Below are 87,101 nucleotides of genomic sequence, written 5' to 3'. Positions count from 1 at the left end.
GTCCGGACGACATCTGACGGTCTGTGTCGCTCTGGTCGCGACCATCGCATCGCTCGTCACGGTCCTCATCGCCGCAGTCAACGGGGAGGCGCAGAGCCTCAAGCTGCACACGCTGGTGGCGCCCACGCCGGGCCGTCTGCTAACGTCCCGGCCGAAGCCGGTCACCGATCCCCTCGACCCGCTTCTGGCGGATGTTCAGGAGCGCACCTTTCGCTTCTTCTGGGAGACGGCGAACCCCGAGAACGGCCTGATCCCCGATCGGTATCCCACGCCGTCGTACTCCAGCGTCGCCGCCGTGGGCTTCGGCCTGACCACCTATCCCATCGGCGTCGAGCGCGGCTACATCACGCGCGAGCAGGCGCGACAGCGAGTGCTGGTCACCTTGCGGTTCTTCGCCAGGCCCGCCGAGGGGCCCGGCGCCCGGGGGGCGGACGGGCACCGCGGCTTCTTCTATCACTTCCTGGACATGAAGACCGGCGAGCGCTTCGAGGACAGCGAGCTGTCGACCGTCGACACCGCCATCCTGCTCGCCGGCGCGCTCTTCTGTCAGTCCTACTTCGACGGGGGGCATCCGGAGGAAGTGGAGATCCGCGCCCTGGCCGACACGATCTACCGGCGCGTCGACTGGCGGTGGGCGCAGCCCAAGGCGCCAGCCATCAGCCTCGGCTGGTCGCCCGAAGACGGGTTCTTGAAATACGACTGGCGCGGGTACAACGAGGCGATGCTCGTGTACCTCCTGGCCCTCGGCTCGCCGACGTTCCCCGTGGGCGCGGAAGCGTGGACGGAGTGGATCAGCACGTACGACAGCCACTGGGGCACGTTCTTCGGTCAGGAGTATCTGAGCTTTCCGCCCCTGTTCGGGCATCAGTACACGCACGTGTGGACCGATTTCCGGGGTATCCAGGACACCTACATGCGCAAGCGCGGGCTGGACTACTTCGAAAACAGCCGGCGCGCCGTCTACGCCCAGCAAGCGTACGCGATCGCCAATCCCCAGCGGTGCCGGGACTACGGGGCGACCGTCTGGGGGATCACGGCCAGTGACGGGCCGGCCGACATCGTGGTCGAGGACGTCAACGGCCGCCGGGTGTTCCGGAGCTACACCGCGCGGGGGATCGACCTCGCGGGCAAGCGCGACGATTGCACCCTGGCGCCGACGGCCGTGGTGGCGTCCATCCCCTTCGCGCCGGAGATCGTCATCCCGACGACGCTCGAGATGCACCGCCGGTTCGGCGAGCATATCTACTCGAAATACGGCTTTCTGGATGCGTTCAACCGGAGCTTCACCTACGCCTTCGACTTTCGCCTCCGGCACGGGCGTCAGGTCCAGGGCTTCGGGTGGGTCGCGGGAGACTATCTCGGGATCGACCAGGGGGCCATCCTCGCCATGATCGAGAACTACCGTAGCGCCTTGATCTGGCGCGTGATGCGCGACAATCCGTATCTGCGTCGGGGTCTCGAGCGGGCCGGGTTCTCGGGCGGCTGGCTCACGGCCCCCGGTGACTAGGGTTCGGGGCCCTCTCCCCCGGGCCGCGATCCTCGGTGTCCTCGCCGCGCTGTCGCTCCTGACAGGCTGCGGCTCCTCCTCCTCGCGCGACGTCGTTCTCCGGTTCTGGGCGATGGGCCGCGAGGGCGAGGTGGTGGCCCAGCTGCTGCCCGAGTTCGAGCGCGCGAACCCCGACATCACCGTCAAGGTCCAGCAGCTCCCGTGGACCGCCGCCCATGAGAAGCTCCTCACCGCGTTCGCCGGGGACGCCACGCCCGATGTGTGTCAGCTCGGAAACACCTGGCTGCCGGAGTTCGTGGCGCTGAAGGCGCTCGCCCCGCTCGACCGGCACGTGGCGGCGTCGGCGATCGTTCACGCCGACGATTACTTCGCCGGCATCTGGGACACGAACCGAGTCGACGGTACGCTCTACGGCGTGCCGTGGTACGTGGATACGCGCCTGCTGTTCTACCGCCGGGATCTCCTGGCGCAGGCCGGGTTCTCCGCGCCGCCGCGCTCGTGGCAGGAGTGGAGGGAGATGCTGGTCGCCGTGCAACGGTCCGCCGGCCCCGATCGTTTCCCGATTCTCCTGCCGCTCAATGAGTTCGAGCCGCTCCTCGCCCTGGCCCTGCAGCAGGATGAGCCCCTCCTGCGCGACGGCGGCCGCTGGGGCAACTTCTCGGCCCCCGGCTTTCGCCGGGCGCTCGGCTTCTACCTGGAGATGTTCGAGCGCGGCTGGGCGCCGGCCGTGGCCAGCGCGGCGATCGCCAACGTCTGGATCGAGTTCGGACGCGGCCGGTTCGCGTTCTATGTGTCGGGCCCCTGGAACATCGGCGAGCTCCGTCGCCGGCTGCCCGCCGACCAGCAGGAACGCTGGATGACGGCGCCCTTGCCCGGGCCGGACGGGCCGGGTGTCTCGATCGCGGGCGGCTCCAGCCTGGTGGTGTTCCGGGCCTCTCGCCACCAGGCGGAGGCGTGGCGGCTCGTCGAGTTCCTCTCGCAGCCGGCCATTCAGCGCCGGTTCCACACGCTGACCGGCGACCTGCCGCCGCGCCGCGCGACCTGGCAGGATCCCGGGCTGGCCGGCGACGTCCAGGCCCGCGCGTTCCGCGAGCAGCTGGAGCGCGTCGAGCCGGCACCCAAGGTGCCCGAGTGGGAGCGCATCGCCAACGAGATGCGCCTGGTGGCCGAGCGTGCCGTGCACGGCGAGCTGTCGGTGGATCAGGCCGTCCGGGAGCTGGACGCGCGAGCGGATCGGATTCTCGAGAAGCGCCGCTGGCTCCTGGCCCGGAGGGGCGCCGGTTGAGGGTCTCGGGCGCTGCCTGGTGCTTCGTGGCGCCCGCGTTACTGGTGATTGGCGTGTTCTTCTTCCTGCCCGTGCTGGCCGCGCTGGCGCTGAGCCTCACCGATTTCGACATCTACGCGCTCGCCGATCCGGCCAATCTCCGGCTGGTGGGGCTGCGCAACTACGGTCGGTTGCTCCAGACGCCGCTCTTCTGGCAGGCCTTCGGGAACACGCTGTACTTCGTCGTCGTCGGCGTGCCGCTCTCGATCGGGGCCTCGCTGGTCTTCGCGCTCCTGCTCAACTCCCGGCTCGTGCGATTCCCGGCCTTTTTTCGCACGGCGCTGTTCGCCCCCGTGGTGACGACGCTGGTGGCCGTCGCCGTCGTGTGGCGGTACCTCTTCAACCCCCACTATGGATGGCTCAACTACGCGCTGGGCCGCCTCGGGATTCCGCCCGTCGACTGGCTCGGGGATCCGCACTGGGCCATGCCTGCTATCATCGTCTTCGCCGTGTGGAAGAACTTCGGCTACAACATGATCATCCTGCTGGCCGGCCTGCAGAGCATCCCGGAGCCGCTCTACGAAGCGGCCCGTATCGACGGCGCGTCGCGGTGGCAGCAATTCCGGCACGTCACCCTCCCCATGCTGGCGCCGATCGTGGCGCTGGTGAACATCCTCACCATCGCCGGCTACTTCCAGCTCTTTGCCGAGCCCTACGTGATGACGCAGGGCGGCCCCCTGCAGAGCACGGTGAGCGTGCTCTACTTCATGTACGAGGAAGGCTTCAAGTGGTGGAACCTCGGCTCGGCGTCGGCCGTCGCCTTCGTCTTGTTCCTCTGCATCTTCGGGGTGACCGCGCTGCAGCTGCGGCTCACGCGCTGGGAGTCGGCCGCCTGATGCCGCGTCTGCCGGGACTTCTCGTGAACGGCGCGCTGCTGGGCGCCGTCACGCTCACGCTCTGGCCACTGGTGTGGATGGTGTCGGCGTCGTTCATGGCGCCGGGCGAGGCGAGCAGCCTGCCGCCGCCGTTCCTGCCGAGCCAGGCAACGCTCGCGAACTACCGCGAGCTGTTCGGGCACGTCGGCATGGGGCGCTACCTGCTCAACAGCGTCGCTCTGACGACGGCGGTGACGCTCGTGTCGCTGCTCATCAACGTCGCCGCCGGTTACGCCTTCGCCAAGCTGCGCTTCGCCGGGCGCGACCGCATCTTCAAGCTGCTCCTGGGCGCGCTGGTGATTCCCTCGCAAGTGGCCATGGTGCCACTCTTCCTGCTGCTCAAGCAGCTGGGCCTCGTGAACACGTACGGGGGGGTCATCGTCCCGGCGATGGCCAGCATCTTCGGCATCTTCCTGGTGCGCCAGTACGCGCTGACGGTGCCGGACGAGTTGCTGGAAGCCGCCCGCATCGATGGCGCGAGCGAGTTCCGGATCTTCCGCTCGATCATCGTGCCGGCGCTCCAGCCGATCGTGGTGACGCTCGCGGTGTTCACCTCGCTCGGCGCCTGGAACGACTTCATGTGGCCGCTGATCGTCCTGAACGACAGCGAGCTCTACACGCTGCCGGTCGCGCTGGCCAGCCTGTCGCGCGAGCACGTGCAGGACAGCGAGCTCATGATGGCCGGCGCCGTCATCACGACGTTGCCCGTCTTGCTGGTCTTCCTGGTGCTCCAGCGCTACTACATCCAGGGTCTCATGCTCGGCAGCGTCAAGGGATGAGGCGGACCTGGCGAACTCTGGTGATGCTCGGCCTGGCTCTGGCCGGCGGGGCCGGGCCTGGCCTGGCGCGCGAGGCCCATCCGGCGCCGGCGCGGGTGCTCGACAGCTTCGAGGACCTGGGGCCGTGGCAGACCGTGGCCTCCGAGGGCGTGCAGGCCTCGGTGCATCCCGCGCCCGGCCCGCGGGGCCGGGGTCTGCGGCTGGACTTCGACTTCGGCGGTACCGCCGGGTATGCGCTGGCCCGGCGCGCCCTGCCCCTCGAGCTGCCGGCGAACTACGAGATCGTCTTCTACCTGCGCGCCGATGCGCCCCCCAACCATTTCCAACTCAAGCTGGTCGACGCCAGCGGCGACAACGTCTGGTGGGTCAACCGGGCGGATTTCGAGTTCCCCAACCAGTGGCAGATGATCCGGATCAAGAAACGCCACATCGAGTTCGCGTGGGGGCCCACCGGGGACCGCACGCTGCGACGCGCCGCCGCTCTGGAGCTTGGCGTGGCGGCCGGGCGGGGTGGCGGCCGGGGCTCGCTGTACGTGAGCGATCTGGTTCTCATCGAGCGGCCCGCCGCGCCCGCCGTCGCCCTGCCGCCGCTGGTGCGGGCCTCGTCCTCGTTGCCTGGCGCCGGGGGGCCGCTGGCCCTCGACGGCTCCAGGACGACTGCCTGGAAAAGCGATCCGGCCGCGGGGCCCGCCCAGACGCTCACCGTCGACTTTCGGCGGCCGCGCGAGCTCGGCGGCCTGATCGTGCGCTGGCTCGCGCAAGCCTACGCCACGCGGTACGACGTCCAGTTCTCCGACGACGGCGTGCGCTGGTACACCGTGCGCCAGATCGTGGGGGCCCGCGGTGGTCCGGACGCCGTGTGGTTGCCGGAAGGGGAGACACGGTTCCTGCGCCTGGCGGTCCATGATGGACCGACGCCGAGCTATGCCCTGGCCGAGCTCGAAGTCAGGGACCTGGCGTTCGGCGCGTCCGCGAACGCGTTCTTTCAGGCCCTGGCCCGCGAGTCGCCTCGCGGCACGTACCCGCGCGGGATGTCCGGCGAGCAGACCGCGTGGACCACGGTCGGCATCGACGGAGGCGCCCACAGCGGGCTGCTGTCCGAGGACGGCGCGCTGGAAGTCGGCCGGGGGGCGTTCTCGATCGAGCCGTTCGTCGTGGCCGGGTCGCAGGTGGCCGGGTGGGCCGACGTCGAGATCGCTCACTCCCTGGTCGACGACTACCTGCCGATCCCTGCGGTGACGTGGCGCCAGGCCCAGTGGGAGCTCAGGGTGTTGGCGTTCGCCTCGGGCTCACGCGAGCGGTCGAGCCTCCTCGCCCGCTACGAGCTCCGGAACCGCACCGGCCGGACGCTGCCGCTCCAGCTGGTCCTCGCCGTACGTCCGTTCCAGGTGAATCCCCCCGTGCAGTTCCTGAACATGGCCGGCGGCGTCAGCGGCATCGGGCACATCAAGTGGGATGGCTCGACGCTCTCGGTGAATTCCGACCGTCAGGTGCTCCCCCTGCGCGCGCCGGACCGTGTCGGTGTCTTTCCCTTCGCGGCGGGTCCCGTTCCGGCCCTGCTCCGGGCCCCCGACTGGGCCGGCGCCGTAGAGATTCACGACGCGTTCGGGTTCGCCTCGGCGGCGCTCGGCTATCGCCTGACCCTGCCCGCCAACGCCAGCGCCACCGTCGGCCTCATCGTGCCCCTGGCGGGGCCGCCGCTCCGGCCCGATTCCACCGAGACCGCGCCGGCGGCGTGGATGGAGCGCCAGCAAGCTTCGGTCGCCGCGGCGTGGCGCGAGCGACTCGGTCGCGTCGCCATCGAGGTGCCGGCCCCGGGCCGCCCGCTGGTCGCCGCGCTGCGCACCGCCCTGGCCCACATCCTGATCGCGCGCGACGGCCCGGCGCTGCGGCCGGGGACCCGATCCTACGCGCGCTCCTGGATCCGCGATGGCGCGATGATCGCCGAGTCGCTCCTCCGCCTGGGCCACGCGGACGTCGCGGCCGACTACCTGCGCTGGTACGCACGGCAGCAGTTCGCCAGCGGGAAGGTGCCTTGCTGCGTCGACGAGCGGGGAGCCGATCCCGTGCCCGAGCACGACAGCCCGGGCGAGCTGATCTTCCTGGCCGCCGAGGTGTACCGCTACACGAACGACCGTCGCCTCCTGGAGCAGATGTGGCCGCACGTCGACGCCGCTGTGCGGTACATCGAGAGGCTACGTCAATCCGAGCGCACCGCCGCCAATCTGGCCCCCGCCACCCGCGCGTTCTACGGGCTGCTGCCGGCGTCCATCAGCCACGAAGGCTATTCGGCCAAGCCGATGCACTCGTACTGGGACGACTTCTGGGCCCTCAAGGGCTACAACGGCGCCATCGCGATGGCCACGGCGCTGGGCGATTCGGCGGCGGCGCGGCGGCTGGCGGCCCAGCGCGAGGAGTTCCGCGGTGATCTGGCGGCGTCGATTCGCCACACCACGGCGGCCCACGGGATCGCGTACCTCCCGGGCGCGGCCGAGCTGGGCGATTTCGACCCCACGTCGTCGACTATCGCCATCGCGCCAGGCGGCGAGCTTCACCGTCTGCCTGACGATCTGGTCCAGGGGACGTATGAACGGTACTGGCGCGAGTTCGTCGCCCGGCGGGACGGCCGCGCCACCTGGGAGGACTACACGCCGTACGAGATCCGGACGGTGGGCACCTTCCTGCGCCTGGGCTGGCGCGAGCGGGCCCACGAGCTCCTCGCCTTCTTCCTGGACGGGCGCCGGCCGCCCGCCTGGAACCAGTGGCCCGAAGTGATCGGCCGCGATCCGAGGCAGCCGCGCTTCGTCGGCGACATGCCGCATGGCTGGGTGGCCTCGGACTTCATCCGCGCGGTCCTCGATCTCTTCGCCTACGAGCGAGAGGGTGACCAGACCCTGGTGCTGGCCGCCGGCGTCCCGCCCGACTGGCTCGAGGGATCGGGCGTGACGGTGAGGGACCTGCGCACGCCGTACGGGAGCTTGACGTACTCCCTCGAGAAAGACAGCGGGCAGGTGGTCTTGCGGGTCGCCGGCGGCACGCGGGTCCCGCCCGGCGGCCTGGTGCTCGCCTGGCCAGGCCAACAGCCACCACCGCAGCAGGCCCGCGTCAACGACAAGCCGGCGCAGTGGCAGGGCAGGGAGCTCCGGTTTCACGAACTGCCGGCGACGGTGGCCGTCGGACCCGAATGATCCGGTTTCCCCCGCGCTTCCTCTGGGGGACCGCGACCTCCGCCTATCAGATCGAGGGCTCGCCGCTGGCCGACGGGGCCGGCCCCAGCATCTGGCACCGCTTCACCCACACGCCGGGCCTCGTCCGCGACGGCGCCACCGGTGACGTGGCCTGCGATCACTACCGGCGATATCTCGACGACGTCGCGCTGATGCGGAGCCTCGGAACGACCGCCTACCGCTTCAGCATCTCCTGGAGCCGGGTCGTGCCCGAGGGGCGGGGCGCGGTGAACCCCGCGGGCCTGGCCTTTTACGACCGGCTGGTCGATGCGCTGCTCGCCCAGGGCATCGAGCCGATGGTGACGCTGTATCACTGGGACCTGCCGGCGGCCCTCGACGACCGGGGGGGCTGGCTCAATCCAGAGATCGCGAAGTGGTTCGCCGAGTACGCCGGGATCGTCTTCAGGAAGCTCGACGGTCGGGTCAAGCTGTGGGCCACGCTCAACGAGCCCTGGGTCGTGACCGACGGCGGCTACCTGTGTGGCGTCCTCGCCCCGGGCCACCGCAACCGCTTCGAGGCCCCGCTCGCCTCCCATAACTTGCTGCACGCCCATGCGGAAGCGGTGAAGGGCTATCGCGCGGAAGGACGGCATCGGATCGGCATCGTCGTGAATCTCGAGCCGAAATACCCCGCCTCGGACACCCCCGAGGACCGGGCCGCGGTGGCGCGGGCCGATGCCTACATGAACCGCCAGTATCTGGACCCCGTCTTCTTCGGACGCTACCCCGAGGAATTGGGCGAGATCTTCGGCGAGGCCTGGCCGCGGTGGCCGGCCGACGACCTGGCCCTGATCCGGCAGCCGATCGACTTCCTGGGGCTCAACTACTACACCCGCAACGTCGTGCGCCTCGATCCCCACGGGGGGCTGCTGCAGGCCGCGCCCGTGCGCCAGCCGCGGGCGACCTACACGCAGACCGGGTGGGAGGTATTCCCGACGGGATTGACCGACACTCTGGTCTGGGTCAAGGACCGGTACGGCAATCCGCCGATCTATGTCACCGAGAATGGCGCGGCGTTCTTCGATCCGCCGGCGGTGGAGGGCGACCGCCTGGCCGATCCCCTGCGCGTCGACTATCTGCGCAAGCACATCGCCGCCGTCCACGCGGCGATCGAACGCGGGGTCGACGTGCGGGGATACTTCGTATGGTCCTTACTGGACAACTTCGAGTGGTCGCTGGGTTACTCCAGACGCTTCGGACTCGTGCACGTCGACTACGAGACCCAGCGGCGCACGCCGAAGGATAGCGCCCGGTTCTATGCCGAGGTCATCGCCACCAGGGGACAGGCGATTGCTTGACCTCGGTACGTTCGGAATGTACCTTCTGTTGGTGTCGCTCATGGCCGCGTGACGGCGCCCTGGGTCAGCGAGGTGGCTGAGTACACGCACTCCGTATTTCACTCGATATATTGACAGGACTGTGCTGAAGGGGATCGACGCCCGACGTGATCGCTCGCCCGACCCGGCGAACCCGAGGCTACGGGCAGGGCGCTTCGTCGTGGGCGGCTCCCTCGCGCTGCTCGCGGCCCTCGCGCTGCTCGTCACCGAGGCGCGCGCCTTCAGCTTCTACGATGTTGCCGCCCGGGCCGAGAAGCTCGCCGCCTCGGCCTATCAGAAACCGGGCGCCGCCCTGCCCAAGGGCCTCAAGACGCTGAACTACGACCAGTATCGGAACATCCGCTTCCGGCCCGATCGCGCCCTGTGGCGCAATCTGAAATTGCCGTTCGAGCTCATGTTCTTCCACCCCGGCTGGGTGTACGAGGATTCCGTCAAGATCCACGAGATCGGGCCCGAGGGACTCCAGGAGATCCGCTTCGATCCCGACGCCTTCGACTACGGGAAGAACAAGATCGCCCGCGACGAGGTCCGCGGGCTGGGGTTCGCCGGCTTTCGCGTCCACTTTCCCGTGAACACGCCGACGTACAAGGACGAAGTGCTGGTCTTCCTGGGGGCCAGCTACTTTCGGGGGATCGGCCGCGGGCAACGCTTCGGGCTATCGGCCCGCGCCCTGGCCATCGACACCGCCGAGAATACCGGCGAAGAGTTTCCCCGGTTCCTCGAGTTCTGGATCGAGCGTCCGCAGCCGGCGGCGAAGGAGCTCACCATCTACGCGCTGCTCGATTCGCCCCGCTCGACCGGCGCCTTCCGCTTCGTGCTCCGGCCGGGCGTGACGACGGCGCTCGACGTCGATGCCCGGCTGTTCCTACGCAAGAGCGTGGCCAAGCTCGGGCTGGCGCCGCTCACCAGCATGTTCTCCTTCGGGGCGCACCAGCGGTCGGGGCGGGATGACTACCGGCCGCAGGTCCACGATTCCGACGGCCTCTCCATTCAGGTGAGCGAGAAGGAATGGATCTGGCGCCCGCTCGTGAATCCCAAGCGCCTGCTCGTGACCTCGTTCGCGGTGACGAGCCCCCAGGGCTTCGGGCTGATGCAGCGGGCGCGGTCGTTCGGCGCGTACAAGGACCTCGAGGCGCGCTACGATCTGCGCCCCTCCGCCTGGGTCGAGCTGAGAGGGCCGTGGGGTCCGGGCCGGGTGGAGCTGGTACAGATCCCGGTCCCCGACGAAACCAACGACAATATCGTCGCCTACTGGGTCCCCGATTTTCAGCCGAAGCCCAACGAGGCCTTGCCGTATGCGTACCGCGTCCTGTGGCAGAAGGACCAAGAGGCCCGGCCGCCGCTGGGCTGGGTGAGTGAGACGCGTCGCGGGCGCGGGTTCGTGAAGAACCCCGATGGAAGCATCGAGCTCCACGTCGATTTCGAGGGTCCGACGCTCAGCCGGATGCCGGCCAAGGCCACCGTGGACGTCGCCTTGTGGGTCGGCCCGAACGGCGAATTGCTGGAACGACACACGAGACGGAACGAGGTCACGGGGGGCTGGCGCCTCGTCGTGCGCTTCCGGCAGGTCGACGCCACCAAGCCAGTCGAGCTTCGGGCCCACCTGAGCCGGGGCAAAGAGGTCTTGTCGGAGACGTGGAGCTACATCCTCCCGCCCGCGTAGAGCCGGACCTCGCGGCGAGCGACGGCGAGCGGATCGGCCCGCATGCCGCCCTGGCTTCGGTTCGTCGTCGCCTGGAGCTCGCTGTCCCCGGGCAGGCCGCCCGCGACGGCCGCGAGGAGGCGGCGGCCGAGGCCTGCGCGATCAAGACCGCGCCCCCGGTCTGCCGGATGTCCATGGCGCCGACTCGCTGGCCCACGTCGCTGGTATCGCGGATCTTCCGGCGCCGCCAGGCGCGCCCCCCCGGCCCGGCCGCGGCGGCGCACGTGGCCGGCGACATGCCGTCGTCGGCCGACAGCCGCAAGGTCACGCGGACCGCGGCCATCCGTCGCACGGTCTTCGCCGTCCTGGCCATGGCCCAGACGGCGGCCTACGCGCACTACATGACCACCAGGGTCCTGCCGTACAACGGGCAGCAGCCCCTGGAGCTGGCGATCCTCACGCTGTTCACGATCCTGTTCCTGTGGGTGTCGCTGGGATTCTGGACGGCGCTGAGCGGGTTCCTGCTGCTGTGCGGGGGCCGCGATCGTCACGCCATCACCCGCTCGGTCGCGCCCGGCACCCCTCTCGCGCCGGAGGCCCGCACCGCGGTCATCATGCCCATACGCAACGAGCACGTGGCCCGCGTCTTCGCCGGGATGCGGGCCACTTACGAGTCGGTGGCCCGGGCCGGCGCGCTGCCGTGGTTCGACTTCTTCATTCTCAGCGACAGCAGCGAGCCGGACACGCTGGTGGCGGAACGGCAGGCCTGGCTGGAGCTGTGCGCGGCGGTCGGCGGCTTCGGGCACATCTTCTATCGCTGGCGCCGCCATCGCATCAAGCGCAAGAGCGGCAACGTCGCCGACTTCTGCCGGCGCTGGGGCAGCCAGTACCGGTACATGGTCGTGCTGGACGCGGACAGCGTCATGAGCGGCGACTGCTTGACCACGCTGGTGCGCCTGATGGAGGCCAACCCGAGCACCGGCATCATCCAGACGGCCCCGCGGGCGGCGGGCCGGGAGACCCTGTACGCGCGCGTGCAGCAGTTCGCCACTCGCGTCTACGGGCCGCTGTTCACGGCGGGGCTGCACTTCTGGCAGCTGGGCGAGTCCTACTACTGGGGTCACAACGCCATCATCCGCATCGAACCGTTCGTCCGCCACTGCGCGCTGGGGCGGCTGCCGGGACGCGGCCCCCTGTCCGGCGAGATCCTCTCGCACGACTTCGTGGAGGCCGCGCTGATGCGCCGGGCCGGCTGGAAGGTGTGGATGGCGTACGACCTGCCCGGCAGCTACGAGGAGATGCCGCCCAACGTCATCGACGAGCTCAAGCGCGACCGGCGCTGGTGCCAGGGCAATCTGATCAACTCGCGCCTGTTCCTGTGGCAGGGGCTCAACTCCGCGCACCGCGCGGTGTTCATGACCGGCGTGATGACCTACGTGTCGGCGCCGCTGTGGTTCCTCTCCCTGGCGGTGTCGACGGCCTTCATCGTCGTGCAGACGGTGGTCGGTCCCCAGTACTTCATCGAGCCTCGCCAGCTCTTTCCGGTGTGGCCCCGGTGGGACGTCAACGCCGCCATCGGCTTCGGCGTCGCCACGGCCGTGGTGCTCTTCGCGCCCAAGATCCTCGGCGCCGGACTGGTGGTGGCCCAGGGTCCCCGCCGCTTCGGCGGCGTGCGGGGCGTGACCCTGAGCCTCCTGATCGAGACGGTGTTCTCGGCCTTGCTCGCGCCGATCCGCATGCTGTTCCACACCCAGTTCGTGCTGGCTGCGCTCACCGGCCTCAGCGTGCCCTGGAAGAGCCCCCCCCGGGAGGACGCGCAGACCACCTGGGGCGAGGGGATTCGCCGCCACGGCGCGCACACGCTCTTCGCCGGCGCCTGGGCCGCCGCCGTCTACTGGCTGGATTCCTCGTATACCTGGTGGCTGTTGCTGCCGGTGGTCGGCGCCCTGATGCTGTCGATCCCGATCTCGGTCTATTCCAGCCGGGTGTCCCTCGGCCGCCGGCTCCGCCGGGCCGGTCTGCTGCTGATTCCCGAGGAGACGGAGCCGCCCGACGAACTGCGGGCCGTGCGCGCGTATGCCGGTCGCGACGAGCGCCTGCCCGGGTTCGTCGACGCGGTGCTGGAGCCGGAGGTGAACGCCATCGCCTGTGCCGTGGGGTGTTCCCACGCGCGGGAGACCGCCCGCGCGCAGTGGCGCCGGGATCGCGCGGTGGCGGCCGCGGTGAAGGCCGGCCCCCAGGAGCTGAGCGACGGCCAGAAGCTGTTCTTCCTGACAGATCCCCTCGCGCTGTCCCAGCTGCATGTCGAGGTCTCGCGATCCCCAGCCGCGCATCCGGGCTGGGCCCTCGCGTCCCAGTCGGCGGACCGCGCCCACCGGCTTCCCCTCCGCCAGGCTTCCTGAGGCCGGGCCGGGCCGTCGGGCCCCGCCATCCGTTCGGTCGTTACCGCAATAGACGCTTTATGGTATTGTTGATTTCGCAATCCTCACGTGTGACACTTGCTGATCCTGGCCAATCCGGTACGTGTGGAGGCTGGCCGCAACGTGGACTCCCTGAAGCTGGCGCCCGCCGACATCGAGATCATCCGCTCGCTGCAGGACAATCCTCGCGCCTCGGTGGCGAGGATCGCCAGCCGGCTCGCCATGCCCGAGTCGACGGTGCGGCACCGGTTGAACCGGCTCGTCCGCCGGGGCCTCATCGAGTTCACGGTCATGACGAACCCGCTCCAGCTCGGGTACCAGATCTGGGCCATCGTCGAGATCCAGGCCGAGATGCCGAAGATCCGGGCCGTGGCCAGGAGCCTCGCCGCGGCGCCGGAGGTCTACTTCGTGGGTATCACGACGGGGGGCTACGACGTGCTCGCGGCCGCGGTGTTCCGCTCGAACCAGGAGCTGCTGGACTTCATCACGCGGCGCCTGTCCCGCGTCCCCGGGATCGTGCGCACGACCACCTCCAGCGTGCTGGAGGTGGTGAAGCGGACCCCGACGTTCGTCCTGCCCGCGGCGGCGACGATCAACGGTCGCCCACCGCGCTCGCGGCGGCGCCGGCGGGCCGGCTGAAGCCTCCGGATGAGCGACCTCGATCCGGCGGCGGTCTCCCGGCGAGCCGGTGCGGGACGCTGGCGCCGACGCCGGCGCCGGCTGGCCCTCGGGCTGGTGGCTGTCGGGGTGCTCGTGGCCGGGGTCTACGGCGTCCGGGCCTGGCGCTACTGGGATCGCCACGTCTCCACGGACGACGCGTTCGTCGAGGCCCGCGTGTCGCCGGTGAGCGCGCGCGTGCGCGGCATCGTCGTCGAGGTGCTCGTCGGCGACAACGAGGAGGTGCGGGCGGGAGCGCCGCTCGTGCGCCTGGACCCGCGTGACTTCGAGGTCAAGGTGCAGCAGGCCCGGGCGGCGCTGGCCTCGGCCCGCAGTCGGCTGGAAATGGCGGCCGCCAACGTCCCCATGACGGACGAGGCCACCCGCAGCCAGGTCGCCGTTGCCGAGGCGGCCGCCGCCCGGGACGCGCTCGGCATCGAGAGCGCCCGGCGCGCCCTGGACGAGCGCCGCAGCCGGCTCGCCGCGCGGCGAGCGGCGGTGCAGGCGGCCCAGGCCGACGTCGCGGCCCGCCAGGCGGATCACGAACGGGCCAGTCTCGACCGGGGCCGAATGCGCGAGCTGCACGAGCGCGCGTTGATCGCCCGTCAGGGGCTCGACCACGCCGACAACGTGTTCAAGACGGCCGAGGCGGCCCTCGAGGCGGCGCGGCAGCGCCTGGATGGGGCCCGGGCCGAGGTGGCCCAGGCCGAGGCCGAAGTGGCCAGCCAGGAGGTGGCGCTGGCCCAGGCGGGGCGCCAGCGGGAGGAGGCCGACGCCGCGCTCCGCCACGCGCGAAGCCGCCGCGGGGAGGTGCGGGTGCGTAGCGCCGAGCTGGCCAGCGCCGAGGCGCAGATGGCGGAGGCGCGCGCGGCTCTGCGCGAGGCCGAGCTCAACCTCGAGTACACGACGCTCACCGCGCCGGTAGCCGGCCGGGTGACGCGCCGGACCGTCGAGGTCGGACAGGTCGTGCAGCCGGGCCAGCCGCTGCTGGCCGTCGTGGACATCGCCGATGTCTGGGTCATCGCCAACTACAAGGAGACCCAGCTCACCCACGTGCGTCCCGGTCAGCGGGCCTCGATTTCCGTCGACACGCACCCCGGTCTGGTCCTCCGCGCCCGGGTAGACTCCATCCAGAGCGGCACGGGCTCCCGCTTTTCCCTCCTGCCGCCGGAGAACGCCTCCGGCAACTTCGTGAAAGTCGTCCAGCGGATCCCGGTGAAGCTCGTCCTCGAGCCGGGCCAGAACGGGCACGCGCTGCTGGTGCCCGGCATGTCGGTCGTTCCCGTCATCGAGCTCAGATGAGTCCAGGCCTGCAGCGCGGCATCGTCGCCGTCACGACGATGATGGCGACGTTCCTGGTCATCCTCGACGTCACCATCGCCAACGTCGCCCTCGATCACATGCGGGGCACGCTCTCGGCCGGCGTGGACGAGATCACGTGGGTGCTCACGTCGTTCCTGGTGGCCAACGCCATCAGCCTGCCCATCACAGGCTGGTTGACCGACCTGCTCGGACGCAAGCGGCTGTTCATCGTGGCCACGGTGGCGTTCACCCTCACCTCGGCCGCGGCGGGTGCGGCGCCCAGCCTGGCCGTCATCGTGATCGCCCGGTTCCTGCAAGGGCTGGCCGGGGGCCCGCTGGTGCCGCTCTCCCAGTCGACGATGATCGAAACCTTTCCTTTGAGCCAGCGGGGCATGGCCATGGCCATCTGGGGCGTCGGCATCATGTTCGCGCCGATCATCGGGCCCACGCTCGGCGGCTGGATCACCGACAACTGGAGCTGGCGCTGGGTGTTCTACATCAACGTGCCGGTGGGCGCCCTCGCGGCGCTCCTGGCGTGGCTCGTCGTACCGGAACCCACGGCGGAGCGGCCGGCGGTGCGCCGGGTCGATGTGCCCGGGCTGGCGCTGCTGGTGATGGGGGTCTCGGCGCTGCAGTTCGTCCTCGATCGCGGCCAGCGCGAGGACTGGTTCGCCTCGTCGCTCATCGTGTGGCTCACCGCGGTGGCAGCGGTGGCCCTCGTCGCCCTGGTCGTGCGCGAGCTGCGGGCCGAGGAGCCGGTCGTCGACCTCCGCGTGCTGCGCCACCCGACGTTCGCCGTCGCCACGGCGGGCATGTTCGTCATCAGCATCGCCTTCTACGGAATCATGGTGCTCTCGCCGCTCTATACCCAGATCCTCATGGGCTACACGGCGATGCTGGCGGGTCTGGTGCTGGCCCCCGGGGGGGTGGCCACGCTGGTCACGATGCCGATCGCCGGCGTGCTCCTCAACCGCATCGACCCCCGCTGGATCATCGTGAGCGGCTGCGCGCTGAACGCCTACGCCATGTACCTGATGGCCACCCTCACGCTGGAGGCCAGCTTCTGGCGCATCATGCTGCCGCGCTTCATCCAGGGGCTCGGCATCGGCTTGACGTTCGTGCCGCTGTCCACGGTCGCGCTCAGCGCCGTCCCCATGCGCGAGCTCGGCCACGCCTCGGGGGTGTTCAACTTCACCCGGACCATCGCCGGGAGCATCGGCATCGCCACCATGGCCACGCTTCTGGAGCGCGGGGCCCAGGTCCACCAGAGCCGACTGGCGACCCACGTGAGCCTGTACGAACCGGACGTGTGGGACCGGTTCCAGCGGCTGGCCGCGACGTTCGCGGCGCGCGGGGCGGACGAGGTCACCGCCGAGCAGCAGGCGTGGGCGCACCTGTACGAGATGGTGCAGCGCGAGGCGCTGTCGCTGTCGTTCATCGACAACTTCTGGCGCCTCGTGTGGATCTTCGCGGCCGTCATTCCGTTGGTCCTGCTCCTCGGCCGGCGCCCACGAGTGGCCGAACCTCCGGCCGACGTCGAGCGCGCGGCGGCGATCGCGGAAGGCTGAGCGGCTAACCTTGCGCCTCGGGAGGATACGATATGGGCACTGTGGTCGTCCGCGGCGGGATGTCGGGCTTCGCGCAGGAGATCATCGCCGGGTCGCACCGCCTGGCGGCCGATGAGCCGGTGGAGGCAGGGGGCACCGATACCGGGCCCTCACCCTACGACTATCTGCTGGTGGCGCTCGGCTCCTGAACCTCGATGACGCTCGCGCTGTACGCGCGACGCAAGCAATGGCCTCTCGAGGGCATCGTCGTCCACCTGGAGCACTGGAAGATCCATGCCAAAGACTGCGCCGAATGCGAGACCAGAGAGGGAATGCTCGATCGCATCGATCGGGAGATCTCGCTGAGCGGCGCGCTCAGCGAGGAGCAACGCACGCGCTTGCTGGAGATCGCGGACCGCTGCCCCGTGCACCGGACGCTGACGTCGGAGATCGATATCCGGACCCGGCTCGCCTGACGTCGCGGCTTCCGTGCGGCAGCGCTGGTCGTCAGGTGCGCCAAAACGGCAGGCGGAAGTTCACTTCCCGACGACGTACCAGTTGTTCTGGATGTCGTGGGCCAGCTCGTGTTTCTCCACCGTGCGGAAGCCCGCGCGCTGCAGATACTCGCGCGTCTTCTCCTCCCCCCACATCGCGCCCAGCCCCTCGCCCCCTTGCGCCAGCGACACGGTCATGCAGTGCATGCACGACACGGTGTAGAGCAGGGTCCCCAGCGGATGCCCGATGTTGTTGTGGGCGTGGCTCGAGCCCTTGATGTCCTGCATCAGGTAGACGCCGTCGGGCTTCAGCGCCCGGTGGATGCCCTTCAAGACGTTGAGCGGTCTGGCCTGGTCGTGCACGGCGTCGAAGGTGGTGACGAAATCGAACGCCTGGGGCGACGCCGTCCGGTCGAAGTCGCTGAGATCGGCTACGACGAACTCGACGTTGGTCAGGCCTCGCCGGGTGGCCTCCTCGCGCGCGACACCGATCGCCTCGGGGGAGAAATCCATGCCGACGAAACGGCTGCCGGGGAACAGCTCGGCCAGCCGGTTCAGGATCCGACCGCTGCCGCACCCGACATCGAGGACCCGCGCGCCGCGACGAAGGCGCTCGGCCAGGCCCGGGACGAGCGGAAGAATGTGCGATTCGAGCGAGGAGAGTACGGATTGCCCGCTGTCCTCGGCCATCACCGCATGGAACCGGGGGAATCGCTCATACGGCACGCCGCCGCCGTGCCGGAAGCACTCGACGATGTCGTCTTCCACGGAGCCGAGCAACGCGATGTACTGGGCGAAGACGGCCAGGTTGTCCGCCGCCGCCTGTCGCGTGAGGTAGGCCGCGTGCTCCGGTGGCAACTGGTAGCGCAGGCTCTGGGGATCCACGGTGACGACGCCCGAGGTCACCATCGCCCCCAGCCATTCCCGCACGTAGCGCTCTTGGAGCCCGGCCCGCGCGGCGATCTCGTGGGAGGTCTGGGGCGCCTGATCCCGCATCGCGTCGAACAGGCCGGTGCGGTGGCCGATCGACGCCATGAGACAGAGACCGGCGTCGTTGAGCGCGGTCAGAAGGCGGCCGGCGAATGCCTCCGCTTTCTGCTGATCGAAGCCCGACATGTGACCTCCACGCGAGTCTATCACCGCGGCGCGAGCCCGGACGGCGTGGCGGAGGGTGAGGACGCATCCGCGCGCCCTACCGCGGCCTTTCCGGGGTCGCGGCAGGGCACGGCAGATCGGGAAGAGAGGTTACGGCCGGGGCCGAACGATGACGTTGAGGGAAACGTCGTCCCCTTCCCGAATCGAGGCGGTGGCCAGGGGGGGCAGCTTCAGGCGCATGTTCGTGCCGTCCGTTGCCTTGACGCTGATCTCCCCGGCGTTGCGATCGATTCCGTCCACTTTGCCGGTCACGGTGTGACGAACCTCGCCCCGCACGGTGCTGCCGGATTCCACCACCACGACTTGGCCCTGCGGCGCTGGCGTGGTGGCGGGCACGGTGGTCACGGTGGTCCCGGCGGTGTCGTTCCGGGGTTGCGATGCACAGGCAGTCAAAGCCAATAGGGCGACCAGATACGGTATCGTCCGCTTCATCGACATGGTGCTCCTCCAGGGGATTGAACCATCATCCCGCACTCTTATGCCGCTGCAACCGCAGTGCCAGCGGACTCGGAGCTGCCTGCTCGCACCGCCGAATTCGGACGGGCCCGCGACGGGCGCCCACCGGTGGTCGGGCTTCAGGCCGATCGACTCGAGCCATCCCGCAGTCCCTTTCAGACCGGGACCGCCGAACCAGCCGAAGAGCTTCTGAAAGCCGTGACCGGCCAGCAGACCGCACACGGCCAGACGCAGGATCAGTGTCGCGACATCAGCCATACGTCCCTGCATTGCGAGCGTCTTGGAACGTCCCTGCCGGCGCTCATGCGGGCGAGCAGGGCTCGCGCCTGCGCGCCGTCACGCTGTCGTCCTGGCGGGGGCGCTGCTCCGGGCCGAGGCCCAGCGCTCGGTGTGGGCCCGCGGTATGCTGGGGACATGCGGATCGGGCCATACCCGGCGAGGCCCACGCCCGAGCGCGCGCTCTGGGCCGCAGGGGTACTGGCCCTGGTCGTCCTGCTCGCCGCCGGGTGCGCCGGGCGCGACGACGCCGGGCACCATCAGCATCAGTTCCAGAATGCCGAGCGCTGGGCGCGGATGTTCGACGACCCGGCGCGGGACGCCTGGCAGAAGCCCGACGAGGTGATCCGGGCCCTCGCACTGGCGTCGGACGCGCTCGTGGCCGATATCGGCTCGGGCACCGGCTATTTTGCCGTGCGGCTGGCGCGAGCGGTACCACGCGGCCACGTCTACGGCGTCGACCTCGAGCCCGACATGGTGAAACACCTGGCCGAGCGCGCGCGCCGCGAAGGGCTCGCCAACGTCACGGCCGTCCAGGCGGCCCCGCACGACCCGCGGCTGCCCCAGCCCGTCGACGTGGTGCTCCTCGTGAACACCTATCACCACATCGCCGAGCGTCCCGGCTACTTCGGCCGCCTTCGCCAGGGCCTGCGCCCGGGTGGGCGCGTGGCTATCATCGATTTTCTACCGGACGCCCCCGAGGGCCCGCCGCGCCACGCCCGTATCCCGGTCGCCTCCGTGAAGGAGGAGATGGGCCAGGCCGGCTATGGCCTGCTCACCGAGCACTCGTTCCTGCCCTACCAGTACTTCCTGGTCTTCGGCCCGCCGTAGGGCAGGGCGTAGGCGGACGCAGGCGCCCGACTCCGTCCGGGACGTGGCCCGATCCGGTCATTTGCCCGGCAGCTGGATGACCCATTCGCCTCGGTCGTGGCGGCTGCTGACCCATTGGCGGGTCTTCTCCGGCCGGGTGCTTCGCCTGCAAGGATCGCAGCCGTAGACGCTCTTCCGTACCGAGCGCCAGCAGCGCCTTGATCTCCGAGAGCAGATCCCGCAGCTCCTTGAGGTGCTGTTGTTCTCGCTGGTCCAGTTTCCGCGCATAAACCGGATCTTTCTGTCGGCGCTCCTCGATCCATGTGTCGCCGTAGGTTGTCTGAGGCAGAGTCTTCTCCGTGTGAGCGATCAGCTGGCCCGATTGAGTGCCAGCACGGAGATGTTTGCTGTCTCTCCCGGGCGTACGAACCGCTCGTCGATGTTCTGTACGGAGCTGCCATGAATCAGCGCATGATTGCTCTTGGTTTCCACCCAGAAACGAGGTATCGGGATCTGCGCTGTCGGCGATATGGACCACGATGCCGGCCCCCGCCGGTGGCGCCGAGGCCATGATCAACAAGAAGGCGACCCACAGGACCATGGGCCGCATGATATCCGGGGGGTGCTCCCGCCCTAGCGTTCGCTCGACAGTACGAGAGTGCCCGCGGCCGAGAGCATGCCGCCCATGCCGTTGACGAGCGAGAGCTTCACCTTGGGCACCTGCCGCGGACCGCACTCGCCGCGGAGCTGGCGCACCGACTCGATGATCGGGAAGATGCCGTACATGCCGCTGTGGGTGTAGGAGAGGCCGCCGCCGTTGGTGTTGATCGGCAGGCTGCCCCCCGGCGTCGACCGGCCCGGCTCGAAATAGTGCACGCCCTCGCCGGGTTTGCAGAACCCCAGGGACTCCAGCATGATCGGCGGCCCCGAGGTGAAGGCGTCGTAGAACATCAGGTGGTCGAAATCGCGGGGCCCCACGCCGGCCATGGCGAAGGCCTTCTCACCGGCGAGTCGCGTGGCCTCGCTGAACGTGAGGTTCCGCATCTGGGTGAGCATGACGTGCTCGGCGCCCTCGCCGGCGCCCCGGACGTAGACGGGCTTCTTGGCGGTGTCCCGGGCGCGATCGGCCCGGGTCATCACCACGGCGCCGCCGGCGTCGGTGACCAGGCAGATGTTCAGGATGTTGAAGGGCCAGACCACGGGCCGGGAATTCAGCACGTCCTGCACGGTGATGGGCTCGCGATTGCGGGCCTTGGGGTTGAGGGCGGCCCACTGGCGGGTGGAGACGGCCACCTGCGCCCACTGCTCCAGGGTCGTGCCGTATTCGTGCATGTGGCGCGTGGTGATCAGCCCGAAGTAGGTCGGCGCGCCGCCGAAGCCGTAGGGCAGCTCGTACTGACCGGGCAGGGCGGTATCGCGGCGCGGGGAGACGCCCACGCCGGAGCGGCCGGATTCGCCGTGCGAGATGACGGCCACGTCGCACAGCCCGTGGTGCAGGGCCAGCATGGCGTGGCCCACCATGATGATGAAGGAACAGCCGCCCACCGTGGTGCCGTCGACGTAGCGGGGAGTCACCCCGATGGCCTCGGCGATGGTGGCGGGTGAGTGCTGGCCGGCCGTGAAGACGCCGTCGATGTCGCTGACCTTGAGGCCGGCGTCGCGGACGGCGTTGTGGATGGCTTCCACGTGGAGCGTGAGCTGGCTCTTGCCGGGCAGTGTGCCGATCTCGTCGCTCTCGTCCACACCCACGATGCAGGTCGAGTTTCTGAGCTCGCGCATCCGGGCCACGTCCATCAGAGCGCCCCTCCCGCCGCCGCCCTCGCCGGCCGGAACATCGGCAGGCTCACCTGGTCCGTGAGCTTCGCGAAGACGACCTCGACCGGCATGTCGCACCGGAGCTTCGTGGGATCGGGCTCGACGTCCACCAGGTTGGTGAGCAGGCGCGGCCCCTCCTCCAGCTCCACCATGGCCAGGACCACGGGGGTCTTGACCTTGAAGGCCTTGTTGAGGATCTGGTGGGCGATCTCGAACGAATAGAGGCGTCCGCGGCCGCTGGCCTGGATCCAGTCGATCTCGCGAGAAGCGCAGAACGGGCACAGCACGCGCGGGTACATGAACGCCCTTCCGCACGCGCGGCACTTCGGAATCATCAGCTTGCCGTGGCGGGCGCCCTCCCAGTAGGGCTTGGCTTCAGGCGTCATCGGCTGGGGCAGGGGGCGGTCGAGCTCCATGGGGGGCCTCGCTCTCGGTCGGTCAGCGCCCGCGGAAGACGGGGGCGCGTTTCTCCACGAAGGCGCGCACGCCCTCCCGAGCGTCCTCGGTGTCCTGACAGATGTTCTGGGCGAAGGTCTCGAACTCCAGGGCCTGGCGCAGGTCGCAGTCCGCGTTGTGATAGAGCGCGCGCTTGGCCAGCCGGATGGCCAGGGGCGGCCCGGCGGCGATCTTGCGGGCGAGCTCGTCGGCAGCGGGGATCAGCTCCTCCGGCGCCACCACCCGGCCGACCAGGCCGAGCCGCAGGGCCTCCTGCGCGTCGATCAGATCGCCCGTGAAGATCAGCTCGCAGGCCTTGGCCATGCCCACCGCGCGGGGCAGGAAATACGTCCCGCCCCAGTCCGGGTGGAGCCCGCGCTTGACGAAGGCTTGCGAGAACTTCGCGGCCGTCGACGCGATACGCAGGTCGCAGGCCAGGGCCAGGTTCATGCCGGCCCCGGCCGCCGCTCCGTTGATGGCGGCAATGATCGGCTGGGGCGCGTCACGCATGGCCAGCAGCGTGCGGTCGCGCGAGGGCGCGATCTTGTCCAGCACCGGCCGCTCGCGCCCGGCTTGTCGGCCCTCGTCCATGGCCTTGACGTCGCCGCCGGCGCAGAAGCCCTTGCCGGCGCCGGTGAGCACCATCACGCGGACGTCGGGGTTGGCGGCGGTGCGCGTGACCGCGTCGAGCAGATCCTCCCGCAGCGTATCGCCGAGCGCGTTGAGGCGATCGGGGCGGTTGAGGGTGAGGGTGGCGACGCCGTCCTTCACCTCGTAGAGCAGGCACTTGTACGTCATGGGCAGGCCTCCTGCCGGCGCGTCACGCCGGCGGCACCGGCGGCCACGCGATGCCCAGCGCGTCGAGGCGGCGCAGGCGGTCCTGGCCGAGCGCCCGATCCCACACCTCGGCCAGGCGCTCGCCCGTCCAGGTCTCGGCGCTGGTCACCGTACGGACGGGGGCCGGATGGGACATGATCGTCACCTCGTTGCCGCGCACGCCGACGACCTGCCCCGTGATGTGGGCGGCGCGATCGCTGGCGAGAAACACCGCCACCGGAGCGATCGCTTCGGGAGGGGTGGCGGTGGACGCGGCGCGCCGATCGTCGGGCAGCCGGCGGGTCATCCGGGTGTCGGCGGTGGGCGAGATCGCGTTGCAGCGGACCCCGTAACGGGCCATGGCGAGGGCCGTGGAGCGTGTGAGACCCACGATCCCTTCTTTGGCCGCCGAGTAGTTCGGCTGACCGGGGGAGCCCTCGAGACCGGCCGCGGACGTGAAGGTCGTGATGGAGCCGGTCTTCTTCTGGCGCATGTGAGCCGTGGCCGGCTGCATGACCGTGAAGTGGCCCTTGAGATGGACGGCGATGACCGCGTCCCATTCGTCCTCGGTCATGTTGAAGATCATCCGCTCGCGCAGGATCCCCGCGCAGCAGACGAGGATGTGGAGGTCGCCGAACTCCTTGAGCGCGAGGTCGATGACGTTCCGGCCGCCGGCCATCGTGGCCACGCTCTCCGGGCTGGCGATCGCCTGGCCCCCGGCCTTCACGATCTCGTCCACGACTTGATTGGCCGGCGCGCTGGAGGGATCGCGGCCGTCCACGCTGACGCCGTAGTCGTTGACCACGACCCGCGCGCCTGCCGCCGCCAGACCGAGTGACACCGCGCGCCCGATGCCCGTCCCCCCGCCCGTCACCACCGCCACCTTGCCGTCCAGCAGCTTCATGGGCTTCCTCGCGCGTTGTCCGTGGGCTGCGTCCGCGGCGCCCGACCGGCGCCGGGCGGCGCCGGACGACAATACAACAGGGCCCGCGGCAATGATAGGCGGCCCCGCCGCCTTTCATTGCCGGACCGCCTCGACCTCCCCGCCGACGCCGCGCCGCCGGCCCGGCCCCGCTGGCGATGACGAGCGGCACGATGCCGAGGATGAACGCGAACGAGGTCGGAGCGAACGAGGTCAGCGGGGCCGCAGTCAGCCCGAGCGCGTCAGGCGGCGCGGTGGACCGTTTCCCTGCGCGACCCGGTACGCCGTCCGCGCAGTCGCAGGCCGAGCACGACCAGCGCGATGCCGTAGACCACCGCGAATGCGCCGATCCAGAGCACCATGGCCAGCGCCCCGGCCCCGGGGGCGAGCATGATCAAGACGCCGAAGACGATGGACAGCGCCCCGCCGAGCCCCAGCCACCACTCGTTCGTGATGACCCGGCGCAACCGCACCGCCGCCGCGATCTCGAGCACACCGATCACGATGGCCCAGGCCGCGATGACGTAGAGCAGCGTGAGCGCGGTCAGCCCGGGCAGGAAGAAGGTCGCCAGGCCGGCGCCGATGCCGACGAGGCCCGCCAGGAGCAGGGTCCACCAGGGGCGCTCGCCGGTGCGTCCGGTCACCGCGGCGACGATGTTGAAGATGCCGTCCACCAGCGCGTAGGCGCCGAACAGCAGGACGAGCGCCGCGATGGTGGCCGCCGGCAGGACCAGTGCGACGATGCCGAAGATGATCCCGGCGACCCCCCGCAGCACGACGGCCCACCAGTTCCTGGCCAGCAGGTCCGCGTCCCTGCCCGGGCCCCACGCCGTCCGACCGTAGCTGCTCGCCGTCTGTTCCATGTCGGCACCTCCGGCGCCACGCGCGCGGCATGGGGGCGTGCAACCACCGTGCCGATGACAACGCATCTGGCGGCCGGACATCCGGCGTCTCGCAGACCTCGTGGGACAATGACGGCGAGCCAGAAGCCGGCGGGCGAACCTGCGAGGACGGTGGAGATGGGCAGGACCACCATCGAGGTATGGCTGATCCGCCACGGCGAGGCGGAATGGAGCCGGACCGGGCAGCACACGGGGCTGACCGACCTGCCGCTGACGGTGACCGGGCGTCGAGTCGCGAAAGGCCTCGCTCCCATTCTGGCCGCAGAGACGTTCGCGCTCGTGCTGACGAGCCCCCTGAGGCGGGCGCGTGAGACGTGTGAGCTCACCGGGCTCGGCGACCGCGCCGAGCTGGAGCCGGACCTCGTCGAGTGGAACTACGGTGAGTACGAAGGGTTGACGACCGCGGCGATCCACGAGCGCAGGCCCGGGTGGCTCCTGTTCACGGACGGGGCGCCGGGCGGGGAGCGGCCGGAGGACGTGGGCCGCCGGGTCGACCGCGTGATCACCCGGGCGCGGGCCACGCCGGGCAACGTGGCGATGTTCGGTCACGGGCATCTGCTCCGGGCGCTCGCGGCTCGGTGGTTGGGGTGGCCGGTCGCCGCGGGCCGTCACTTCCTGCTCGACACCGGCACCGTGAGCGTGTTGAGCGCGTAGTCGGGAGGCCCCGGCCATTCGACGGTGGAACGCACCGGTCGGTCGATGACGTCCGGGCCCGCGAGCCCTCGTAATCGCGAGGCCATGAGCCCGAGCTCCGGGCGTCACGGACGGCTAGCCGCCGCTCGAGTCGAAGAGCCGCCCGACCATTCCTGTGACGATCATCGCGGCGGCGCCCCAGAACGCCACCCGCAGACTTCCTTTCAGCCGGGGGGCGCCGCCCAGCCGGGCAGCGACGGCGCCGAGCACCGCCAGCAGCACCAGCGTGGAGGCCGAGATCGCCGGCACCAGAAATCCAACCGGCAGCAGCAGCACGATCAGCACCGGCGCCGCCGCGCCCAGGGAAAAGGCCACCGCCGAGGCCAGCGCGGCCTGAATCGGCCGCGCCCGCGTGGCCCGGGAGATGCCCAGCTCGTCACGCGCGTGGGCGGCCAGCGCATCGTGAGCCGACAGCTGCTCGGCGACCTGTGCGGCCAGCTCGGGCGCCAGCCCGCGCCGAACGTAGATCGCGGCCAGCTCGGCGCGCTCGGCGCCGGGCTGGGTGGCCAGCTCGCGGGCCTCCTGTTCGAGGTCGGCGCGCTCGGTGTCGGCCTGGGAGCTGACCGACACGTATTCGCCCGCTGCCATCGACAGGGCGCCCGACAACAGCCCGGCCAGCCCGGTGATCAGCAGCGGCTCGCGCGCCGCCTGCGCTGCCGCCACGCCGACCAGCAGGCTGCTCGTGGAGATCAGCCCATCGTTGGCGCCCAGCACTCCGGCGCGCAGCCAGCCGCTCCGACCGGTGTGATGCCGTTCCGGGTGACGGGACGCGCCCGCGTCGGCTCGTGCCATTTTTCAGTCCTCCTGACGGCCCTCCAGGGATCGGACCGGCCGTGCAAACCGAATGCCGCGAGCCGAACGATCGCATAGAATGCCGGGCCAGGCACCTCGAAGGGAGAGATCCCATGCTCAAGCCGATCCGGCGCGTCGTGACCGGTCACAATGCCCGAGGCAAGTCCGTCATCGCGAGCGACGGGCCGGCGCCCCACGTGCTCACGATTCCCGGCCGCGCGGACTTCGGACTCACCAATCTCTGGGTGACGGACGCGAGCCCGGCCAGCAACGAGGGCCAGGCCGACGCCGCCGCGCGGCCGGTGGTGCTGGAGCCACCGGCGGGCGGCTCCATCTTTCGCGTCGTCGAGTTTCCGCCGGACAAGGGCGGCTTCGACCGCAAGGCGGCGTTCGCGTCGATGGGGGCCGATCACGCCATGGACCCCGACGCCTCCCGGCACCCGGGGATGCACAAGACGGCCACGGTCGACTACGCCATCGTCCTCTCCGGCGAGATCTGGGCCCTCATGGACGAAGGTGAGACGCTGCTCCACGCCGGCGACTGTCTCGTGCAGCGAGGGACCAACCACGCGTGGAGCAACCGGAGCGACCGGCCGTGCCTGGTCGCGTTCATCCTGATCAGCGCCCGGCCGCTGAGCTAGACCGTGATCGACGGCGACCTGCGCATCCACAGCATCGAGGCCCTCGCCGTCGACATTCCGCTCGCCCGCAACTTCGGCGGCAGCACCTACGCCGTGCTCAAGCGCTCCACCGTCATCACGCGACTCCGCACCGAGGGGGGCCTCGTCAGCGAGGTCTACAACGGCGACAACCGCGAGGACGGGCCCGAGATCGTCGCTCTGATCAAGGAGGTGCTCGCCCCGCGCGTGCGCGGGCTCGGCCTCTTCGAGGGCGAGCAGATCTGGGAGCGCCTGTTCGCGCTCACCCACGCCAGCCGCCGCCGAAAGGCCCTGCTCGAGGCCATCGCCTGTGTGGACTGCGCGATCTGGGACCTGGCCGGCAAGGCCGTCGGCCAGAGCGTGTGCGCCCTGCTCGGGGGCCATCGCCGCCGGCTCTCGATCATCACCATCGGCGGGTACTACATGCCGGGCAAGACCCTTACCGACATCGGCGCCGAGATGGAGGCCTATCGCCGGGCCGGAATGGCGGGGTGCAAGTTCAAGGTAGGTGGCCTCGCGCCCGAGGAGGATGCCCGGCGGGTCGAAGCCGCGCGCCGGGCCGCCGGGCCCGACTTCGCCATCGCCGTGGATGCCAACCGCGGCTGGTCGGTGGCCGAGGCGGTGCGCTTCGCCCGGCTCGTCGAGCCCCTGGACATCCGATGGTTCGAGGAGCCCTGCCACTGGCAGGACGATGCCGCCATGATGGCGCGGGTGCGCGCGTCGACCCGTATTCCCATCACGGCCGGCCAGAGCGAGATCACCAGCCACGGCGTGCGGCGGCTCCTCGAGGCCGGGGCCGTGGATCTCGTCAACTTCGACGCCTCGGAAGGTGGCGGCGTGACCGAGTGGCGCCGGGCCGCCGCCCTCTGCAGCGTGGCCGGCGTCCAGATGGCCCACCACGAGGAGCCCCAGATCGCCCGGCAGCTCCTGGCGGCGGTGCCGCACGGCACCTACGTCGAGTGCTTCGCCGACCCCGAGCGCGACCCGGTCTGGCAGGCTCTGTGGAGCAACCGCCCCGCCGTCAAGGATGGCATGATCGACGTACCGCCCGACCCCGGGTTCGGCCTCGCGCTCGACGACGCGATGATCCGGCGCTACCGGGTGGCCTAGTCGGAGGACCCAATGCAACCAGACACGCAGGTGGTACACGCCGGTCGGCATCCCGAGCGTCACTTCGGAGTCGTGAACCCGCCGATCTACCGGGCCTCGACGATCCTCTACCAGACCGTCGCCGAGTTCGATGCGCGCCAGGCCCGCCGCTACACGCACCAGACCTCCTACGGCATGCACGGCACGCCGACTACGTTCGCGCTGGCCGAGGCGGTGGCCGAGCTGTCGGGCGGACGGCACGCGATCATCGTCTCCTCGGGGCTGGCGGCCATTACCCAGACCCTGACGGCCGTTCTGCGGCAGGGCGATCATCTGCTCGCCCCCGATTCCGCGTACGGGCCGACCCGGAACTTCGCCACCACGGTGCTGGCCCGGCTGGGCGTGGAGGTGACCTTCTACGACCCGCTCGTCGGGGCCGGCATCGCGGGGCTGATCCGCGACACGACCCGTGTCGTGTACGTGGAGTCGCCGGGCTCGCAGACCTTCGAGGTCCAGGACGTTCCGGCCATCGCCCGCGCGGCCCACGCCAGGGGCGCCCTCGTCATCATGGACAACACCTGGGCGACGCCGCTCAACTTCCACGCCTTCGAGCACGGCGTGGACATCGAGATTCAGGCCGGCACCAAGTACCTGGCCGGCCACTCCGATCTGCTCGTGGGCGCGATCACCATCCGCGACGAGGCGCTCTTCCGCACCGTCAAGGACGGGGTGGCCGCCTTCGGGGACTGTGTCGCGCCTGACGTCTGCTACGAGACGCTGCGTGGCCTGCGCACCCTGGCCGTGCGCCTGCGCCATCACGAGCGGTCAGCCCTGGCCGTCACCACCTGGCTCGAGCGACGGCCCGAGGTGGCCCGGGTCCTCTACCCGGCGCTGCCGACCGATCCCGGTCACGCCCTGTGGAAGCGCGACTTTCTCGGGGCGTCCAGCCTCTTCTCCGTGCTGCTGCGCACGACCTCGCCGCCGGCCGTGGCAGCGATGCTCGAAGGGCTTCGCCTGTTCAAGATGGGGGCGAGCTTCGGCGGCTTCGAGAGCCTGATCATCCCGGCCCGGGCCGCCGACACCCGCACGGTGCGACCGTGGCGCGAACGCGGCACGCTGGTGCGCGTGCACGTCGGCCTCGAAGCGGTGGAGGACCTGATCGCCGACCTCGAGGACGGCTTCGCCCGCCTCGCCACCGCGTCGGCCTGACTGGAGCAGCATGGACTTCGAATACGCTCCCGAGCACGAGGCGTTTCGTCAGGAGTTCCGTGGTTGGCTCGCCGCGCACCTGTCGCCCGAGCTGTGCCTGGACGACGCCAGCGACGATCGGGTGGCCTCCGACCACGCGACGTTTGAGCGCCGCCGGGCCTGGCAGAAGACGATGCACGCCGCCGGTTGGGTCGGCATCACGTGGCCGCGGCAGTATGGGGGCCGCGAGGCCGGGGTGATCGAGCGCGTCATCTGGGAGGAGGAGTACACGGCCGCGCGCGCCCCGGTGCTCCCGGGCAATATGGCCCTGAATCTCGTCGGGCCGACCATCATCCACTGGGGCACCGACGAGCAGAAGCGGCGGCACCTGCCGGCCATCCTCGCCGCCGACGAGATCTGGTGCCAGGGCTTCTCCGAGCCGGGCGCGGGCTCCGACCTGGCCAGCCTCGGGACGCGGGCCGTGGATCGGGGCGATCACTTCGTGGTCAACGGCCAGAAGGTGTGGACGTCGGGGGCCCACTTCGCCCACTGGATCATCCTGCTCGCCCGCACCAACCCGGAGGCGCCGAAGCACCAGGGGATCTCGTGCCTGCTCATTCCCATGACGACGCCCGGGATCACCGTGCGCCCGCTCGTCCTCATGACCGGCCACCACCATTTCAACGAGGTCTTCCTGACCGACGTGGTCGTGCCGAAGGCGAACCTGCTCGGCCCGCTCGATCAGGGCTGGAAGGTGGCGACGACCACGCTCATGCACGAGCGCCACTCCGCGGGAGGCCGGAACCATGCCGCGCAAATCGAGCGGCTCCTGGCGCTGGCCCGGCGCGTGCGGGTGGACGAGCACCCGGCCTGGGAGGATCCGCGCCTCCGCCAGCGGCTCGCGCAGCTCGTCATCGAGTCCGCGGCGCTCAAATACACCCGGCTCCGGAGCCTGACCCGTCAGCTCCGGGGCGAGCCGCCCGGGCCCGAGGGGTCCATCCTGAAGCTCAGCGGCTCCGAGCTGGGCGTGCGAATCGGCGACGTGGCCGGCGAGCTGCTCGGCCTGCACGCGCTGGTCAACCGGCCTTCGGAGATCGTCCCCGACGCGCCCCGCTGGTTCAACCGGGTGCTCGCCGCGCGGCAGTACACGATCTCGGCGGGGACCAGCGAGATCCAGCGCAACATCATCGGTGAGCGCGTGCTCGGCCTGCCTAGGGGCTGATCAGCTCACGCGCACCACTCGCGGGGGCCGTCGTCGGTGAAGCCGCACTGCTCGCAGGGGCTGAAGTAATGCGTCGCCGGCGGCATGGCGACGGCCAGACGCAACGACAGGTCCTCGCCGACGTTGACGATGTGGTGGACGGTGCCGCGAGGCACCCACACGATGTCGTCCTTGCCGGCCTGCACCACGAGGCCGCCGGTCAACTCCCATTGCAAGCGCCCGGCGAGGACCACCCACCACTCGTCGAACTCCCGGTGCCAGTGCGGGCGGTTCCCCCCGCTCGGCGGGCTCGCGATCAACGTCACCAGTTGGCGCTCATCGGCGATGATCCGCCGCGACCACGGCGGCGGGCCCATCTGGGCGACGACGTCGGCGATGCGGGTGTGGAGCACGTTCGGCAACGTCGGGTTCGCCGACTGCGGCGGGATGGGGCCCGAGACCAGTCGATCGATGCGGATGGTGGCAGGCACGTGGCATCTCCTTCCGGCGCGCACTCTAGCACCACTGCCGGGCCCTTGACAGGGCGCGGCGTGAGATCGATCGTGGGGACGGGAGGCCGCCGCCATGGGTCAGATCGTGTTCGCCGGTGCGATGTCCCACGTGCTCGATCCCGACTACTACCAGGCGGCCTGCGGCGACGTCGGCCGGCAGAAGGTCACGGCGGCGATGGCGGCCATCGAGGGGATGGGCGAGCGCTTCGCCGCGCAGACGGCCGACGCGCTCATCGTGGTCGCCGACGATCACCTGAACGCGTTCTCGTTCAATTGCGTGCCGGCCATCTGCGTGCGCATCGGCAAAACGGTCCCGCGCATGATGCAGGACGCCGCAGAAGCCTTCGACAAGGTGCTCGAGCACATGCCGGCGGAGTACCCCCTGCACGAGGCGCTCGCCGGCCAGATCCTCGAGCAGGGCGTCCAGAATGGGTTCGACCTCGCCCTCTCGTGGGAAGCGCCCGTCGACCATGCGTTCCTGAGCCCGGTGAACACCATGCTGGGCCAGCGGCGCATACCGCCGCTCGTCCCCATCTTCGTGAACGCCTTCATCGCGCCACAGCCGACGGCCCGACGCTGCTTCCAGTTCGGCCAGCACATCGCGCGGGTGGTGGCGAAGAGTCCCTGGCGGGTGGGTCTCATCGCGACGGGCGGGCTGTCGCACTTCCCCGAGCTGCTGCTGAGCCGCGTCGGCGAGACCGACACCGTCTTCGACCGGAAGCTGATCCACTGGATGGAACGTGGCGAGCACGAGCCGCTGCTGGAGTTGACCGCCGACGAGCTCCACAAGACGGGCAGCCACGAGTTCCTCAACTGGATGGTCCTGCTGGGCGCCGTGACGCCGGCCCGGGCCCAGGTCCGCTATTTCGGCGAGCTGCCGCGCATCAACCTGGCGGCCGTGGAATGGGACGTACGATGAGCCGGTACGCGGTCAACAGCCTGCTGTACCGCTTGAAGAAGGATCCGGACCTGCGCGCCCGCTTCATCGCGGATCGGCGGGCGGCGATCGCCGACGCCGACCTCACCGACGTGGAGCGGGCCGCCTTCATCGCCGGCGACATGCGGAAGATCAACGAGCTCGGTGGCTATCTCCACCTGGTGATGTCCATCCCGAAGATCGGCACGCACGGCGGGCACTGAGGGACAACTCCTGAGGTCCCGCCCTCTTCACGGGGCCTGTTCGGTGCCGGCGCCGAGGCCCAGATAGGCCTGCCGGATACCGGACTGCTCGCGCAGGACGGCGGGTGGCCCGGCCGCCACGATCCGGCCCTCTTCCAGCACGTAGGCGCGGTCGGCGATGTCGAGCGCCCGCATGACGTTCTGCTCCACCAGCAGGATCGCCACGCCTTCGGCGTGGATGGCGCGGATGACGTCGAACATGGCGTCGACCACCGCCGGCGCCAGTCCCAGCGACGGCTCGTCCAGCAGCAGCAGGCGCGGTCGGGCCATCAGGGCCCGCCCGATGGCCAACATCTGCTGCTGTCCGCCCGAGAGCGAGCCGGCCAGCTGGTGCCGGCGCTCGCGCAGGATGGGAAACAGCCGGTGGACGCGCTCCAGGCTCTGCGTCCGTACTCGGCGCGCTTCGCCGCGGTAGCACCCCATCTCGAGGTTCTCCTGGACGGACATGCGGGTGAAGAGCCGGCGGCCCTCGGGCACCAGCGCGATGCCCTGGCGGCACACCAGGTGGGAGGGCACCTTCCTGAGGTCGACGCTCTCGCAGCGCAGCTCGCCGGCGTGCGCTCGCTGCAGCCCGGCGATCGTGTTCACGAGCGTGCTCTTGCCCGCTCCGTTCGGCCCGATGACGGCGACGATCTCCCCGGCGGCCACGTCCAGCGAGGCGTCCCACACGGCGGGGGCGTCGCCGTAAGCGATGGCCAGCCGCCGCGCCTCAAGCAACATGGCTCTTGCCCAGGTAGACGTCGACGACCCGGGGGTCCCGCATCGCCTCGTGCGGGCGGCCCTCGGCGATGACCTCGCCCTCGTTGAGCACCACGACCCGGTGCGAGAGGTCGAGCACGGCGCGCATGAGGTGCTCGACGAACAGGATGGCCACGCCGTCGGCGTGGATGGCCCGGACGAGCCGGATGGCGCCGGCGATCTCGGCGGGCGTCAGTCCCGACAGCACCTCGTCGAGCAGGATCACCCGCGGGCGCCCGGCCAGGGCGCGGGCCAGTTCCAGGAACTTGCGCTCGTGCAGGTTCAGCTCGTGGGGCAGGGAGGCGGCCCGGCGGCCCAGGCCGGTGAAGGCCAGCCAGCGGCGCGCCTCCACCCGGGCCCGGGGCGGCGGGCAGCGGGCCGCTCCGAAGGTCGCCGCAACCGCCACGTTGTCGAGCACGGTCAGATGGGCGAACGGCCGCGGGATCTGGTACGTGCGGGTAATGCCCAACGCGGCGATCTCGTGTGCCGGGCGTCCGGAGAGCTCGGCCCCGCCGAGCGTGATCCGGCCGCGGTCCGGCTGGTAGTGGCCGCTGATGGCGTTGATCAGCGTGGTTTTGCCGGAGCCGTTGGGGCCCACGAGGCCGACGATCTCACCCGGCGCCACGGTGAGGCTCACCCCGCGCAACGCCTGGATTCCGCCGAACGTCTTTGCCACGTCCCGACACTCGAGCGCGGCCGCCGGCGGAGACGGCTGGCCGTCCGACGGGACGGCGCTCACCTGCGCCGGCCCCGCCTCGAGCGCCGGCGGCGAGCGGCGCCAGGCCCGCGCGCGGCGGACGAGCGCCGGCACCAATCCCTCAGGCAAGAGCAGGATCGCCAGCACCAGCGCCAGGGCCACGACCGCCCGCCCGAGCACGGCCTGCTGGCCGCCGGTGAACACGAACAGCGAGGCGCCGATGACGATCGCGCCCACGGCCGGGCCCAGCCAGTGGCGGGCGCCGCCGAGCACGCTCATGAGCACCACGTACAGGGGCACGGTGATCGAGAACGTCTCGCCGACCGTCACGTAGGTCACGTACATCGCGTGGACGGCGCCGGCGACGCCGGCGATGCCCGCCGACAGCGCGAAGGCCACGAGCTTGTAGCGGAACGTCGGGACGCCCTCGACCTCGGCCACATCCTCGTCGTCGTGGATGGCGAAGAGGCCCAGCCCCAGGCGGGAACGGGCGATCGCATAGGCGGCGCCCACCGTGCCGACCGCGAGCGCCAGCCCCAGGCAGTACAGCGTGCCGGTGGGGGACGCCAGCCAGGCCGGCAGGGGAACGGCGCTCAGGTACACGCCGGGGCCCCCGTCGATGCGCGTGTTCAACACGACGGTCGCCAGCACGAAGGTGATGGCCAGCGTGAGCAGCGCGAACAACTCGCCCCGTAGCCGCTTCACGCGGAACACCACCGCGCCGATCCCCGCCCCGAGCAGCGCAGCCAGGGCGCCGGCGACGGGCAGCGTCCAGAGGAACGGCACCTCCAGCGCGGTGGTGAGGGTGGCCGTGGTGTACATGCCGGCACCGAAGAAGGCGCCGTGGCCGAAGCTGAAGTAACCGGCGTAGCCGCTCAGCAGGGCCCAGCTGGTGGCCAGCGCGATCCACGAGAACAGCAGGTACAGAAACGACTCGTAGAAGGCGGGCAGGCCGAGCAGCGCCAGCGCGCCCAGCCCCAGTCCGGCACAGGCCAGCCCGACGGCGACGCGGCGCGCCGCCGGGCTCACACCCGGCCCGGCCTGGCGATCAACAAGACAATTAGCACCGAGAACGAGACCAGCGGCGCCCAGGCCGGCGTCACCACCGCCATGGTGAGGGACTCGCTGACGCCGATCAGGAGGCCGGCCAGCAGGGCCCCGATGGGATTGGCCAGGCCGCCGATGATGACCACCGCGAACACGACCCCGACCCACGCCCAGATCTGGGCGGGAGCCAGCGTCGAGACCAGGGCGATGAAGGCGCCGGCGATGGCGGCGTAGGCTGCGCTCAGGCCGGCGAGCAGGAAGCCCTGGAGGCGGTGGTTCACGCCGAAGGCCGCGGCGATGGCGGGATCCTCGGCGCTGGCCCGGAGCGCCTTGCCCACGTAGGTGAAGCGCAGCCACGCCCAGGTGGCCAGGGCCAGCACCGCCGCCGTCAGGCAGGCCAGCAACTCGAGGAGGGGGATGTACAGGGGGCCGACGCGTCCGGAGACTGTGGCGTACGGGGTCTCGTACCGACGGTAGTCCGCCGTCCAGAACCACTGGATGATCGACTCGAGGATGACGGCCAGGCCGAAGGTCACCAGCAGCGAGGTGAACTCGGTGACCCGGAAGTAGTTGAACGCCGCGTGCAGCCCGAGACCCAGGACGAAGAAGGCCGGGACGATGGCTGCGGCGGCCAGCCAGGGCGAGACGTCCCAGGCGCTACCGAGCTGGTAGGTCAGATAGGCGCCCAGCAGCGCGAGCGCGAAGTGGGCCAGGTTCACCACGCGCAGGAGGCCCCAGGACAGGCTCAGGCCGAGCGCGAGCAGCCCGTAGATTCCCCCCGCCAGCAGGCCCGACACCAGCGCCTGCCCGAGCAGGGTCAGGCTCGGCATGCGCCCGCGCGGCGAGCGATCAGGGCAGGAGCCGGGCGCCGGGCGCGGCGAACTCCCTGGGCCACACGACCACCCACTTGCCGTCCTGCACCTGCTTCACCTTGAAGAGGTCGTCTCCGTAGTTGTTGGGACCGTCGAAGCGGAGCTGGCCGATGATCGTGTCGACGCGGTTCTTGCGCAGCCACCGGGCCAGGACCTTGTCGTCCAGGCTCCGGGTCGCCGTCACCGCGGCTTCGAGGATCTGCCAGGCGGCGAACGAGCCGCCGGCCTGGGTGTCCACGTGCGGGTAGGGCACGTTGGCCCGGATGGCGCGCTCGCGGAAGAGCGGTACCAGCCGGGTCGCGCCCGCGTTGTTCAGGAACGGCGGGTGCTCCTCGAAGACGGTCGTGGAGAGCGCCAGCTTGCCGTCGGGGGCCACGGCCAGCGGCCCCGGGGCGGGGAACAGATGGAAGTGCCGCGGCGGCGTGTAGTCGAGCTTCTTCAGCGCCTCGAGGATCTGGTTGCCGTCGAGACCCAGGGCGCCGATCCACAGCAAGTCGGCGTTGGCGTCCTTGATGCGCGCGGCGATGGCGCCGAAATCGCGCGTGCCGAACTCGTACTCGAGATAGAGCGGAACCTTCAGACCACGCTGCTCGGCCACCCGGCGGGCCCCCGACGACAGGTGCTGGGTGGAAGGGAACTTGTTCGTGACGATCGCGACCGACCGGGGGGGCTTGCTGGTGGCGGCCAGGGCGTCGAAGACCGTCGTCGCCACCGTCCGCTGCGGCTCGGGCCCGAAGGCGGCGGTGGGGAAGTGCATCTCGTACTTCGCCAGGTGCGGCATGCCGAAGGTGTGATGGGGCAGCAGCTTGTGGTAGCGCTGGGCCACGCCCATCGCGGCGAGGATCCCGCTCGTGGCGTACGGGCCCATCAGGAGATCCACCTTGTCCACGGTGATGAGCTTCTCGTACAGGCTGCGCGCGACGTCGGGCTTGGACTGGTCGTCGAGCAGCACCCATTCCACCGGCCGGCCGAGCAGGCCGTTGGCCTTGTTCAGCTCTTCCACGTAGATCTCGCCGGCGATCTTGTGCAGCAGCGCCGTGGGCGCCAGCGGTCCGGTCAGGGCCAGCGTGCTGCCGATCCGGATCGGAGACCCCGAGGGCGCCGCCGTCGCGCTGCCGGTGAAGACGAGCAGGACCAGGGCGATCAGGACAGCTCTCATGTCTGCCTCCCCGACGAGGGCGGCTGGCGATCGTGGGCGCACAGTAGAGAGTCGGTCCGGCTTTGTCAATCGGGCCCGGCATTGACCTCCTCGAACGTGGCGATATTCTCTCTGTCGGCCGGGTGTCTCCACAGTGAAGGGAGATAGAGCGATGGGCGATCCGCTGCTCATGGACCGGATGTTCCAGCGCATCATGGGCGGTCTCATCGAGGCGGGCCGAGCGCCCCACTACGCCGAGCTGGCTCGCGCGCTGGGGCTGAGCGTCGAGGAGGGGCGCCGGCTGCTCCACGACGTGATGCAGGCCTACCCGATCGGCTGGCTGCATCCCGATACGGACTACATCGCCTCGTTCCCGCCGCTCAACAACCTGCCCACGCAGTACCGGATCAACGTGCGCGGCGTCCAGCACTGGTTCGCGCAGTGTGGATTCGAGGCCACCTCGGTGACGTGGCTCTTTCCCGGCCAGACGGTTCGTATCGACGCCCCGTGTCTGGACTGCGGCGACCCGGTGCGCGTGGAGATGCGCGATGGTCGCCTCGTGGGTGTCGACCCGCCCGGCGTGGTCGGGCACCTCAACTACGGCTTCGGGCCGTCCCGCGGCCGGCCACCGTTTCTCTGAACGGGCATGAACCTCTTCCGGTCGGAAGACCACGCCCGCCGGTGGCCGGCGTTCCAGCCGCGCGCCGAGGAGGGCTTCATTCCGCTGGCCGCCCTCGCCGGCTTCTTCGGCACGGAGTCGCGGCGCCACATGCTGGACGCGAACTACCTTTCGACCTGGTACCCGCGCCGGGCGGCGGAGCGTCGCGCGTACCTCGAGCAGATTGGCAAGAGCAGTCCGTTCTGGCTTGGCACCGCGGACGCCGAGGACCGCCGGTAGCCCCTGTCGAGAACCTCGGCGCGGAAGGAGGACACTCATGACCACGCTGACTGTGCGCTCGAAGGAGGAGATCCCAGACGCCTGAAGACGCGGGACAGCGGCGACGTCGCGGCCGCCTACCTCGACAGCATCCGGCCGGTCATGGCGCGCTGTGGCCTGCGCTTTCCGGATCGCAACGAACTGCCGCTCGAGCTGCCGCCCCGAGTCGATCTGAGCGTGCCCGCGGTCGTGTAGCACGTAGGTCGGATCCCAGACCGGCTCAATCTCGGCTCCTGGATGGTCGCGTCCGCTATCTGGCGAGCGTCAGTGCTGCCCCTTGGCCCGGTTGGCGATCTCGACGGTCTTCTTGTCGACGTCGAAGCGCAGGGTCTCCTTCGTCTCGACGTCGCCCCCGGTCACGCGGATGAAGAAGGTATCGTCGCCGTACTCGATGGAGTGGATGTCGCCGACGGCGAACACCGCCGCGTGGCCGGGCTCGTTCAGGAACGCGCGCTGCAGCGCCAGCTCCGCGTAGCCCGGCCGGCTGCCGTCGTCGAGCCGGCGCCAGCGGCGCATCCGTGTGGGGTTCCGGTAATTGCCGTACACGACCCAGCAGGGGCCGTGATCGTGGACGGAAGACTTGCCCGCCTTCTCCCGGCCGTGGACGAGCACGTGGACGTCGGTCTCCGGGTCGTGGCCGATGGTAGTGAGCTGGGTGTAGGGCGGCGGGTCACCCAGGTGCTTGGTCAGAAGCTCGGGGTTGCCCAGCAGCTTTTCCAGATGTTCACGGATCTCCGCGAGTCCCGCGGGAATACCCTTGCTCTTGATGGTCGCCCGCGTGTCGGCCAGGAACCGATCGAGCGTGTACGCCTCCGCAGCCATGACGGGCTCCTTTCTAGGCAGCCCCTACCAGGTTGTACAGGCGCGCGCAGTTGTCCCAGAGGATCTTGGCCTTGGACTTGTCGGCGACCCCCTCCAGCCGGGTGAACTCCTCGATGGCCGTGGGGAAGAGGCCGTCGGAGTGCGGATAATCGGTGGATACCACGATGGCGTCGTCGCCGATGGCCTCGATGACCTGCCGGAGCGGTTTTTCGTCGGCGTCGGTGGCGATGTAACACTGGCGGAAGAAGTACTGGCTGGGCAGCTGGGAGATCTGGACCTCGGAACCGGGACCGAACTTCTCCCACGCCTCGTCCAGGCGCCAGAGCCACCACGGCAGGTAGCCACAGGTGCCTTCCAGGAAGGCGCAGCGCAGGCGCGGGTGGCGCTCCAGCACGCCACCGGCAGCCATGCTGGCGAACGCCATCATCAGCTCCACCGGGTTGCGCCCGGCCACGCCGATCACCCGGCCGTTCGGGGTGTCGAGGTAGCGGCGGGCCAGATCGTCGCGCAGCGAGGACTGCCCGGTGGGATGGAAGCCGACCGGGACGCCGAGCTCCTCGATCGCCGCCCACAGGGGCTCCAGCGCGGGATCGTGGACGTGGCGGCCCCGGATCGGGTTGGGATTGCCGACCACGGCGACGGCGCCCAGCTCCCGCACGGCGCGCCGGGCCTCCTGCACGGCGGCCGGAATGTTGTGGAACGCCAGCTGGGCGGCGAACTTCAGGCGGCGCGGGTTGTGCTGGCAGTAATCGTAGGTCCAGTCGTTGTGAGCCCGCGCCAGCGCGGCGGCCACGTCGGGATCGAGATCGTCGTGCATCAGCACCTGGCGGCCCCGCGTCCCGTAGATGACGGCCACGTCGATGCCCTCGATGTCCATCGCTTGCACGTGGCTCTCGGCGTCGTACCCTCGCCCGTGGGCGACCTCGTAGTGGGGGTGCCGGGCGAAGGCGCGGCGCTGCAGGTCCTTGCCCACGACGGCCGTGCGGGGACGCCGGGACATCTCGCCGATCTCCAGGGCGCCCACCTTGATCACGGGCTGGTTGGGCGCGGCGTCGCTGCCGCGCGTGAACTGCGGGGCGAATTTCTTGAACGGCTCGGCCAGATACTTCTCCCACAGGCCGTCCGGCTCCATCGTGTGCAAGTCGCTGTCCATCACCTTGAACCCGTTCTTCATGAGGGCCTGTCCTCCTGCCGGCGATGCTAGAGTCCAGCGCCGCAACGTGTCAAGCGCGGCCGGGCGGCCCGGCGCCGGCCAGCCGCCTTGAACTTCCCGCTCCGGTCTGCACAATGGTGGGGCCGCCGGCGCGCGCCCTCGCCGGCGCGAGCGACGAGCAGCCAACCGAAGACGGTGGAGGACAGCGATGCTCACGTTGCCGGGCCAGAATCGCTACGACTTCTCCTGCATCGAAAAGCGCCGCGACTACAGCTGGCCGACCGGCAAGCGGCTGGCCTTCTACGTGGCCCTGAACATCGAGCACTTCGCGTGGGGGACCGGCCGGGTTTTGGACCCGACGAACCGCAACAACCCGACCTCCACCTCGCGTAACTTCGCCTGGCTGGACTACGGCAACCGCGTGGGGATCTGGCGCGTGTTCGCGATCCTCGATCAGCTCGGGCTGCCCGCGTCGATCCTCCTCAACGGGCAGGTCGCCGAGCTCTATCCCGACCTGGTCGAGAAGATCAAGGCCCGCGGCGACGACGTGCTGGGCCACGGGCGCACCAACAGCGAGCTGCTCAGCGGCCGCTGGGAGCACGACGAGGCCCGCATCATCGCCGAGACGACGGAGTCGATCACCAAGCACTTCGGCGTGCGACCGACGGGCTGGATGGGTCCGGGCGCCGCCGAGTCGAACGTCACGCCGGATCTGCTCAAGGAAGCCGGGTACACCCACAGCCTGGACTGGCCGATGGACGACCAGCCGGTGTGGATGCGGACCCGCTCCGGCCCGCTCCTGTCCGTGCCCTATCCGATGGAGCTCAACGACGCCGGCGCGCTGGCCCAGCGGGATCACACCGGGCGGGAGTTCGCCCAGATGATCATGGACCACTTCGACGAGCAGGTGGAGGCCAGCGCGCGCCAGCCGCTGGTCATGGGTGTCTCGCTGCACGGGTACATCGTGGGCCAGCCCTTCCGGCTCCGCCCGCTGCGGGAAGCCCTCACCCACTGCGTGCAGCACCCGTTGAAGGATCGGGTGTGGTACACGCGGGCCGGCGACATCGCGGACTACTGCTTCAAGCTGCCGAAGGGTACCCTCCTGGGGAGCTGAAAGGAGCGCGACCATGAGCGAGCATCACCTGCCGGCCTCACCGGACACCGCGCACTGGGGCTTCCTCGACCCCGAGCTCAAGCCGGTGCTGACCATCGACTCCGGCGATCGGGTCACCATCGACACCGTCTCGGGCAATCCCGCCCATCTGCCGCCGAGAGAACGGGGCTTCACGATCCTGCCCGAGCACCTGGAGATCCATCGCAAGGTGCCCAAGGGGTCGGGGAACCACATCTACACGGGGCCGATCTCCGTGAACGGGGCCGAGCCCGGCAACGTCCTCGAGGTGCGCGTGCTCGACATCCAGCTCCGCCAGGACTGGGGCTGGAATGCGTTCCGGCCCCTGGTGGGGACGTTGCCCGACGACTTCCCGTACACGCACGTGATCCACCTGGCGCTCGATCGGCGGGCCCGGCAGGCCACCACGCCCTGGGGGCTGAAGCTGCCGATCCGTCCCTTCTTCGGCCAGCTGGCGGTGGCGCCCCGGCCGGAGTTCGGGCGGCAGAACAGCAAGGAGCCGCGCGAGTTCGGCGGCAACCTGGACTGCAAGGACCTCCAGGCCGGCAGCACCCTCTATCTGCCGGTGTGGACGGCCGGCGCGCTGTTCTCCACCGGGGACGGCCATGCGTTGCAAGGGGACGGCGAGGTGTGCGGCACCGCCATCGAGACGGCGCTGACGGGAACGTTCGAGTTCGTCGTGCGCCGGGATCTCGACTGGCGGTTCCCCCGCGCAGAAACGCCGGAGCACCTCATCACCTTCGGGCTCGACTGGGACCTCGACACGGCGGTGCAGCAGGCGCTGCGCACCATGCTCGACTGGCTGGGGGCCCGGCTCGGGCTGTCCCGGCAGGACGCGTACCACCTCTGTAGCTTCGTCTGCGACCTGCACGTGACGCAGACGGTGAACAACGTGAAGGGCATCCACGCCATGGTCGACAAGCGCGTGATCGGGCTGGCCTGAGCGGGCCCGGTCCCCTCAGCGCGCCGGGAAGAATCGCTTCTGGGCGTAGCCCGGCTTGAGCTTGCTGTCCAGGGCGTCCCGCAGCCAGTCCGCCACCGCGAGGTGGAAGTCGGGAAGCCGCCCACCCAGAGTGTGGGTCTCGTTCTCGTAGACCCACAGCTCCTTCGGCCCCGGTAGCATCTCGTAGAGCCGCTCGGCGTCCTCCAGCGGGCAGAGCTCGTCGAACTCGCCCATGGCCAGGAGCATCGGGCAGCGCAGGCGCCCGACCAGAGGCTCGAGCGTCATCTGCTCGGCCATGGCGTCGAAGGCGTCCTCGTCGTGGACGTTCGACATGTACATGTAGTTGGCGCGGTAGGCCGGCTTGCCGTGCTTGAAGATGGTGTTCTTCTGCATGTACACGCCCATGGCGGCGGCGCAGGCCTTGAGGCGGGGATCGTGGGCCGCGATGCGCGGCCCCCAGTAGCTGCCCATGCTCCAGCCGTAGAGGCCGATCCGCGAGGCGTCGATCTCGGGCCGCCCGCTCAGAAAATCGATGGCCGCCGAGCCGGCGCGCTCGAAGTTGTCGAGCGTCACCCAGGTCTCGCGCACATTGCTCTCACCCTGCCCGGGGCCGTCGATGCTCAGGGTGGCCAGGCCCCGCCGGCGGAAGTGGTTGTGGTACGGGTTGGGCATGTACTCCTTGATGGTGTCCATGCCGGGCACGACGAGGATGCAGGGCGCCTGTTTGCCCGGGACCGTCTGGAGAATGCCAGGGATGGTCTTGCCCGGCTCGAAGGGAATCTCCACGCGCTGTACCGGCGCCTCGTCGTACAGCTCGGTGAACTTCGCATAGCAGTGGACCAGCCGCGCGTAGAGGTCGCGCTTCCGCGGAGTGTTGGCGTGGAGCATGCCGCCGGCGGGGCCGTAGTAGAGGGCCGCGCGATGGTAGAACTCGGCCGCGCTCTCGCGGTGGCCCGCGGCCTCGGCCTTCCGGGCCAGCTCCTCCTCCTGGGCGGCGGTGCGGGCCCACTCCTTGGACGCCGCCTCGGGGACCTTGATCCGCTCCGTGGTCCGCTTCACATCGGCCGGGCGGAAGCCCCACTCCACGAACATCGCGGCGCGGAAGCCGTAGACGTCGTGAACCTTGTAGAACTCTTCGGTGATCCACTTGTGACTGCGGCGGCTGTGGTCGGCCATGCCGGTTATCACCGCCCCGTCCAGTTCGGCTGGCGCTTCGCCAGGAACGCCTGGACCCCCTCCTGGAAGTCGGCGCTGCCATACGTGCGGGCGATGAGGTCCTCGCCCCCGTGGGCCCGCCGCTGCTCCAGGATCCGGCGGATGGCTTCCTTGGTGACCTGCAGCGTGATCGGGGCATGCCCGGCGATCTGCTGGGCCAGGTCGCGGACGCGGGCCTCGATCGCCTCCGGCCCCACGATCTCGTGCACGAAGCCTGCGGCCCGGGCCTCGTCGGCGGCGAGCAGCCGGGCCGTGAAGATGAGCTCCTTGAGCCGGGACGGGCCGAAGAGGTCCAGCAAGCGCGAGTACGCCTCCATCGAGAGGCAGTTGCCGAGGGTTCGGGCGATCGGCAGCCCGAAGCGGGAGTCCGGCGTGGCGATCCGCAGGTCGGCCACCGCGGCGATGGCGAAGCCGCCGCCCACCGCGTAGCCCTGGATCTGCGCGATGACGGGCTTGCGCACGCGCTCGAGCCGGCCCAGGTGGCGGTCGCCGTCTCGCTCGTAGGCCAGGCCGTCCTCGGCGGAGCGGAACTGCGTGAACTGGCTGATGTCCGTGCCGGCGACGAACGCCTGGCCGCCGGCCCCGCGCAGCACCAGGACCCGGACGCTGTCGTCGGCGTCCACCTCCTCGCAGGTCTGGTAGAGCCGCTCGTACATCGCCCACGTCAGGGCGTTGCGCGCCTGGGGCCGGTTGAAGGTCAGCGTGACGACCGGCCCGTCGCGCGAGACCAGGACCTCGTCGCTCACTGGGCGCCTCCCTCTCGGAAACTCCGTCGGCGCATGCTAGCATGCCCGGCGCCATGGATGCGCTCGCCGGCCTCCGCGTGATCGACCAGACGCAGGTGATGGCCGGTCCCTTCTGCAGCATGCTCCTGGCCGACCTGGGCGCCGACGTCATCAAGGTGGAGCCGCTCGACGGCGAGCATTCGCGACGGATGGAGCCGGAGCTGTCGCCCGGGCTGTCGGGCCCGTTCCTGGCCGTGAATCGCAACAAGCGCGGGCTGGCCCTGGATCTCCGGCGGCCCGAGGGCGTCGCCGTCCTCGAGCGGCTGGTGAAGAGCGCCGACGTGCTCGTCGAGAACTACCGGCCCGGCGTGGCCCGGCGCCTGGGCGTGGACTACGAGACTCTGGCCGCGGTCAACCCCCGACTCGTCTACTGCTCGATCTCGGGCTTCGGGCAGACCGGTCCCTACGCCTCCCGGGGCGGCTACGATCTGATCGCCCAGGCCATGAGCGGGATCATGAGCGTGACGGGCGCGCCCGACGGCCCTCCGGTCAAGGTCGGCGTCCCCATCACCGACCTGGGCGCCGGGCTGTTCGCCGTCTTCGGCATCCTCTGCGCGCTGCGCGCCCGCCACCGGACCGGACGCGGGCAGCTCGTCGACACCTCGCTGTACGAGGCGGGCGTGGCGCTGTCGGCGTGGGAGGCGACCGAGTGGTGGCTCACGGGGCAGGTGCCCCAGCGGCTGGGGACGGCTCACCGCATGAACGGCCCCTACCAGGCCTTGCGGGCTCGCGATGGGCACTTTACCGTCGGCGCCAACACCGAGCGACTCTGGCAGCGCCTCGCCGCGCTGGTGGGGCGGCCCGACCTGGTCGACGATCCGCGCTTCACCGACAACGCCGGGCGCGTGCGGTACCGCGCCGAGCTTCAGGCCCTCATCGAGGCGGTGACGGTCGGCAAGACCCGGGCCCACTGGCTCGAGCGGTGCGAGGCGGCGGGGATTCCCGCGGGGCCGATCTACTCCGTGCCCGAGGCGCTGGCCGATCCCCACGTGCGAGCCCGCGGGATGGTGCAGGAGCTTCGCCACCCGGAAGCCGGCAGCGTCCAGGGCCTGGGCAACCCGGTGAAGCTCTCGCGCACCCCGGCCAGGCTGCGCAAGACGGCGCCGCGCCTCGGCGAGGACACGCGGGGCGTCCTCGGCGAAGCCGGCTATGCAGCCGACGAGATCGCCGCCCTGGAGGCGCGAGGGATCGTGCGCTCGTGAAGGCGCTCGCCGGCGTGCGCGTGGTCGACCTCACCCAGGCCATGGCCGGCCCGTTCTGCGCCATGAACCTGGCCGACATGGGCGCCGACGTCATCAAGGTGGAGCCGCCGGGCACCGGCGAATCGATGCGGCGGCCGGGCCCCGCGCAACGCCACGGCCACAGCGGGACCTTCATGGCCGTCAACCGGAACAAGCGGAGCCTGACGCTCGACCTCAAGCAGCCGGAGGGCGTTGCGCTCATGAAGCGCCTGGTGGCTACGGCCGACGTCTTCGTCGAGAACTACCGCGCCGGCGTGGCCGAGCGCCTCGGCCTGGGCTGGGAGGCGCTGCGCGCCGTGAACCCGCGCCTGGTCTACTGCTCGATCAGCGGGTTCGGCCAGACGGGGCCCTACGCCGCGCGCGGCGGCTACGACCTGATCGCCCAGGGCATGAGCGGCATCATCAGCGTCACCGGCGAGGAGGACGGCCCGCCGGCCAAGGCCGGCATTCCGGTGAGCGACCTGGCGGCCGGGCTCTTCGGCGCCTATGGGATCCTGGCCGCGCTGGAGCACCGGGATCGGACGGGCGAAGGCCAGCGCGTCGACACTTCGCTGCTGGAGGCGGCCCTGGCGCTGACCGTGTGGGAGTCGACGGAGTACTGGACGACCGGCCGGGTACCCGGCCCCCTCGGCTCCGCGCACCGCTTGACGGCGCCCTATCAGGCCGTGCGCGCGCGTGACGGGTACTTCACGATCGGCGCCGCCAACGACAAGCTGTTCTCTGCGCTCTGCGAGGTCATCGGGCGGCCGGAGCTTCTGCGCGACCCGCGCTTCGCCACCGCCGGGGGGCGTCTCGACAACCGTAAGGCGCTCATCGCGGAGATCGAGGCCGTCACGGTCATGCGGGATCGCGGGTGGTGGCTCGAGCGCCTGGACCGGAGCGGCGTGCCCTGCGGCCCCATCAACACGTACCCGGAGACGCTTGGCGATCCCCACACGCTGGCCCGCGGCATGGTCGTCGACCTCGTCCATCCCGGCGCCGGGCCCATCAAGGCCCTGGGCATCCCGGTGAAGCTCTCCGACACGCCGGGCGCCGTCGACCGCCCGGCGCCGCTCCTGGGCCAGCACACGGCGGAGATCCTCGCCGAGCTGGGCGTCAGCGATGCCGACCAGGCGGCGCTGCGCGACAAGGGTGTGATTTAGTCCCGTGACGATCAAGGAGGCAGCGATGCGCAAGTTCCTCGCAGCGGCAGTGCTCGGGGCGATGGTGCTGGCGGCCGGCGGCGCCACCCTCGGCGATGCGGCCAACTACCCGACGCGCCCCATCGAGCTGGTGGTGCCCTACGCGCCGGGTGGCGGCACCGACATCATGTACCGGCACATCGTGAAGGTCATCGAGCAGGAGAAGCTCGTACCCTTCGCGCTCACCGTGAACAACCGGTCGGGCGGCAGCGGAGTCGTGGGCAAGTCTTACGCGATCAACAAGCCCGCCGACGGTTACACGCTGGTGGCGGTGGACCAGGGCAACGGCCAGCAGGAGCTGCTGGGCCACGCCACCTGGAACTACAAGAAGAACTTCACCTACATCGCCCGCATGGTCACCGACGTGAATTTGTTGATTGTCCGCAAGGACTCGCCCTACAACACGCTCGCCGAGTTCCTCGGCGCCGCGCGCAGCAAGGGCAAGGGCGGGCTGTCCGTCGGGGGGACCGGGTCGGGCACGGTGGACCACATCGCGAACATCTCGCTGAACCGGGCCACCAAGGTCGACCTGACCTACGTGCCGTTCAAGAGCGGCGGCGAGGTGTTGACCAACCTCCTGGGCGGCCACACCAACGCCGCCTGGGCCAACCCCAACGAGTGCATCGGTCAGCTGGAGAGCGGCCAGGTCAAAGCGCTCGGCGTGGCCGCCGAGCAGCGGCTGGGCCTGCTGAAGGACGTGCCGACCATGCGCGAGAGCGGCGTGAACGTCATCAGCACGCAGTGGCGGGCGGTCGGCGGGCCGGGGAACTTGCCCAAGCAGATCGTGGACTACTGGGTCGACGTCCTGGGCAAGGTGCGCAAGAGCCCGGAGTGGCGGAAGGGGTACCTCGAAAAGAGCGTGCTGGAGGACGGCTGGCTCACCGGTGAGGACTTTTCGAAGTTCGTGGAGGAGGAGTACGAGAACTACAAGGCGGTCTTCGCCGAGCTCGGCATGCTGAAGAAGAAGTAGCGAGATTCGGGACCCCGGCGCGATGGGCGCGGGAGAGCGGGTCATGGGCGCGGCGATGGCGCTCCTGGGCGTCATCGCCGTCGCCGGGGCCCTCAGGCTACCCGAAGCGCTCATCGACGAGGGGCCCGGGACCCGGTTCCTGCCGATTCTGCTGGGGCTCGTCATGGCCATCCTGGGGGCTGCCGTCGCGTTCCGCCCGGGGGGCCAGGCGCGCGCCACCGACGCGGACCCGGGGCGCTGGCGCCGTCTCCTGGCCACCGCGCTCGCCATCGTCCTCTACATCGTGCTCTTCGAGCGACTGGGTTTTCTGGCGACCAGCACGCTGTTCCTGGCCGGGCTCCTCGGCGCCTACGGCGAGCGCCGCTGGCCGGTCGTGGGCGCCGTGGCGGCGGGGGCCACTGTGCTGACCTACCTGGTCTTCGCCGTGTGGCTGAAGGTGCCGCTGCCGTGACGGAGATCGTCCAGAGCCTGGCGCTGGGGTTCAGCGTGGCCCTCACGCCCACCAATCTGTTCTACTGCCTGCTCGGCGTGGCCGGCGGAACACTCATCGGCGTGCTGCCGGGCATCGGCCCGGTGACGACGGTCGCCATCCTGTTGCCGCTCACCTTCGGCATGAACCCGACCTCGGCGCTGATCATGCTGGCCGGGATCTACTACGGCTCGCAGTATGGCGGGTCCACCACCGCGATCTTGATCAACACGCCCGGCGAGACGTCGTCGGTCATGACCTGTCTCGACGGTTATCGCATGGCCCGCCAGGGCCGCGCGGGTCCGGCGCTGGGCATGGCGGCAATCGGCTCGTTCGTGGCCGGCACGGCCAGCGTCATCCTCCTGATGCTCCTGGCCCGGCCGCTCGTGAAGGTCGCGCTCGGTTTCGGCCCGGCGGAGTACTTCGCCCTCATGCTGCTCGCCCTGTGCACCCTGGGCGGCATCGTAGGGGAGTCCGTCGCCAAAGGCCTCCTCATGGCGGCCTTCGGCCTGCTCCTGGGCACGATCGGCAGCGACCCCATGACCGGCTCGCCGCGGTTCACGTTCGAAATCCCGAGCCTGCTGGATGGCCTCGACTTCCTGCCGGTCACGCTGGGCCTGTTCGCCGTCGCCGAGGTGCTCACGACGGCCGAGGGATCGTTGCGTCAGCAGATCTACGATCGTCCGATCACCGGCATCTGGCCCACGCGCGCGGACTGGCGCGCCTGCCGGTTCACGCTGCCCCGGGCCACTCTGATCGGGTTCATCGTCGGCGTCCTGCCCGGCGCCGGCGCCACGCTGGCCTCCATTCTGGCCTACATGGCCGAGAAGCGAGTCTCCCGGCACCCGGAGCGGTTCGGCACGGGCGTCATCGAGGGCGTGGCCGCGCCGGAGACGGCCAACAATGCGGCCAGCGGCGGGGCGATGGTCCCGCTGCTGACGCTGGGCGTCCCCGGGTCGGGGACGACGGCGGTCCTCCTGGGCGCCCTGATGCTCTACGGGCTTCGGCCGGGGCCCTTGCTCTTCGAGAAGAACCCCGACCTCGTGTGGGGGCTCATCGCCAGCATGTACATCGGCAACGTCCTGCTGCTGGTCCTCAACCTGCCGCTCATCGGCCTGTGGGTCCGGCTGGCCCGCGTCCCCCCGCGGGTGCTGTTGCCGCTGATCCTGATCTTCTGCTTCACAGGCACCTACGCCGTCAGCAACAACGTCTTCGACCTGTACGTGCTGGCCACCTTCGGCGTGGTCGGCTGGGCCTTGCAGCGCCACGGCTTCCCGGTGGCGCCCGTCGTCCTGGGCCTCATCCTGGGCCCGATGCTGGAGACCCACTTCCGGCGCGCGTTGATCCTCTCGCGCGGCGACTGGTGGTTCTTCCTCGACCGGCCGATCGCGGCCACGCTGGTGGGCGCCGTGGTGCTCTACCTCGCGCTGCCCGTCGGAGCCTGGGCCTGGCGGCGCGCCCGCGGATGACGGCCGCCGAGATGGCGCGCGCGATAAGGAGGAGAGCATGAAGGTCACGTCCGTCCTGGTTCCGCTCGATGGTTCTCCGCTGGCCGAGGTGGCCGTCGCCAAGGCCGTCGAGGTCGTCAAGGACAATCCCGGGGCTTCGCTGATCCTGCTGCGAGCCGCCGAGGCCACGACGCTACCCGGGGCCGACCCGATCGACGCCCAGGTGGCCGTGGTGCGTGAGGCCGAGGAGTACCTCGAGTCGGTGGCGAGCCGGCTCCGGCGCCAGGGCGTCGAGCCGGTGCGGACGTCGGTATGGTACGGCGCGGCGGCGCCGGCGATCGTGGAGGCCGCGCGCGTGGCGCACGCCGACCTCGTCGTGATGAGCACGCACGGACGCAGCGGCATCGGCCGCCTCATCCTGGGATCGGTCGCCGAATCCGTCCTCCGCGGTACGCGCACGCCGATCCTGCTGGTGCGGGATCAGAGCGCGCCGGTGCAGACACCGCCCGGGAGCGCGGCCGCCCGCAAGGCCTAGATCGCCGATACTTGGTCGCGGCCGTCGGCATCGGGCATGATGGCGTATGCCCTGCCGTTCAGGAGCGATGGCGGGCTCAGCCCCCGTGTGCGGGCGCGCCTTCTAGGTTCATGGATCTCGTCGGGGCCATCGGGATCTGCATCATCGTCGCGGCGGCGCTGGCCGGTCTCGCCCAACGCCTCGGGCAGCCACTGCTCATCGGGTACATCGTGGCCGGGGCCTTGCTGGGCCCGCAGGTGGGCCTGGGCTTGGTCCACGACGAAGCGAACATCGAGCACATCGCCGAGATCGGCCTGGTCCTGCTCCTCTTCCTGATCGGGCTCGAGCTCAGTTTGCCGCGCCTGCTGCAGGCCGGCCGCATCATCACGGTGAGCGGTCTCCTCAAGGTCCCGATCTGTGCCGCGGCCGCCTGGTTCGTTCTCTCCCCGATCGCGGCGGTCACCGGGGGCCCGTTCGACCGGTTGTACCTGGCGATCGGCACCGGCTTCGCCTCCACGCTGATCCTCGTGAAGCTCTTGTCCGACAAGCGGGAGCTGACGACCTTTGCCGGCCGCGTGACGCTGGGCATCCTCGTGTTCGAGGATCTCTACGCGATCGCCTTCCTCGCGTTACAGCCGAACCTCACGCACTTGCAGGCCGGGCCGCTCCTCGTGTCGCTGGGGACCGGCGCCGCCCTCCTGGGCGCCGCGATGCTGGCCGGGCGCTTCCTCCTGGCGCCGCTGTTCCGCGCCGTCGCCATGTCCTCCGAGCTGATGCTGGTCACGACGATGGCCTGGTGTTTCCTGATGTCCGGCGCGGCCGGCTGGGCGGGCCTCTCCAAGGAAATGGGGGCGCTCGTCGCCGGCGTGCTCATCGCGTCATTTCCGTACGGCACCGAGGTGGTGCCGAGGGTCACCGAAATCCGCGACGTCTTCCTTACCCTGTTCTTCGTCGCCCTGGGCCTGAAGGTCCCCAGCCCCTCCCTGCACCTTCTGCTGCTCGCCGGCGCCGTGTCGGCGTTCGTGATCCTCGTGCAGTTCGTGGCGACGTATCCGCTGTGTGCCGCCCTGCGTGTGGATGTGAAGACCGCCAGCGTCGTGGGCATCAACCTGGGGCAGATCAGCGAGTTTTCGCTGATCCTGTTCACCCTCGGTGTCAGCTTGGGACACGTGAGCCCGGACGCGGCATCGCTCGTGCTGTACACGCTGCTCATGACGGCGGTCATCTCGACCTACAGCATCCAGCGCAACCAGCAGTTGGCCGGCGCCCTGGCAAGCACCCTGCACCGCCTGGGCCTGGCCCGCTGGTTCGGATCCGCCCCGGCCGCGGAGGTGGAGGCCGACACCGGGCATCCGGGGCAGCGGCGCGGCGACGAAGTGTTCTTCCTGGGCGTGTCCGGCGAGGGCGTCAGTCTGGTGGACCACCTCCGGCGTCACGCCCCCAGCCTGCGCCGGCTCGTCGTGATCGACGTCGACACCGGGATGCTCGAGCGGCTCCGCCGCCATGGCATCGAGGCCTATTACGGCGACATCTCGAACGCCGAGACGCTTCGTCAGGCGGGGATCGAGAAGGCGGCCGTCGTGGTCTCGGGGATCTCGGACTGGTTTCTGAAGGGCACGAGCAATCTGCAGTTGCTGCGCCGGGTCCGGGCCCTGAACGCCAACGCGCGCCTGGTCGTCACGGCGGACAACATGAAGGACGCCGAGCGGCTGTATGCCGGTGGAGCGGACTATGTCTTCTTGCCGGCCATGCTGACGGCCGCGCACCTCAGGCAGGTCCTGGCCGATGGCACCGCGGATGCCCTGGCCAGCGCCCGCCGGCTCCAGGCCACGGAGGTGTTCGGTCGCTGAGGGCGGCCGGCCGGCTACGCGGCCTTGGCTGCCCGGACCGACTTGCGGCGTCGCCCGGCGGTCGCGCTTCGCCGATCCATCCGGCCGGCCGCCTTGGCCAGGTCCCGCCGCGGAGCCTTGAGGCTGGCCTGCAACGCTTCCATGAGGTCGACGACCTTGGGAGGCTTCGGCGCTTCGGGCATCACGATCTCCTTGCCCTCGACCTTCTGCTCGATCGCGGCCCGTAGCACCTCGCGGTAGGTGTCGCGATACTTCTTGGGTTCCCAGTCCGAGGCCAGCGTGTCGATCAGCTGCAAGGCCAGCTTCTTCTCCCGCGTGGCCCCGACTCCGTTCGGCAGATCCAGCTGCGTGGCCGGGCGGATCTCGTCGGCGAAGCGCATCGTGGTGAGCAGGAGGGCCTTGCCCGAGGGGCGGAGGGCGGCCAGGTGCTCGCGCTGGCGCATCACGAAGGTACCGATGCCCACCCGGCCGGTCTCGGCGAGGGCGTCCCGGAGGAGGCCGTACGCCTTGCGGCCGGGCCGGGTCGGCTCCAGCCAGTAGGGCGTCTCGAAGAACGCGAAGTCGATCTGGTCGCCCGGCACGAAGTCGCGGATCTCCAGGGTCTGGGTGGCCGGGGTCTTGGCCCGCTCGAAGTCCCCCTCGGTCAAGACGACGAACCGGCCTTTCGCGTACTCGTAGCCCCGCGCGATGTCCTTCCAGTCGACTTCGATATCTTCCTTGCTGCAGAAGCGCCGGTAGTCGATGGGGGCGTGATCTTTCTTGTGAAGCTGCCGGAACGCCAGCTCGGCCCGCCGCTCGGTGGCCGAATAGAGCTTGACGGGGACACTGACCAGCCCGAACGCGACGGCGCCGCTCCAGATGGCCCTCGGCATGAGTGACGGCAGTGCAACGTCAATGCCAGCGGGCTGTCGGATCGGCCTGGTCGGCCTGCCGCCGGACGCGGCTGGCCGCAGCCTCGGCCTCTTTCGCGGCCCGGCGCGCGTCCCGGGCGCGCCGCTCGGCCTCGCGCAGGCGCTGCCTCAGGTCGTGCACTTCGCGGGCCGCCTGCTCGGCGGCCTGGCGGCGCTCGGACGCTACCTGCTCGGCCTGCCGGGCGCGTTGCTCGGCCTCGCGCGCTCGGGATTCGGCCGCGCGCCGGGCGTCGCGGACCCGCGATCCTCGCGACTCGGCTGCTGCCTCGTCACGCCGAGCCGTGCGCGCTCTCGGGGCTCCTCCGAGGGCCTCGAACCCCGGGGCCGGCAGCTCGTGCGTCAATCGTCCCTGGCGGAGGGCCGCGGTGGCCTCGGGGTCGGCGGCGGCGCCCAGGAGTGTCGCCGACATGCGGCCCAGGACGGTCGCCGATACCCCGAGGCCGGCGTTCGCCAGGACCGCCTTGGCCCGCTCGAGGACGTGCTCGAGGGTCGACCGCTGGGCCTCGGTGGCCTCGGCCAGCGGCCCAGGCTCGCCGAAGTGGGCGCGCTTGAGACTGTCCACGACCGCGACGAGCCGGGCAACCGCGTCGGGGTCTTCGCGAGCCACCCGGTTGATCGCCCACACGGCCGGCGTCGGCTTCCGGAGCTTTGCTACGGCATCCGCCTCGGCCGTGCGCCGGGCGGCGCGCAGCTCGCGGGCCAGGGCGTCCCTGGTCTTGACGAAGTCGGTGAGCGGGACGGCGTGGAGTCGGGCGAGCTCGCGAGCCAGGCGTTCGGCCATCACGCTCAGCCTACCAGCCCGGCGCCTTGACAAGCCCTGACCGCGGTGAGAGCGTCGAGATTCCCCGAGCGGACACCTATGAAGCGGCCTACGCTGCCTCGACCGCCGTCCCCGCCAGAGGGCGCCCTGTACACCTGTCCTATGCATCCCGAGGTTCGCCAGGTCGGGTCGGGCACGTGTCCCAAGTGCGGTATGGCGCTGGAGCCGCTGGCCCCGGCGCCGACGCGCACGCAGTGGACGTGCCCCATGCACCCGGAGATCGTCCGCGACGCGCCAGGGAGCTGCCCGATCTGCGGCATGGCCCTGGAGCCGATGACCGTCGGGCCCGACGACGGCCCCGATCCCGAGCTCGTCGACATGACGCGGCGATTCTGGATCGGTCTCGCGCTGACGCTGCCCCTGCTGGCCTTCATGGTCGGCGACATGCTTCCCGGCGCACCCCTGCGCCACCTCATCCCCGGCCGCGTCGCCGCGTGGATGCAGCTCGTGCTGGCAACGCCCATCGTCCTCGGGGCCGGCTGGCCGTTCTTCGTCCGGGCCTGGAACTCGATCGTCAATCGCAGCCTGAACATGTTCACCCTGATCGCCCTGGGCACCGGGACGGCGTACGTGTACAGCCTCGCCGCCACCGTCGCGCCCGGAGTGTTTCCGGCCTCGTTCCGGACCCACGGAGGCGAGGTGGGCCTCTACTTCGAGGCGGCGGCGGTCATCACCGTGCTCGTGCTGCTCGGTCAGGTGCTGGAGCTCCGGGCGCGCAGCCAGACGAGCAGCGCGATCAAGGCGCTGCTCGACCTGACGCCGCCCACGGCACGGCGTGTCGGGCCGGACGGCCACGAAGAGGACGTGCCGCTGGATGCGGTGCAGGTCGGCGACCTCCTGCGGGTGCGTCCCGGCGAGCGCGTGCCCGTCGACGGCGCGCTGGTGGAGGGCGCCAGCGCGGTCGACGAGTCGATGGTGACGGGCGAGTCGATCCCGGTCGAGAAGACCGCGGGCAGCCGCGTCATTGGCGGGACGGTGAACGGCACCGGCACCTTCGTCATGCGCGCCGAGCGCGTGGGCAGTGAGACGCTGCTGGCCCGGATCGTCCAGATGGTCGGCGAGGCGCAGCGGACGCGGGCCCCCATCCAGAAGCTCGCCGACCAGGTGTCGGCGTGGTTCGTGCCGGCCGTGGTGATCGCGGCCGTGCTGACCTTCATCGGCTGGGGGCTCTGGGGGCCCGAGCCCCGATTCGTGTATGGCCTGGTGAACGCCGTCGCCGTCCTCATCATCGCCTGTCCGTGCGCCCTGGGCCTGGCCACTCCGATGTCGATCATGGTGGGCACGGGACGCGGCGCGCTGGCCGGCGTGCTCGTCAAGAACGCCGAGGCGCTCGAGACCACGGAGAAGGCCGACACGCTGGTCGCGGACAAGACCGGCACGCTGACCGAAGGCAAGCCGCGACTGACGGCGGTGCAGACCGCGGGGCCGCACGATGAGGCCGCGGTCTTGCGGTGGGCGGCGAGCCTCGAGCGGGGCAGCGAGCATCCGCTGGCCGCGGCCATCCTGGCCGGCGCGGCCGAGCGGGGGGTGACGGTGCCGGGCAGCGAGGACTTTCGCTCCGTCACCGGCAAGGGCGTCGAAGGCCGGGTCGACGGCGTCCGGGTCGCGATCGGCAACCGCCGTCTCATGCAGGAGCCGGGCGTCGACGTCGACGTCCTGGCCGCGGAGGCCGACGCCCTGCGCGGCGACGGGCAAACCGTGATGTTCGTCGCCGTGGACACGCGTCTGGCCGGCCTGATCGGCGTCGCCGACCCGATCAAGCCCTCCACGCCCGAGGCCCTGCGCGCGCTGCGGGAATCCGGCTTGCGGATCGTCATGGTGACCGGAGACAGCCGACGCACCGCGGAGGCCGTGGCCCGCAAGCTCGGGATCGACGAGTTCGAGGCCGAGGTGCTCCCCGAGGCCAAGCTCGCCATCGTGAAGACCATGCAGGCGCAGGGACGGCGCGTGATCATGGCCGGGGACGGTGTCAACGACGCCCCCGCGCTGGCCCAGGCCGACGTCGGCATCGCGATGGGGACGGGCACCGACGTGGCCATCGAGAGCGCCGACATCACGCTGGTCAAGGGCGATCTGCGCGGGATCGTGCGGGCCCGGCGGCTGAGCCAGGCCACCATGCGCAACATCCGCGAGAACCTGTTCTTCGCGTTCGTCTACAATGCGCTCGGGGTGCCCATCGCGGCCGGCGTGCTCTATCCGTTCGCCGGCATCCTGCTGAGCCCCATCATCGCCAGCGCCGCCATGACGTTCAGCTCGGTCTCGGTGATCGCCAACGCGCTGCGCCTGCGGCGCGTCGCCCTCTAGCGCGTGGATACCGTCGTCATCGATCTGTCCCGGTTCGAAGCGTTCCTGTTCGATCTGGACGGCGTGATCACGAGAACGGCCGGGCTGCACGCCTCGGCCTGGAAGCAGCTCTTCGACGATCACCTCACGGCGCAGGCCGCGCGCACCGGCGTGCCGTTCGAGCCCTTCGACATCGTCACCGACTACCGCTCCTACGTGGACGGCAAGCCCCGCCACGCCGGCATTCGGGACTTCCTGGCCTCCCGGGGGCTCCGGCTGCCCGAGGGGACGCCACAGGACGACGCGAGCGAGGAGACCGTGCACGGCCTGGGCAAGCGCAAGAACCGGTACTTTCTCGCCTTGCTCGAGCAGGAGGGCGTGCGGGTGTACCAGCCGGCGGTCGCGCTGGTGCGCCAGGCCCGTGCGCTCGGGGTGAAGACCGCGGTGGTGTCCTCCAGCCGGAATACCGCTGCCATCCTGCGCGTGGCCCGGCTGACCGACCTGTTCCAGATCCGGGTCGACGGGGTCGAGCTCGCGCGCCTGGGTCTGCCGGGCAAGCCCGATCCGGCGATGTTCCTGGAGGCGGCCCGGCGGCTGGGCGTCCCACCGGCCCACGGCGTCGTCTTCGAGGACGCCACCGCCGGCGTGGAGGCCGGGCGCCGGGGCGGCTTCGGCCTGGTGATCGGGGTCGGCGATGGCGATCAGGCTCAACGCCTGCGCGAGCACGGCGCCGACGTCGTCGTCGCCGAACTGGGGACGATTCGCCTGATCCCGCGCGCCAGGGCGGCGTCATGAAAGGATGGTCGCTGGTCTACGAGGGGTTCGACCCGGCCCAGGAGCGGCTGCGCGAATCCCTGTGCACGCTGGGCAACGGCTTCTTCGCCACGCGGGGCGCCGCGCCCGAAAGCGTCGCCGGCCCCACGCACTATCCCGGCACGTACATCGCAGGGTGCTACGACCGGCAGCCCAGCGTCGTCGAGGGCCGCACCCTGGAGCACGAAGACCTCGTCAATGCGCCCAACTGGCTGCCTCTGACGTTCCGGAGACCTGGAGACCCGTGGTTCACGCTGCAGGCCGTCGAGATCTTGTCGTACCGGCAAGCGCTCGATCTCCGCCGGGGCGTCCTCGTCCGTGACGTCCGGGTGCGGGACACCGGGGGTCGCACGACCCGGGTGCGGAGCGTGCGGCTGGTGTCCATGGCGGCGCCGCACCTGGCTGCGCTCGAGACCACGATCACCCCGGAGGACTGGACCGGCCCGCTGGAGATCCGGGCCGCGCTCGACGGTCGTGTCGTCAACGACCTGGTCGCGCGCTATCGCCATCTCACGAAAGAGCACCTGGACGGGCTGGAGACGGCGGCGGTCGGCAGCGACGGGATCGCGCTCAAGATCCGCACCCGGCAGTCGGAGATCGTGATCGCCCAGGCGGCGCGGATCCAGGTATTCGAGGGTGACCGGCAGGTCGGCGAGACCGGTCCGCCCATCGCGGAGCCGCGGTACATCGCCCGGGACACCGTGGTGGACGTCACGGCCGGGACGCCGGTCCGGATCGAGAAGATCGTGGCCCTCTACACCTCGCGGGACCGGGCCATCAGCGAATGCGGGCTCGAGGCGCGGACGGCGATCACGCGGGCAGGCGCCTTCGCGGCCCTGCTCCAGACCCACGCGCGCGCCTGGAAGCACCTGTGGCGGACCTTCGGTATGAACCTGGACGTGGACGTCGACCCCATCACCCCCCGGAACGGCGCCGTCGCCACCGCGGCCCTCGTGCGGCTGCACATCTTTCACCTCTTGCAGACGGTCTCTCCGCAGACGCGGGATCTCGACGTGGGGGTGCCGGCCCGAGGCTTGCACGGGGAGGCCTACCGCGGTCACGTCTTCTGGGACGAGGTGTTCATCTTTCCGTTCTTGAACCTGCGCATGCCGGAGATCAGCCGGGCCCTGCTGCTCTACCGCTATCGGCGGCTCGAGGAGGCCCGGGTGGCGGCCCGCGCCGCCGGCTACCGCGGCGCCATGTTCCCCTGGCAGAGCGGCAGCAACGGGCGTGAGGAGACCGACACCCAGTTCTTCAACCCCCGCTCGGGGCGCTGGATGCCGGATCACACCCACCTGCAGCGGCACGTGGGGGCGGCGATCGCCTACAACATCTGGCAGTACTACGAGGTGACCGGCGACCTGGAGTTCCTCGTGGATTACGGCGCCGAGATGCTGCTCGACATGGCCCGGTTCTGGGCCAGCGCGACCACGTACGATCCCGCTCTGGAGCGGTACGAGATCCGGGGGGTGATGGGGCCGGACGAGTACCACGACCGCTACCCCGGCGCCGATCGTCCCGGGTTGAACAACAACGCCTACACGAACGTCATGGCCGTCTGGGTGCTGGTGCACGCGCGGGCCGTGTTCGACCTGCTCCCGGCTCACGTGCGCCGCCGGATCGTCGACCGGCTGGCGCTCACGGATCAGGAGATCGGCGAGTGGGACACCATCAGCCGGCGGATGCGTCTGGTGTTCCACGAGGACGGGATCCTCAGCCAGTTCGAGGGCTACGAGGTGCTCAAGGAGTTCGACTGGGAGGCCTACCGGAAGCGCTACGGGCACCTGTACCGGCTCGACTTCATCCTGGAGGCGGAGGGCGACAGCACGATCAACTACAAGCTGTCCAAGCAGCCCGACGTCCTCATGCTGTTCTACCTCTTCTCGGCCGCCGAGCTCCGGTCGTTGTTCGAGCGCCTGGGCTATCCGTTCGACGCCCAGACCATCGCCCGGAACATCAACTACTACTATGCGCGCAGCGCCCACGACTCTTCCCTCAGCCGGGTGGCGGACTCCTGGGTCCTGGCCCGCGCCGACCGCCCGGCCTCCTGGGACGTCTTCATGGAGGGCCTGGTGACCGACGTGGCCGACATCCAGGGCGGAACCACGCCGGAGGGCATCCATCTGGGGGCCATGGCGGGGACGGTGGATGTGCTGCAGCGCTGTTACACCGGCATCGAGCTGCGCGGCGACGTGCTTCGGCTCGACCCGCGCTTGCCCAAGCCGCTCCATCGCCTGCGGCTGTTCGTGCGCTACCGCGGCCAGTCGCTCGACCTCGAGTTGACCCCGGACGCCGTCCGGGTGAAGGCCATGCACTGTCAGGCCCCATCCATCCGCATCGCCGTCAACGGCAAGATGTACGAGATCGCCCCGTCGGAACGCCGCCGCATCAGACTGACGTGACCGTCCTCGAGGTCCGCGCGAGTGGACGGAGGCGTACAATGGCAAGCTCGATCCCCTCGTGATCGGTCCTGAGATGGGCGAAACGACATGAAGGTCCACCCGATGGCGGGACATCCGGCGCCAGCCTCCCTCCTGGTGAACGTGCCCAGGCTGGTGACGGCCTTCTACACGGAGCGGCCCGACCCGTCGGTGCCCGCTCAGCGTGTGGCCTTCGGCACGTCGGGCCATCGCGGAACCTCGCTGGACCTGGGCTTCAACGAAGGCCACATCCTGGCCATCACGCAGGCGATCTGTTACTACCGACGGGAGCACGGCGTCGACGGACCGCTCTTTTTGGGCTGGGACACGCACGCCCTGTCCGAGCCGGCGCGGGTGGCGGCGCTCGAGGTCCTGGCCGCCAACGAGGTCGACGTCATGCAGGACGCGCACGGCCGGTTCACGCCCACGCCGGCGATCTCGCAGGCGATCCTGGCCTACAACCGGGGCCGCGGGCAGGGGCTCGCCGACGGGATCGTGATCACGCCCTCGCACAACCCGCCCGAGTACGGCGGCTTCAAGTACGACCCGCCATCGGGCGGGCCGGCCGACACGGACGTCACCCGCTGGATCGAGAAGCGGGCCAACGTGCTGCTCGCTGAGGGGCTGCACGCCGTCCGGCGCGTCCCGTACGAGCAGGTCCGGCGGGCGGGCACGATCCATCCCTTCGATTACGTCGAGTCGTACGTCGGCGCGCTGTCAACGGTGATCGACACGGACGTGCTGCGGGGGACGAAGCTGCGGTTCGGGGTCGATCCGCTGGGCGGTGCCAGCGTCGGCTTCTGGGAGGCGATCGGCGGGCGTTACGGCGTTTCTCTCGACGTCGTGAACCCGGACGTCGATCCCACGTTCCGCTTCATGACGGTGGACTGGGATGGAAAGATCCGCATGGATCCCTCGTCGCCGTACGCGATGGCCCGGTTGATCGGGCTCCGCGACCGGTTCGACGTGGCCTTCGCCGCCGATCCCGACGCGGACCGGCACGGCATCGTGACCCGAGGTCGGGGGCTGCTCCCTCCCAACCACTATCTGGCCGCGGCCATCTGGTATCTGTTTCGGCATCGCCCGGGGTGGCCACCGACGGCCGCGGTCGGCAAGACCATCGTGAGCAGCAGCATGATCGATCGCGTGGCCGCGCGGCTGGGCCGGCGCCTGGTCGAGGTCCCCGTCGGCTTCAAGTACTTCGTCCACGGGCTGCTGGACGGCACGCTCGGCTTCGCGGGGGAGGAGAGCGCCGGCGCCTCGTTCCTGGCTCGGGACGGCTCGGTGTGGGCCACCGACAAGGACGGCCTGCTCATGGGGTTGCTGGCGGCGGAGATCACGGCCAGGACCGGCCGAGATCCCGCCGAGCACTACCGGGATCTGACGCGCGAGCTGGGCGAGCCAGCCTACGAGCGGATCGACGCCCCGGCCTCGCCCGAGGAGAAGGCCGTGCTCCAGGAGTTGACCGCCGAGACCCTCGGACTGACCGAGCTCGCCGGCGAGCCGATCCAGGCCGTGCTGACGGCGGCGCCCGATGGCGGCCAGCCGATCGGGGGCGTCAAGATCGTCACCGAGCACGGCTGGTGCGCCGCGCGGCCGTCCGGGACCGAGGCGGTCTACAAGCTCTACGCGGAGAGCTTCAAGGGGGAGGACCACCTGCGCCGGATCCAGGAGGAGGCGCAGGCGGCGATTCAGGCCGTCTTCGCGGGCCAGGGCCGGCGGCGAGGCCAGGCATGACCGAGGCCGACATCGCGGTCGACGCGCTCGCCGAGCTCACGCTGAACGTGCGCTGGGCCTGGCACCACGGGACCGACGAGCTGTGGACCGAGCTCGATCCCGAGCTCTGGGCGCTGACCCACAATCCCTGGGTGGTGCTGCAGACGGTGTCGCGGAGCAAGCTGCGGCGCGTGCTGGCGCGCCCCGAGTATCGGACGCGGGTGACGCGGCTGCTCGCCGAGCGACGCGAGTATCTGGCCTCGCCCGCCTGGTTCCAGCACAACCACCCGGGCTCGCCGCTCACGCGGGTGGCGTACTTCTGCATGGAGTTCGAGCTCAGCGAGGCCCTGCCCATCTACTCCGGCGGGCTGGGCAACGTGGCCGGGGATCAGCTCAAGGCGGCCAGCGATCTAGGCGTCCCCGTCGTCGCCGTCGGTCTGCTGTATCAGCGCGGGTACTTCCGGCAGGCCATCGGCCCGGACGGCAGCCAGGAAGAGCTCTATCCGTACAACGAGCCCGCCCAGCTCCCCATCAGCCCGGTGCGGAATGACAGCGGCGAGTGGATCCGCATCCCGATCGAGCTGCCGGGTCGAAAGCTCTGGTTCCGCGCCTGGCAGGTGCAGGTCGGTCGGCTCGCGCTCTACCTGCTCGACAGCAACGATCCCGCCAATCCGCCGGCCGCGCGCGGCATCGCCAGCGAGCTCTACGGCGGCGGCCCGGAGCTCCGCCTCCGACAGGAGCTCGTCCTGGGCATCGCCGGCTGGCGCCTGCTGCGCGCGCTCCGCCTCGAGCCCGAGGTCTGCCACCTGAACGAGGGCCACGCGGCCTTCGCCGTGCTGGAGCGGGCCCGGAGCTTCATGGAGGACAACCGGTGCTCCTTCGCGGTGGCGTTGACGGTCACGCGCGCGGGAAACCTGTTCACTACCCACACCCCGGTCGCCGCCGGGTTCGACCGCTTCGCCCCCCGCCTGATCGATCTCTACCTGCGCCGGTACGCCGAGGATGGCCTGGGGCTCGGCCTTCATGACCTGCTGGCGCTCGGCCGTGAGCATCCGGAGAACCCGAACGAGCCGTTCAACATGGCGTATCTCGCGATCCGGGGCAGCGGCGCGATCAATGGCGTCAGTCGCTTGCACGGGCAGGTGAGCCGTCGCCTCTTTCGATCGTGCTTTCCCCGCTGGCCCGAGCCCGAGATCCCGATCGGGCACGTCACCAACGGCGTGCACACGCCCTCCTGGGACTCCGTCGAGGCCGATGCGCTGTGGACGAAGAGCTGTGGACTCGAGCGCTGGCGTGGCACCATGGCCACCGTCGAGCAGGATCTGGCCTGCGTCGCCGACGCCGAGCTGTGGGCCATGCGGGCCCGCGCCCGGAAGAGCTTCGTCACCTATGCCCGCGAGCGCGCGGCCCTGCAGGCGGCCTCCATGGGCATGGACCCGGACGAAGCCGCCGTGATGGGCCAGTGCTTGAACCCGGACGCGCTCACCATCGGGTGGGCCCGGCGCTTCGCCACGTACAAGCGTCCCGCCTTGCTGCTCCACGACCGGGACCGACTGATCCGGATCCTGACCGATCGTGACCGTCCGGTGCAGCTCGTCCTCGCCGGCAAGGCTCATCCCGCCGATGAGGCCGGTCAGGAGATGATCAAGGCCTGGATCGCCTTCATGCGTCGGCCCGAGGTGCGCGGGCGCGTGATCTTCTTCCCGGATTACGACCTGCTCCTGGCCGAGCGGCTCGTGCAGGGGGCCGATCTGTGGCTCAATACGCCGCGGCGGCCGTGGGAGGCGAGCGGCACCAGCGGCATGAAGGTCCTCGTCAACGGCGGCCTCAACCTGTCGGAGCTCGACGGCTGGTGGGCGGAGGCGTATGCACCGGATGTCGGGTGGGCGCTCGGGGACGGCCAGGAGCATGGCGACGACCCCGCCTGGGACGCCGCCGAGGCCCGGGCGCTCTATACCCTCCTGGAGCGCGAGGTGATCCCCGCCTTCTACACGCGGGACGCCCTCGGGATGCCGACCGGCTGGATCGCCAGGATGCGCGCGAGCATGACGCGGCTCACGCCGAGATTCTCGACCAACCGGGTCGTGCGGGAGTACACGGAGCGCTACTACGTGCCGGCGGCGGCCGCGTACCGCGCCCGCGCCGCCGACGGCGGCCGGCGCGGGAGGGAGCTGAGCGCGTGGCGGCAGGCGCTCGCCGCGCACTGGCCCCAGGCGCGCTTCGGGGCCATGACCGCGGAAACTGACGGCGCCGCGCATCGTGTGACCGTGGAGGTCCGCCTGGGCGGCCTCGATGCCGACGCGGTGCGGGTCGAGCTGTACGCCGACCCGATCGACCACGGCGAGCCCGAGCGGCACGTCATGGAACGGGGGCGGGCGCTCGAAGGCCCCGCGCCGGGTTATGAGTACTCGGTGAAGCTTCCGGCGACGCGTCCGCTCGCCCACTACACGCCCCGTCTGGTCCCGTGGCATCCGATCGCCGCAATCCCGCTCGAGGCGCCCGAGATCCTGTGGCAACGCTGACCCGGGCGGCCGGAGCTGGCGCCCGATCCGGGAGTGGACCTGGAACGCCGCGTGCCCGCGCGGTCCCGACGCGAATGGGGAGACGACCATGAGCTGGATAGGCCAACCGAAACATCGCCAGAGTAGCGCTGGTGCGGCCGGCCGAGCCGAGCCGGGCGACGGGCCCGGGCGCCCCCCGTCCACCCGACAGGCGACGATGCCTCCGCGCAAGACGTGGCTCTGGTTCGTGCTCGCCCTGATCGTCAACTACTTCCTGGTGACCATGCTCTTGCCGGATCCCGACGCGCCGGTCACCGTGCCCTATACCTTGTTCAAGCAGGAAGTCGCCAAGGGCAACGTCCAGGCCATCTACAGCCGCGCCGACACCATCACCGGCCGCTTCAAGACCCCGGTCACCTATGCGCCGAGGGACGATTCGAGCGCCGCGTCCCGCAGTGGCCGGCCGGCCCCCGCCCAGCGCGGCGCCGAGCAGGAGGCGTCCCAGGCGGTGACGGCGTTCACGACGACTGTGCCGTCGTTCGTGGACCCGGGGCTGGAAGCGTTCCTCGTCGAGCACCAGGTGGAGATCAGCGCCAAGCCGATCCAGGAGGGCCGCGGCCCCCTGGCGACGCTGCTCTACGGGTTCGGGCCGGCCCTGCTCTTCATCGCCTTCTACGTGTGGATGTTCCGGCGGGCCCAGCAGGGCGGCGGCCTGGGCGGCGGGCTCATGGGCATCGGCAAGAGCCGAGCGCGGCGCTACGACCAGGAGAAGGACACGAAAGTGACCTTCGACGACGTGGCCGGCATCGACGAAGCCGAGAACGAGCTCGTGGAGATCGTGGAGTTCCTCAAGAACCCCCAGAAGTACACCCGGCTCGGCGGCACCGCTCCCAAAGGGGTCTTGCTGGTGGGCGCGCCCGGCACCGGCAAGACGCTGCTGGCCCGGGCGGTGGCGGGGGAGGCGGGGGTGCCGTTCTTCTCGATGAGTGCCGCGGAGTTCGTGGAGATGATCGTGGGGGTGGGCGCGGCTCGGGTCCGCGACCTGTTCAAGCAGGCGCGGGAGAACGCGCCGGCCATCGTGTTCATCGACGAGCTGGACGCCATCGGCCGCGCGCGGGGCCAGGTGGCGATCGGGGGCACCAACGAGCAGGAGCAGACCCTGAACCAGATCCTCACCGAGATGGACGGCTTTTCCAGCCGGGAGGGCATCATCGTGCTGGCCGCGACCAACCAGCCCGACGTGCTCGACAAGGCGCTCCTGCGGCCCGGGCGCTTCGATCGGCGCGTGGTCGTGAACCTTCCCGACAAGACCGGGCGCGCCGCGATCCTGAAGGTCCACACCCGCCGGGTACCGCTGGCCGCTGAGGCCGATCTGGAGGAGCTCGCCGCGGTGACGCCGGGGTTCTCGGGAGCGGATCTGAGGAACCTGGTCAACGAGGCGGCGCTGCTGGCGGCGCGCCGCGAGCAGAGCGACGTCCGGCACAAGGACTTCCTGGACGCTCTGGAAAAGATCGTGCTCGGTCCCGAGCGTCCGCTGCTCTTGACTCGCGCCGACAAGGAGCGCATCGCCTATCACGAGGGTGGGCACGCCATCCTGGGCCTGGTGATGCCCGGCGCCGATCCGGTGCACCGGGTGACCATCGTCCCGCGCGGCCAGGCGCTCGGCTTGACTTACCAGCGCCCCGACAGCGACCGCTATAACTATCCCGAAGCGTATCTGCGGGCGCGGATCGTGGGCATGCTGGGCGGCCGGGCGGCCGAAGAGATCGTCTACGGCACCAAGACCACCGGGGCCGAGAGCGATATCGAGCAAGCCACCGGCCTGGCCCGCCGCATGGTCACGCGCTGGGGAATGAGTGAGCGGCTCGGGCTGGTACAACTGGCGCCGCGGGACAACCCCTACTTGAGCGGCCCCGCCGGTTACGGCGCCGCCCGGCCGTTCAGCGAGGCCACCGCGGCCGCCGTCGACGCCGAGGTCCTCCGCATCATCAACGAGAGCTACGAGGAGGCCCGGCGTCTGCTGAGCGCGCATCGCAAGGAGCTCGACGCGCTGGCCGAGGCGCTGGTGGCGCGCGAGACGCTCAACGAGCAGGAGATCCTCGAGGTGACCGGGCTGCCGCCTGCTCCGGCGCTAGAGACCCGGCCGGTGCCCGTCAAGGCCTGATCGAAGGGGCAGCAGCGCCGGCGTTACCGTCGGTCGCCGGGGTTCGACCGGGCGGCGGCGAAGATGTCCCAGGCGGCGATGAAGATCGCCGCGATCAGGGGCCCGATGACGAAGCCGTTGATGCCGAACAGCGCGATGCCGCCCAGGGTGGAGACCAGCACCACGTAGTCGGGGATCTTGGTGTCCGTGCCGACCATGAGCGGGCGCACGACATTGTCCACCAGTCCGATCACGAGCACGCCGTAGGCGGTCAGCACGATCCCTTGCCACACCGACCCCGTGACGAACAAGTACAGGGCGACCGGCAACCACACCAGGGCTGGTCCCACCGCGGGGAGCAGCGAGAGCGCGGCCATCAGGACCCCCCACAGCAGCGGGGCGCGGATGCCGAGCAGCCAGAACATCAGGCCGCCCAGCGCGCCTTGCAGGACGGCCACCACGATGCTGCCCTTGATCGTGGCCCGGATGACGACCGCGAACTTGTCGGCGAGCTGGCGCTGCTGCTCGGCCCGCAGGGGGGTGGCGTCCTTGATGCGGCTAACCAGCGCTTCGCCATCGCGCAACAGGAAGAACAGCAGGTACAGCATGACGAACAGGTTGACGATGAAGTCGAAGGTGCGCTGGCCGATGCCGACGGCCTGGGTGGCCAGGAACTGGCTGGCCCGCATCAGGCCAGCGGAGAGCCGCTCCTGCAGCGCGCCGAGGGTCGTCAATCCCGAGCGGGTCAACAGCTCGTCGGCCCAGGGGGGCAAGGCCTCGACGACCTGCCGGAAATACTGGCCGAAGTTCAGCTCCCCCGACTGGATTCTCACGTACACGTTAGCCGCCTCCTCCACCAGGGAGGCGGTGATGAGCGTCAATGGCAGAATGACCATCACCACGATGATCGCCAGCGTGGCGAGCGCCGCCAGGGTCTGCCGCTGCCGCATGGCGGCGGTCAGCCGTCGGTTGAGCGGCGCGAAGAGAATCGCCACGATGGTGGCCCAGAGGATGGCGACGGCGAACGGCCAGAGGATCCAGGCGAAGATCAGCGATACCGCGATCAACAGCGCCAGGAAGGTCTTGTCTTCGATCCGGTCGAGAGGCATCGCGGTCTATGTCTAGCACATCTCCATGGCATGCGGTTTGCGAACCGGTGCGACCTGAGGTCCCAGCGCGCGTGAAGGAGGGAGCATGCGGACACCGCGTGTCGCGTTCGTGACGACGGTAGCGGTCGCCGGGGTTGCGGTGGCGGCCACTGTGTGGTCTCAAGCCCCCGACGGAAGCGGGGCTGGCCGCGCCGGCTGCGCCCCGCTGGAGACGCGCGAGCCCAACGCGCCCGACCAGCGGCCGGCGTTTCCCGGCCAGACCCGAGCCTGCGCCGTCCAGTCCAGCGTCCGGTTCGACGTGGCCGTGGTGGCCAAAGGGCTGCAGCGGCCGTGGGCGGTGGAGCCGCTGCCTGACGGTGCTCTCCTGGTCACCGAGAAGCCCGGTCGCCTTCGCGTCGTCTCGTCGACGGGCGAGCTGGGGCCGCCGATCGCCGGCGTGCCGCCCGTCGACGCGCGCGGCCAAGGCGGGTTGCTCGACGTCACGTTGAGCCCCACCTTCGAGTCCGACCGGACGATCTACTGGAGCTACGCCGAGCCGCGGCAAGGCGGTAACGGCACCGCCGTCGCCCGCGGGGCCCTCTCACCCGACCAGCGCAGCCTCGACGACGTTCGGGTGATCTTCCGGGCGCTGCCGACCTACGACGGCACCAAGCACTACGGCTCCCGGGTGGCCTTCGGCCCCGACGGCATGCTCTACATCTCGACGGGCGAGCGCTCGGACACGCCGATGCGGAAGTACGCGCAGCAGCTCGACAGCCACCTGGGCAAGATCCTCAGAATCAAGCCGGACGGCTCGGCTCCCCCCGACAACCCGTTCGTGGGGCAGACCGGTGTCCGACCGGAGATCTGGACGCTCGGGCACCGGAACGTGCAAGCCACGGCCTTCGATCCGCAGGGGCGATTCTGGGTGGTGGAGCACGGGGCGAAGGGCGGCGACGAGCTCAACCTGATCGAGCGCGGCAAGAACTACGGCTGGCCGCTGGTGGCCTATGGCGAGGAGTACTCGGGCTTCTCCATCCGGGGCGCGGTCACGGCCCGTCCCGGCTACGAGCAGCCGCGCTACTACTGGGATCCGGTGATCGCGCCGTCCGGCGCGCAGTTCTACACGGGCGACGCGTTCCCGGGCTGGCGCGGCAGTCTCTTCACGGGCAGCCTCGTCGATACCGCGCTCGTGCGCCTCGTGCTCGAGAACGGCAGGGTCATCGGCGAGGAGCACCTGCTCGCCGACCGCGGCCAGCGCGTGCGCGACGTGCGGCAGGGCCCAGACGGCGCGCTGTACGTCGTCACCGACGAGGCGAACGGACAGCTCTGGAGGATCGCCCCGCGGACGTAGCCCCGGTTGTCACTCGCCGTACCCGACGAGCTCGACGTAGCCCTGCCCCGCGATGGGCCGGTCACCCGCCAATCCCGCGACCGTCACCGCGCCCTCCCAGTACCGCGTGCCCACGATCAGCTCCTGGTCGGCCAGCCGCGGAGCCAGCTCCAGACGCAGGCCGGAGGCGGGCACGGTGACCCGCCAGCGGGCTGGATAGCGGACGCCGCTGCGCGGACTGGTCCAGTGCGCGAGCGCCTCGATGGCGACGTCGCCGCCTGCCAGGGGCCGCGTGCCGCCATCCGCGGCGACGATGCTGCCCGCGCTGAACGCGCCGGGCGCGCCGTCCCGGCGACGCAGGACGTAGAACATGAGCTCGCGCCGGTCCTCCAGCTGCAGCGCGAACCAGTCCCAGCCGACCAGGTCCCGGCCGAGGGCGCTCGTGCTCCACTCCCGGTCCATCCAGGCCTGGCCCGACACCGCCAGCGTCTCGCCGCCCCGGCGAACGGTGCCGCGCACCGTCATCCTCGTGATGGAGTAGTAATAGGACGCGTTGCCGGGCTCCGGGCCCTTGCGGCTGAGTCCCTGGTCGCCCTGAGGTACCGGCCGTTTGTCCGCAGCGAGCAGCAGGTCGATGGCCACGTCGCCGTCGGCCGCGCGCAGCCGCATCGGCAGCCCGCCGGGAGCCTGCCCCTCGGCGGACCAGTCCTCCACCCACACCCGAAACGGCGAGGCCTGGGCGCCGGCCAGCCCCAGGGCCTGACGCGTCAGCCGGCTGGCGGTGTGAAAGCGCGCGCCCGCCGTGTCCGTGAGCGCGAAGTGGGCGAGGTAGAGCTGGCGCGCGGCCCAGGCCGAGGGGCGACCGGCCGCGGCGCCGTCGGGCCCGGCAGTCAGCGCATTCCTGAAAAACGTGAGCTGAAAGCCGAAGTGCCGTCCGACCGGTGTCTGCAGATTCCCTGTGTAGTACCACCATTCGGTGCGGTAGTCCGGGTGAGGGCCGTGATCCTGGGGAAACGCGAATGGCCGCGGCACCAGGGCACGGGCGAAGCCGGCGTCGTCGCCGCCCAGCGCTTCGCGCACCGCCATCGTCGCGCGAATGCCGCGGGCTCCACCATCGCCCCCCCCCAGCCATGCGGCGGCGGCGAGCGCGCCGGCCCCCAGGACGAGCGCGGTCACGAGGGCCGCGGTGGCGCGCCCGCTCACAGGCCCCTCGGCCGCTCACTCATCGCGCAGCGCATCTGCGGGTAGGGCGGTGGCCATCCGCCACGCCGGGTACAGCCCGGCCAAGAGGGCGGCGGCGATCGACAGCGCCACGGCCTGGAGCAGAATCGCCGGCGAGGGATCGAGCGGCATCGTCCATCCGAAGGAGCGGCGGTTGATCACGAAGACCAGCACGCCGGCGAGGGCCAGGCCGCAGGGCACGGCGAGGACTCCGGCGAGGGCGCCCATCAGGCCCGTCTGGGCGGTGACGAGGCCCCAGACCTCGCGCGGGGTCAGGCCCAGCGCGCGCAGCACGCCGATCTCGCGGCCGCGCTCGAGCTGCAGGGCCATGAGCGCGGCGAGCATACCGATGAAGGCCACCGCGATCGTGAGGGTCCGGACGACACCGGTGATGGCGAAGGTGCGGTCGAAAATCTCCAGCGAGGCCTCGCGTAACGCGCGATTGGATCGGACGATGACGTCCGGCCCGCCGGCCGTCCGCTCACGCAGCGCCTGCATCACGGCCTCCGCGCTCGCTCCGGGCGCCACGTCGATGGCGAGGCTCGAGATCTTCCTGTCGTCCCAGTACCGCTCGTAGGTCAGGCGGCTCATGAGGACCACCCCGGCGCTGGAGCCGTAATCGTAGAAGACGCCGGCCACGGCGAAGTCGCGCTCGCCCCGGTCCGTGCGCAGGCGCACCTCGCTGCCGACCCGGGTGCCGTGACGGTTGGCGTAAGGCTCGGAGACCAGCACCGAGTCGGTATCGCTCCCCCAGAGGGCGTCTGCGCTTCCCTCGCGCAGGCGCCAGCGCGGCCGGCGCGCCGGGTCCAGCTCCAGGGCCACGAGCCGCACGGGCCCCCGCGGGCCCGGGACCAGCACGCCGCGAGAGGTGCTCACGCGCCCGACCCCGGGGGTGGCGGCCAGGCGCGCGGCCAGCGCGGGATCCAGCACGGCGTCCGGACGATTGCCGACCAGGCTGGGCGCCGAGACGTAGATGTCGGCGTGCAGCGTGCCGTCCAGCCAGCGGGTCACCGCCTCGCGGAAGCTCGCCACCATCACTCCCACGCCGATGGCCGCGGCGACCGCGACCGTCAGCGCCGCCACGGCCACCGAGGTGCGCGAGAGCGCCGCGACGATGCCGCGGGTGGCGAGCCGGCCGAGCATCCCGAAGCCGGCCGCCGCGGCGGGCTGCAGGCCTCGCAACATTAAGACCGCGGCGCCCGGCGTGAGGAGCGCGTAGCCGACCACCACCAGAAACAGGCCGGCGAAGCCGCCGGCGATCCCTCCTCGGGGCCAGGCCAGCACGGCCGCGCCGGCCCCGATGAGGCCGAGTCCGAGCCAGGGCGCGCGCCCGAGCGCTCGGCGGGCCCGCGTCTCGAGGGCGGCCCGGCTCATCACCGCCCGCGGCGGCGCGCCCGTCGCCTCCACGGCCGGCGCCAGGGCGGCGAGGGCCGTGGCGCCGATGCCGAGCAGAATGCCCCGGGCGAGCGAGCTCGGGTCGAGCGCGACGTCACGGACCGCCAGGACGAAATACAGATCGTTGACCGTGCGGGTGACCAGACGCAGGAGCCCGTGGGCCATGCCGACGCCGAGGGCGAGGCCGGCCAGAGTGCCGGCCACACCGATCGCCAGCGCCTCCGTCATCACCAGCCCGAAGATCTCCCGCCGGGTCATGCCGAGCGCCCGCAGGGTGCCGATGAGAGGCCGGCGCTGGACCACCGAGAACGTCATCGTCTGGTAGATCAGAAACATGCCGACGACCAGCGCCAGGAGCGACAGCGCGGTGAGGTTCCACTGAAACGCCTGGATCATCTGCGCGGTCGTCCCGGCGCGGGCCCCGGCGGCCACGACCTCGGCGCCGGCAGGCAAGAGGGCCCGGATGCGCGCCAGCAGAGCCCGGCCGGCGTCGTCGTCCTCGACGATCAGGTCGATGCGGCTGAGGTGGCCGGCGGCGCCGAACATCTCCTGCGCGGTGGCGATGTCGGTGATCAGCACGCTCTCGAGGGCGCGGGCGCTGAGCCGATCGACGGGATCCAGCAGGCCCACCACAGTGAGGCGATGCCGATGGCCGGCCACGCGAACGGCGAGGGTGCCGCCGACCGACAACCCCAGATCGCGGGCGGTGGGCGCCGCCATGACCGCCGCGCCCGGCCGCGTCACCAGCCCGGCGACGAGGGACAGCCGCTCACGGGCGCCGCGGGACTCCCGCGCGCCCTCCCCCAGGTACGGGCGAAAGGGCGCCTCGGCGAATGGATCGACGCCCAGCACGTGCAAGGCACGGCCCGGGTAGTCGACAGCGGCCACGTCGCCGGCGACGACAGGGGCGCTGGGCCGCGCGCCCAGCTCGACGCGCAGGGCGCGATAGACATCTTCCGGCACGCCCGATGGGCCGCCGACGATCTGATGGGTGGCGCGGCCGGTGGTGGCCTCGGTGGCCAGGATGAAGGCGCGCCGGGTGCTCTCGTTGGCGAGGTCGACCGACACGGCCACCGCCACGCCGAGCGCGATGCCCAGCACGGCCAGGCCGATCTGCCAGGGGTGGCGCCCCAGATGCCGGCCGATGAGGCGGGCGATCTGGCGCGTCATCCCGGCCGCCGGTCGGCGGCCTGCTCGAGCAGCTGCCCGCGCTGGATGGTGAAGATGCGGTCGGCGACGCCGATGACCTCGCGGCTGTGGGTGACCATCACCACCGTGCTGCCCGATTCGCGGGCCAGCATGTCCAGCAGGTCCAGCACGCCCGCCGCCGTCTCGGCGTCCAGGTTGCCCGTGGGCTCGTCCGCGAGAATCAGCGCGGGCTCGTGGCTCAGGGCGCGGGCGATGGCCACGCGCTGCTGCTCGCCGCCGCTCAGGCGATCGGGATAGCTCCCGCCGCGATCGGGCAGGCCCACCCGCTCGAGCAGCGCGCGGACCCGCTCCACGCCCTTGGCGTCGGCGCGGTCGTTGAGGTCGAGGGGCAGGGTCAGGTTCTCCTCGACCGTGAGCAGAGGGATCAGGTTGAAGAACTGAAAGACGAAGCCGATGTGGCGGCGGCGGAAGAGGGTGCGCTGCTGCTCGTCGAGCGCGGTCAAATCGGTGCCGCCGACGAGCACCCGGCCCGACGTCGGCCGGTCGATGCCGGCGATCAGGTTGAGCAGCGTGGACTTGCCCGAGCCGCTGCGGCCGAGGACGACGGCGATCTCGCCGGGACGAATGACGACCGACACGTCCCGCAGCACGACCCGCTCGGCGTCGCCCTCTCGATAGACCTTGCCGACCTGCTGGAGCTCGACGGCGGAGACGCCCATGCGCCGCCATTGTACCCGCGCATGAGCGCCGGGCATTCGCCTCCGCCTGCTCGAGGGAGTAAGGTGCAGCCATGGGCGCGACGCGAATTCGCCTGGGCGTGTCGGCGTGCCTGCTGGGCGAAACCGTCCGCTATGACGGCGGGCACAAGCGAGACAGCTTCCTCACCGACGTGCTCGGCCACTACGTCGAGTGGGTGCCGGTGTGCCCCGAGGTCGAGGTCGGGCTCGGCGTCCCGCGGCCCACGCTGCGTCTCGTCGGGCGTCCGGCCGCGCCGCGACTCGTGCAGGAGGCCTCGGGGGCAGACCTCACGGAGCGCATGCGCGCCTACGCCGAGGGGCGGGTGCGCGAGCTGGAGCGGCTGGAGCTGGACGGGTACGTCCTCAAGCGCGCCTCGCCCTCCTGCGGGCTTTTCCGCGTCCGGGTCTACCGGGAGGACGGCGGGCCCCGCGCCGACGGCCGGGGCCTGTTCGCCGCGGCGCTCGTCGAGCGGCTGCCGATGCTGCCCGTCGAGGAGGAAGGACGGCTGACCGATGCCGGCATCCGCGAGAACTTCATCGAGCGCGTGTTCGCGGTGGCGCGGTGGCGGACCTTCACGGCAGCTCGCCCGCGGACCCGCGACCTCGTGGCCTTCCACACCGCCCAGAAATTCGCGGTGCTCGCCCACAGCCCGGCCCACTACGTGCGTCTGGGCCGCCTGGTGGCGGCAGCGGGCCGCGCGCTCCCGCGCGAGCGGCTCGAGGAATACGGCCGGCTCCTCATGCAGGCGCTGGCGGTGCGCGCCACCCGCGGCCGCCACGCCAACGTGCTGCAGCATCTGGCCGGCTATTTCAAGCGCGACCTGGACCCGGACGAGCGAGCGGAGCTCGGGGAAGTCATCGACGACTACCGGCGCGGGCTGGTGCCGCTGGTCGTACCCGTCACCCTGGTCAGGCATCACGGGCGCCGCTTCGACATCGCCTATCTGGCGACTCAGGTCTATTTGCATCCGCACCCCAAGGAGCTGATGCTGCGCAACCACGTGTGAGCAAGGAGAGCGGCGATGGAGTACGAGCTGTTCGTGACCCCGGGGCTCGGCGACAACAGCTATCTGCTCATTGCCGCCGGCGAGGCGGTCGTGGTGGATCCCCAGCGCGACGCCTGGCGCTTCCTGGCCGCCGCCGAGGCGCGCAAGCTGCGGGTCCGCTACGTCCTCGAGACCCACGTGCACAACGACTACGTCTCTGGCGCCCTGGAGCTCCGGTCGGCCGCGGGGGCCGAGATCGCGGCCCCCGCCAGGGGCAAGTACGAATTTCCTCACCGCGCCATGACCGAAGGCGAAGAGGTCCGCATCGGCGCGCTCCGGGTCGTGGCCTGGGAGACGCCCGGCCACACCCCCGAGCACCTCGCCTGGCTCGTGTACGAGGACGGCCGTCGCGATCCCGTCGCCGTGTTCGGCGGCGGAAGCCTCATCGTGGGGAGCGCGGGCCGGACGGATCTGCTCGGTCCGGGCGTGGCCGACGAGCTGACGCGGGCCCAGTTCCGCTCCCTCCGGCGCCTGGCCGAGCTGCCCCGGGACGTGCAACTGCTGCCCACACATGGGGCAGGCAGCTTCTGTACCACGAGCGTGGGCTCCATGGAGCGGACCAGCACCATCGGCGCCGAGCTCCGCTCGAATCCTGCGCTATCCACGCGTGACGAGGAGAGCTTCGTCCGCCAGCAGCTCGCCGGGCTCCGGGCCTACCCCGCCTACTACGCGCACATGGCCGCGATCAATCGCGCCGGGCCGCCGGTGCTGGGCCGTCTGCCCACCGTGCCGGCGCTGGGGCCGGCCGACGTCGCCCGCCGCCTGGAGGACGGCGCCTGGCTCATCGACGCTCGCGACCGCCGGGCCTTCGCCGCCGCCCACGTGCCCGGGTCGGTCAACATCGAGCTCGACTCCACCTTCGGAACCTACGTCGGCTGGCTCACGCCGTTCAACGCGCGGCTCCTGCTGCTGTTGCCCGATCCCGTCCCGGAGGCGCTGGCCGAAGCGGTCACCCAGCTCATTCGCATCGGCTACGAGCGCATCGTCGGCTACGCCGCCGGGGGGCTCGAGGCGTGGCAGTCCGAGCGGCGGGCGATCCGCTCGTTTCCGACCGCCAGCATCGATGATCTCTGCCACGCGTACCTGGCCGGCCAGCCGATCCGGGTGCTCGACGTGCGGCAGCCGGTGGAATGGGAGGCCGGGTATGTTCCCGGCAGCCTTCGCATCCATCTCGGCGACCTTCCGGCCCGGCTGGCGGAGATTCCAGCGGACAGGGAAGTGTGGACGACGTGCGCCAGCGGTCACCGCGCCTCGATGGCGGCCAGTCTCCTCGACCGCGTTGGCATCCCGGTCCGGCTGGTTGCGGCGGGCGGGGTGCCCGAATGGCTGGCGCGCTGCTATCCGCGGGGCGCGGGCGACAAAGGCTGAGCGCCGCTGCCGGTCCGGCGCATTGCCGCAGGGATCGCCGCCGTGCTATGAACGCGACTGACCGGCACACCAGCGAGGAGAGCCCATGAAGATCAAGGCCAACGGCATCCAGATCAACTACCGGATCGACGGCCCGGAGAGCGCACCCTGGGTCACGATGAGCAACTCCCTGGCCACGACCCATCGCATGTGGGATCCCCAGATCCAGGCGTTCACGCAGAAGTATCGCGTCCTTCGCTACGACAAGCGCGGCCATGGGGAGACGGACGTCGCGCCAGGGCCCTACAGCTTCGAGCTCCTGGCCGACGACGTGCTGGGCCTGCTCGACGCGCTGGGGATCACCCAGACCCACTTCGTCGGGCTCTCCATGGGCGGCATGACCGGCATGACGATGGCCTTGCGGAAGCCCGACGTGCTGCGCACGCTCGTGCTCTGCGACACGACCAGCCGGGACCCGCTAGGCGATCCCGCGCTCTGGCAGCAGCGCATCGACGCCATCAAGGCCGGCGGAGGCATGGAAGCCCTGGTCGAGGCCACGGTGGCGCGCTTCCTCACCGCTGACACGGTGAAGACCCGGCCGGCGCTGGCGGATGCCGTCCGCTCCATGGTGCGCACGACGCCGCCCGACGGGTACATCGCCTGTTGCCAGGCCATCGCCAAGCTCAACCTGACCGACCGGATCTCGGCGATCAGGATCCCGACGCTGATCGTCGTGGGCGCGGAAGATCCGGCCACCACCGTGCCGATGGCCGAGACGATTCACCAGCGCATCGCCGGCTCGGAGCTGGTCATCCTGAAGCACGCCGCCCACCTGTCGAACCTGGAGCAAGCCGACGCCTTCAACGAGGCGGTCATGGGGTTCCTGGGGCGGCACTGACGGCGGACTGTGCTCGCTAGCGGCTAACCGCGCAGGCGCGGGCAGAGGCGCAGCGCGTTCTCGGAGAGGATCTTCCGCTTGGCCCGGTCCGTGAGCTCCGGGCGCTTCACCACCTGCTCCACGCTCTCCGGCCACGCGGTGTCGCCGTGCGGCCAGTCGGTGGCGAAGAGCCACAGATCCTCGCCGAGCTCCTGCACGCAGAACGGCAGCGAGCGCTCCCAGGTGTCGATGGCGTGGAAATACCGCCCCTCGGCGAGGACCTCGCGGGGCAGGCGCTTGAGGTTCGGGACGTGGTTGGGCGACATGAGGTAGTGCGTGTCCAGGCGATCCAGGGCCAGGGGAAGCCAGCCGCCGCCGGTCTCGATGATGGCCACTCTCAGGGTCGGAAAGATCTCGAAGACGCCGCCGCCGATCAGCGCGCCCAGCGCGGCCATGCCGGCCCAGGGGTTCGAGAAGCTGTGGAGCAGGAACCAGGAGCCGTCCAGATCGAACGTGCCGGGTCCGTAGGGTGGACGGGCGGTCCCGCCGTGGGCGAGCAGCGGCAGGTCGAGCTCCTGGGCGACGGCGTAGAGCGGGTGCAGGTCGGGGTTGTCGAGCGGCTTGCCGTCGGGCGCCTGGGGGGAGATATAGATCCCGACCAGATTCGGATCGCGGTTGGCCCAGTAGCGGACCTCGGCAACCCCGGCCGGAACGTCACGCATGTTGGCGACCACCGTCCACTTGAGCCGGCGCGGAGCCTGCGCGCAGAAGTCGGCCACCCAGCGGTGGTAGGCGCGGTATAGCGCGTTCTCGAAGGCCGGGTCGCGCAGGGCGCAGTAGCTCGACACGTGTGTGGGATACAGCACGCCGATGTCCACCAGGGCCCGATCCATGTCCTCCACGCGGGCCTTGACGTCCCAGCTCACCTCGGGGCGGATCGGCGGAAGCGCGTCGTCGCGTCCCGGCGGAAAGGCCTTGCGGCCCCCTTCCATGGCGGACCGCCGGGTGAGCCCGAACGTGTCGCGGCGTCCCAGCGGTCGCCCGGCCTCGATCGGCTCCACGATCGAGGTGCGGCTGCCGAAGAGCGAGTAGGGGCTGCCCGCCTCCGCCTGCCGGGCGATGGCGTCGCAGAGCTGCTGGTAGGCATCCTGGTAGGCGGGGTCGAGGTAGTCGCGATAGAAGCGGTCCGCCCGCTCCACGATGTGGGAGTCGAGGTCGATGACCGGGATGCCGTTCCAGCTCATCGGGCGGCGGTCCGGCTCGCCGCCGCGGCGTCAGCCTTCGCGAAGTCGGCGTCTGTGAACCCGTAGAGCTGGGCGCCGCCCAGGAAGATCTGCGCCGCGGTCTCGCGCGACACGTTCTTGAGCAGATTGCTGGAGACATGGGGGAAGTTGGAGTCAAAGTGCGGGTAGTCGGTGGAGACGCACATGCGGTCGGCCCCGATGAGCCCCGCCGTGGCCTCGATCTCGGGCTCGCTGCCTTCCACCGCCGCCCAGCAGTTGCGCCGGAAATATTCCTTCGGCGTGAGGGTCAGATAGGGCGCGTGGCTGTCCCGGTACTGGGGATAGTCCCACTCGATGCGGGAGAGCAGCCCGGGCACCCACGAGTTCTGGGCCTCCAGGAAGCCGACCCGGAGCTTGGGGTGAAACTCGAACACGCCACCGATGATCATGGCGATGAGGGCCTGCTGCATCTCGATCCAGTGGCTGGCCACGTGGCGGTAGAAGCGGTTCTCCCCGTAGAGCGTGTTCATGTGCGAGTACCAGGCGCCGGTGCCCTCGTGGAAGCCCCACGTCACGTCGAGCTCCTCGTGCAGGCTGTAGAGCGGCTCCCAGTAGTTGGAGTGCCAGTAGTGGCCGTTGACCAGGTTGGGCCGGATGAAGGAGCCGACGGCGCCCAGCTCTCGAACGCAGCGCACCAGCTCGCGGCAGGCCAGGTGCACGTCGTGCACGGGCAGCATGGCCGCGAACTTGAGCTGATCCGGGCTGTGCCGGCAGAACTCGGCGATCCAGTTGTTGTAGGCCTGGCACAGCGCCAGGGAGAGCTGCGGGTCGAGGTTGTCGCGGGCCAGGAGGCTCAACCCCGTGGTGGGGAAGAGCACGGCGATGTCCACGCCCTCCATCTCCATGCCCATCACCTGGGCCACCGGGTCGTAGTCACGGGTGATGGCGAAGTCCAGCCGGCCCGTGTCGGCCAGCCGCGAGCCCGAGAGCGGCTGGGTGCTGTGCGCGGAACCCGGCCGCGTGCGCTTGCGGTACTGCTGCAGCTCGGCGTCCCGGGTGGTGGGCAGGCCATCGACGATGATGGTGCCGCGTTTGGGCCGGCCGTCCTTGCCGATGGGGAGGATCACGCGGTCCTTGAACTTCGGATCCAGGTAGCGCGCGAACAGGTCGGGCGGCTCCATGATGTGCATGTCGCAGTCGACGAATCTGAGCCCGTCCTTCATCGCGCCCTCCCCGTTCGTCCCCAGGTGCCCGGCTCTATGAATGGGACGTGCGCATACGCTAAGAACGCCCGGGGGGCCTGTCAAGAGCGTTTCCCGACGCCGGCCGGTTGACACGAGCGTTCGCGCAGGGTTACGACGGGGCATGAACCATCGTGCCTATGACCGGCCAGTCCGGATCGGGGCGGCCGCGTCGCGGTGATGGCCCTCGCGCATCGCCGGATGCCGTTCATGGCGCTGGGCGCCGTCTCGCTCGCCGGCGCCCTGTGGGCGGGCCTGCTCCGTCTGGGCTGGGAGCTCCCGCCGGTCACTGCGGGGGTGGCGCGGAACCATGGACCGCTGATGGTGAGCAGCTTTCTGGGCACGGTGATCGGCCTGGAGCGGGCGGTCGCGCTACGGCGCCGCTGGCCCTACGGGGCGCCGCTGCTGGCCGGGCTCGGCGGGCTGGCCTGGATCGTGGGGCTGTCGGTCCACGTCGGCCACGTCCTCACGGTGGCCGGCAGCGCCGTCCTGGTCGCGATCTTCGTGAGCCTCTATCGCAGGTCCGGCGAGCTCCACGTGGCCGTGATGGGGCTCGGAGCGGTGAGCTGGCTGGCGGGGACGCTGCTCTGGCACGGGGGCGCGCCGCTGTACCGCGTGGCGCCGTGGTGGATCGGCTTTCTCGTTCTCACGATCGCAGGAGAGCGCCTGGAGCTCTCACGCCTGATGCGCCTGGGGGCATGGAGTCGGGGCGCATTCGTCGCCGCCTGCGGCGTGCTCCTGGCAGGCTTGGTCGCCGGCGTGGTCGCGCCCGATGCGGGGGTTCGGGTGGCCGGGGTCGGCCTCGTCGCGCTTGCCGTCTGGCTGCTCCGGAACGACATCGCCTGGCGCACGGTCCGCCAGGCGGGCCTGCCGCGTTACATCGCGCTTTGCCTGCTGCCGGGCTACGTCTGGCTTGGCCTGGGCGGGCTCCTGTGGTTGGGCTACGCCGACCGGTTCACCGCCGGCGCCTTTTACGACGCCATGCTGCACTCGATCTTCCTGGGATTCGTGTTCTCCATGATCTTCGGTCACGCGCCCATCATCGTGCCATCGGTGCTCGGCATCGCCCTGCCGTTCCGGCCGGCGTTCTATGGCCACCTCGCACTGCTCCATCTCTCGGTGCTCACGCGGCTGGCCGGAGACCTGGGCTGGCCTGTGATCTCCCCGGCGTGGAGCGGGCTGGCCAACGTGCTGGCGATCGTCCTCTTCCTGGTCAACAGCCTGCTTGCGGTACGAAGCGGTCGCCGGACCTGAGCCATGACGCCCACGCGAGAGGCGATCCTGGAATCGTTGAAAGAGGTCTACGACCCCGAGATTCCCGTGGACATCGTGAACCTCGGGTTGGTCTACGACGTCGCGGCGGACGGCGGGCGCGTCACGGTGACGATGACCATGACGTCGCCGGGCTGCCCGGTGGGCGATTTCCTGGCCCAGGAGGTAGAGCGGGTGATCCGGGCGCTCGGCGACGTCGAGACCGTGCGGGTGCAGCTCGTGTGGGATCCCCCCTGGAGCCCCGAGAAGATGAGCGTCCAGGGCCGGAAGATCCTCGGCTGGTAGTCAGATCCCGAGCCGCGCCCGCACCTGCTCGCCGACGAGGATGGCCGCCGGATACAGCACCTGCTCCTCGGTCTGGGCATGGAGCCTCAGCTTCCCGGCGAAGCGCTCGGCGTCCTGGCGCTGTTCCGCCCGTCCCGCCGCGGCAAGCTCGTCGAGCGCTCCGATCACCTGCTGGTGCTCGTCGAGCATTTCGGACAGCTCCTTCTTCAGGCGTTCGGTCATGCCGACCACGGCGCGCATGTCCGGCGTGACACCCCGCCGCGCGATGCTGGCGAGCAGCCCCAGAGGCGGCAGCGCGTACTCCTCCTCCTTGACGAAGTGCGGGTGCAGCAGGTCCGCCACGTGGCGGGCGGCCTCGCCGACCTTGCCCGGGGCCCTGGTGAGCGCCACCAGCTCGGCGTGCAGCTCCTCGTGCTCGATCTTCAACGGCTCGGGGATCTTGATGTCCATGCTGACGGCTTCTGCGCCTTTCATGCCACCGGACCGCACGGAAAATCGGGGCCTTGCCTGACGGGTGTCACGCGCCCCTGGGGTGCGGATGCCGCATGATGGCACGCCGCGCTCCCCCGGCGGGGCTCTGGCGCCCCAGCCGCGCCATCCCCCCATCTATAACGATGGACGCCGCGCGACCCGGCGTCTGGCAATCGTGTTGCAGAGCCTCAGTGGCTCGGCAATGAGTCCGTGATGCGCACAGGCCAGACCGGATAGTTCGGGAGAGACGCGACGACTCGCCGCGCCGTTCCGCTCGAGCGCCTCGGTGACCTGATCGGGTCGCAGCGCGGTCTCACCGCCCGTGAGGCCGGCGACAGACGCGAGCGGTACGGGGCCAACGTGATCGTCGAGACGCCGCCCGCGCAATGGCAGGCGCTCGCTCGCGACACCGCGAAGGACCCGATGCTCTGGTTCCTGGGGGCCACCGGCCTGCTCTATGCCGTGGTGGGGCAGCTCGGAGAGGCGCTGATCTTGCTGGTCGCGCTCGTGCCGCTGGTCGGGATGGACGCGTTCCTTCACTGGCGGAGCCAGGCCTCGGCGGAGGGACTCCGGAGCAGGCTCGCCCAGCGGGCCGTGGTGGTGCGTGACGGCGATCGGCTCGAGGTGAGCGCGCTGGACCTGGTGCCCGGGGATCTCGTCGTGGTGGTGCCGGGAGAGCCCTTTCCCGCCGACGGCCTCATCGTGTCGGGCGCCGAGCTCCAGGTGGACGAGTCGACCCTCACCGGCGAAGCCTACCCCGTGGCCAAGCAGCCGCTGCCCGAGCGCGTCGGCCCGGGGCCCGAGCCCTGGGTGGACACGCGGCACTGGGGCTTCGCGGGCACACGCCTGCTGACCGGGCAGGCGCTCCTGCGCGTGGTCTTCACGGGGGCCGAGACGCGCTACGGCGAGATCGTGCAGTCGGCCGTGCAAGGCCAGCGCGCGCTCACCCCGCTGCAGTCCGCCATCAAGAACCTCGTGGGGCTCCTGGTCGCCGTGGCCTCGGTGATCTGTCTGCTCCTGGCCGTGGCCCGCCTCCGCCAGGGCTACGGCTGGCTCGACGCCCTGGTGAGCGCCGTGACGCTCGCCGTCGCCGCGCTGCCCGAGGAGTTCCCCATCGTCTTCACGTTCTTCCTCGGCGTGGGCGTCTACCGCCTGGCCCGGCGGCAGGCGCTGGTGCGGCGAGCGGTCTCGGTGGAGAACATCGGACGCATCACGACGGTCTGTTCGGACAAGACCGGGACCATTACCGAGGGGCGGCTGCGTCTGGCCCAGCTTCGCCCGGCTCCCGGCGTCGACGAGCGTGAGCTCCTCCGCCTGGCCGCCCTGGCCTCTCGCGAGGAGAGCGGCGATCCGCTCGATCTCGCCATCATCGCCGACGCGGCGCTGAACGAGGTCCGGCCGGACGATGCCGAGCGCCTGGCCGTCTTCCCGTTCACCGAGGGCCGCAAGCGGGAGACGGCGATCGTGCGCGACAAGGACGGCGCGCTCCTCGCCGTCACCAAGGGCGCGACGGAGACGATCCTCCCCATGTGCGACGCGGGCGAAACCGAGCGCTCGCGCGCGCTGGCCGAGGTCGCCGCCCTGACCGAGGACGCCCACAAGGTCATCGCCTGCGCCTGGCGACCCCTGGAGAGCCGGGACGGCACGCCGCAGGAGCCCGCCGCGGATTTTCGCCTGGCCGGGGTGCTGGCTTTCCAGGACCCGGTCCGCCCGGGCGTCAGCGAGGCAGTTGCGGCGTGCGGCCAGGCCGGCATTCACGCCATCATGGTCACGGGCGATCATCCCTCGACGGCGCGCGCGGTCGCCCGGGAGATCGGCCTGGGCGCGCCGGCGGCGCGCGTGATCACGGGCGACGAGATGGAAACGCTGGCCGCCCGGGGGGACGTGGTGGGCCTCACGGGCATCGACGTGGTCGCCCGGGCCACCCCCGTCCAGAAGCTGACGCTCGTCCGCGGACTGCAGCGGGGCGGCGAGATCGTCGCCGTGACGGGCGACGGGGTGAACGACGTGCCGGCCCTGCAGGCCGCCGACGTGGGCATCGCGATGGGCGAGCGCGGCACCCGGAGCGCCCGCGAGGTGGCGGCCATCGTGCTGCTCGACGACAACTTCCGCACGATCGTCCGGGCCATCAGCGAAGGCCGTCAGCTCTTCGCCAACCTGCGGACGAGCTTCCAGTACCTCCTGATGATCCACGCCCCCTTCGTGGTCTCGGCGCTCGCGATTCCGCTGTTCGGCTACCCGCTGCTCTACCTGCCGGTGCACATCGTGTGGGTCGAGCTGATCATCCATCCCTCGGCGCTGCTCGTGTTCCAGGAGCTGCCGGCCGGCCCGCTCCAGCAGCTGATGGCGCCGCGGCGGGCGATCCTGTTCCGCGCGCGCGACTGGCTGCTGATCGCACTGGTCGGCGCGATCATCACCGTGGCCGTCCTGCTGGCCTACGTGCGGAGCGCCAGCGAGCCCGGTGGCGTCGAGCACGGCCGGGCCGCGGCACTGGCCACACTGGCTCTGACCAGCGGCTTCCTGACGGCGGCGCTCAGCCGGCTTCGCACGCCCGCGGCGTGGTTGGTGTCGGTCGCCAGCGTCGCCTCGGCCGTCCTCCTCATCCAGACGCCGCCGCTGGCGCGCATCCTCCACCTCGTTCCCCTGCACGCCGAGGACTGGACGCTGGCCGTGGTGGCCGGTCTGCTGGCCGTCCTGCCCGTCGGCCTGGCCCGTGTGGCCTGGGGTAAAATGGCGGCACGCCATAGTCACGGTCGTCCACCCCGACACGCCGGAGGAGGTCATGGACGGTAACCTTTCCCCCGATCGGTGGACCTACATGCGCGATGTCTTTGCACGGGGCGGCGCGGACGCCCATGACCTCGCCCGGTTCGACGCGATCCTGTCGCGGCGTGGCTTCGCGAGCATCCTCGGGAAGGGAAGCGCCCTCGCAGCGCTGATGACGCTCGGTGCCTCCGACGTCGCCGCCCGTGGCCTGCTGGGCGGCGGGCTGCTCCCCGCGGCCTGGGCCCAGGACCCCAAGGTGATCCCGGGCAAGCCGGGCATGATCGTGCACAACACGCGGCCGATCAACGGCGAGTTCCCGGCCCACATGCTCGACGACGACGTCACGCCGTCCGAGCGCCACTTCGTCCGCAACAACGGTCTGGTACCCGACCGGGCGGAGAAGCGGGACGTCCAGGGCTGGAAGCTGACGGTGGACGGCGAGGTCCACAAGCCGCTCACGCTCACGCTGGACGACCTCATGAAGATGCCGGCCGCGACCTTCCCCGCGCTCATCGAGTGCGGCGGCAACGGGCGCGGGCTGTTCGAGCCGAAGGTGCGCGGCAATCAGTGGGGACAGGGCGCGGTCGCCTGCAGCGAGTGGACGGGGGTACGGCTGCGCGACATCCTGCAGCGCGCGGGGCTCAAGCCGAGCGGCGTCTACACCGGACACTACGGCGAGGACCCGCCGATCGGCAAGGCCGAGCCGTTCTCGCGCGGCGTGCCCATCGACAAGGCCATGGAGGAGCACACCCTGGTGGCCTACCGCATGAACGGCAAGCCGCTCGAGCCCCTCAACGGGTTCCCCGTCCGCCTGGTCGTCCCGGGCTGGATCGGGTCGTGCTCGCAGAAGTGGCTCACCCGCATATGGGTGCGGGACAAGGTCCACGACGCCGACAAGATGATGGGCTACTCCTACCGCATGCCGGCGTATCCCGTCGTGCCCGGGAAGATTCCGCCGAAGGAGGACATGGTCATCGCCACCTCGTGGATCATCAAGTCGATGGTCACGGCGCCGGCGGCCGACGCCCAGGTGCGCGCCGGCGACAGCGTGCCCGTGCGGGGCCACGCCTGGGCCGGAGAGCGCCGGGTGGCGCGGGTGCGCGTGTCCACGGACTACGGCGAGACGTGGACGGACGCCACGCTCAAGCCCGGTCCGTCGAAGTACGCGTGGGCCCGGTGGGAGACCGCGGTGCGCCTGCCCGGCAAGGGCTACCATGAGATCTGGGCCCAGGCCGTGGACGACAAAGGCGGCGCGCAGCCGCTGCGCCAGCCGTGGAACCCCCGCGGCTATCTCGGCAACGTCGTGCACCGCGTCGGGGTCGTCGCCACGGCGTGAAGCGGGCGACGCTCCTCGCCGTCCTCTCGATCCTGGCGGGGCCCTTCGGGGCCCCGCTGCTTTTCCACGCGCCCGCTCACGCGCAAGCCGTCCCGACCACTCCATCGAAGCCGGCGGGGCTGGCGTCCGGCGTCGTGCAGGGCCACTGCGGGGTCTGCCACTCGTACCAGCTGGTCGAGCAGCAGCGCCTGAACCGGGCCAACTGGGAGTGGGTGATGGACGACATGATCGACAAGTACGGCGCGACCTGGATCGACCCGCCGCTGCGCGAGCGGATCGTCGACTACCTGGTGGAGCATCACGGCCCGGAGCGGTGAGCCGCGGTCAGCCGACCTCTGCGCGCAGCCGCGTGTGCAGCCGGTCCAGCGCGTCGATCATCGCGGCGACCGAGCGCGCGCCGGACTGGAAGACCGCCGTGGCGTTGAGCGACACCCAGGCGAAGCCCATGGCCTGCAGGGCCGCCACGCGCGCCACGACGCGGTCGGGCTCGGCGTAGAATCGCTTGCTCTCGGCGTCGCGCGGCGGCGGCGCCACCATGCTCTGCAGGCCGATGGCCGCGGGATCGCGGCCCGCCTCCTCGGCATGGCGATGGATCGCCTCGATGGCCTGCCGGGCATCGCCGGCCTCGCTCACCCGGCTGGCTAACCAGCCGTCGCCCAGCCGCCCCACCCGCCGGTAGGCGGCCTCGGAGTTACCGCCGATCCAGATGGGCAGCGCCCGTCCCTGGGGCGGCTTGGGCTCCATGGCCATGGCCGTCGCCCGGTAGTGCTTGCCGGCGAAGTCCACGCGGGTGTCGGCCCAGTACGCGCGGAGCAGGGCGATCGCCTCGTCCATGCGGGCGCCGCGGGTCGAGAAGTCCGCGCCGAGCGCCTCGTACTCGGAGGTCTGCCAGCCCACGCCGACGCCCAGGCGCACGCGGCCGCCCGAGAGGGTATCCAGCGTGCTCACCTGCTTGGCCACCAGCGTGGGCTCGCGCTGCGGCAGCACCAGCACCTCGGTGCCCAGCGTCACACGCGAGGTGACGGCGGCCACGTGGGCGAGCGTCATCAGCGCTTCCAGGATAGGCATGGTCGGCGTGTAGGGGCCGGCGGGGCGGTCTTCGGTGGGGAAGCCCATGACCACGTGATCGAAGACGTCGATGTGGTCGTAGCCGATCCGCTCGATGGCCTGAGCCAGGCGTCGCACCGCGTCCGGCCCCTCACGGTACGCGACGCTGGGGAACTCGATCGCGAGCTTCACGCGGAGCGCTGAGGCAGGTCGTACAGGGTGGCCACGTTGTCGTGGGTGATCTTGCGCCGGATGCGCTCGGGCAGGCTCCCCAGGTGCTTGTCCAGCAGGAGGCGGGAGTTGGGCCACAGGCAGTCGGGATGGGGATAGTCGGCGCCCCAGATGATGTTGTCCTCCCCGATCAGGGGGATGATGGGCTCCAGGTACTGATCCTGTTGATAGGTGACGTACCCCTGCCGCCGGAAGTAATCGCTGGGCTTCAGCGAGAAGCCGAGCACGCGAGCGCGGTCCTCGTATTCCGTGTCCAGCCGGTCGAAGACGTACGGCAGCCACGTCACCCCCGACTCCCCGAGGACGAACCGGAGCTCCGGGTACCGCTCGCAGGCGCCGGAGGCGATGAGGGACACCAGGACTTCCATGGTGTCGAGCTGGAACAGCGTGGCGCGGACGAGCCGCCACTGGCGCATGTACCGCTGCTCCAGCTCCGGCGTGTCCGGCGCCCGCAGGCCCTTGAAGCCGGTGGAGTGGAACGAGATCGGGAATCGGCACTCGGCCGCCGCCTCCCACAGAGGATCCCAGTCGCGCTGATACAGGGGCGCGCTCAAGTGCTTGAAGGCCAGCTCGCCGCCGCGCAGCCCCAGCCTGGCGCAGCGCCGCACCTCGGCCGCCGCCGCCCGGGGATCGTTGTTGGGGATCATGGCCAGCGGAAAGACCCGATCGGGATCGGCCCTCCGGGCGAAGTCGGCGGCCCAGTCGTTGTAGACGGCGTCGGCCCAGGCGCGCCGCTCGCCGTCGGCGATGAGGTCGCTCATCATCAGGCAGCCGTAGACGACCTCCGCCTCCACGCCGTCGCGGTCGAGGTCGGCCAGCCGGAGCTCGGGCGTCGTCGGCCGCGGGCGGGCGCCGGCGCGGTAGTCCCACTCGAAGCCCAACGCCTTCATCTCGTCGATGTGGCCGAACAGCCCGGGCGTGTACTTGAGAAACCCCGGGCCCACGCCGTTCCACATGCCGCGGTCCTGCGCCTCCACGAACCAGTGCCGGCCATCCTCCAGCTCTTCCACCCGGGGCACGAGCAGCTTCCACTTCGCCGGCGCCCGAGAGGACCAGAGGTCGGGCGGGCAGTAGGTGAGGTCGATGTGATTGTCGCCGGAGATCAGGCCGTTCGGCATGGCGCGCTCCTGGGACGCGAGAGTGCGGCGATCCTACTCCCGCCGGCGGGTCACGTCCAGCGCGCGGCGCGCCCACCTCATCGGCGCGAACGCCGCGCCCGTGCCGAGGGGCGCTGGGCGCCGAGAAACTCCGCGGTCGACGCCTCCAGATCGGGCGGCGACTGCCCGAGGAGCCGGCGAAACTGCAGGCCGTTGCGGACCGGGTAATCACGATTATTGTTGTTGAACGTGATGTGAACGGTCGCCGCTTCCTCCTCCAGGCGGCGCGCCGTCTCGCTCAGCGCGGTGAGCTCCTCCGGCCGATACAGATAATCGTACTTTTCGGCGACGGACGGGTGCTGCCCGCGCGTCTGCGCCCGCCATCCCTCGACGTTGCGGCCGTGCAAGCGCATGACCGCGCTGTCCGTGGTGGCGGTCGCGATGAGCGGTTGCCACGGGCAGTCCACGGCCACGTAGCTCAAGCGCTGGTCCCGGAGGAACTCCAGCACCTCGGCCGTCCGCCGGGGTATCCACGACGGGTTCCGGAACTCCACGGCCAGGGTCCAGCCGGGCAGGCGCTCGGGGAGGGAGCCCAGGTACTCGAGAGCTTTCGCCGAGTAGCCGATCCACGGGGCCAGCTGGAAGAGGACGTAGCCGAGCTTGCCCGCCTGAGCCAGGGGGGCCAGGGCGTCACGGAACCAGCCGAAGCAGAGGTCGAGGGCCTCGGGCGGAAAGTGCTTCCGTTCCACCTCCCCCCGGGCGTTCACGGACGCCTCGCGCGGCAGCAGCGTGCGGAGCTCCTTCACGAGGGCCTGGGCCTTGGGGTGGTGCCCGGTCATCAGGGCATAGGCCTTCACCGCGAACTGGAAGCCCGGCGGCGTGCGCTCCACCCACGCCCGGCTCGTGTCGTACGCGGGGAGCGCGTAGTATGTGGCGTTGACCTCGACGGCTTCGAAGAAGCGCGCGTACCAGCGCAGGCGCGCATCCGCCGTCATGTTCGGAGCGGGGTAGAAGCTGCCTTCGGCCAGCAGCGAGGTGTCGAGCCACGAGGCGCAGCCGACCCGGTACGAGGTAGGACCCATCGCGCTTGAGAGTACACGCTCCGGCACGACGAGGAGGAGGGGGACGGTGACGATCTTCCGCGAAGCGATCGACGCCATCATCGGCAG

73 protein-coding genes and 2 pseudogenes are annotated in these 87,101 nt (G+C 70.6%); 46 read left to right on the top strand and 29 right to left on the bottom strand.

What is annotated here, in order from left to right; all coding sequences use genetic code 11:
- The 12 genes and pseudogenes from VFR64_13415 to VFR64_13360 all read left to right on the top strand — a co-directional run.
- Nucleotides 1–1,507 (top strand): glucoamylase family protein (locus tag VFR64_13415; protein HET9490739.1); only part of this gene is annotated, 1,507 nt, incomplete at its 5' end.
- A complete protein-coding gene (locus tag VFR64_13410) occupies nucleotides 1,500–2,792 on the top strand; it encodes a sugar ABC transporter substrate-binding protein (protein HET9490738.1) in 1,293 nt (430 codons plus the stop codon). The genes VFR64_13415 and VFR64_13410, both read left to right, overlap by 8 nt.
- Nucleotides 2,789–3,667, top strand: coding sequence for a sugar ABC transporter permease (locus tag VFR64_13405; protein HET9490737.1), 879 nt, complete (start codon nucleotides 2,789–2,791; stop codon nucleotides 3,665–3,667). Before VFR64_13410 ends, VFR64_13405 begins: the two co-directional genes overlap by 4 nt.
- Nucleotides 3,667–4,485, top strand: a complete 819-nt coding sequence (locus tag VFR64_13400) for a carbohydrate ABC transporter permease (GenBank protein HET9490736.1) — start codon at nucleotides 3,667–3,669, stop codon at nucleotides 4,483–4,485. Before VFR64_13405 ends, VFR64_13400 begins: the two co-directional genes overlap by 1 nt.
- Nucleotides 4,482–7,673 (top strand): discoidin domain-containing protein, encoded by a 3,192-nt coding sequence (locus VFR64_13395; GenBank protein HET9490735.1) that lies wholly within the window; start codon nucleotides 4,482–4,484, stop codon nucleotides 7,671–7,673. Before VFR64_13400 ends, VFR64_13395 begins: the two co-directional genes overlap by 4 nt.
- Nucleotides 7,670–9,010 carry a GH1 family beta-glucosidase gene (locus VFR64_13390; protein HET9490734.1) on the top strand — a complete coding sequence of 447 codons (1,341 nt, stop codon included), beginning with the start codon at nucleotides 7,670–7,672 and terminating at the stop codon, nucleotides 9,008–9,010. Before VFR64_13395 ends, VFR64_13390 begins: the two co-directional genes overlap by 4 nt.
- A gap of 217 nt (nucleotides 9,011–9,227) precedes the next feature.
- Nucleotides 9,228–10,712: a glucan biosynthesis protein G gene (locus VFR64_13385; GenBank protein ID HET9490733.1), complete on the top strand. Its 1,485-nt coding sequence runs from the start codon at nucleotides 9,228–9,230 to the stop codon at nucleotides 10,710–10,712.
- On the top strand, nucleotides 10,685–13,093 hold the full coding sequence (gene mdoH, locus VFR64_13380; GenBank protein HET9490732.1) for a glucans biosynthesis glucosyltransferase MdoH: 2,409 nt from the start codon (nucleotides 10,685–10,687) through the stop codon (nucleotides 13,091–13,093). The genes VFR64_13385 and mdoH overlap by 28 nt, the downstream gene beginning before the upstream one ends.
- A gap of 141 nt (nucleotides 13,094–13,234) precedes the next feature.
- On the top strand, nucleotides 13,235–13,750 hold the full coding sequence (locus VFR64_13375) for an Lrp/AsnC family transcriptional regulator (GenBank protein HET9490731.1): 516 nt from the start codon (nucleotides 13,235–13,237) through the stop codon (nucleotides 13,748–13,750).
- 9 nt (nucleotides 13,751–13,759) lie between these two features.
- Complete coding sequence (locus tag VFR64_13370; protein HET9490730.1) at nucleotides 13,760–15,070, top strand: HlyD family secretion protein; 1,311 nt, start codon at nucleotides 13,760–13,762, stop codon at nucleotides 15,068–15,070.
- A complete protein-coding gene (locus VFR64_13365; protein HET9490729.1) occupies nucleotides 15,067–16,638 on the top strand; it encodes a DHA2 family efflux MFS transporter permease subunit in 1,572 nt (523 codons plus the stop codon). The genes VFR64_13370 and VFR64_13365 overlap by 4 nt, the downstream gene beginning before the upstream one ends.
- Before the next feature lie 89 nt (nucleotides 16,639–16,727).
- Nucleotides 16,728–17,093 (top strand): annotated as a pseudogene (locus VFR64_13360) (OsmC family protein).
- Nucleotides 17,094–17,153: 60 nt separating this feature from the next.
- Here the strand turns inward: VFR64_13360 and VFR64_13355 are convergent.
- Both VFR64_13355 and VFR64_13350 read right to left on the bottom strand, forming a co-directional pair.
- Nucleotides 17,154–18,227 (bottom strand): class I SAM-dependent methyltransferase, encoded by a 1,074-nt coding sequence (locus tag VFR64_13355; GenBank protein HET9490728.1) that lies wholly within the window; start codon nucleotides 18,225–18,227, stop codon nucleotides 17,154–17,156.
- A 564-nt stretch (nucleotides 18,228–18,791) separates the two neighbouring features.
- Nucleotides 18,792–18,980 (bottom strand): annotated as a pseudogene (locus VFR64_13350) (DoxX family protein).
- Nucleotides 18,981–19,136: 156 nt separating this feature from the next.
- Here VFR64_13350 and VFR64_13345 point away from each other — a divergent pair.
- Complete coding sequence (locus tag VFR64_13345; protein HET9490727.1) at nucleotides 19,137–19,829, top strand: class I SAM-dependent methyltransferase; 693 nt, start codon at nucleotides 19,137–19,139, stop codon at nucleotides 19,827–19,829.
- Nucleotides 19,830–20,441: 612 nt separating this feature from the next.
- Here the strand turns inward: VFR64_13345 and VFR64_13340 are convergent.
- The 5 genes from VFR64_13340 to VFR64_13320 form a co-directional block, all read right to left on the bottom strand.
- The gene (locus VFR64_13340) at nucleotides 20,442–21,587 is read right to left on the bottom strand and encodes an acetyl-CoA acetyltransferase (GenBank protein HET9490726.1); all 1,146 of its coding nucleotides are present in this window, start codon (nucleotides 21,585–21,587) and stop codon (nucleotides 20,442–20,444) included.
- A 14-nt stretch (nucleotides 21,588–21,601) separates the two neighbouring features.
- Entirely contained in the window at nucleotides 21,602–22,039 is a 438-nt protein-coding gene (locus VFR64_13335; GenBank protein ID HET9490725.1) for a Zn-ribbon domain-containing OB-fold protein, read from the bottom strand.
- A 22-nt stretch (nucleotides 22,040–22,061) separates the two neighbouring features.
- Nucleotides 22,062–22,856, bottom strand: a complete 795-nt coding sequence (locus tag VFR64_13330) for an enoyl-CoA hydratase-related protein (protein HET9490724.1) — start codon at nucleotides 22,854–22,856, stop codon at nucleotides 22,062–22,064.
- A 22-nt stretch (nucleotides 22,857–22,878) separates the two neighbouring features.
- Nucleotides 22,879–23,778 carry an SDR family NAD(P)-dependent oxidoreductase gene (locus tag VFR64_13325; protein ID HET9490723.1) on the bottom strand — a complete coding sequence of 300 codons (900 nt, stop codon included), beginning with the start codon at nucleotides 23,776–23,778 and terminating at the stop codon, nucleotides 22,879–22,881.
- Between the two features lie 260 nt (nucleotides 23,779–24,038).
- On the bottom strand, nucleotides 24,039–24,659 hold the full coding sequence (locus VFR64_13320) for an HdeD family acid-resistance protein (GenBank protein HET9490722.1): 621 nt from the start codon (nucleotides 24,657–24,659) through the stop codon (nucleotides 24,039–24,041).
- A gap of 156 nt (nucleotides 24,660–24,815) precedes the next feature.
- Here VFR64_13320 and VFR64_13315 point away from each other — a divergent pair, with 156 nt between their 5' ends.
- Nucleotides 24,816–25,352, top strand: coding sequence for a histidine phosphatase family protein (locus VFR64_13315; GenBank protein HET9490721.1), 537 nt, complete (start codon nucleotides 24,816–24,818; stop codon nucleotides 25,350–25,352).
- Between the two features lie 114 nt (nucleotides 25,353–25,466).
- Here the strand turns inward: VFR64_13315 and VFR64_13310 are convergent, their stop codons facing one another.
- Nucleotides 25,467–26,183, bottom strand: coding sequence for a VIT family protein (locus VFR64_13310; protein ID HET9490720.1), 717 nt, complete (start codon nucleotides 26,181–26,183; stop codon nucleotides 25,467–25,469).
- A gap of 113 nt (nucleotides 26,184–26,296) precedes the next feature.
- Between VFR64_13310 and VFR64_13305 the strand changes: the two genes are divergently transcribed.
- Genes VFR64_13305 through VFR64_13290 form a run of 4 tightly spaced genes read left to right on the top strand, consistent with a single transcriptional unit; the run spans nucleotide 26,297 to nucleotide 30,341 of the window.
- Nucleotides 26,297–26,824, top strand: a complete 528-nt coding sequence (locus tag VFR64_13305; protein HET9490719.1) for a cupin domain-containing protein — start codon at nucleotides 26,297–26,299, stop codon at nucleotides 26,822–26,824.
- A gap of 3 nt (nucleotides 26,825–26,827) precedes the next feature.
- Nucleotides 26,828–27,952, top strand: a complete 1,125-nt coding sequence (locus VFR64_13300; protein HET9490718.1) for a mandelate racemase/muconate lactonizing enzyme family protein — start codon at nucleotides 26,828–26,830, stop codon at nucleotides 27,950–27,952.
- A 12-nt stretch (nucleotides 27,953–27,964) separates the two neighbouring features.
- Entirely contained in the window at nucleotides 27,965–29,140 is a 1,176-nt protein-coding gene (gene metC / locus VFR64_13295) for a cystathionine beta-lyase (GenBank protein ID HET9490717.1), read from the top strand.
- Nucleotides 29,141–29,150: 10 nt separating this feature from the next.
- On the top strand, nucleotides 29,151–30,341 hold the full coding sequence (locus VFR64_13290; GenBank protein ID HET9490716.1) for an acyl-CoA dehydrogenase family protein: 1,191 nt from the start codon (nucleotides 29,151–29,153) through the stop codon (nucleotides 30,339–30,341).
- 5 nt (nucleotides 30,342–30,346) lie between these two features.
- On the opposite strand, the gene VFR64_13285 is transcribed toward VFR64_13290, so the two are convergent.
- Entirely contained in the window at nucleotides 30,347–30,811 is a 465-nt protein-coding gene (locus VFR64_13285; protein ID HET9490715.1) for a cupin domain-containing protein, read from the bottom strand.
- Nucleotides 30,812–30,905: 94 nt separating this feature from the next.
- Between VFR64_13285 and VFR64_13280 the strand changes: the two genes are divergently transcribed.
- A complete protein-coding gene (locus VFR64_13280) occupies nucleotides 30,906–31,751 on the top strand; it encodes a hypothetical protein (protein HET9490714.1) in 846 nt (281 codons plus the stop codon).
- Nucleotides 31,748–31,972 (top strand): hypothetical protein, encoded by a 225-nt coding sequence (locus tag VFR64_13275; protein HET9490713.1) that lies wholly within the window; start codon nucleotides 31,748–31,750, stop codon nucleotides 31,970–31,972. Before VFR64_13280 ends, VFR64_13275 begins: the two co-directional genes overlap by 4 nt.
- Nucleotides 31,973–31,999: 27 nt before the next feature.
- On the opposite strand, the gene VFR64_13270 is transcribed toward VFR64_13275, so the two are convergent.
- From VFR64_13270 to VFR64_13255, 4 genes are read right to left on the bottom strand one after another with little or no spacing between them, the layout of a single operon-like run.
- Nucleotides 32,000–32,731 carry an ABC transporter ATP-binding protein gene (locus VFR64_13270; protein ID HET9490712.1) on the bottom strand — a complete coding sequence of 244 codons (732 nt, stop codon included), beginning with the start codon at nucleotides 32,729–32,731 and terminating at the stop codon, nucleotides 32,000–32,002.
- Nucleotides 32,721–34,475 (bottom strand): branched-chain amino acid ABC transporter ATP-binding protein/permease, encoded by a 1,755-nt coding sequence (locus VFR64_13265; protein HET9490711.1) that lies wholly within the window; start codon nucleotides 34,473–34,475, stop codon nucleotides 32,721–32,723. The genes VFR64_13270 and VFR64_13265 overlap by 11 nt, the downstream gene beginning before the upstream one ends.
- Nucleotides 34,472–35,323 carry a branched-chain amino acid ABC transporter permease gene (locus tag VFR64_13260; protein ID HET9490710.1) on the bottom strand — a complete coding sequence of 284 codons (852 nt, stop codon included), beginning with the start codon at nucleotides 35,321–35,323 and terminating at the stop codon, nucleotides 34,472–34,474. Before VFR64_13260 ends, VFR64_13265 begins: the two co-directional genes overlap by 4 nt.
- Nucleotides 35,324–35,342: 19 nt before the next feature.
- Entirely contained in the window at nucleotides 35,343–36,524 is a 1,182-nt protein-coding gene (locus tag VFR64_13255; protein ID HET9490709.1) for an amino acid ABC transporter substrate-binding protein, read from the bottom strand.
- 151 nt (nucleotides 36,525–36,675) lie between these two features.
- On the opposite strand from VFR64_13255, the gene merB reads away from it, so the two are divergent.
- Complete coding sequence (gene merB / locus VFR64_13250) at nucleotides 36,676–37,143, top strand: organomercurial lyase (GenBank protein HET9490708.1); 468 nt, start codon at nucleotides 36,676–36,678, stop codon at nucleotides 37,141–37,143.
- Between the two features lie 6 nt (nucleotides 37,144–37,149).
- On the top strand, nucleotides 37,150–37,401 hold the full coding sequence (locus tag VFR64_13245) for a hypothetical protein (protein ID HET9490707.1): 252 nt from the start codon (nucleotides 37,150–37,152) through the stop codon (nucleotides 37,399–37,401).
- 303 nt (nucleotides 37,402–37,704) lie between these two features.
- Here the strand turns inward: VFR64_13245 and VFR64_13240 are convergent, their stop codons facing one another.
- Together VFR64_13240 and VFR64_13235 are read right to left on the bottom strand one after the other, a co-directional pair.
- Nucleotides 37,705–38,262, bottom strand: coding sequence for a hypothetical protein (locus VFR64_13240; GenBank protein HET9490706.1), 558 nt, complete (start codon nucleotides 38,260–38,262; stop codon nucleotides 37,705–37,707).
- Nucleotides 38,263–38,275: 13 nt separating this feature from the next.
- Nucleotides 38,276–39,436, bottom strand: coding sequence for an amidohydrolase family protein (locus VFR64_13235; GenBank protein HET9490705.1), 1,161 nt, complete (start codon nucleotides 39,434–39,436; stop codon nucleotides 38,276–38,278).
- Between the two features lie 187 nt (nucleotides 39,437–39,623).
- Here VFR64_13235 and VFR64_13230 point away from each other — a divergent pair, with 187 nt between their 5' ends.
- Both VFR64_13230 and VFR64_13225 read left to right on the top strand, forming a co-directional pair.
- On the top strand, nucleotides 39,624–40,529 hold the full coding sequence (locus VFR64_13230; protein HET9490704.1) for a polysaccharide deacetylase family protein: 906 nt from the start codon (nucleotides 39,624–39,626) through the stop codon (nucleotides 40,527–40,529).
- 13 nt (nucleotides 40,530–40,542) lie between these two features.
- Nucleotides 40,543–41,490 carry an acetamidase/formamidase family protein gene (locus tag VFR64_13225; GenBank protein HET9490703.1) on the top strand — a complete coding sequence of 316 codons (948 nt, stop codon included), beginning with the start codon at nucleotides 40,543–40,545 and terminating at the stop codon, nucleotides 41,488–41,490.
- A 15-nt stretch (nucleotides 41,491–41,505) separates the two neighbouring features.
- On the opposite strand, the gene VFR64_13220 is transcribed toward VFR64_13225, so the two are convergent.
- Nucleotides 41,506–42,666 (bottom strand): alpha/beta hydrolase, encoded by a 1,161-nt coding sequence (locus VFR64_13220; GenBank protein ID HET9490702.1) that lies wholly within the window; start codon nucleotides 42,664–42,666, stop codon nucleotides 41,506–41,508.
- A gap of 8 nt (nucleotides 42,667–42,674) precedes the next feature.
- The gene (locus tag VFR64_13215; protein ID HET9490701.1) at nucleotides 42,675–43,451 is read right to left on the bottom strand and encodes an enoyl-CoA hydratase/isomerase family protein; all 777 of its coding nucleotides are present in this window, start codon (nucleotides 43,449–43,451) and stop codon (nucleotides 42,675–42,677) included.
- Nucleotides 43,452–43,492: 41 nt separating this feature from the next.
- Between VFR64_13215 and VFR64_13210 the strand changes: the two genes are divergently transcribed.
- From VFR64_13210 to VFR64_13180, 7 genes are all read left to right on the top strand, one after another.
- Nucleotides 43,493–44,692: a CoA transferase gene (locus tag VFR64_13210; GenBank protein ID HET9490700.1), complete on the top strand. Its 1,200-nt coding sequence runs from the start codon at nucleotides 43,493–43,495 to the stop codon at nucleotides 44,690–44,692.
- A complete protein-coding gene (locus VFR64_13205) occupies nucleotides 44,689–45,873 on the top strand; it encodes a CoA transferase (protein HET9490699.1) in 1,185 nt (394 codons plus the stop codon). The genes VFR64_13210 and VFR64_13205 overlap by 4 nt, the downstream gene beginning before the upstream one ends.
- A gap of 25 nt (nucleotides 45,874–45,898) precedes the next feature.
- On the top strand, nucleotides 45,899–46,882 hold the full coding sequence (locus VFR64_13200) for a tripartite tricarboxylate transporter substrate binding protein (GenBank protein ID HET9490698.1): 984 nt from the start codon (nucleotides 45,899–45,901) through the stop codon (nucleotides 46,880–46,882).
- 43 nt (nucleotides 46,883–46,925) lie between these two features.
- A complete protein-coding gene (locus VFR64_13195) occupies nucleotides 46,926–47,333 on the top strand; it encodes a tripartite tricarboxylate transporter TctB family protein (GenBank protein ID HET9490697.1) in 408 nt (135 codons plus the stop codon).
- Nucleotides 47,330–48,820: a tripartite tricarboxylate transporter permease gene (locus VFR64_13190; protein HET9490696.1), complete on the top strand. Its 1,491-nt coding sequence runs from the start codon at nucleotides 47,330–47,332 to the stop codon at nucleotides 48,818–48,820. The genes VFR64_13195 and VFR64_13190 overlap by 4 nt, the downstream gene beginning before the upstream one ends.
- Before the next feature lie 37 nt (nucleotides 48,821–48,857).
- Nucleotides 48,858–49,334, top strand: coding sequence for a universal stress protein (locus VFR64_13185; protein HET9490695.1), 477 nt, complete (start codon nucleotides 48,858–48,860; stop codon nucleotides 49,332–49,334).
- 110 nt (nucleotides 49,335–49,444) lie between these two features.
- Nucleotides 49,445–51,163 carry a cation:proton antiporter gene (locus VFR64_13180; GenBank protein ID HET9490694.1) on the top strand — a complete coding sequence of 573 codons (1,719 nt, stop codon included), beginning with the start codon at nucleotides 49,445–49,447 and terminating at the stop codon, nucleotides 51,161–51,163.
- 14 nt (nucleotides 51,164–51,177) lie between these two features.
- Here VFR64_13180 and VFR64_13175 read toward each other — a convergent pair whose 3' ends face one another.
- Complete coding sequence (locus VFR64_13175; GenBank protein ID HET9490693.1) at nucleotides 51,178–52,035, bottom strand: Ku protein; 858 nt, start codon at nucleotides 52,033–52,035, stop codon at nucleotides 51,178–51,180.
- Nucleotides 52,036–52,054: 19 nt separating this feature from the next.
- On the bottom strand, nucleotides 52,055–52,855 hold the full coding sequence (locus VFR64_13170; GenBank protein ID HET9490692.1) for a hypothetical protein: 801 nt from the start codon (nucleotides 52,853–52,855) through the stop codon (nucleotides 52,055–52,057).
- A gap of 78 nt (nucleotides 52,856–52,933) precedes the next feature.
- Here VFR64_13170 and VFR64_13165 point away from each other — a divergent pair, with 78 nt between their 5' ends.
- From VFR64_13165 to ftsH, 6 genes are all read left to right on the top strand, one after another.
- Nucleotides 52,934–55,198, top strand: coding sequence for a copper-translocating P-type ATPase (locus tag VFR64_13165; GenBank protein HET9490691.1), 2,265 nt, complete (start codon nucleotides 52,934–52,936; stop codon nucleotides 55,196–55,198).
- Nucleotides 55,199–55,201: 3 nt separating this feature from the next.
- Nucleotides 55,202–55,972, top strand: coding sequence for a beta-phosphoglucomutase family hydrolase (locus VFR64_13160; GenBank protein HET9490690.1), 771 nt, complete (start codon nucleotides 55,202–55,204; stop codon nucleotides 55,970–55,972).
- Nucleotides 55,969–58,392 carry a glycosyl hydrolase family 65 protein gene (locus VFR64_13155; protein ID HET9490689.1) on the top strand — a complete coding sequence of 808 codons (2,424 nt, stop codon included), beginning with the start codon at nucleotides 55,969–55,971 and terminating at the stop codon, nucleotides 58,390–58,392. Before VFR64_13160 ends, VFR64_13155 begins: the two co-directional genes overlap by 4 nt.
- Nucleotides 58,393–58,479: 87 nt before the next feature.
- Nucleotides 58,480–60,147, top strand: a complete 1,668-nt coding sequence (pgm, locus tag VFR64_13150; protein HET9490688.1) for a phosphoglucomutase (alpha-D-glucose-1,6-bisphosphate-dependent) — start codon at nucleotides 58,480–58,482, stop codon at nucleotides 60,145–60,147.
- Complete coding sequence (glgP, locus tag VFR64_13145; protein HET9490687.1) at nucleotides 60,144–62,648, top strand: alpha-glucan family phosphorylase; 2,505 nt, start codon at nucleotides 60,144–60,146, stop codon at nucleotides 62,646–62,648. Before pgm ends, glgP begins: the two co-directional genes overlap by 4 nt.
- A gap of 196 nt (nucleotides 62,649–62,844) precedes the next feature.
- The gene (ftsH, locus tag VFR64_13140) at nucleotides 62,845–64,791 is read left to right on the top strand and encodes an ATP-dependent zinc metalloprotease FtsH (protein ID HET9490686.1); all 1,947 of its coding nucleotides are present in this window, start codon (nucleotides 62,845–62,847) and stop codon (nucleotides 64,789–64,791) included.
- 23 nt (nucleotides 64,792–64,814) lie between these two features.
- On the opposite strand, the gene VFR64_13135 is transcribed toward ftsH, so the two are convergent.
- A complete protein-coding gene (locus tag VFR64_13135; GenBank protein ID HET9490685.1) occupies nucleotides 64,815–65,879 on the bottom strand; it encodes an AI-2E family transporter in 1,065 nt (354 codons plus the stop codon).
- A gap of 85 nt (nucleotides 65,880–65,964) precedes the next feature.
- On the opposite strand from VFR64_13135, the gene VFR64_13130 reads away from it, so the two are divergent.
- Complete coding sequence (locus VFR64_13130; GenBank protein HET9490684.1) at nucleotides 65,965–67,212, top strand: PQQ-dependent sugar dehydrogenase; 1,248 nt, start codon at nucleotides 65,965–65,967, stop codon at nucleotides 67,210–67,212.
- Nucleotides 67,213–67,221: 9 nt separating this feature from the next.
- Here VFR64_13130 and VFR64_13125 read toward each other — a convergent pair whose 3' ends face one another.
- From VFR64_13125 to VFR64_13115, 3 genes are read right to left on the bottom strand one after another with little or no spacing between them, the layout of a single operon-like run.
- Nucleotides 67,222–68,394, bottom strand: coding sequence for a lipocalin-like domain-containing protein (locus tag VFR64_13125; protein ID HET9490683.1), 1,173 nt, complete (start codon nucleotides 68,392–68,394; stop codon nucleotides 67,222–67,224).
- Nucleotides 68,395–68,409: 15 nt separating this feature from the next.
- Complete coding sequence (locus VFR64_13120) at nucleotides 68,410–70,977, bottom strand: FtsX-like permease family protein (GenBank protein ID HET9490682.1); 2,568 nt, start codon at nucleotides 70,975–70,977, stop codon at nucleotides 68,410–68,412.
- Nucleotides 70,974–71,675, bottom strand: a complete 702-nt coding sequence (locus VFR64_13115; protein HET9490681.1) for an ABC transporter ATP-binding protein — start codon at nucleotides 71,673–71,675, stop codon at nucleotides 70,974–70,976. The genes VFR64_13120 and VFR64_13115 overlap by 4 nt, the downstream gene beginning before the upstream one ends.
- Nucleotides 71,676–71,746: 71 nt before the next feature.
- On the opposite strand from VFR64_13115, the gene VFR64_13110 reads away from it, so the two are divergent.
- From VFR64_13110 to pcaD, 3 genes are all read left to right on the top strand, one after another.
- Nucleotides 71,747–72,700: a DUF523 and DUF1722 domain-containing protein gene (locus VFR64_13110; protein ID HET9490680.1), complete on the top strand. Its 954-nt coding sequence runs from the start codon at nucleotides 71,747–71,749 to the stop codon at nucleotides 72,698–72,700.
- A gap of 15 nt (nucleotides 72,701–72,715) precedes the next feature.
- On the top strand, nucleotides 72,716–74,107 hold the full coding sequence (locus VFR64_13105) for a rhodanese-like domain-containing protein (protein HET9490679.1): 1,392 nt from the start codon (nucleotides 72,716–72,718) through the stop codon (nucleotides 74,105–74,107).
- A gap of 85 nt (nucleotides 74,108–74,192) precedes the next feature.
- Nucleotides 74,193–74,984: a 3-oxoadipate enol-lactonase gene (gene pcaD / locus VFR64_13100; protein HET9490678.1), complete on the top strand. Its 792-nt coding sequence runs from the start codon at nucleotides 74,193–74,195 to the stop codon at nucleotides 74,982–74,984.
- Between the two features lie 23 nt (nucleotides 74,985–75,007).
- Here pcaD and VFR64_13095 read toward each other — a convergent pair whose 3' ends face one another.
- Nucleotides 75,008–76,207 carry an amidohydrolase family protein gene (locus VFR64_13095; protein ID HET9490677.1) on the bottom strand — a complete coding sequence of 400 codons (1,200 nt, stop codon included), beginning with the start codon at nucleotides 76,205–76,207 and terminating at the stop codon, nucleotides 75,008–75,010.
- On the bottom strand, nucleotides 76,204–77,409 hold the full coding sequence (locus VFR64_13090; protein HET9490676.1) for an amidohydrolase family protein: 1,206 nt from the start codon (nucleotides 77,407–77,409) through the stop codon (nucleotides 76,204–76,206). Before VFR64_13090 ends, VFR64_13095 begins: the two co-directional genes overlap by 4 nt.
- Before the next feature lie 228 nt (nucleotides 77,410–77,637).
- On the opposite strand from VFR64_13090, the gene VFR64_13085 reads away from it, so the two are divergent.
- Nucleotides 77,638–78,681, top strand: a complete 1,044-nt coding sequence (locus VFR64_13085) for a hypothetical protein (GenBank protein HET9490675.1) — start codon at nucleotides 77,638–77,640, stop codon at nucleotides 78,679–78,681.
- A 3-nt stretch (nucleotides 78,682–78,684) separates the two neighbouring features.
- Nucleotides 78,685–78,984: a metal-sulfur cluster assembly factor gene (locus VFR64_13080; protein HET9490674.1), complete on the top strand. Its 300-nt coding sequence runs from the start codon at nucleotides 78,685–78,687 to the stop codon at nucleotides 78,982–78,984.
- Here the strand turns inward: VFR64_13080 and VFR64_13075 are convergent, their stop codons facing one another.
- A complete protein-coding gene (locus tag VFR64_13075) occupies nucleotides 78,985–79,434 on the bottom strand; it encodes a hemerythrin domain-containing protein (GenBank protein ID HET9490673.1) in 450 nt (149 codons plus the stop codon).
- Nucleotides 79,435–79,746: 312 nt separating this feature from the next.
- Here VFR64_13075 and VFR64_13070 point away from each other — a divergent pair, with 312 nt between their 5' ends.
- Genes VFR64_13070 through VFR64_13060 form a run of 3 tightly spaced genes read left to right on the top strand, consistent with a single transcriptional unit; the run spans nucleotide 79,747 to nucleotide 83,874 of the window.
- Entirely contained in the window at nucleotides 79,747–82,248 is a 2,502-nt protein-coding gene (locus VFR64_13070) for a cation-transporting P-type ATPase (GenBank protein HET9490672.1), read from the top strand.
- A complete protein-coding gene (locus VFR64_13065; protein HET9490671.1) occupies nucleotides 82,238–83,557 on the top strand; it encodes a sulfite oxidase in 1,320 nt (439 codons plus the stop codon). Before VFR64_13070 ends, VFR64_13065 begins: the two co-directional genes overlap by 11 nt.
- Nucleotides 83,554–83,874 carry a cytochrome c-552 like protein gene (locus VFR64_13060; protein HET9490670.1) on the top strand — a complete coding sequence of 107 codons (321 nt, stop codon included), beginning with the start codon at nucleotides 83,554–83,556 and terminating at the stop codon, nucleotides 83,872–83,874. The genes VFR64_13065 and VFR64_13060 overlap by 4 nt, the downstream gene beginning before the upstream one ends.
- Nucleotides 83,875–83,881: 7 nt before the next feature.
- On the opposite strand, the gene VFR64_13055 is transcribed toward VFR64_13060, so the two are convergent.
- The 3 genes from VFR64_13055 to VFR64_13045 form a co-directional block, all read right to left on the bottom strand.
- Complete coding sequence (locus VFR64_13055; protein HET9490669.1) at nucleotides 83,882–84,796, bottom strand: LLM class F420-dependent oxidoreductase; 915 nt, start codon at nucleotides 84,794–84,796, stop codon at nucleotides 83,882–83,884.
- On the bottom strand, nucleotides 84,793–85,953 hold the full coding sequence (locus VFR64_13050; protein ID HET9490668.1) for an amidohydrolase family protein: 1,161 nt from the start codon (nucleotides 85,951–85,953) through the stop codon (nucleotides 84,793–84,795). Before VFR64_13050 ends, VFR64_13055 begins: the two co-directional genes overlap by 4 nt.
- A 77-nt stretch (nucleotides 85,954–86,030) precedes the next feature.
- A partial coding sequence (locus VFR64_13045) for a DUF72 domain-containing protein (GenBank protein ID HET9490667.1) occupies nucleotides 86,031–87,101 on the bottom strand: 1,071 nt, incomplete at its 5' end.

It is taken from the genome of Candidatus Methylomirabilota bacterium (genome assembly GCA_035709005.1).
In the GTDB taxonomy this organism is placed as follows: domain Bacteria; phylum Methylomirabilota; class Methylomirabilia; order Rokubacteriales; family CSP1-6; genus 40CM-4-69-5.
The sequence above is the reverse complement of the archived record's forward strand: the minus strand, read 5'-3'. Positions and strand labels throughout refer to the sequence as shown.

Excerpts from the sequence above, each read along its gene's own strand:
- VFR64_13400 (HET9490736.1), top strand. The coding sequence starts at position 3,667 with ATGCCGCGTCTGCCGGGACTTCTCGTGAACGGCGCGCTGCTGGGCGCC.
- VFR64_13395 (HET9490735.1), top strand. The coding sequence starts at position 4,482 with ATGAGGCGGACCTGGCGAACTCTGGTGATGCTCGGCCTGGCTCTGGCC.
- VFR64_13390 (HET9490734.1), top strand. The coding sequence starts at position 7,670 with ATGATCCGGTTTCCCCCGCGCTTCCTCTGGGGGACCGCGACCTCCGCC.
- VFR64_13370 (HET9490730.1), top strand. The coding sequence starts at position 13,760 with ATGAGCGACCTCGATCCGGCGGCGGTCTCCCGGCGAGCCGGTGCGGGA.
- VFR64_13365 (HET9490729.1), top strand. The coding sequence starts at position 15,067 with ATGAGTCCAGGCCTGCAGCGCGGCATCGTCGCCGTCACGACGATGATG.
- VFR64_13355 (HET9490728.1), bottom strand. The coding sequence starts at position 18,227 with ATGTCGGGCTTCGATCAGCAGAAAGCGGAGGCATTCGCCGGCCGCCTT.
- VFR64_13345 (HET9490727.1), top strand. The coding sequence starts at position 19,137 with ATGCGGATCGGGCCATACCCGGCGAGGCCCACGCCCGAGCGCGCGCTC.
- VFR64_13340 (HET9490726.1), bottom strand. The coding sequence starts at position 21,587 with ATGCGCGAGCTCAGAAACTCGACCTGCATCGTGGGTGTGGACGAGAGC.
- VFR64_13335 (HET9490725.1), bottom strand. The coding sequence starts at position 22,039 with ATGGAGCTCGACCGCCCCCTGCCCCAGCCGATGACGCCTGAAGCCAAG.
- VFR64_13330 (HET9490724.1), bottom strand. The coding sequence starts at position 22,856 with ATGACGTACAAGTGCCTGCTCTACGAGGTGAAGGACGGCGTCGCCACC.
- VFR64_13325 (HET9490723.1), bottom strand. The coding sequence starts at position 23,778 with ATGAAGCTGCTGGACGGCAAGGTGGCGGTGGTGACGGGCGGGGGGACG.
- VFR64_13320 (HET9490722.1), bottom strand. The coding sequence starts at position 24,659 with ATGGAACAGACGGCGAGCAGCTACGGTCGGACGGCGTGGGGCCCGGGC.
- VFR64_13315 (HET9490721.1), top strand. The coding sequence starts at position 24,816 with ATGGGCAGGACCACCATCGAGGTATGGCTGATCCGCCACGGCGAGGCG.
- VFR64_13310 (HET9490720.1), bottom strand. The coding sequence starts at position 26,183 with ATGGCACGAGCCGACGCGGGCGCGTCCCGTCACCCGGAACGGCATCAC.
- VFR64_13305 (HET9490719.1), top strand. The coding sequence starts at position 26,297 with ATGCTCAAGCCGATCCGGCGCGTCGTGACCGGTCACAATGCCCGAGGC.
- metC (HET9490717.1), top strand. The coding sequence starts at position 27,965 with ATGCAACCAGACACGCAGGTGGTACACGCCGGTCGGCATCCCGAGCGT.
- VFR64_13290 (HET9490716.1), top strand. The coding sequence starts at position 29,151 with ATGGACTTCGAATACGCTCCCGAGCACGAGGCGTTTCGTCAGGAGTTC.
- VFR64_13280 (HET9490714.1), top strand. The coding sequence starts at position 30,906 with ATGGGTCAGATCGTGTTCGCCGGTGCGATGTCCCACGTGCTCGATCCC.
- VFR64_13275 (HET9490713.1), top strand. The coding sequence starts at position 31,748 with ATGAGCCGGTACGCGGTCAACAGCCTGCTGTACCGCTTGAAGAAGGAT.
- VFR64_13270 (HET9490712.1), bottom strand. The coding sequence starts at position 32,731 with ATGTTGCTTGAGGCGCGGCGGCTGGCCATCGCTTACGGCGACGCCCCC.
- VFR64_13260 (HET9490710.1), bottom strand. The coding sequence starts at position 35,323 with ATGCCGAGCCTGACCCTGCTCGGGCAGGCGCTGGTGTCGGGCCTGCTG.
- VFR64_13255 (HET9490709.1), bottom strand. The coding sequence starts at position 36,524 with ATGAGAGCTGTCCTGATCGCCCTGGTCCTGCTCGTCTTCACCGGCAGC.
- merB (HET9490708.1), top strand. The coding sequence starts at position 36,676 with ATGGGCGATCCGCTGCTCATGGACCGGATGTTCCAGCGCATCATGGGC.
- VFR64_13245 (HET9490707.1), top strand. The coding sequence starts at position 37,150 with ATGAACCTCTTCCGGTCGGAAGACCACGCCCGCCGGTGGCCGGCGTTC.
- VFR64_13240 (HET9490706.1), bottom strand. The coding sequence starts at position 38,262 with ATGGCTGCGGAGGCGTACACGCTCGATCGGTTCCTGGCCGACACGCGG.
- VFR64_13235 (HET9490705.1), bottom strand. The coding sequence starts at position 39,436 with ATGAAGAACGGGTTCAAGGTGATGGACAGCGACTTGCACACGATGGAG.
- VFR64_13230 (HET9490704.1), top strand. The coding sequence starts at position 39,624 with ATGCTCACGTTGCCGGGCCAGAATCGCTACGACTTCTCCTGCATCGAA.
- VFR64_13225 (HET9490703.1), top strand. The coding sequence starts at position 40,543 with ATGAGCGAGCATCACCTGCCGGCCTCACCGGACACCGCGCACTGGGGC.
- VFR64_13220 (HET9490702.1), bottom strand. The coding sequence starts at position 42,666 with ATGGCCGACCACAGCCGCCGCAGTCACAAGTGGATCACCGAAGAGTTC.
- VFR64_13210 (HET9490700.1), top strand. The coding sequence starts at position 43,493 with ATGCCCGGCGCCATGGATGCGCTCGCCGGCCTCCGCGTGATCGACCAG.
- VFR64_13200 (HET9490698.1), top strand. The coding sequence starts at position 45,899 with ATGCGCAAGTTCCTCGCAGCGGCAGTGCTCGGGGCGATGGTGCTGGCG.
- VFR64_13195 (HET9490697.1), top strand. The coding sequence starts at position 46,926 with ATGGGCGCGGCGATGGCGCTCCTGGGCGTCATCGCCGTCGCCGGGGCC.
- VFR64_13185 (HET9490695.1), top strand. The coding sequence starts at position 48,858 with ATGAAGGTCACGTCCGTCCTGGTTCCGCTCGATGGTTCTCCGCTGGCC.
- VFR64_13180 (HET9490694.1), top strand. The coding sequence starts at position 49,445 with ATGGATCTCGTCGGGGCCATCGGGATCTGCATCATCGTCGCGGCGGCG.
- VFR64_13175 (HET9490693.1), bottom strand. The coding sequence starts at position 52,035 with ATGCCGAGGGCCATCTGGAGCGGCGCCGTCGCGTTCGGGCTGGTCAGT.
- VFR64_13170 (HET9490692.1), bottom strand. The coding sequence starts at position 52,855 with ATGGCCGAACGCCTGGCTCGCGAGCTCGCCCGACTCCACGCCGTCCCG.
- VFR64_13165 (HET9490691.1), top strand. The coding sequence starts at position 52,934 with ATGAAGCGGCCTACGCTGCCTCGACCGCCGTCCCCGCCAGAGGGCGCC.
- VFR64_13155 (HET9490689.1), top strand. The coding sequence starts at position 55,969 with ATGAAAGGATGGTCGCTGGTCTACGAGGGGTTCGACCCGGCCCAGGAG.
- pgm (HET9490688.1), top strand. The coding sequence starts at position 58,480 with ATGAAGGTCCACCCGATGGCGGGACATCCGGCGCCAGCCTCCCTCCTG.
- glgP (HET9490687.1), top strand. The coding sequence starts at position 60,144 with ATGACCGAGGCCGACATCGCGGTCGACGCGCTCGCCGAGCTCACGCTG.
- ftsH (HET9490686.1), top strand. The coding sequence starts at position 62,845 with ATGCCTCCGCGCAAGACGTGGCTCTGGTTCGTGCTCGCCCTGATCGTC.
- VFR64_13135 (HET9490685.1), bottom strand. The coding sequence starts at position 65,879 with ATGCCTCTCGACCGGATCGAAGACAAGACCTTCCTGGCGCTGTTGATC.
- VFR64_13130 (HET9490684.1), top strand. The coding sequence starts at position 65,965 with ATGCGGACACCGCGTGTCGCGTTCGTGACGACGGTAGCGGTCGCCGGG.
- VFR64_13120 (HET9490682.1), bottom strand. The coding sequence starts at position 70,977 with ATGACGCGCCAGATCGCCCGCCTCATCGGCCGGCATCTGGGGCGCCAC.
- VFR64_13115 (HET9490681.1), bottom strand. The coding sequence starts at position 71,675 with ATGGGCGTCTCCGCCGTCGAGCTCCAGCAGGTCGGCAAGGTCTATCGA.
- VFR64_13110 (HET9490680.1), top strand. The coding sequence starts at position 71,747 with ATGGGCGCGACGCGAATTCGCCTGGGCGTGTCGGCGTGCCTGCTGGGC.
- VFR64_13105 (HET9490679.1), top strand. The coding sequence starts at position 72,716 with ATGGAGTACGAGCTGTTCGTGACCCCGGGGCTCGGCGACAACAGCTAT.
- pcaD (HET9490678.1), top strand. The coding sequence starts at position 74,193 with ATGAAGATCAAGGCCAACGGCATCCAGATCAACTACCGGATCGACGGC.
- VFR64_13095 (HET9490677.1), bottom strand. The coding sequence starts at position 76,207 with ATGAGCTGGAACGGCATCCCGGTCATCGACCTCGACTCCCACATCGTG.
- VFR64_13090 (HET9490676.1), bottom strand. The coding sequence starts at position 77,409 with ATGAAGGACGGGCTCAGATTCGTCGACTGCGACATGCACATCATGGAG.
- VFR64_13085 (HET9490675.1), top strand. The coding sequence starts at position 77,638 with ATGGCGCTGGGCGCCGTCTCGCTCGCCGGCGCCCTGTGGGCGGGCCTG.
- VFR64_13080 (HET9490674.1), top strand. The coding sequence starts at position 78,685 with ATGACGCCCACGCGAGAGGCGATCCTGGAATCGTTGAAAGAGGTCTAC.
- VFR64_13075 (HET9490673.1), bottom strand. The coding sequence starts at position 79,434 with ATGGACATCAAGATCCCCGAGCCGTTGAAGATCGAGCACGAGGAGCTG.
- VFR64_13065 (HET9490671.1), top strand. The coding sequence starts at position 82,238 with ATGGACGGTAACCTTTCCCCCGATCGGTGGACCTACATGCGCGATGTC.
- VFR64_13050 (HET9490668.1), bottom strand. The coding sequence starts at position 85,953 with ATGCCGAACGGCCTGATCTCCGGCGACAATCACATCGACCTCACCTAC.